General features: G+C 62.9%; 87 protein-coding genes, 1 tRNA gene, 1 pseudogene and 1 riboswitch. Of the genes and pseudogenes, 44 read left to right on the plus strand and 45 right to left on the minus strand.

The genetic code is table 11. The annotated features are described in order from the left end of the window. Positions 1-186: 186 nt before the first annotated feature. Entirely contained in the window at positions 187-2,721 is a 2,535-nt protein-coding gene (locus FJ930_RS22275; RefSeq protein WP_141840125.1) for a ligase-associated DNA damage response DEXH box helicase, read from the plus strand. Further along, entirely contained in the window at positions 2,718-3,434 is a 717-nt protein-coding gene (gene pdeM / locus FJ930_RS22280; RefSeq protein ID WP_141840126.1) for a ligase-associated DNA damage response endonuclease PdeM, read from the plus strand. Before FJ930_RS22275 ends, pdeM begins: the two co-directional genes overlap by 4 nt. Positions 3,435-3,436: 2 nt before the next feature. Here the strand turns inward: pdeM and FJ930_RS22285 are convergent, their stop codons facing one another. From FJ930_RS22285 to FJ930_RS22295, 3 genes are read right to left on the minus strand one after another with little or no spacing between them, the layout of a single operon-like run. After that, positions 3,437-4,372, minus strand: coding sequence for a DmsC/YnfH family molybdoenzyme membrane anchor subunit (locus FJ930_RS22285; RefSeq protein WP_141840127.1), 936 nt, complete (start codon positions 4,370-4,372; stop codon positions 3,437-3,439). Positions 4,373-4,375: 3 nt separating this feature from the next. After that, a complete protein-coding gene (locus FJ930_RS22290; RefSeq protein ID WP_141840128.1) occupies positions 4,376-5,110 on the minus strand; it encodes a 4Fe-4S dicluster domain-containing protein in 735 nt (244 codons plus the stop codon). Beyond that, on the minus strand, positions 5,107-8,037 hold the full coding sequence (locus FJ930_RS22295; protein WP_181763449.1) for a molybdopterin oxidoreductase family protein: 2,931 nt from the start codon (positions 8,035-8,037) through the stop codon (positions 5,107-5,109). Before FJ930_RS22295 ends, FJ930_RS22290 begins: the two co-directional genes overlap by 4 nt. A gap of 278 nt (positions 8,038-8,315) precedes the next feature. Here FJ930_RS22295 and FJ930_RS22300 point away from each other — a divergent pair, with 278 nt between their 5' ends. Continuing rightward, complete coding sequence (locus FJ930_RS22300) at positions 8,316-9,218, plus strand: LysR family transcriptional regulator (RefSeq protein ID WP_141840129.1); 903 nt, start codon at positions 8,316-8,318, stop codon at positions 9,216-9,218. 120 nt (positions 9,219-9,338) lie between these two features. On the opposite strand, the gene FJ930_RS22305 is transcribed toward FJ930_RS22300, so the two are convergent. From FJ930_RS22305 to FJ930_RS22320, 4 genes are all read right to left on the minus strand, one after another. Continuing rightward, positions 9,339-10,595, minus strand: a complete 1,257-nt coding sequence (locus FJ930_RS22305) for an Hsp70 family protein (RefSeq protein ID WP_141840130.1) — start codon at positions 10,593-10,595, stop codon at positions 9,339-9,341. Positions 10,596-10,765: 170 nt separating this feature from the next. After that, positions 10,766-11,557 carry a TIGR02186 family protein gene (locus FJ930_RS22310; protein ID WP_141840131.1) on the minus strand — a complete coding sequence of 264 codons (792 nt, stop codon included), beginning with the start codon at positions 11,555-11,557 and terminating at the stop codon, positions 10,766-10,768. After that, positions 11,557-12,480 carry a sulfite exporter TauE/SafE family protein gene (locus FJ930_RS22315; protein WP_141840132.1) on the minus strand — a complete coding sequence of 308 codons (924 nt, stop codon included), beginning with the start codon at positions 12,478-12,480 and terminating at the stop codon, positions 11,557-11,559. Before FJ930_RS22315 ends, FJ930_RS22310 begins: the two co-directional genes overlap by 1 nt. Positions 12,481-12,672: 192 nt before the next feature. Further along, positions 12,673-16,749 (minus strand): peptidoglycan-binding protein, encoded by a 4,077-nt coding sequence (locus FJ930_RS22320; protein WP_141840133.1) that lies wholly within the window; start codon positions 16,747-16,749, stop codon positions 12,673-12,675. Positions 16,750-17,206: 457 nt separating this feature from the next. On the opposite strand from FJ930_RS22320, the gene FJ930_RS22325 reads away from it, so the two are divergent. The 6 genes from FJ930_RS22325 (at position 17,207) to FJ930_RS22350 (ending at position 25,156) form a co-directional block, all read left to right on the plus strand. Then, a complete protein-coding gene (locus FJ930_RS22325) occupies positions 17,207-17,668 on the plus strand; it encodes a MerR family DNA-binding transcriptional regulator (protein WP_140765517.1) in 462 nt (153 codons plus the stop codon). A gap of 344 nt (positions 17,669-18,012) precedes the next feature. Continuing rightward, complete coding sequence (locus FJ930_RS22330; protein ID WP_141840134.1) at positions 18,013-19,824, plus strand: acyl-CoA dehydrogenase; 1,812 nt, start codon at positions 18,013-18,015, stop codon at positions 19,822-19,824. A 96-nt stretch (positions 19,825-19,920) separates the two neighbouring features. Continuing rightward, positions 19,921-21,090 (plus strand): acyl-CoA dehydrogenase family protein, encoded by a 1,170-nt coding sequence (locus FJ930_RS22335; protein WP_141840135.1) that lies wholly within the window; start codon positions 19,921-19,923, stop codon positions 21,088-21,090. Positions 21,091-21,160: 70 nt separating this feature from the next. Continuing rightward, positions 21,161-22,369: an acetyl-CoA C-acetyltransferase gene (locus tag FJ930_RS22340; RefSeq protein WP_140744148.1), complete on the plus strand. Its 1,209-nt coding sequence runs from the start codon at positions 21,161-21,163 to the stop codon at positions 22,367-22,369. Between the two features lie 13 nt (positions 22,370-22,382). Further along, entirely contained in the window at positions 22,383-24,602 is a 2,220-nt protein-coding gene (locus FJ930_RS22345) for a 3-hydroxyacyl-CoA dehydrogenase NAD-binding domain-containing protein (protein ID WP_141840136.1), read from the plus strand. Between the two features lie 8 nt (positions 24,603-24,610). After that, positions 24,611-25,156, plus strand: a complete 546-nt coding sequence (locus FJ930_RS22350; protein ID WP_141840137.1) for a thioesterase family protein — start codon at positions 24,611-24,613, stop codon at positions 25,154-25,156. A gap of 181 nt (positions 25,157-25,337) precedes the next feature. On the opposite strand, the gene FJ930_RS22355 is transcribed toward FJ930_RS22350, so the two are convergent. Then, positions 25,338-25,940 (minus strand): sulfotransferase family protein, encoded by a 603-nt coding sequence (locus tag FJ930_RS22355; protein ID WP_141840138.1) that lies wholly within the window; start codon positions 25,938-25,940, stop codon positions 25,338-25,340. A 130-nt stretch (positions 25,941-26,070) separates the two neighbouring features. Then, the gene (locus FJ930_RS22360; RefSeq protein ID WP_140646725.1) at positions 26,071-26,403 is read right to left on the minus strand and encodes a GYD domain-containing protein; all 333 of its coding nucleotides are present in this window, start codon (positions 26,401-26,403) and stop codon (positions 26,071-26,073) included. Between the two features lie 179 nt (positions 26,404-26,582). Between FJ930_RS22360 and FJ930_RS22365 the strand changes: the two genes are divergently transcribed. Beyond that, positions 26,583-27,221, plus strand: coding sequence for a helix-turn-helix transcriptional regulator (locus FJ930_RS22365; protein ID WP_141840139.1), 639 nt, complete (start codon positions 26,583-26,585; stop codon positions 27,219-27,221). Between the two features lie 9 nt (positions 27,222-27,230). Next, the gene (locus FJ930_RS22370) at positions 27,231-28,094 is read left to right on the plus strand and encodes a thermonuclease family protein (RefSeq protein ID WP_348642205.1); all 864 of its coding nucleotides are present in this window, start codon (positions 27,231-27,233) and stop codon (positions 28,092-28,094) included. Here the strand turns inward: FJ930_RS22370 and FJ930_RS22375 are convergent. Then, positions 28,060-29,706 (minus strand): lysine--tRNA ligase, encoded by a 1,647-nt coding sequence (locus tag FJ930_RS22375; RefSeq protein WP_141840140.1) that lies wholly within the window; start codon positions 29,704-29,706, stop codon positions 28,060-28,062. The two genes, FJ930_RS22370 and FJ930_RS22375, sit on opposite strands and share 35 nt — an antisense overlap. 176 nt (positions 29,707-29,882) lie before the next feature. Between FJ930_RS22375 and FJ930_RS22380 the strand changes: the two genes are divergently transcribed. Then, positions 29,883-30,296, plus strand: a complete 414-nt coding sequence (locus FJ930_RS22380; RefSeq protein WP_141840141.1) for a tellurite resistance TerB family protein — start codon at positions 29,883-29,885, stop codon at positions 30,294-30,296. A 41-nt stretch (positions 30,297-30,337) separates the two neighbouring features. Here the strand turns inward: FJ930_RS22380 and FJ930_RS22385 are convergent, their stop codons facing one another. Next, positions 30,338-31,162, minus strand: coding sequence for a transporter substrate-binding domain-containing protein (locus FJ930_RS22385; RefSeq protein ID WP_141840183.1), 825 nt, complete (start codon positions 31,160-31,162; stop codon positions 30,338-30,340). A 294-nt stretch (positions 31,163-31,456) separates the two neighbouring features. Here FJ930_RS22385 and FJ930_RS22390 point away from each other — a divergent pair, with 294 nt between their 5' ends. The 3 genes from FJ930_RS22390 (at position 31,457) to FJ930_RS22400 (ending at position 33,684) form a co-directional block, all read left to right on the plus strand. Further along, positions 31,457-32,188 (plus strand): LuxR family transcriptional regulator, encoded by a 732-nt coding sequence (locus FJ930_RS22390; RefSeq protein ID WP_140744140.1) that lies wholly within the window; start codon positions 31,457-31,459, stop codon positions 32,186-32,188. 96 nt (positions 32,189-32,284) lie between these two features. Further along, on the plus strand, positions 32,285-32,923 hold the full coding sequence (locus FJ930_RS22395) for an acyl-homoserine-lactone synthase (RefSeq protein ID WP_141840142.1): 639 nt from the start codon (positions 32,285-32,287) through the stop codon (positions 32,921-32,923). Next, complete coding sequence (locus tag FJ930_RS22400; RefSeq protein ID WP_246676992.1) at positions 32,920-33,684, plus strand: enoyl-CoA hydratase-related protein; 765 nt, start codon at positions 32,920-32,922, stop codon at positions 33,682-33,684. Before FJ930_RS22395 ends, FJ930_RS22400 begins: the two co-directional genes overlap by 4 nt. Positions 33,685-33,740: 56 nt before the next feature. On the opposite strand, the gene ppk2 is transcribed toward FJ930_RS22400, so the two are convergent. Then, positions 33,741-34,649, minus strand: coding sequence for a polyphosphate kinase 2 (gene ppk2 / locus FJ930_RS22405; RefSeq protein WP_141840143.1), 909 nt, complete (start codon positions 34,647-34,649; stop codon positions 33,741-33,743). 220 nt (positions 34,650-34,869) lie between these two features. Here ppk2 and FJ930_RS22410 point away from each other — a divergent pair, with 220 nt between their 5' ends. From FJ930_RS22410 to FJ930_RS22420, 3 genes are all read left to right on the plus strand, one after another. After that, positions 34,870-36,132, plus strand: a complete 1,263-nt coding sequence (locus FJ930_RS22410) for an ATP-binding protein (protein WP_140744136.1) — start codon at positions 34,870-34,872, stop codon at positions 36,130-36,132. Positions 36,133-36,247: 115 nt separating this feature from the next. Next, complete coding sequence (phoU, locus tag FJ930_RS22415; protein ID WP_140744134.1) at positions 36,248-36,973, plus strand: phosphate signaling complex protein PhoU; 726 nt, start codon at positions 36,248-36,250, stop codon at positions 36,971-36,973. A gap of 94 nt (positions 36,974-37,067) precedes the next feature. Beyond that, entirely contained in the window at positions 37,068-38,075 is a 1,008-nt protein-coding gene (locus tag FJ930_RS22420; protein WP_140744132.1) for a magnesium and cobalt transport protein CorA, read from the plus strand. Positions 38,076-38,165: 90 nt separating this feature from the next. Here the strand turns inward: FJ930_RS22420 and FJ930_RS22425 are convergent, their stop codons facing one another. Further along, entirely contained in the window at positions 38,166-38,684 is a 519-nt protein-coding gene (locus FJ930_RS22425; protein WP_140744130.1) for a GcrA family cell cycle regulator, read from the minus strand. A 357-nt stretch (positions 38,685-39,041) separates the two neighbouring features. Here FJ930_RS22425 and FJ930_RS22430 point away from each other — a divergent pair, with 357 nt between their 5' ends. The 3 genes from FJ930_RS22430 to FJ930_RS22440 all read left to right on the plus strand — a co-directional run bounded on the left by FJ930_RS22430 (position 39,042) and on the right by FJ930_RS22440 (position 42,329). Beyond that, positions 39,042-40,241: an aspartate aminotransferase family protein gene (locus tag FJ930_RS22430; RefSeq protein WP_141840144.1), complete on the plus strand. Its 1,200-nt coding sequence runs from the start codon at positions 39,042-39,044 to the stop codon at positions 40,239-40,241. Between the two features lie 17 nt (positions 40,242-40,258). Further along, the gene (gene argF / locus FJ930_RS22435; RefSeq protein ID WP_140744126.1) at positions 40,259-41,170 is read left to right on the plus strand and encodes an ornithine carbamoyltransferase; all 912 of its coding nucleotides are present in this window, start codon (positions 40,259-40,261) and stop codon (positions 41,168-41,170) included. A gap of 124 nt (positions 41,171-41,294) precedes the next feature. Further along, on the plus strand, positions 41,295-42,329 hold the full coding sequence (locus FJ930_RS22440) for an Hsp33 family molecular chaperone (RefSeq protein WP_140744124.1): 1,035 nt from the start codon (positions 41,295-41,297) through the stop codon (positions 42,327-42,329). A gap of 194 nt (positions 42,330-42,523) precedes the next feature. Here the strand turns inward: FJ930_RS22440 and apaG are convergent, their stop codons facing one another. Then, a complete protein-coding gene (gene apaG / locus FJ930_RS22445; protein WP_140607669.1) occupies positions 42,524-42,916 on the minus strand; it encodes a Co2+/Mg2+ efflux protein ApaG in 393 nt (130 codons plus the stop codon). A 219-nt stretch (positions 42,917-43,135) separates the two neighbouring features. Here apaG and FJ930_RS22450 point away from each other — a divergent pair, with 219 nt between their 5' ends. Next, entirely contained in the window at positions 43,136-44,287 is a 1,152-nt protein-coding gene (locus FJ930_RS22450; protein ID WP_141840145.1) for a ceramide glucosyltransferase, read from the plus strand. 30 nt (positions 44,288-44,317) lie between these two features. Here FJ930_RS22450 and FJ930_RS22455 read toward each other — a convergent pair whose 3' ends face one another. Beyond that, a complete protein-coding gene (locus FJ930_RS22455) occupies positions 44,318-45,508 on the minus strand; it encodes an O-succinylhomoserine sulfhydrylase (RefSeq protein ID WP_141840146.1) in 1,191 nt (396 codons plus the stop codon). A gap of 57 nt (positions 45,509-45,565) precedes the next feature. Then, positions 45,566-45,643, minus strand: a riboswitch (SAM riboswitch). A 91-nt stretch (positions 45,644-45,734) separates the two neighbouring features. On the opposite strand from FJ930_RS22455, the gene FJ930_RS22460 reads away from it, so the two are divergent. Beyond that, the gene (locus FJ930_RS22460) at positions 45,735-46,829 is read left to right on the plus strand and encodes a 2'-deoxycytidine 5'-triphosphate deaminase (RefSeq protein WP_141840147.1); all 1,095 of its coding nucleotides are present in this window, start codon (positions 45,735-45,737) and stop codon (positions 46,827-46,829) included. Positions 46,830-47,029: 200 nt separating this feature from the next. On the opposite strand, the gene araD1 is transcribed toward FJ930_RS22460, so the two are convergent. The 4 genes from araD1 to chvE form a co-directional block, all read right to left on the minus strand. Further along, entirely contained in the window at positions 47,030-48,022 is a 993-nt protein-coding gene (gene araD1 / locus FJ930_RS22465; protein WP_140744249.1) for an AraD1 family protein, read from the minus strand. A 196-nt stretch (positions 48,023-48,218) separates the two neighbouring features. Next, positions 48,219-49,511, minus strand: coding sequence for a multiple monosaccharide ABC transporter permease (gene mmsB / locus FJ930_RS22470; protein ID WP_140744116.1), 1,293 nt, complete (start codon positions 49,509-49,511; stop codon positions 48,219-48,221). After that, positions 49,508-51,040: a multiple monosaccharide ABC transporter ATP-binding protein gene (gene mmsA / locus FJ930_RS22475; protein WP_141840148.1), complete on the minus strand. Its 1,533-nt coding sequence runs from the start codon at positions 51,038-51,040 to the stop codon at positions 49,508-49,510. Before mmsA ends, mmsB begins: the two co-directional genes overlap by 4 nt. 99 nt (positions 51,041-51,139) lie before the next feature. Continuing rightward, complete coding sequence (gene chvE, locus FJ930_RS22480; protein WP_140749290.1) at positions 51,140-52,210, minus strand: multiple monosaccharide ABC transporter substrate-binding protein; 1,071 nt, start codon at positions 52,208-52,210, stop codon at positions 51,140-51,142. A gap of 311 nt (positions 52,211-52,521) precedes the next feature. Between chvE and FJ930_RS22485 the strand changes: the two genes are divergently transcribed. The 3 genes from FJ930_RS22485 (at position 52,522) to FJ930_RS22495 (ending at position 54,991) form a co-directional block, all read left to right on the plus strand. Beyond that, positions 52,522-53,511: a LysR family transcriptional regulator gene (locus FJ930_RS22485; protein WP_140749287.1), complete on the plus strand. Its 990-nt coding sequence runs from the start codon at positions 52,522-52,524 to the stop codon at positions 53,509-53,511. A gap of 78 nt (positions 53,512-53,589) precedes the next feature. Further along, a complete protein-coding gene (locus tag FJ930_RS22490; RefSeq protein WP_246676993.1) occupies positions 53,590-53,964 on the plus strand; it encodes a protamine-2 (modular protein) in 375 nt (124 codons plus the stop codon). Between the two features lie 268 nt (positions 53,965-54,232). Next, the gene (locus tag FJ930_RS22495) at positions 54,233-54,991 is read left to right on the plus strand and encodes a Stf0 family sulfotransferase (RefSeq protein ID WP_141840149.1); all 759 of its coding nucleotides are present in this window, start codon (positions 54,233-54,235) and stop codon (positions 54,989-54,991) included. 139 nt (positions 54,992-55,130) lie between these two features. Here the strand turns inward: FJ930_RS22495 and FJ930_RS22500 are convergent. The 8 genes from FJ930_RS22500 to FJ930_RS22535 form a co-directional block, all read right to left on the minus strand. Next, positions 55,131-55,204, minus strand: a tRNA-Gly gene (locus tag FJ930_RS22500). Between the two features lie 198 nt (positions 55,205-55,402). Beyond that, entirely contained in the window at positions 55,403-56,896 is a 1,494-nt protein-coding gene (locus FJ930_RS22505) for a hypothetical protein (RefSeq protein ID WP_141840150.1), read from the minus strand. After that, the gene (locus tag FJ930_RS22510) at positions 56,893-57,345 is read right to left on the minus strand and encodes a GtrA family protein (protein ID WP_141840151.1); all 453 of its coding nucleotides are present in this window, start codon (positions 57,343-57,345) and stop codon (positions 56,893-56,895) included. The genes FJ930_RS22505 and FJ930_RS22510 overlap by 4 nt, the downstream gene beginning before the upstream one ends. Positions 57,346-57,377: 32 nt before the next feature. Beyond that, positions 57,378-58,403 (minus strand): glycosyltransferase family 2 protein, encoded by a 1,026-nt coding sequence (locus tag FJ930_RS22515; RefSeq protein ID WP_210245373.1) that lies wholly within the window; start codon positions 58,401-58,403, stop codon positions 57,378-57,380. Positions 58,404-58,514: 111 nt separating this feature from the next. Further along, complete coding sequence (locus FJ930_RS22520) at positions 58,515-59,945, minus strand: HAMP domain-containing sensor histidine kinase (protein WP_141840152.1); 1,431 nt, start codon at positions 59,943-59,945, stop codon at positions 58,515-58,517. Continuing rightward, positions 59,942-60,616, minus strand: a complete 675-nt coding sequence (locus FJ930_RS22525) for a response regulator transcription factor (protein ID WP_141840153.1) — start codon at positions 60,614-60,616, stop codon at positions 59,942-59,944. Before FJ930_RS22525 ends, FJ930_RS22520 begins: the two co-directional genes overlap by 4 nt. Positions 60,617-60,662: 46 nt before the next feature. After that, positions 60,663-61,049 (minus strand): hypothetical protein, encoded by a 387-nt coding sequence (locus tag FJ930_RS22530; RefSeq protein WP_141840154.1) that lies wholly within the window; start codon positions 61,047-61,049, stop codon positions 60,663-60,665. Positions 61,050-61,230: 181 nt separating this feature from the next. Continuing rightward, positions 61,231-61,848: an outer membrane protein gene (locus FJ930_RS22535; RefSeq protein ID WP_141840155.1), complete on the minus strand. Its 618-nt coding sequence runs from the start codon at positions 61,846-61,848 to the stop codon at positions 61,231-61,233. Positions 61,849-62,335: 487 nt separating this feature from the next. Here FJ930_RS22535 and FJ930_RS22540 point away from each other — a divergent pair, with 487 nt between their 5' ends. Next, positions 62,336-62,599 (plus strand): DUF6460 domain-containing protein, encoded by a 264-nt coding sequence (locus FJ930_RS22540; RefSeq protein ID WP_140749270.1) that lies wholly within the window; start codon positions 62,336-62,338, stop codon positions 62,597-62,599. 9 nt (positions 62,600-62,608) lie between these two features. Here FJ930_RS22540 and FJ930_RS22545 read toward each other — a convergent pair whose 3' ends face one another. Continuing rightward, entirely contained in the window at positions 62,609-63,511 is a 903-nt protein-coding gene (locus FJ930_RS22545) for a histone deacetylase (RefSeq protein ID WP_141840156.1), read from the minus strand. A gap of 125 nt (positions 63,512-63,636) precedes the next feature. Here FJ930_RS22545 and FJ930_RS22550 point away from each other — a divergent pair, with 125 nt between their 5' ends. Next, positions 63,637-64,977 (plus strand): MATE family efflux transporter, encoded by a 1,341-nt coding sequence (locus FJ930_RS22550; protein ID WP_141840157.1) that lies wholly within the window; start codon positions 63,637-63,639, stop codon positions 64,975-64,977. Here the strand turns inward: FJ930_RS22550 and FJ930_RS22555 are convergent. Beyond that, positions 64,970-66,049 carry a quinone-dependent dihydroorotate dehydrogenase gene (locus FJ930_RS22555; RefSeq protein WP_141840158.1) on the minus strand — a complete coding sequence of 360 codons (1,080 nt, stop codon included), beginning with the start codon at positions 66,047-66,049 and terminating at the stop codon, positions 64,970-64,972. The genes FJ930_RS22550 and FJ930_RS22555 overlap by 8 nt on opposite strands. Then, positions 66,046-66,396: a DUF952 domain-containing protein gene (locus FJ930_RS22560; protein ID WP_141840159.1), complete on the minus strand. Its 351-nt coding sequence runs from the start codon at positions 66,394-66,396 to the stop codon at positions 66,046-66,048. The genes FJ930_RS22555 and FJ930_RS22560 overlap by 4 nt, the downstream gene beginning before the upstream one ends. Before the next feature lie 108 nt (positions 66,397-66,504). Here FJ930_RS22560 and FJ930_RS22565 point away from each other — a divergent pair, with 108 nt between their 5' ends. Together FJ930_RS22565 and FJ930_RS22570 are read left to right on the plus strand one after the other, a co-directional pair. Further along, entirely contained in the window at positions 66,505-66,933 is a 429-nt protein-coding gene (locus tag FJ930_RS22565; protein ID WP_140749255.1) for a hypothetical protein, read from the plus strand. Positions 66,934-67,055: 122 nt separating this feature from the next. After that, on the plus strand, positions 67,056-67,715 hold the full coding sequence (locus FJ930_RS22570) for a response regulator transcription factor (RefSeq protein ID WP_140749296.1): 660 nt from the start codon (positions 67,056-67,058) through the stop codon (positions 67,713-67,715). A gap of 36 nt (positions 67,716-67,751) precedes the next feature. On the opposite strand, the gene FJ930_RS22575 is transcribed toward FJ930_RS22570, so the two are convergent. Then, the gene (locus FJ930_RS22575; protein ID WP_181763451.1) at positions 67,752-71,258 is read right to left on the minus strand and encodes a PAS domain-containing hybrid sensor histidine kinase/response regulator; all 3,507 of its coding nucleotides are present in this window, start codon (positions 71,256-71,258) and stop codon (positions 67,752-67,754) included. Between the two features lie 241 nt (positions 71,259-71,499). Here FJ930_RS22575 and mscL point away from each other — a divergent pair, with 241 nt between their 5' ends. Both mscL and FJ930_RS22585 read left to right on the plus strand, forming a co-directional pair. Further along, on the plus strand, positions 71,500-71,922 hold the full coding sequence (mscL, locus tag FJ930_RS22580; RefSeq protein WP_140749249.1) for a large conductance mechanosensitive channel protein MscL: 423 nt from the start codon (positions 71,500-71,502) through the stop codon (positions 71,920-71,922). Positions 71,923-72,026: 104 nt separating this feature from the next. Further along, positions 72,027-73,192: pseudogene (locus FJ930_RS22585) on the plus strand (pyridoxal phosphate-dependent aminotransferase). 194 nt (positions 73,193-73,386) lie between these two features. Here FJ930_RS22585 and hemA read toward each other — a convergent pair. After that, on the minus strand, positions 73,387-74,664 hold the full coding sequence (hemA, locus tag FJ930_RS22590; RefSeq protein WP_141840161.1) for a 5-aminolevulinate synthase: 1,278 nt from the start codon (positions 74,662-74,664) through the stop codon (positions 73,387-73,389). Between the two features lie 274 nt (positions 74,665-74,938). Between hemA and galE the strand changes: the two genes are divergently transcribed. Further along, entirely contained in the window at positions 74,939-75,934 is a 996-nt protein-coding gene (gene galE, locus FJ930_RS22595; protein WP_141840162.1) for a UDP-glucose 4-epimerase GalE, read from the plus strand. Positions 75,935-76,039: 105 nt separating this feature from the next. Beyond that, the gene (locus FJ930_RS22600; RefSeq protein ID WP_141840163.1) at positions 76,040-77,299 is read left to right on the plus strand and encodes a D-amino acid dehydrogenase; all 1,260 of its coding nucleotides are present in this window, start codon (positions 76,040-76,042) and stop codon (positions 77,297-77,299) included. A 59-nt stretch (positions 77,300-77,358) separates the two neighbouring features. Here FJ930_RS22600 and FJ930_RS22605 read toward each other — a convergent pair whose 3' ends face one another. The 7 genes from FJ930_RS22605 to FJ930_RS22635 form a co-directional block, all read right to left on the minus strand. Next, entirely contained in the window at positions 77,359-78,729 is a 1,371-nt protein-coding gene (locus tag FJ930_RS22605) for an FGGY-family carbohydrate kinase (RefSeq protein ID WP_141840164.1), read from the minus strand. Continuing rightward, positions 78,726-79,043 carry an L-rhamnose mutarotase gene (rhaM, locus tag FJ930_RS22610; RefSeq protein WP_141840165.1) on the minus strand — a complete coding sequence of 106 codons (318 nt, stop codon included), beginning with the start codon at positions 79,041-79,043 and terminating at the stop codon, positions 78,726-78,728. The genes FJ930_RS22605 and rhaM overlap by 4 nt, the downstream gene beginning before the upstream one ends. Next, entirely contained in the window at positions 79,043-80,047 is a 1,005-nt protein-coding gene (locus FJ930_RS22615) for an ABC transporter permease (protein ID WP_141840166.1), read from the minus strand. The genes rhaM and FJ930_RS22615 overlap by 1 nt, the downstream gene beginning before the upstream one ends. Positions 80,048-80,270: 223 nt before the next feature. Continuing rightward, positions 80,271-81,248 (minus strand): ABC transporter permease, encoded by a 978-nt coding sequence (locus FJ930_RS22620; protein ID WP_141840167.1) that lies wholly within the window; start codon positions 81,246-81,248, stop codon positions 80,271-80,273. Then, complete coding sequence (locus tag FJ930_RS22625; protein ID WP_246676994.1) at positions 81,245-82,801, minus strand: sugar ABC transporter ATP-binding protein; 1,557 nt, start codon at positions 82,799-82,801, stop codon at positions 81,245-81,247. The genes FJ930_RS22620 and FJ930_RS22625 overlap by 4 nt, the downstream gene beginning before the upstream one ends. A 111-nt stretch (positions 82,802-82,912) precedes the next feature. Then, positions 82,913-83,908, minus strand: coding sequence for a rhamnose ABC transporter substrate-binding protein (gene rhaS, locus FJ930_RS22630; RefSeq protein WP_141840168.1), 996 nt, complete (start codon positions 83,906-83,908; stop codon positions 82,913-82,915). A 55-nt stretch (positions 83,909-83,963) separates the two neighbouring features. Beyond that, positions 83,964-84,767 carry a DeoR/GlpR family DNA-binding transcription regulator gene (locus tag FJ930_RS22635; RefSeq protein ID WP_141840169.1) on the minus strand — a complete coding sequence of 268 codons (804 nt, stop codon included), beginning with the start codon at positions 84,765-84,767 and terminating at the stop codon, positions 83,964-83,966. 187 nt (positions 84,768-84,954) lie between these two features. On the opposite strand from FJ930_RS22635, the gene FJ930_RS22640 reads away from it, so the two are divergent. The 3 genes from FJ930_RS22640 to ggt all read left to right on the plus strand — a co-directional run bounded on the left by FJ930_RS22640 (position 84,955) and on the right by ggt (position 90,469). After that, positions 84,955-87,057 carry a bifunctional rhamnulose-1-phosphate aldolase/short-chain dehydrogenase gene (locus FJ930_RS22640; RefSeq protein WP_141840170.1) on the plus strand — a complete coding sequence of 701 codons (2,103 nt, stop codon included), beginning with the start codon at positions 84,955-84,957 and terminating at the stop codon, positions 87,055-87,057. Positions 87,058-87,152: 95 nt separating this feature from the next. Next, complete coding sequence (gene rhaI, locus FJ930_RS22645; RefSeq protein WP_141840171.1) at positions 87,153-88,445, plus strand: L-rhamnose catabolism isomerase; 1,293 nt, start codon at positions 87,153-87,155, stop codon at positions 88,443-88,445. Between the two features lie 284 nt (positions 88,446-88,729). After that, on the plus strand, positions 88,730-90,469 hold the full coding sequence (gene ggt / locus FJ930_RS22655; protein ID WP_141840172.1) for a gamma-glutamyltransferase: 1,740 nt from the start codon (positions 88,730-88,732) through the stop codon (positions 90,467-90,469). 66 nt (positions 90,470-90,535) lie between these two features. On the opposite strand, the gene FJ930_RS22660 is transcribed toward ggt, so the two are convergent. From FJ930_RS22660 to FJ930_RS22680, 5 genes are all read right to left on the minus strand, one after another. Continuing rightward, positions 90,536-90,871, minus strand: coding sequence for a hypothetical protein (locus FJ930_RS22660; protein WP_141840173.1), 336 nt, complete (start codon positions 90,869-90,871; stop codon positions 90,536-90,538). Positions 90,872-91,204: 333 nt separating this feature from the next. Beyond that, positions 91,205-91,639, minus strand: a complete 435-nt coding sequence (locus FJ930_RS22665; RefSeq protein WP_140749530.1) for a hypothetical protein — start codon at positions 91,637-91,639, stop codon at positions 91,205-91,207. 327 nt (positions 91,640-91,966) lie between these two features. Further along, positions 91,967-93,058: an ABC transporter substrate-binding protein gene (locus tag FJ930_RS22670; protein WP_141840174.1), complete on the minus strand. Its 1,092-nt coding sequence runs from the start codon at positions 93,056-93,058 to the stop codon at positions 91,967-91,969. Continuing rightward, positions 93,055-94,425, minus strand: a complete 1,371-nt coding sequence (locus FJ930_RS22675) for a sensor histidine kinase (RefSeq protein WP_246676995.1) — start codon at positions 94,423-94,425, stop codon at positions 93,055-93,057. The genes FJ930_RS22670 and FJ930_RS22675 overlap by 4 nt, the downstream gene beginning before the upstream one ends. A 7-nt stretch (positions 94,426-94,432) precedes the next feature. Continuing rightward, positions 94,433-95,110, minus strand: a complete 678-nt coding sequence (locus tag FJ930_RS22680) for a response regulator transcription factor (protein ID WP_141840176.1) — start codon at positions 95,108-95,110, stop codon at positions 94,433-94,435. A gap of 250 nt (positions 95,111-95,360) precedes the next feature. On the opposite strand from FJ930_RS22680, the gene FJ930_RS22685 reads away from it, so the two are divergent. The 3 genes from FJ930_RS22685 (at position 95,361) to FJ930_RS22695 (ending at position 98,473) form a co-directional block, all read left to right on the plus strand. Further along, positions 95,361-96,335, plus strand: coding sequence for a tripartite tricarboxylate transporter substrate binding protein (locus FJ930_RS22685; RefSeq protein WP_141840177.1), 975 nt, complete (start codon positions 95,361-95,363; stop codon positions 96,333-96,335). A 127-nt stretch (positions 96,336-96,462) separates the two neighbouring features. Beyond that, positions 96,463-96,936, plus strand: coding sequence for a tripartite tricarboxylate transporter TctB family protein (locus tag FJ930_RS22690; protein WP_140748442.1), 474 nt, complete (start codon positions 96,463-96,465; stop codon positions 96,934-96,936). Between the two features lie 28 nt (positions 96,937-96,964). Next, on the plus strand, positions 96,965-98,473 hold the full coding sequence (locus FJ930_RS22695) for a tripartite tricarboxylate transporter permease (protein ID WP_140748439.1): 1,509 nt from the start codon (positions 96,965-96,967) through the stop codon (positions 98,471-98,473). Positions 98,474-98,560: 87 nt separating this feature from the next. Here FJ930_RS22695 and FJ930_RS22700 read toward each other — a convergent pair whose 3' ends face one another. Then, entirely contained in the window at positions 98,561-99,298 is a 738-nt protein-coding gene (locus tag FJ930_RS22700; protein WP_141840178.1) for a GntR family transcriptional regulator, read from the minus strand. A gap of 207 nt (positions 99,299-99,505) precedes the next feature. On the opposite strand from FJ930_RS22700, the gene FJ930_RS22705 reads away from it, so the two are divergent. From FJ930_RS22705 to FJ930_RS22720, 4 genes are all read left to right on the plus strand, one after another. After that, the gene (locus tag FJ930_RS22705; protein ID WP_140748433.1) at positions 99,506-100,513 is read left to right on the plus strand and encodes an ABC transporter permease; all 1,008 of its coding nucleotides are present in this window, start codon (positions 99,506-99,508) and stop codon (positions 100,511-100,513) included. Further along, on the plus strand, positions 100,510-101,295 hold the full coding sequence (locus FJ930_RS22710) for an ATP-binding cassette domain-containing protein (RefSeq protein ID WP_141840179.1): 786 nt from the start codon (positions 100,510-100,512) through the stop codon (positions 101,293-101,295). The genes FJ930_RS22705 and FJ930_RS22710 overlap by 4 nt, the downstream gene beginning before the upstream one ends. 94 nt (positions 101,296-101,389) lie before the next feature. Then, positions 101,390-102,304, plus strand: coding sequence for a sugar ABC transporter substrate-binding protein (locus tag FJ930_RS22715; RefSeq protein WP_141840180.1), 915 nt, complete (start codon positions 101,390-101,392; stop codon positions 102,302-102,304). A gap of 74 nt (positions 102,305-102,378) precedes the next feature. Continuing rightward, a complete protein-coding gene (locus FJ930_RS22720; RefSeq protein WP_141840181.1) occupies positions 102,379-103,392 on the plus strand; it encodes a zinc-binding alcohol dehydrogenase family protein in 1,014 nt (337 codons plus the stop codon). The last annotated feature ends 358 nt before the right edge of the window (positions 103,393-103,750 follow it).

A 103,750-nucleotide genomic window follows, 5' to 3' on the forward strand; every position in this document is an offset into this window, starting at 1 on the left:
CGCCATGATCAGGGACCAAAAACCATGGCAACCCGCTTGAAATCCAAGACAGTCGCTCTCCCCGTATAGTGACGGGGGCGCTTTCCCCGAACATTTCGTCAATCTCTTATGGCGAAGTAGATAGCGCGATCCCCTTTTGTTCCGATTCTGCTTGGCGATCGCGCGCGCTCGCGCTACCTCTGGCACGTGACAGAGCAGCCGCGCCTTGCAGACCAGAATGCCGCCATTGCCCTGCCCGAGCCATTCGTAAAATGGTTCGGCGAGAAGGGCTGGTCGCCGCGCGCCCATCAGATCGAACTCCTGGCGAAGGCCCAGAGCGGACAGTCGGTGCTGCTGATCGCCCCGACCGGCGCCGGCAAGACGCTGGCAGGCTTCCTGCCGTCGCTGACCGAACTGGCCGTCAGGCCAAGGCGAAAACCAGGGCACGCGCATCGCGGCATCCATACGCTCTACATTTCGCCGCTGAAGGCGCTGGCCGTCGACATCGAGCGCAATCTCGGCAAGCCGGTGGAAGAGATCGGGCTGCCCGTCACTATCGAGACGCGCACCGGCGACACGCCTTCGCACAAGCGCCAGCGGCAGAAACTCGTGCCGCCCGACATCCTGCTCACCACGCCAGAGCAACTGGCGCTGCTGATCGCGGCTCCCGATGCCAGGCGCTTCTTCGAGGACCTGCGCTATGTCGTGCTCGACGAACTGCATTCGCTGGTGACCTCCAAGCGCGGCCATCTCCTGGCACTCGGCCTGGCGCGGCTGCGCAGCTTTGTTCCTGGCCTGCAGACGATCGGCCTGTCGGCGACGGTCGCCGAACCGGATGAGTTACGGCGCTGGCTGGTCAGCCAGAACCCACCCAGCGCAATGGCCGAATTGATCGTCGTCACCGGCGGTGCGAAGCCCGAAATATCGATCCTCGATTCGGAAGAGCACGTGCCCTGGGCCGGACATTCGGCTCGTTATGCGACGCCGGAAATCTACCGCGAAATCAAGCGCCACAAGACGACCTTGCTATTCGTCAACACGCGCAGCCAAGCGGAGCTGCTGTTCCAGGAATTGTGGCGCGCCAACGAAGACACGTTGCCGATCGCGCTCCACCACGGCTCGCTCGATGTTGCGCAGCGCCGGCGCGTCGAAAAGGCAATGGGCGACAATGCGTTGCGCGCCATCGTCGCCACCTCCACGCTCGACCTTGGCATCGACTGGGGCGATGTCGATCTGGTCGTGCATGTCGGCGCGCCGAAAGGGGCAAGCCGCCTGGCGCAGCGCATCGGCCGCGCCAATCACCGCATGGACGAACCGTCGAAGGCAATCCTCATCCCAGCCAATCGCTTCGAGGTGCTGGAGTGCCGGGCAGCGCTGGACGCCAACTATCTTGGCGCGCAGGACACGCCGCCGCTGGTCAATGGCGGGCTCGATGTGCTGGCACAGCATGTGCTGGGCTGTGCCTGTGGCGCACCGTTCAGTGCCGATGCGCTGTTCGAGGAGATCCGGACTGCCGCGCCTTACGCCGATCTTGATCGCCAGACATTCGACCGCGTCATCGATTTCGTCGCCACCGGCGGCTATGCTTTGAAGAACTACGAGCGCTACGCCCGCATCCGCCTGAACAAGGAGGGACTATGGCGGGTATCCAATCCGCGCGTCGCCCAGCAATACAGGCTGAATGTCGGCACCATCATCGAGGTGCCGGCGCTCAACGTGCGGTATGTCCAGGCCGGCAGCAAGGGTTCGGCGTCGCGCGGCGGCCGGGTTCTGGGCAAGATCGAGGAGGCTTTCCTCGAAACCCTGACCCATGGCGACACCTTTATGTTTGCCGGCAAAATTCTGCGTTTCGAGGGCATCCGCGAAAGCGAATGCTTCGTGTCCAACGCGCCCGGCAGTGATGCCAAGGTGCCCTATTATGGCGGCGGCAAGTTTCCGCTTTCGACATACCTTGCCGAGCAGGTCCGCATCATGCTGGACGACCCGCAGCGTTGGAAGCAACTGCCTGAACAGGTAGCCGATTGGCTGAGATACCAGGCAGAGAAATCGGTGCTGCCCAAACGCGGCGACCTGCTGATCGAGACTTTTCCGCGTGGCAACCGCTACTATCTGGTCGCCTACCCATTCGAGGGCAGGCTCGCCCACCAGACGCTAGGCATGCTGCTCACCCGTCGGCTCGACCGGGCGGGTGCCAGGCCGCTGGGCTTTGTGGCCACCGACTATGCGTTGGCAATATGGTCGCTGGGCGACATGGGCGCGATGTTCAAAGCCCGCAAGCCGTCTCTCGGCGCGCTGTTCGACCAGGACATGCTGGGCGACGATCTGGAGGCCTGGCTCGCCGACAGCTGGCTTCTCAAACGCACCTTCCGCAATTGCGCCCTGATCTCAGGGCTGATCGAAAAACGGCATCCGGGCCAGGAGAAGAGCGGTCGCCAGGTCACCGTCTCCACCGACCTGATCTATGACGTGCTGCGCAGCCACGAGCCCGACCACATCCTGCTTCAGGCAACGCGCGCGGACGCGGCTGCCGGTCTGCTGGATGTCAGTAGACTTGCGGACATGCTCTCGCGCATCCAAGGTCGAATCATGCATAAGAATCTGGAGCAGATTTCGCCGCTCGCGGTGCCGATCATGCTTGAGATCGGCAAGATGCCGGTGAACGGCGAAGCCGATGAAACGCTTTTGATGGATGCGGCGACACTGGTCGAGGAGGCCATGGGACCGGGAATGAGTGAGGCATGAATTTTTCGCTGGCGCGTGCATCGCTGATTGCCGAGGCCGACCTTGTCGGCATCGCCGGCGAGCGTGCGGTCTGCGATCCGCGCGGCGTGCTCTACTTCCCGGAACTCAAGCTGCTGGCGGTCTCCGATCTGCATCTGGAAAAGGGGTCGTCTCTGGCAAGGCGCGGTACGCTGATCCCGCCCTACGACACCGGTGCGACCTTGCTGCGGCTGCAGGCGGTGATTGCCGACTATCAGCCGTCGATCGTCATCAGCCTGGGCGACTCCTTTCACGATGGCGGCGGCGCCGGGCGCATGCATGCCAGCTTCCGCGAGCGGCTGGAAGCGCTGATGGCCGGTCGCCAATGGTTCTGGGTCGCCGGCAATCACGACCCGGAAGCGCCGGCCGACCTGCCCGGCGAAACCGTGCGGGAACTTGCCATCGGCGCGCTGCTGTTTCGGCACGAACCGTCGAAGGTGCGCCTCGAGGGCGAGATCGCGGGCCATCTCCACCCTTGCGCCCGCATCGTGCAGCGCGGGCGCTCGGTGCGCAGGCGCTGCTTCGCCGGCGATGGCGGCCGCATGATCATGCCGGCCTTCGGTGCCTATACCGGCTCGCTCAACGTGCTCGACCGCGCCTATGGCGGGCTGTTCCGCCTGGAATCGCTGATGGCCTATATGCTTGGCACCGACCGCATCTTCGCCATCTCTGGCTCGATGTTGCACCCCGGCTGAGCTCAACGTCCGTAGTACAAGGTTACCGTGTGCTTGGCTTCGGCGAAGAACAGCCAGCGCTCGACCAGCATGCCGGCGAATTGAGCAACGGCGGCGAGCGCCGAAAGCACCGCCGCCAAGGGCCACGGAAAGGCGAAGGCGGCAACCAGCAACAGGATGGGTAAAGCGAAGGCCAGCGCCTGCGTGATCCGGCGCAGCTTCGCGCTGTGCTTGCGCGCGATGCGAAAGCCCATTTCCTTGAGCAGGTAGTTTTCTTCGGTGTGCGGCCATTCCAGTGTCCGCACCGTGCCGCCGGCAAGCCCGGTTGCGGTGTTGGCGGTGGTCGCGGTTTCCAGCCGGTCGTTGTAACGCCAGGTTGCCAGTTTCCAGATCCAGCCAAGCAGGACGAGCGGCACGGAAAATGCCAGAAAGATGTTCGAGCCCAGGGCAAAGCCTTGCAGCACCGCGTTCAGAAGCACGCTGCCGCTCATCGCCGAGAAGATGAGGTAACCGGGCAAGGTGTAGGGGCTGTGCCAGTGGGCGATGGGTTTCAGCGAGGCATAGATCATGCCTGTCATACAGACCGTGACGATGGCGCCAATGGCGGCCAGAACCCCGGCGGCCGCCACCCAGCTGTCGAGGCGGCCAAGAATGACCCAGCCGATGCCGAACAGTCCTGCCGGGATGAAGGTGGCCACCGAGGCAACACCTTCACGCGACAGCCAGGAGCTGCGCCATTGCGAGAACGCCCGCCAGGCCCGCTCCGGCCGGCCGAGATGGCCGGTCGAGGACAACAGGCCGGCGCTGATCAGGCCGAGCGCCAGCCCCATGCCGACGAACCCCAGCCAGAAGTCTGGCGAGACGAGGCCGGCCGCGCCAAGCACGCCAAGCAGCGCGAGCAGACCATAGCCGGCGCCGGTGGCGGTGGTGAAGAAAACGACGGAGAAGGCGGGATGCATGGGCTAATTCGAAAGCATGCGGTCGACCCAGCCGAGAAAGCCGCCTTCGGCCCGCACCGGCTCCAGCGCCTTTGCGGGCACCGATGCGGCGCGTTGCGTGTGGGCGCGCGGCGGCAGGTATTTGTTGGTCGGGTGATAGCCCATCTCCGGCATCAGGTCGACGCCGCCACGCTCCGTCACCAGTAACGAAATCGCCGAAGCGGGATCGCCAAGATCGCCGAAATGCCGGGCGCTGGTCGGACAGGCGGCGACGCAGGCCGGCACGCGGTCCTGCTCGGCCAGATTGTCGTTATAGATGCGGTCGACGCAGAGCGTGCATTTCTTCATGACGCCGACATCGGTGTCGAATTCGCGCGCACCATAGGGGCAAGCCCAGCTGCACAGTTTGCAGCCGATGCACTTGTCCTCGTCGACCAGCACGATGCCGTCCGAGGCCCGCTTGTAGGAGGCGCCGGTCGGACAGACGGTTACGCAGGCCGGCATCTCGCAATGCAGGCAGGAGCGCGGGAAGTTCACCGTGCGCCCGCCCATTTCAGTGATGTGCTCATAGCTGTGCACGCGGTTGAACCAAACGCCGTCGACATGGCCGCCATAAGGGTCGATGTCGGTCAGCGGCGCCATATGCCCGCCGGTATTCCATTCCTTGCAGGCGGTGACGCAGGCCTGGCAGCCGACACAGGTGTCAAGATCGATAACCAAGCCGAGCTTTTTGTCGGTGTGGGTGGGAAGGCAAGTCATTCCGCAGCCTCTCTTGCCCGGCGAAAATCGGCGCCGAAGCTCAGCTTGTCGGGCAAAGGCTCGAAATGCGGCGGCTGGTGAAAACGCTCGAACTGGGGCTCGGTGAAACCGGCTTCCTCCGCCGCGCATTTGACGATGCGTACGCGCAGGTCGAACCAGGCCGCCTGGCCGGTAACGGGATCCGAGTTCGAATAGCATTTGCCACTGGCGTCGGCCGATGTCTGGTCGCCGATGATGTGATTGAGCAGGAAGCCGCGATTGCTCTCGGCGGCATCGTCCTTAAGCCCCCAGCTGCCGCGCCTTTTGCCGATGGCGTTCCAGGTCCAGACCGTGCTTTCGTTCACCCCGTCGATCAGCTTGATCTGCCCCTTGACCCTGCCATTGATGCTTTCGATCCACACCCAGTCGTCGTCGACAAGACCGAGGCTGGTGCCGGTCCGGTGATGCACGAACAGCCGGTTCTGGCTGGTGATCTGCCGTAGCCACGCATTCTGCGAACCCCAGGAGTGATACATGTGCATGGGCCGCTGCGTCAGCGCGTGCAGCGGATATTTTTTAAGATCGACGACCGCTTCCTCGAAGGGCGTGTACCAGAGCGGCAGCGGGTCCATGTAGGTCTCGATGCGCTGGCGTTCGGCCTCCGGTGGCTGCATCCGCCCATGGCCGCGCGCGGCCAGTCGAAAGCGCTGCAGCGGTTCGGAATAGAGCTGGAAGATGATCGGCTCCGCCTCGGTGATAAAGCCCATCCGCACCGCGAAATCGAGATAGGAGCGGTTGGCCATCTTGTAATAGCGCTGGTCGTCGGCAAAGTCGTGGTGCCAGAAGCCGCCATTGTCGATGTAGCGCTGCAACTGGTTCGGATTGGCCTCGCCCTTGCCGATCGAGGTCCCGTCCTTGCCGCGCCAGCCGGCCAGCGGGCCGATGCCCGGCGTGCGCTCGTGGTTGACGATATATTCGGCATAGTCCGCATACTTGGCCGATCCGTCGTCGTTGACGAAACCCGGCAGACCGAGCCGCGCGCCGAGCTCGATCAGCACCGACTGGAACGGCCTGACGTCGCGGTCCGGCTCGACGACGGGATGGCGGATGGCATCGCCCGGCCCGTCGGCATGGCTGATTGGCCGGTCAAGCAGGCTGATGCAGTCATGGCGCTCGAGATAGGTGGTGTCGGGCAGAACGAGGTCGGCGAACGGCACGGTCTCGGAATAATAGGCGTCGGAATAGATGATGAACGGGATCTTGTAGTTGCCGGTCCCATCTTGGTCAGTCAGCATATGAATCGTCTCGACGGTATTCATCGAGGAATTCCAGGCCATGTTCGACATGTACATCATCAGCGTGTCGATCGGGTAGGGATCGCCCGCCCAGGCATTGCGGATGACGGTGTGCATCAGGCCGTGCGCGGCCAGCGGCGCGTCCCACGAATAGGCCTTGTCGATGCGCAGCGGCGTGCCGGCTTCATCGACCAGCAGGTCATCCGGCCCACAGACAAAGCCAAGCGGCATGCCGTCGAGCGGCGTCATCGGCTTGACGGTCTTGCCGGCGGGTTTTGGGCCCGGCGGCGCCGATCTGGGGTAGGGCGGCTTGAAACGAAAGCCGCCGGGAACATCCACAGTGCCGAGCAGCACCTGCAGCAGGTGGATGGCGCGGCAGGTGTGAAAGCCGTTCGTATGAGCGGAGATGCCGCGCATGGCATGCATGGAAACAGGCCGCCCCTTGATGGTCTCGTGTCGGCGCCCCGCCCAATCGGTCCACGCGACCGGCAGTTCGATCGTCTGCTCGAACGCGACATGGGCGAGTTCGGCGGCGATCCGGCGGATCGTATCGGCGGGAATGCCGCAACGCTCCGCGACCGCGTCCGGTGCATAGCTCTCATCGAGGTAGCGGTCGGCGATCAGCTGGAACACCGGCACGCAGCGGCGGCCGTCGACTTCGAAGCTGCCGGTCAGCGCCGGCTTCGCCTCCGGGTCGATTGCCTTGACGGAGGCTTTCGCCACCCTGTCCCAGGCCAGCGGATTGCCGTCGGCGTCGCGCACGAACAGCCCGTCATCGGCGGCGTCAGTCTCCTGGATGACGAGCATGTGGGCGTTGGTGTAATGCAGGAGATAGTCGAGGTCGACGCGCCCGGCCTTCATGAGTTCATGGATGAGCGCGAAGACGAACAGGCCGTCGGTGCCGGGCCGGATGCCGATCCAGTCGTCCGCAATGGCATTGTAGCCGGTCCGGCATGGATTGATCGACACAACCTTGGCGCCGCGCGCCTTGAGCTTGCCGAGGCCGATCTTGATCGGGTTGGAATCATGGTCCTCGGCGACGCCGAACAGCATGAAGTACTTCGTGTTGTCCCAGTCGGGCTCGCCGAACTCCCAGAACGAGCCGCCGATCGAGTAGAGCCCCCCGGCCGCCATGTTGACCGAACAGAAGCCGCCATGGGCGGCGAAGTTCGGCGTGCCGAACTGGCTGGCCCACCAGCCGGTCAAGGATTGCGACTGGTCGCGCCCGGTGAAGAAGGCGAGCCTTTTCGGGTCGGTCCGGCGAATGGCCGAGAGTCGCGCGGTCGCGATCGAAAAGGCTTCTTCCCACTCGATCTCCCGGAACTCGCCCGAGCCCCGTGGCCCGCTCCGGAGCAGCGGCTTCCTCAGCCGGGCCGGGCTGTAGTGCTGCATGATGCCGGAACTGCCCTTGCCGCAGATCACGCCGCGATTGACCGGATGGTCATTGTTGCCGTTGATGTAGCGGACCTTACCGTCCTTGACGTGCACGTCGATGCCGCAGCGGCAGGCGCACATATAGCAGGTCGTCTTGGCGATGCGGTCGGAAACGCTTGGCGAGGTGTCGACGCCGTCGCCTTCATCGGGCGCGCGGGTGTCGGCAAGCGGGCGTTGCGATGGTGCGGAATTCGCCCCGCGCGGCGGTCCGTGCATCATGATCCCGCCGTATCCACACGGTTCGCGGACTTGGCCCGTGTCTTCGGCCCGGGACCACGCATGTAATGCTCTTCCGGGTGATAGCCATCGCCGGCCAGCCGCCGCCGGATGCCACGGGCCCAATGGGCAAGCAGGGATCTGAACCGCCCGATCATTTTATCAGCTGCTATTCGATGGCCAATTTTTTCTAACTTCGATCAAAAAAGTAGAATAAAGCTATCGATCCGTCTAATCAGTTGTTCTTGTAAATTCGATCGATATTGGTTCTTAATGCCCCCATGACCCTGGATCAGTTGCGCATTTTCGTCGCCGTCGCCGAGCGCGGCCACATGACCAAGGCGGCGGAGCTTTTGGGCATTTCCCAGTCCGCCGCATCGGCCGCCATCCGTGCGCTTGAAGAGCAGCACGGCGTCCATCTGTTCAACCGCGTCGGCCGCAACATCGAACTTGCCCAGACCGGCCACCGGTTCCTGCCCGAGGCCAAGGCCGTTCTGGAGCGGGCCGCCGCCGCCCGCAACGTGCTGGAACATGTCTCGCAGACGGTCGCCGGCAGTCTCTCAATCGCCGCCAGCCTGACCATCGCCAGCTACTGGCTGCCGCGCCGGCTGGCGTCCTTCCACGAGGCCTACCCCGCGGTGAGGCTGAGCGTCAGCATCGGCAATACAAGGCAGGTCGAGGCCAGCGTGCTGGATGGAACCGCCGATCTCGGCCTGGTCGAGGGGCGCACTGAGTCCGACATATTGCGCCGCGCCAAGGTCGATACCGATCGGTTGATGCTTGTGGTCGCCAGTTCGCATCCCGAGATCGCCGAAACCGCGCCGGGACGCCCCGACATCAGGGGCCTGCGCTGGATCATCCGCGAGGGCGGTTCGGGCACGCGCGAAGTGCTGGAGGATTTGGCGCGCCGTGAGGGGATTTCGCTCGCCGACTTGCAGGTGTTCCTGGTGCTGCCCAGCAACGAGGCGGTTCGCCAGGCGGTCGAGGCGGGGGCCGGCGCCACCATCATCTCGGAACTTGTCGTCGGACGCGCCGTCGCCGAAGGCAGTCTGAGAGCCGTGCCGATCGAACTGCCAAAGCGCGACTTCGCCATGATCACCCATCGCGATCGCCAGGCAAGCCTGGCCCAGATGGCGCTCAAGGCGCATCTCGGCGCGGAAACCGCGGGAAGCAGGTCGGCTTAGAGCAATTCCAGGAAAAGTGCGTAGCGGTTTTCCGTCCGGAATTGCGTCAAAACAAAGTGTAGCAATCCAGGAAAGGGCCGTTGCGGCTCCCGTCTGGAATTGCGTGGAAACAAAGACGATTCAGCCGAACTTCCGTTGGGCATCCAAAGCCAGGCCAAGGCCGACCGAGCCGAACATGTCGCCTTCGATGACGGAAGCCTGCGGCACCAGCGACAGGATTTCCCGTCTTGCCAGCGGGATCGCGGTCGATCCGCCGGTGAGGAACACCGCCGTGATGTCCGCCGGCTTGACCTGCGCGTCGCGGAAGGTCTGGCCGACCGTTTCGGTGATCCGCTCGATATCCCTGGCGATCGTGGCGTTCAGCCCCTCGCGCGTGATCTCGGCGGCGAACGCGGCGCCCGGCAGCGTCACGGCGACTTCCGCCGACGACCTGTCGGTCAGCTCTATCTTGGCCTTTTCGACCAATGCCGCCAGCGCGTGCCCATAGCGATGCTCGACGATGTGGATGAAGCGGTCGACCAGATCGGCGCGTTCGGCCTCGTAGCGGATCTGGCGCAGATGCGTCATCGCCTTGGCGGTATAAACCAGGTTGATGCGCTGCCATGTGGCGAGATCGATGAAATAGCTTGCCGGCAGATTGCGCTTGCCGTCCTTGGTCGGGGTCAAATAGCCGAGCCTCGGCATCACATGGGCGATGCTAAGCAGCCGGTCGAAGTCGGTGCCTCCGATATGGACGCCACGGCTGGCCAGTATATCGTCCTTGCGGTCGAATGACCGGGCGCGCTGCGGCGAGACCTTGACGATCGAGAAGTCCGACGTGCCGCCGCCCATGTCGATGATCAGCGCCAGTTCCTCGCGCGTCACCTTCTGTTCGTAGTCGAGCGCCGCGGCGATCGGCTCGAATTGGAAAGCGATATGCTTGAAGCCTTGCGCGTGGGCAGCAGCTTCGAGCTCGCTCTGCGCCTTCGCATCGGCCTTGGCATCGTCATCGACGAATTGTACCGGCCGGCCGAGCACCACGCTCTCGACCGCACCGCCGGCGTGTTCCTGCAGCCTTTTCCTGAGATGACCGATGAACAGGCCGACGATCTCCATGAAGCCGATCGAGCGCGCCTTGATGCGGGTCTTTTCGTGCGCGAGCGAGCTGCCAAGCACGCTCTTCAGCGAGCGCATCAATCGGCCTTCGACCGCATCCGTGTAATTGGCGATGGCCTGGCGGCCGTAGCCGATGCGGCCGTCCTCGAAGTTGAAGAAGACGGCACTCGGCAAGGTGACCTGGCCGTCCTCAAGAGGAACGAGGTGCGGCTGTCCGCTGCTGACCACGCCGACGGTGGAGTTTGACGTGCCGAAATCAATGCCGGCGAATGCTGGTCGCATCGCAGCCTCCTGTCATTGGCGGGCAGCGTATCGGCGCTCGCGGGAGAGGTGCGCGCCTTGGTTTCGGGCGACCGAACCACTCTGCCGGATTGAATTGTGCGTGTATGCCCGTCGGGCGGGGAGGTGCGGTCTATAGCATGGCGCGAGAAAGGGAAACCCCTTTTGGCGTCTCAGTCCTTGCGGAAGAGCAGCCTGCCGAGCCAGCCCGTTATCATGGCCAGCGATATGGCGAAGACGCCATAGAGGAAAGAGTAGTCGTGGGCGACGCGGAAGATCGACTGCTCGAAACCGGACTTGCGGATTTCCAGCTGGGCCGAGCTTTCCTTGATGAACAGGCCGCTCTTGAACAGGAAGGCGCGCGCCTTGTGGGTGCCGACCGGAACATTCGGCGCCAGCCGAACTGTGGCGCGGAACAGGTTCTGCGACAGGAACTGCACGCCGCCGACATTCTCGCTGTAGAGGCCGGTCGCCGATTTGCGCTCGCGCAAGGCCGCGGTGAATTCCTCGATCGTGGCCGGGCTATCGCCGGCGTCCGCGGGCTGCATGTAGAGATTGGAGGCGCCGAGCGACAGCTGCCTGTAGCTGTTCGGTTCGGTGATGTCCTGCAGCGGTCGTGTCGTCGCAACCGAATAGGAGACCGGCACGTTCTCGAAGGTCTCGGATTCCAGATTGATCCAAACACCGAGCACCCGGTCCTTGCGGCGTACCACTACCGGCTTGGGTGGCCCTTCAAGCACGACGATGACATCGTAGCGACCCTGGCGCGCAACCAGCGGATCGGGGTTTTCCAGCGAACCGAAGATGGTCAGGTCGGCGCCGGAAAAGCCGGCGGTGATGGAGACATTGTCCGTAGAAAGGCCGATCTGAATGCTTTCTATCGGTGGCGTCTGTGCTCTCGCCGGCGTGGTTGGCGCAAGCAAGGACAGGAAGATGGCGGTTGCGAGCGTCCCCAACCCCCTCATCAGTTGAGACCCGCGCCGGACAGCGAATAGAGATTGGGCGGCGTCACGAACAGATCGATGGCAAGCCGGATTGCCACGGCCAGCACCAGCAAAGCCAGCAGCGCCCTCAATTGCTCGCCGCGCAGCCTCTGGCCGGCCTTGGCGCCATATTGCGCGCCGGCCACGCCGCCGGCCATCAGCAGGAAGGCCAGCATCACATCGACGGTTTGGTTGGTGGTTGCGTGGACCAGCGTCGTGTAGGCGGAGGTGAAGATGATCTGGAACAGCGAAGTGCCGATAACGACGTTGGTGGGCACTTTGAGCAGATAGATCAGCGCCGGCACCATGATGAAACCGCCGCCGACACCCATGATGGACGACAGGAAGCCGATGCCGGCACCAAGGCCAAGCACCGGGATGACGCTGACGAACAGTTTCGACGCCCTGAAGCGCATCTTCAGCGGCAGGCGGTGGATCCAATTGTGCTGGCCGGATTTCTTCAGCACCGGCGCCGCGCCACTGCGCGTGGCGCGCAGGGCATTGACGCTTTCGACCAGCATCAGACCGCCGACGGTGCCGAGCAGCACGACATAAAGCAGCGAGATGAACAGGTCGAGCTGACCAAGCCTGCGCAGCAAACCGAAGACAAAGATGCCGCCGGTGGAGCCGACGATGCCGCCCGCCAGGAGCACCCCACCGAGCTTGAAGTCGAGCGTCCCCCGCTTCATGTGCGACAGCGCGCCGGAGAAGGATGAGGCGATGACCTGGTTGGCGCCGGTGGCGACCGCGATCGCCGGGGGGATGTTGTAGAAGATCAGCAGCGGTGTGATGAGAAAGCCGCCGCCGACGCCGAACATGCCCGACAGGAAGCCCACCGCGGCCCCCATGGCCAGCAGCACGAAGACGTTGACGGAAATTTCCGCAATCGGGAGATAGATGCCCACCCGTCAGTCTCGATCAGTTTGCCTGTCGGCCAATGCTGCCGCGGCTGGCAGTCTCGCACCGAAAAGCCAATTTTTTCTTGCGCCGAAACGGTGGTGGGGTCAAACCCCGCCACCGTGCCGAAACAAAAAATATCTCAATCAGTTAACAGGCAAATGTGTGGCAGGGGCATCGCGGAAACGACGCTTCTTCCGTTATTTGCGCGCCAGCAGTGCCCTGACCAGTTTTTCATCGACGGCACCGGTCGCCGGCAGCTTGTTGTCGGTCTGGAAAGCGATGATAGCGTTCTTGGTCTTGTCGCCCATGACGCCATCGGCGCCGCCGGCATCATAGCCGTTCTTGTTGAGGATCAGTTGGATGTTCTTGACCGCCTTCTTCATATCGATGCCGGCGGTCGTCTGCGGCGTGCCCTCCTGCCAGGATTCGGGAATGTCGGCCGAATTGGCCGCCGCGTTGAGTGGCTTGGCCTTCCACAATTCGGTCGCGGCACGGGCGCGCTCCAGCTGTTCGGGCCGCAGCGCATTGGCTATCTCGTCGCGTTTGGTAGCCGCATCCTTGTCGCCGGTCTTGGCGACCAGCGCGAACCATTTGTAGGACTCCTCGAGGTTCTGCTTCATGCCGACGCCCTTGGCGGCGAGGATGCCGAGATTGAACTGGCTGTCCTTGACGCCGAGGTCGGCGGCCTCCTGGAACCAGTGCGCGGCCGATTCATTGTCGGTCACCCCATCCGCGGCCATGGCGAACAGCACGGCCAGATTGTGCATGGCGCTGGCGTTGCCCTGCTCGGCGGCGAGCTGGTACCAGGTCTTCGACTTCTTGATGTCGCGGGCGACGCCGATGCCCTTCTCGTAGAAATTGCCGATGCGGTATTCGGCCGGCGCGAAGCCCAGTTCAGCCGACTTCTCATACCATTTGGCGGCCGCCGCCATGTCTTCCTTGACGCCGCGCGACTCCGCGTAGCGCGAGCCGATCTCGAACAGCGCCTTGGCGTCGCCGCCAGCGGCGGCATCGCGCAGCGCGGCCGGGCCGGCATCGGCCGGGATGTCGAACTTGGCCGTCGCTGGCGTCGGCGCAACGGCGGCATCCTTAGCGGGGCTGTCGTTGGTCGCCATTGGCATGGCCGGCTGCGAAGCGGTATCCGTCCCTTGCGCGCCGCTGGCGACAGCGGCCGGCGCTGAAGCCGTAGCCTCCGGGGCCATGGAAACGGGCGCGGTTGGCGCCGGAGCGGCCGAAGCCATCGCCTCGGGGGCGTTGGCGCTCGGGCCGGAAGACGTGGCCGAAGCCGCGGACGCCGCCGGCGCCGTATTCGCCATCGCGTCCGTGTCTGACGGCATGGCGAGCGCGGTCTGCGCGACCATCTCATTCTTGCTTGCCGGAACGGAGGGATCGGCTTGCCTGACGGGGCGGGCAGGCGCGCTGTCCGTTGTCGCCGGCTGGGTTTCGATCTTCGGCTGGCTCGCCATGTCGACGGATGCCGTCTGCACTGGTTGCGCGGTGATGATCGGGGTCGCGTCGTTATTTGCCACCTGGGCCGGATCCGAGAGAAACGCCTTGCCGAGCTGCAGGCCGGCAAGCGCCAGCATGATCGCTGCCGCAGCCATCAGGATCGGCTTGCGCCGCGCCTTGAGCAGGTCGCCGATTCTCAGTGCCTTCACCGGTCCTTTCATGGTCGACTGGCGCTTCAAGGCATCCGCCTCGGCTGCGGCGGCCTGGGCGGCCCGCCGGGCGGCCGCGATGAAATCCGATTTCGCGGCATCGCTTTCACTGGGCCTTGCCGGTTGCGCCCGCTCGTCGCGCACACGCTTCATGATGGCATTAAGGTCGGGTGCGCCGGAGCCGGGTTCCAGCGGGCGGTTGGCCACTTTCGGGTCGAGCGGCTCGTCGAGATCAATACTCGGGATCTCGGCGCTCGGCGCCGAGCCAGCCAGCGGCGGAACATCCGCCGTCTTCTTGCTCTTGAAGGCGCGTGCCAGCCCACCGAACAACGATTTGCGGCCAGCCGGCTGATCCTTCTCGGCGATGGTGTCGGAACCGAGTGCGGCCATGGCGGCGGCGGCGGCGGCTTCCGCCGGCGTGCGGGCGCCCGGCCCACGTGGCAGCCGCGTATCGGCATGCACCACCGGCTCGCCGGGGAAACCAGGTTCACCGCGCGATATGGCCGCGGCACGCGCGTCGAGATCGGCCAAGTCACCGCTCAGCGGCAGCGGTTCGTCAATGTTCATCGACGGCGCGTTCACGGTCATCTTGGGCCGCCGTGCGCCCCGCCAGCCGCTCGTATCCACCGGCGCGGTATCCAGGAGCTCGCTTACCGCTTCGGACGGTTCGCTGGTTTCCAGCGAACCCAGCCTGTCGACAATCTTGAGCAGCGTATCGTGGATGGCCTCGAATGTGCGCGAATTGCGCTCGTCGGAACGGCGCGTCAGACTTTCCAGTGTCTTCAGGTCCTGGGCGAGGCCTGAAACCGCCGTCGTGTTGGCGTTCGAACCGGCCAATGACCGCACCGCGTTCTCGGCTGCTTCGCGTGCCGCGCCGAGAATGGAATCGCGGGTTCCCGCCAGCGCCTTCTCGATTTCGTCGAGGCGGGGGCTGATGTCTTCGAATTCTGGCAGCGGCGTGCTGGGCTTGGACAGGTGAGCCGACAGGCCGGCGACCTGCGCCTCCAGGCTGCGGATCAGCGCCGGATCGATGCCGGCCACCTGCGCCGCCGACGCGTCCAGCCGGCTTGAAATGTCCTCGAGCCGGCTTTCCAGTCCACGGATCGCCGCTTCGCCGGCAGGATCGGGAACGCGCGTTTCCATGCGCTGGGCGAGTGCGGTGAAGCGGGCGTCGATGGCTTCCATGATGCCGGCGCTGTCGATCTGCGGAATCATGCGCTGGTCAAGCCGGTCGGCAACTTCGTCCAGCCGGCGTTCGAGATCGCGAAACAGCATGTTGCCCTGTTCGATGGCGTCGCCCTGGCGGCGTTCCATCATGCCGGACAGCACGTCGAAGCGTTGCTCCAGCCCATGGAAGATATAGTCGGCGTCCGGCATGGCCGGCGCCTGGTCGATCTTGTCGGCGATGAGCGTGATCTGTTTGGCCAGCCGTTCCATCGCCTGTTCGGGCAGGTTGGCGCGACCGGCCAATTCGTCGACCCGGTTGGACAGCGTGCTCAGGCGATCCATGACCGCGTTGCCGGGGCGGTCCTGCGCCACTTCCTCGATCTGCCGGGCGAGCGAGTCGATACGCTTCTCGATGCGCTCGAAAGCTTCATGGTCGACCGAATTGGCCTGTGCCGCGACGGTCGAGGCGACGATGGCACGGGAAATCTCGTCCAGCCGCTCGTCGATCATGGCAAGCGTGTCGCCGCCGCGATTGTCCTGCTGGCTGGCGAAGTGATCGACGGCGCCGGCAAGTGTGCGGACCTTTTCCTCCAGCGAGCGTAGCGACAGCGATTCCGGCAGGTTGTTGACGGCATTGCTGATCTGCTCCAGCCGGCCGGTCAGGGCCGCAAGGGCGGGATCGTCCGAGCGTTTGCGCTGGTCGGCATCGACCCTGTCTTCGAAAGCCGTCCAGCGGCGGTCGAAATCGTCCCAGCGGCGGTCGACCTTCTGCACGCTCTCCTCGCGCGCCAGCGTATCGAGCGCGGTCTTGACCTGCTCGAGCTCCAGCCGCAGCAGGTTGACGCTTCTGTCGTCGCTCTTTTCCGACAGCGACTTGATGGCGCCGGAAAGCCGTTCGAATTCGATGCCGAGTTCGGCGCTGCCCTTGCCCGATGCGCCGGGCCTGGCGTTCGACTGGAAGGCGCGGTCGATATCCTTGCGCAGCGCATCGAATTCGCGCTGCAGCCCTGCCGTCATCTGGTGGCGCAGCTCCTCGCGCATGCCGCGCAGTTCGCCGGCGATCTTGCCGACCATGGCGACGCTGTCTTCCTGGCCGCGGACGCGGTCGATGTCGCGGGCGATGGCCTGGTAGTTCTGGTCGAAGGAGGGGGCAGGCGCCGGATTCTGAGGGCGCGGGGCCGGCTGCGGTTCCTCGTACCAGCGCTGCTGGCCGGTTGGCTGGGCGGCTGGATAATGGGGGTCGGCGGCGGGATAGCGTGGCTCGGTCGCGGGATAGCGCGGGTCGGCGCCGTATTGGCGGGAAGCGGGACTCGCCGTCACCTCCTCGCGCGTCTGCCCCAGTCGCTGTTCCAGCGTCTCCAGCGAGCGGTTCAGTTGCTCGAGCGTGGTCTGTGGCCTGCGCTGCCTGCCGGCGTTGAGTGTATCGAGGTAGGACCGCTTGCTGTTCATCGGTGCGTCCGTCTTTCAGATTGGCCGGTTTGCGACCAGCTCTCCAAGTCCCTGCCGGAACGAAGGCGACCGCGCTTCCATGCCACGGTGGAAGACAAGCTTCCCGGGTTTCACCCGCGCTCCGAAAAACCGTGAGAAATTCGATACAGGATAAACACGGGTAGCCGACACGCGCACATTTCGCCCAACGTGGTAAACAACGCGTTAACCAAGCTTAAGAAGTTGCAAGGAAGTTGGCTGTCGCTGCCCGCAGTGCGGCATAAAGCACCGATCACAGAACGCCCTTGCGTCATGAGGCGGCTATCGGTATAGAATTGACGTAAACGTAAAGGGCGCCTTGAAGCGTGCTGTTTGCGATTTTGTTTGTCGAAACCACGGCTGGAAGCACGCCCCCGCTTCCAGTCAGGCGACGCATGGTCCGGGACCGCGACGCCACCAACGGGGAAAGCCAGTGACCATGAAGCTTATCTCGGCCGGCGAGACCGCGGCCAATACCAACAATATACCTGTCGAAGCCGGCGAGGATCTCGCCCGCATCGGCGAAATGGCCAAGAAATACGGCGTGACGCTGCGCACGCTGCGCTTCTACGAGGACAAAGGCCTGCTCAACCCGCAGCGTGACGGTTCGACCCGCCTCTACACGCGCCGCGACAAGGCCCGGCTGAAGCTGATCCTGCTCGGCCGCAAGGTCGGGTTCTCGCTGCGCGACGTCAAGCAGATGATGGACCTTTACGATCCGACCGGTTCCAACACCAAGCAGTTGCGTCTGGCGCTGGACAAGTCGGAGAAGCAGCTTGCCCGCCTGCAGAAGCAGCGGGCGCTGATCGACGACGCCATCAACGAACTGAGCGGCTCGATGACGGCGGTGCGCCAGATGTTGGCCGAACGGACCACGCCGCAGGCGAGCGTCGCCAGCTAAGGCAATTCCAGAAACGGTGTGAAGCGACTTTCCGTCCGCTTCCGATTAGCTGATCCCGACGATCAAAGCCGCGTGGCCGTGCCGCGCGGCTTTTTTGTTTTCCTTGTCAGATTTGGTTTCCTTGTCAGACCGCACCCTGACCTCGCGAGATGTTGGCCGCTGGCCGGCATCATACCGCCCCGCCAGGCTCATTGCTTCTCAGAGTGCGGAAATCTTGTCGCAGCGAAAAAATTGACGTTTACGCAAACGTCAATTTTTGCTATCCCCGGCTCCAACACGGGTCCGTATGCTGCCCTGACATGACTTCGGGGCTTCCGGACCAGGTCCGCAGGGTGGAGAAAAGCATGCCGATATACAGGGCTCCGGTCCAGGATACGCTGTTCGTACTCAACGAAGTGCTGGGCTATCAGCGCTATTCGAACCTTCCCGGATTTTCCGACGCCACGCCCGATGTGCTGGAGGCGATCCTCGCCGAGGGCGCCAAGCTCGCCGAGAACGTCATGCATCCGCTCAACCGTGTCGGCGACATGGAAGGCTGCGTGCGTCACGACGACGGCTCGGTGACGACGCCCAAGGGTTTCAAGGAAGCGTTCGGCCAGTATCGCGAAGGTGGCTGGATGGGGCTCGCGGCACCGGCCGAGTTTGGCGGCCAGGGGCTGCCCTACATGGTGCACCAGGCTGTCTCCGAATACATGGTGTCGGCCAACATGGCGCTGATGATGTATCCGGGACTGACGCAGGGCGCGATCGCCGCCATCATCACCCATGGCACTGACGAGCAGAAGGCCAAGTGGTTGCCGAAGCTGGTCGAGGGCGCGTGGACCGGAACCATGAACCTGACCGAGCCGCATTGCGGCACCGATCTTGGTTTGCTGCGCACCAAGGCAGCGCCGAATGGCGACGGCACCTACAAGCTCTCTGGTCAGAAGATCTTCATCTCGGCCGGCGAGCACGACATGTCGGACAACATCGTCCATCTGGTGCTGGCCCGCATCGAGGGCGCGCCGGAAGGCGTCAAGGGCATTTCGCTGTTCATCGTGCCGAAGCTCAAGCTCGACGCATCGGGCAATCCGGGCGAACGGAACACGCTCTCCTGCGGCTCGATCGAGGAGAAGATGGGCATCCACGGCAATTCGACCTGCGTCATGAATTATGACGAGGCTGAGGGCACACTACTCGGCGAGGTGAATGGCGGCCTGAAGGCCATGTTCACCATGATGAACGAGGCGCGGCTCGGTGTCGCCCTGCAGGGGCTGTCGATCTCCGAGGTTGCCTATCAGAATGCCGTTTCCTATGCCAAGGACCGTTTGCAGGGCCGTTCGCTGTCGGGGCCGAAGGCTCCGGACAAGAAGGCTGACCCGATCATCGTTCACCCCGATATCCGCCGCAGCCTGATGACCATGAAGGCGTTCAACGAGGCCGGCCGAGCGCTGGCGCTGTGGACGGCGATCAAGTCCGACATCGCGCATCGGTCTCCCGACGACAAGGACCGGCAGGCCGCCGAGGACTACACCGGCCTGATGACGCCGGTGGTCAAGGGCGTGTTCACCGACAAGGGCTTCGACCATGCCGTCATGGCGCAGCAGGTGTTCGGCGGCCATGGCTATATCGAAGAGCACGGCATGAGCCAGTTCGTGCGCGATGCCCGTATCGCCATGATCTATGAAGGCGCCAACGGCATCCAGGCGCTTGACCTCGTCGGCCGCAAGCTCGGCCTGAATGGCGGCCGCGCAGTGCAGGCCTTCTTCAAGGAGGTCGGCGAATTCTGCGAGGAAAACCGTGCCGACGAGAAGATGGCGCCGTTCACCAAGGCGTTGAAGAAGGGCCTCAACGATCTGCAGGCGGCGACCATGTGGCTGCTGCAGAATGGGATGGCCAAGCCCGACAATGCCGGTGCCGCCTCGACAGACTACATGCATCTCTTCGGCCTTGTGGCGCTGGGTTACATGTGGGCGCAGATGGCCAAGACGGCACAGGCCAAGACGGGCGCCAATGGTTCCCAATCTTTGCATGAAGATAAAGGGGCCTTTTACGACAACAAGGTCGTGACGGCGCGTTTCTTCATGGAGCGGATCATGCCAGAAACATCGGCGCATCTCGCCCGTATTTCGAGTGGTGCGGATACGCTGATGGCTCTCCCGGCGGAAGCGTTCTAGAAATGGCTGGCGTCCCCCTCCCCCTTGAGGGGAGGGTGGCCCAAAGGGCCGGGAGGGGTCGCGCGTGCCTGATGTGCCTGGGAGGAGTATCATCGTATGACCAACCCTGCGGAAATCCTGAACCTCCCCAAACCCGCCTGGGCGGCGGACGAGGTCGGCATGCTCTATGACATGGCCTCCCGCTTCATGGCCGAGGAGATCGCGCCGCGTTACGACGAGTTCGAGAAGAATGAGATGGTCGACCGCGAAAGCTGGCTGAAGGCCGGGGCGGCCGGCCTGCTCTGCGCCTCGATGCCGGAGGAATATGGCGGTTCCGGCGGCACCTTCGCGCATGAGAGCGCCATCATCGAGGCGATCGGCCATGTCGGCGTCGACGGTTTCGGCATCGGCCTGCACAATTCGATCGTTGCCCCTTACATCCTCCACTACGGTTCGGAAGAGCAGAAGAAGAAGTGGCTGCCGAAGCTGGCGACCGGCGAGTTGATCGGCGCCATCGCCATGACCGAGCCGGGCGCCGGCTCCGACCTGCAAGGCGTCAAGACGCGGGCCGAGAAGGACGGCAACCAATACAGGATCAATGGCTCCAAGACTTTTATCACCAACGGCCAGCTTGCCAACTTCATCATCGTCGTCACCAAGACCGACCCGGAAAAGGGCGCCAAGGGCACGTCGCTGATCGTTGTCGAGACCGACGAGGTCGAGGGCTTCCAGCGCGGTCGCAACCTCGACAAGATCGGGCTGAAGGCCAACGACACGTCGGAGTTGTTCTTCAACGACGTGCGCGTGCCGACCTCAAATCTGCTCGGCCACGAGGAGGGACAGGGTTTCATCCAGCTGATGCAGCAATTGCCGCAGGAGCGGTTGCAGATCGGAACCGGGGCGATCGCCATGATCGAGCGGGCGCTGGCGCTGACCATCGACTACGTCAAGGAGCGCAAGGCCTTCGGCAAGGCCATCATCGACTTCCAGAACACCCAGTTCAAGCTGGCCGAGCTCAAGACCGAAGCCACGATCGGCCGCGTCTTCTACAATGATTGCGTGACCCGCCACATCAATAGTGGCCTCGATCCGGTGACGGCCTCGATGGCCAAGTACTGGCTGAGCGACCTGCAGGGAAAAGTCGTCGACGAATGCCTTCAATTGCACGGTGGCTATGGCTACATGAATGAATATCCGATCGCCCGAATGTTCCGCGACGCTCGCGTCCAGCGCATCTACGGCGGCACCAACGAGATCATGAAATTGCTGATCGGACGCTCGCTCTGATGCATGTCGCCCAGAAGTAGATCGACATGCATCAGTCTGAAGCCGTTCGATAAACCCAAGGAGCAAGAGAATGAGTGACGCTTATGTCTATGACGCCGTGCGCACGCCGCGCGGCAAGGGCAAGAAGGACGGATCGCTGCATGAGGTGCCGGCGGTGCGGCTTGCCGCCAAGACGCTGGAAGCGCTGCGCGACCGCAATGGGCTGGACACAGGCACGGTCGACGACATCATCTTCGGCTGCGTCGACCCGGTCGGCGAGGCGGGTTCGGTCATTCCGCGCGCCGCCGCCTTCGAGGCCGGCTACGACACCAAGGCGCCCGGCATGCAGATTTCGCGCTTCTGCGCCTCGGGGCTTGACGCCATCAATTTCGGCGCCGCCAAGATCGCGCAAGGCGCTGACGAGATCGTCATTGCCGGCGGCGTCGAATCCATGTCGCGCGTCGGTATGGGCGCCTCCGGCGGCGCATGGTTCATGGACCCTTCGGTCGGCCTGCCCGGCTGGTTCGTGCCGCAAGGCATCTCGGCCGACCTGATCGCCACCAAATACGGCTTCAGCCGCGACGACGTCGACGCCTATGCGGTCGAGAGCCAGAAGCGCGCCGCCAAATCCTGGGCGGACGGCCGCTTCAAGAACTCGGTCATCCCGATCAAGGACCAGAACGGCCTGACCATTCTCGACCATGACGAGCACATGCGGCCTTCGACCGACATGCAGTCGCTGGCCTCGCTCAACCCGTCCTTCGTCATGCCCGGCGAAATGGGCGGCTTCGATGCCGTCGCCGTGCAGAAGCATCCGGAAGTGGAAGAGGTCAACCATGTCCACCATGCCGGCAACTCGTCCGGCATCGTCGACGGCGCGGCGGCCGTGCTGCTCGGCTCCAAGAAGGCCGGCAAGGCGATGGGCCTCAAGCCGCGCGCGCGTATCCGCACCTTCGCCAATATCGGTTCGGAGCCGGTGCTGATGCTGACCGGCCCGGTCGACGTCACCGAGAAGCTGTTGAAGCGCGCCAAGATGAAGCTGTCCGACATCGACCTGTTCGAGCTCAACGAGGCCTTCGCCTCGGTGGTGCTGCGCTACATGCAGGCATTTGACATCGATCACGACAGGATCAACGTCAATGGCGGCGCCATCGCCATGGGCCATCCGCTCGGCGCCACTGGTGCCATGATCTTCGGCACCGTGCTGGACGAACTCGAGCGCCGCGACCTGAATACCGCGCTGGTCACGCTGTGCATCGGTGCCGGCATGGGCACCGCAACGATCATTGAACGCGTCTGACGGGGAGAGAACAATGAGCTACATTAATTTCACCCTCGATATCGACGCCGACGGCATTGCGCTGGTCACCTGGAACATGCCGGACCGCTCGATGAACGTCTTCACCGAAGAGGTGATGCGCGAGTTGAACGCCATCATCGACAAGGTGGCGGGCGATGCCGCCATCAAGGGCGCGGTGATCACCTCCGGCAAGGACACTTTCTCCGGCGGCGCCGACATAACCATGCTGCAGAAGATGCTGACCACCTTCGCCGCCGAGAAGGGCAAGGATGTCGAAAAGGCCACCAAGGCGCTGTTCGAAAATGCCGGCTACATGACCGGCCTGTTCCGCAAGCTGGAAACCTCCGGCAAGCCTTGGGTTTCGGCGATCAACGGCACCTGCATGGGCGGCGCCTTCGAGATGTCGCTCGCTTGCCATGGTCGCGTCGCCGCTGATTCCGACAAGGTCAGGATGGCGCTTCCCGAAGTGAAGATCGGCATCTTCCCCGGTGCCGGTGGCACCCAGCGCGTGCCGCGGCTGACCGATCAGCAGCAGGCGTTGCAGATGCTGACCTCCGGCCAGAACCTGTCGCCGCAGAAAGCCAAATCGATGGGCCTGATCCATGAGATCGCAGAACCGGCCAAGCTGGTCGAGGTGGCCAAGGCGATGATCAGGAACGGTCTTAAGCCGGTGGCGCCGTGGGACGAGAAGGGCTTCAAGCTGCCCGGTGGCCAGATCTATTCGCCCGCCGGATTCAATCTGTGGCCGCCGGCCATCGCCATTCTGCGTCGCGAGACCTATGGCAATTATCCGGCCGCCGCCGCGATCCTGAAATGCGTCTATGAGGGCCTGCTGGTGCCGTTCGACACCGCCTTGCGGATCGAACAGCGCTATTTCACCGAGATCATGCAGACCAAGGAAGCGGCGGCGATGATCCGCTCGCTGTTCGTCTCTCTGCAGGAACTGAACAAGGGCGCGCGTCGCCCGGCCGGCGTGCCGGAAACCAAATTCAAGAAGATCGGCGTCCTCGGCGCCGGCTTCATGGGCGCCGGCATCGCCTATGTCACCGCCAAGGCCGGCATCCCGGTGGTGCTGCTCGACCGCGACATGGAGTCGGCTGAGAAGGGCAAGGCGCATTCCGAGAGCCTGGTTTCGGATCAGGTGAAAAAGGGGCGCGCCAAGCCGGAAGAGAGGGACAAGCTCTTGTCGCTGATCAAGCCCACCGCAGACTATGCCGACCTCGCGGGCTGCGACCTGGTGGTGGAAGCCGTGTTCGAGGATTCGGCGGTCAAGAAGGCGGCCACGGAACAGGCGGAAGCGGTGCTGAAGTCGTCGGCGATCTTCGCCTCCAACACGTCCACCATCCCGATCACCGCGCTGGCCAAGAATTCGGCACGGCCGAAGAATTTCATCGGCATCCACTTCTTCTCGCCGGTCGACAAGATGATGCTGGTCGAGATCATTCTCGGCAAGAAGACCGGCGACAAGGCGTTGGCGACCGCGATCGATTTCGTACGCGCCATCAAGAAGACGCCGATCGTCGTCAACGACACGCGTGGCTTCTACGTCAATCGCTGCGTGTTGCGCTACATGTCGGAAGCCTACAAGATGCTGATCGAAGGCGTGCCAGCACCAATGATCGAGAACGCCGCCAAGGCCGCCGGCATGCCGGTGGGCCCGCTGGCGCTGACCGACGAGACGGCTATCGACCTTGCCCAGAAGATCATGAAGCAGACCATCAGGGACCTCGGCGACAAGGCGGTCGACCCCAAGCAGATGGCGCTGATCAACACCATGGTCGACGATCATGGCCGCTTCGGCCGCAAGAATGGCAAGGGCTTCTACGACTATCCGGCCAAGCCCGCGAAGAAGAAGCTGTGGCCAGGTCTCAAGGACCTCTATCCGCAGATGAAGCCGGAGAAGGTCGACTATGAGGAACTGAAGGAGCGCCTGCTCGTCACCATCGCGCTGGAAGCGGCACGCGTGATGGAAGAGGGCATCGTCACCGATCCGCGCGAGGCCGATGTCGGCTCGATCCTGGCCTTCGGCTTCGCGCCTTACACCGGCGGTGCGCTGTCCTATATCGACGGCATCGGCGCCAAACGCTTCGTCAAGATCGCCAAGGGTCTGCAGAAGAAGTATGGCGCCGAGTTCAAGGCGCCCAAGCTGCTGATCGATATGGCCGAGAAGGGCGAGACCTTCTACGAACGCTTCGATCCCTACGCCAAGGGCGACGTCAAGCAAGCCGCCTGACACGAGAGATGTATGTCTGGGCGCGTATGGCGCGCATGCTGGCCACGGCGCGCAGTCGTGGCCCCTATGTCATGGGTAGCGAAAGCCGGCTGGCCTTTCGCTGCCTGCCGACCGACATCGATTTCAACGTCCATCTCAACAATGCGCGTTACATGATGCTGGCCGATCTTGGCCGCATTGACTTGTTCGTCCGCGCCGGCCGGATCGGATTGGCGGGAAAGAACGGCTGGGCGCCGATGATGGGCGGCCTGCAGGCGGTCTACGCGCGCGAGATCAGGCTGTGGCGCCGCTTCGAAGTGGTGTCTTCGATCGAGACCTGGGAGGGCAGCCAGGTCATCGGCAAGCACCGTTTCGTCCTCGACAATGGCGAGACGGCCGCCTTGATCCTGACGACCGCCGGCGTCTACGACCGCAAGGCTCGCCGCTTCCTCGACATCGAAGAGGTTGTCGCGGCGCTCGGCCGCGCCGCGGACCCGCGACCGCCGACGCAGGCGGAACGGATTTTCATGACTTCGCATCAGGGTCTGCGCGGCCTCGCCAAGGCGGCCAATTGATCACCGCAAGCCAATTTCCACGGCCGGCGGCAAGGTTCGGCGCGCTGGCGGGTAGTGTCTCAGTTTGAAATTGCCGATCACGTCGGCGGGGCGCTTCTGGCCTTAAGGTCCGGTTGGCATCTAGTGGTGAAAATCTGACGGTACCCGTGGCAAAGGAGCCGATTGGGTGGCAAGCCGCCGTTCAGCGCCCTATGCGAGCACGAAATTCGGCAGTCGAATTGGTGCGTGGAAACGGTTGGGAAGGCAACTGTACACCGAGAAAGGCACAAAGCGGCCCCCACCCTTCAGAGACTTGATAAGTGAGAAGGCGTTCAGGCGGCAACGTTGATTTCACGGTAGCGTTATGTGCTTCATAGACAGCGATTGCGTGATCACGGTCATCAAATCGACCGCCAAAGACACTGTTTCCAATCACCGCCACACCAAAGGACTGTGGATCATTGGTAGCAGCATCCATCGTGAACCCTATCGTTTGCGCCACGCTGTCATACCAGGCTTCTGGCTCACGAACTGTCAGAATAACCTTTGCATCAGGGCAGTGATCACTCAGTTCGCGCCAAAAATGCGCCGTTGGCCAATCGACCGCGGATAGATAGCCGGCATACGCGGCATCCCAACTCGGAAGTTGTCCCTGGCCAGCGGCGCGCCACAGCGCCTTCTGCTCGGGATTGGCGTGGACATCAGCCATGTGATGACACGGCCCGAACCCAAGATGCTCCAACGCGAGCTTCAGCGAATATGTGCCAGTGCGACCCATGCCCGCGCCAATGACATCCAGAGCCATGATCATCCCCTAAGGCGATTTCAATCAGTCAAAATACCGCTGTTCCTCTATTCCGCTATATGCTTGAAGGTCAGCTCCAACGTCGCCTCCGGCTGTTCGATGCCGGGTACCAAGCGTCAGATTTTCACCACTAGGCTTGTTCTCCAGGCGGTCGATATTTAATCGACGATGCCTTTTGCAGTGCTGCAAGCGTATCCTCCACGGTCAGGAGGACGGTCGTCTGGATGGAACTCAGCGCTCCGCCAGAGCCGATCGCGAGCGCCGTGGCCGCCATCGACACGTTGTCGGGAGCCTCCCACAAGTTATATCCGTCGTGCTCGCCAAAGGCGTACCAGAAGCCGTGCAGTTTTCCGCCAACCGATTCAATGTACTGCTTCGCCGCCTCTCGGCGGTCCTCTGGGTTCTTGATGAGCTTAGCCCAGGTGGCCGGCGTGTAGCTGAACCGGGTTAGGTATAATGGCATGGTCTTATCCTCCCTGTTTTCCGGTAAGCATATAGGAGGTCGCAGGCTGGCGCGACAGCGGCGTCAAGGCCGCCGGATTTCAAACTGAGACACTACCCGCCGGCGCCATCGGTGGACAAACCGGTGTTCGCGGACTAGAAGGAAAAGGCATTTTTTCCTGTCTGGAAGGAGAGCACGACATGCTCTCGCACGACCGCGTCTGGGCCGCCATCGATGCTCTTGCCGAGCGCTATTCGCTTTCGGCTTCGGGCCTGGCAAGGCGCGCCGGGCTCGATTCGACGGCCTTCAACAAGTCTAAACGTCTGTCCTCCGATGGCCGGCCGCGCTGGCCTTCGACCGAGTCGCTCGCCAAGATCATCGAGGCGACAGGTGCTTCGCTCGACGAATTCACCGGACTGATCGAAGGCCGCATTGCCGCCGCGCCCACGCGCAGGCGCTCCGTGCCGTTGCTTGGTTTCGCCCAGGCCGGCGCCGGCGGCTTCTTCGACGATGCCGGCTTTCCAGCGGGGCAGGGCTGGGATCTGGTCGAACTGCCGGCGCAGTCGACCGAAAGCTCCTATGCGCTGCAGGTGCAGGGCGATTCCATGCTGCCGCTCTACCGCAACGGCGACGTCCTCATCGTCGAGCCAGGCGCGGCCACCCGCAAGGGCGATCGCGTCGTCGTCAAGACCACGGCCGGCGAGGTGATGGCCAAGGTGCTCGAGCGCCAGACCGTCAAGTCGATTTCATTGGTCTCCCTCAATCCCGATCACCCGGACCGCGACATTCCCATGCGCGATGTCGAGTGGGTGGCGCGGATTGTCTGGGCAAGTCAGTAGGCCGGACTGGTGCGGCTCCCTCATCTCGCTTTGGCGGTTCTTATGGTCCCGGTGATGGCGGCCCTGGTCGTTGCCGGCGGCCATAAGCTGAAAGGCGGCGAAAGCGCGGTCACAGTGGATCGGATCGATCCTGGCGCCGACACGATCTCTGAGACCAGCACGGACACAATGCCTGAGGAACCGGCGACATCAGCCATTCCCGCGCCCACCGCCGCCGCTCAGCCGCCAAAGCCGGCGGCGCATTCGCGGGCGATCGACCCCGAAATTGTCGCGCCGCCGGAACTGCCGACCGGAGAGCTTGAGCGGGTCGAGCCGCGCCAGCCCTTGAGCAAGCTGGCGCTCGCCATGCCGCCCAAGCCGAAGATGCCTGACGACTGGAACGGCACGAAGCTGTTCCAGCCGGTCGCGCCGGCCGCCGGGCTGATCGAGGCGAAAGGCTATTCAGTCGCGGTTTCCGGTATCGATGTGGTCCAGCAGGACGAGACTTGCACCAGCGACGGCAAATCCTGGCCGTGCGGCATCCGTGCCCGCACGGCGTTCCGCGCCTTCCTGCGCGGCCGCGCTGTGGTTTGCCTGGTGCCGCCTGAAGGCGGACGCGACCGGATCGCGGCGGAATGCCGGATCGGCAAGCAGGATGTCGGTCAATGGCTGGTCGAAAACGGCTGGGCGCGCGCCGCAAAAGGCGGACCCTATGTCGATGCCGGCGAAAAGGCGCGCAGCAAGAGGAAGGGTATCTTCGGATCGGCGCCGAACCTTGCCGGCATGCCGGCGGAGCCCGCCGCGTCGGCCCCGGCGCCTCAGGCGCCGGGCTCGATCCTGGAAGAGGACGGTGGGGTCCTCAAACCAGCTGGCCAGCCAACGCCTTCTGAATGAGCGCGCGGGTCTCGGCGACGCCGTAGAGCGCGGCGAACGACCCGAAGCGCGGGCCGCGTTCCTGGCCGATGAGTACCTGGTAGATCATCTGGAAGAAGGCACCCGAAACGCCGGGGCCGCCTTCCGGGCTCTGCTTGGAGTGATCCTGATAGCGTTCGATCTTGCGCGCAACGTTGAGCGAGGCGTTTTGGATCGCTTCGCCGCTGGCGTCCGCCGGCAGCGCGCCAAGTGCCGCTTCCAGGGCCTCCAGCGCCTCGCGCTCGACATCGTCGGCGGCGCGAAAAGTCTTCGTCGGCTTCACGAAATCGTCGAAGTAGCGGATCGCATAACCCGTCAGCCTGTCGAGTTCGGGATGGGTCGCCGGCGTCACGCCCGGCACATGGCGCGAGATGAAACCCCACAGCACGCCCTTGCTCTGGGCATTGGAGGCGCTGACCAGGTTGAGCAGCAGCGAGAACGGCACCGGCATTTCGATGGCGGGCGGGTTGCCGTCATGCATGTGCCAGACCGGATTGCCCAGCCGTTCCTTCCAGTCCTGCCGCCGATAGGCGGCCAGGAAGGTGTAATATTCGTCCACCGCCCTCGGAATGACGTCGAAATAGAGCTTCTTCGCCTGCCGCGGCCGCTGGTACATGTAGAGCCCAAGGCTCTCGGTCGGCGCATAGGTCAGCCACTCGTCGATGGTCAGGCCGTTGCCCTTGGACTTCGATATCTTCTGGCCGTTCTCGTCCAGGAACAATTCATAGACGAAATGCTCGGGCGCCCGTCCTCCCAGTATGTTGCAGATGCGGTCATAGACCACGGCATTGGTCTGGTGGTCCTTGCCGAACATCTCGAAATCGACGCCGAGCGCTGCCCAGCGCATGCCGAAATCCGGCTTCCACTGCAGCTTCACCCTGCCGCCGGTGATCGAAAGCGTGGTTTCGGTGCCTTCATCGTCGAAGGTGATGGTGCCGGCCTTGGCGTCGACATGCTTCATGGGCACGTACAACACGCGGCCGCTCTTCGGTGAAATCGGCAGGAACGGACTGTAGGTCGCCTGCCGCTCCGGCCCGAGCGTCGGCAGCATCACGGCCATGATCTGGTCATAGCGTTCGGCGGCGCGCAGCAGCATCGCGTCGAAGCGGCCGGCCTTGTAGTATTGCGACGCGCTGGCGAATTCGTAATCGAAGCCGAACGTGTCCAGGAAGCGGCACAGCATCACGTTGTTGTGGTCGGCGAAGCTCGCATAGTCGCCGCCGAACGGATTCGGCACCGAAGACAGCGGCTTGTGCAGGTACGGCTCCAGCGCTGCGCGATCCGGCACGTTGTCGGGTATCTTGCGCATGCCGTCCATGTCGTCGGAAAAGCAGAGCAGCTTGGTGGCGACCTTGTCCTGCGTCAGCACGCGGAAGGCATGGCGCACCATCGAGGTGCGCGCCACTTCGCCGAACGTGCCGATATGCGGCAGGCCGGACGGGCCATAGCCGGTCTCGAACAGGATCGTTTCGGGAAAGTCGGCGCCTTTATAGCGCTCGATGATCTTTTTGGCTTCCTCGAACGGCCACGCCTTGCTCTCGGCCGCCGCCGCCAGCAGTTCGGGATTGAGATCGATGATGTTTGATCCCGCCATGGTCCTGTTTTCCAGTTATTGCCGGCCCAGACAAATTCGAAGACGACGGGCCGGAGCAAGGGGTTTTCAAACCGGTCTCTAGGCGCGCGTGGCCGGAGCGTCAACGATTGCGGCGCTTTTTCCTTGCGGCCCTTGGCCTCCATTCCTACCTTCGGAGCCCGTTCAAGGAGCAAAGAATGCCATCGCCGACCCCGCATGAGGCCCTGATCTACCTGATGGTCATCACCTCGGCCTCCGATCGTGACATGACCGACGTCGAACTGGCCAGGATCGGCGATGTTACCCGCTCATGGCCGGTGTTCGAGGACTTCAATCAGGACCGGCTGGTTTCCGTCGCCCAGACTTGTCAGAAGCTGTTGCATGAAAAGGGTGGTCTGGAGGGTGTCCTGGCCCAAATTGGCGAGGCCTTGCCGGAGCGCCTTCGCGACACGGCTTACGCCGCTGCTTTCGAAGTCGCCGCCATCGATCTCGAAATGCGGATGGAAGAGGTGCGGGTGCTGCAGCTGATCCGTCGTGAGCTCGATCTCGATACGCTGACCGTCGCGGCAATCGCCCGGGCGGCCAAGGCAAGGCTGCGAACGCTCACCTGACGGCAAGCATCACGGATCAGAAGAAGCTGACCGGGACCGGATCAGAAAAAGCTGACCGGGAAATAGCGCAGGTAGAATTCGGCGAAGGTGCCTTTCATCGAAATCTCCTGCAGCGCGTAATCGAGCGCTGCCGCCAGCGCCGGATTGTCAACCCGGGTGGCGATGGACATCCCCGTGCCCAGATATTCGGGAGCCAGATAGGGGCCGCCGGCAAAGCGGCAGCAACCGGCTGCGTCCGAACCGCCCAGCCAGAAGGCGAAGCGCATGCCGTCGCCGAAGGCGACGTCGATCTTGGCCGCCTTGAGATCGTTGTAGAGGTCTTCGGGCTTGTCGAACGGAACGATCTGAACGGTATCGAAATAGTCGCGCAGCATCCGTTCATGCGCCGAGCCTGCGAGCACGCCGACACGTTTGCTGCGCAGCTTGTCGAAGACCGGTTCCGAGAGGGCCTTGGTCTTCGGCGTGATGAAGCGTGCCGGAAACTGCAGATAGGACCGCGAGAAGGCGTATTTCGATCGCGATTCCGGTGTCGCGGCGATGCCGGCGATGATCGCTTCGCCTTCGCCTTTCTCGAGCGCCCCTTCGAGCTCGCCCCAGGGCAATGCCTGGATCTGGCATTTGTCGACGATGCCGAGTTCCGCGCAGATGGCGCGCGCCAGGTCGATGTGGAACCCGGACAGTTTTCCCGCGCCGTCGAGGAAATTGAAGGGCGGAAAATCCGTGGTCGTCAGGAACCGCAACCGTGGCAGGGCGGAAAGGTCCGGCTTGGGCAAGCGTTCCTTGGCGTCCCACAACACCGGCACCTGCGGCTCAGCCGCGCGCGCGCCGACAGCCCCGAGGCCCAATGGCAGCGCTGCGGTCAGCATCCATGCCAGGACCAGGAACCTCCATTGGAACGCCACGATAGAACTCCGCCGCACTCGTCTCGCGCCGGTTTTGGTACGAAAATGATACAGGCACAATGCTTTTTGATTTCAACGCGCCGATTTCAGGTTATGATTTGGCGTGTTTGCAAACAGCAGTGGCTGCCCTGGTGGGGGACCAGGGTCGAGAACCACAACCGGAAAACAGCGCTTTGCAATCCACGGTCGGTGGCGAAGTGCGGATAAGGCACACACCATCGGTCCCAATGCATGAGGCAACATGGGGTTGATGTTGCGATGGGTCAGTTCGATCGGACGCTGGAATACATAGACCAACTGCAGCATGCCGGAACGGCGGCGGCGGTTTGCGAAAAGCTGTTAGGCATAACGTCGGATTTCGGTCTGACCGCGCTGATGGCCGGAACCGTTCCGCAGCCAGGTACGCCGACCGGGCAGCAAAAGCAGCATGTGCTGCTGTGCGACTGGCCCGTTGAATGGCTGGAGCGCTATGTGGCGCGCAACTATGTCGATCACGATCCCGTGGTCAGCCACATGAAGCAGCTGCAGGCGCCGTTCCAATGGCGGGAAGCGGCCCAGGACATTCGCATCGACAAGAGCAGCGGCGAAGTGATGGGCGACGCCGGAGCTTTCAAGCTGCGCGATGGGCTGGCCTTCCCGCTGATTACGCTCGATGGCCAGATCGTCATGGTATCGCTGGGCGGCGAGGCCGTGGAACTGTCGGAGGCACAGTTCGGCCTGGTGTCATTGGTCTCGACCTATGCCGTTGGCCGCGCCATGCAACTCCACACCATGGCCGGCAAGACCATCGACCACATCGAATTGACGCCGCGCGAGCGCGAATGCCTGCAATGGGCCGCCGTCGGCAAGTCCGAGTGGGAGATTTCGCAAATCCTCGGCATCTCCGAACACACGTCGGAGAAACATCTTCTTAACGCCAAAAGCAAACTCGGTGCCGTCAACAGAGTTCAAGCTGTCGCCGAAGCGATAAGACGCGGCTACATTAGCTAGGTCGGCCGTGCCGACCTAGAACTTCCCGCCTACGTGATCACGCAATTTTCTTGTTGAAGCACGGCCGTATCATCCTCTGAACACAGGAGACGGCAGATGCTTTTTTGTCTTACAACCCACGAGTTGATGGAACGTCCGGACCTTTGGGAGGCCGTCCATCGCCTGCGCTACAAGATATTTGTCGAGGAGATGGGGTGGGAGGACCTGCGGCGCCCGGACGGGTTCGAGGTCGATCAGTTCGATCATGACGAGGCGGTGCATCAGATCGTCATCATTGGCAACGAAGTCGCGGGCTATCAGCGGATGTTGCCGACCACGCGGCCGCATCTGCTGACCTCGGTTTTGACCGATCTTTCCGAAGGAACGCCGCCATCGGGTCCCGACATCTGGGAGTTGACCCGTTATGCGGTGGCTCCTGGATTCCGCGATGGCCGTCGCGGCGTTTCGACCATCGGCACCGAATTGATAGCCGGATTCGTCGAATGGGGGTTGAAGCGCGGCGTCGACAAGGTGATCATCGAGTTCGAGCCGATGTGGGTCTTGCGCGCGTTGCAACTGCATTTCCTGGCGACGCCGCTGGGCTATCAGCGCACCTATGGCAATCAGCAGGTCGTGGCGACGCTGCTCACCTTCAATGAGCACACGCTGAACGTGGTGCGCTCGCGCCGCAACCATCATGCCCCGGTTCTTGCCAGGGGATATCCTGACATGTTCGGGCAAAGGAGGGCGTCATGAGATCGGAAACGGCCATGGACCTGCACCCGCAACCTGAACTGCGCAACCACACGCTGATCGTCACCGTGTCGTCGAATGACGGCCGGCCCGTGCTCGACAGAAGGGCCTATGAAAGCCTCGCCAGGACGTTCCACGAAGCCGCCGACAATGACGAGGTGCGTGTCGTCGTGCTGCGTGGCCTGGCAGGCTGCTTCTGCCTCGGCGGCGACTTTTCCGAATTCCTCGACGCTACCAAGCATCAGAAGCTGATCGCCGCCGTCACCGACATGTTCCGCACGCTGGCGACGTTTCCCAAGCCCATCCTGGCCTGCGTCGACGGCGACGCCGTCGGCGTCGGCTGCACCATCCTGTTCCATTGCGACATGGTGATCGCCTCGGGTGACAGCACATTCCGCGTGCCGTTCGTCGATTTCGGCCTTGTGCCGGATGCGGCGACCAGCATCCTGGCGCCACAGAAGCTTGGCTATGCCGGCGCGTTCCGCTTCTTCTGCCTCGGCGACACGCTTCATGCCGAGGACGCCAGGGCGCTTGGCCTCGTCGCCGAGATCGTGCCTGACGGCGTGGAGCAGGCGGTGCTTGGACGGGCAAGGCAACTCGCCAAGAAGCCGGTGGCTGCCTTGCTGCAGACGCGCGGCCTGCTCAAGGGCAACACCAACGCGCTGTGCGATCGCATCGACCAGGAGATATCGCTGTTCCAGCAGGCGCTGCAGGATGACGCCACGCTGCGGCGCCTGCAGCGCATCGCCCGGCTCGCGGCTTGAGCGATCGCGCCAGGAAATTGCGCCGCGCAGACAAATATCCGCGCGGCGCGGAAGCGTCAGTCCTGTTTTCCAAGGAATGACGGTCCTTCGCCGATGATCTTCTTGTCTTCCTTGCCGACGACATCGAGATCACGCCCCTCATAGGGCAGGGACAGAAGGATGCGCCGCATTACCGCCAGCCGCGCGCGGCGCTTGTCGTTGGCGCGCACGATGATCCATGGCGCGAATTCCTTGTGGGTACGCTCTAACATGGTGTCGCGCGCCTTGGTGTAATCGTCCCATTTGGTGATGCCGGCAATGTCGATCGGCGAGAACTTCCAGTTCTTCAACGGACTATAGCGGCGATCGTGAAAACGCTCGAGCTGCGTTTCCCGACCGATATTCAGCCAGAACTTGAAGAAGTGGATGTCGTCATTGACAATCATCCGTTCGAAATGCGGTGTCTCGTCGAGAAACTTCTCGTGCTGTTCGGGCGTGCAGAACCCCATGACCGGCTCGACGCCGGCGCGGTTATACCAGGAACGGTCGAAGGTGACGAATTCGCCCGATGTCGGGAAGTGGGCGACATAACGCTGGTAGTACCATTGCCCCAGCTCGGTCGGGGTTGGCTTGGTCAGCGCCACGTTGCGCGCCGTGCGCGGGTTGAGGTATTGGCGCACCACGAAGATCGTGCCGCCCTTGCCGGCAGCGTCACGGCCCTCGAACAGCGCCATCACCCGCTTGCCGGTCGCCTGCAGCCATGCCTGCGCCTTGACCAGTTCGATCTGCAAGTTCTCGAGCGTCTGGTCATACTCGTCGCTTTTCATCTTCTTGGCATAGGGGTAGCCGCCCGCGGTCAGCTTGTTGTCCTCAACCCAGGCCGGAAGCTCGGGATTCTCGATATCGAACTCCCGCTCCTCGCCCCCGATCCTGATTTTCAGCGGACCTGAAGTCGGCGCGGCGGAATCTTCCTTGGCTTTTTTCATCGAGACGAACCCTTTTAACCATCCGGACTCATGCTATTGGGAGCCACCACAGCGCCGCGCGTCCGTTTGGACGGGCAAAACACGCTGTAGCACTTTTGATTTTGCACATGATCCTCTCCGAAAATCGATTCCCGATTTTCGGGATCATGCGCGGGAGCGGTCCGGCGGAAGTTTCCGCCACCGGCCGGTGGGAAGGCATGGGACGCGGGCGTGCGAGCGAATGACTGACCTGGAGGCGGAGCAGAAAGGTATGACGCGAACCATGGCGATCCGGCTGTGGAACGGCCGCTGGCTGCTTGCTGCGGGTGTCGTGGCGGTTCTGATCGCCTTTGCCTTCGCCGGTCTTTCCGCCTATGTGCTGGTGCCGGCGCTGCTGCTGTTGCTCGCGGCCGCGATCCTGCCGGCAGCGGGCATGCGCCAGTCCGAAGAGAATGCCGCTGCGATCGAGGCGATCGGCCTGCAGCGCCTGTCAGGCGAATATCTGGCGGCGGCCGTCGCCGACCCGCTGATCATCTTCGATCAGGCCGCCACCATCGTCCATGCCAATGCCGCCGCCTTTGCCGCCTTTGGCGGCATCGCGCCGGGCCTGTCGCTGCCGCTGAAATTCCGTGCGCCGGAAATGCAGACCCTGCTCGACAGCGTGCTGTCGGGCACGATCGCCTCGGATGTCGTCGACTATACCGAGAAGCTGCCGGTCGAACGGGCTTACCGGGTCAGCGCGTCCTCGGTCGGGCACGGCACCGACCTCTATGTGCTGGTGTTCAAGGATCAGAGCGAGGCGCGACGCATCGATCGCATGCGCGCCGACTTCATCGCCAATGCCAGCCACGAATTGCGCACCCCGCTCGCCTCGATCGCCGGCTTCATCGAAACGCTGCGCGGACCCGCCCGCAACGATCCGGCGGCCCGCGAGCAATTCCTGCAGATCATGCAGAACCAGACCGGCCGCATGGCGCGCCTGATCGACGACCTCTTGTCGCTGTCGCGGCTGGAGATGAAGCCTTATCTGAAGCCGGGGACCGAAGTCGACCTGCGCCAGACCGTCGACAGCGTCATCGATTCGCTTGGTCCGCTTGCCCGGGAAACCAGCGTCGCCATCGAGCGTGATTTCGCCGCGGGCCCCCTCAATGTGCCGGGTGATCGCGACGAGTTGTTCCAGGTCTTTGAAAACCTTCTGGAAAACGCCTGTAAATATGGCCAGTCGGGCGGCCGCGTGGTGGTGTCGATCGCGCACAGCGACGGGGCCGAGCCTGGCATCGACGTGACCATCAGGGATTTTGGCCCCGGCATTCCCGAGGAGCACATCCCGCGCATCACCGAGCGTTTCTATCGCATCGATGTCGAGACGAGCCGGACCCAGAAAGGCACGGGCCTCGGCCTGTCCATCGTCAAGCATATCCTGACGCGTCATAACGCCAGGCTGACGATCAAGTCCGAAGTCGGCAAGGGCGCTGCTTTCTCGGTCCATTTGCCGACGGCCTAAACCGCCCTAGTTTTCCACAAGAGCATTTCTTTTTTCTGTCATCCCGCTAGCGTATCAGCGGGGATTCGAGGAAACGACTCAAAATCAAAACACCCCGTGGGAAGGCATTTCGTCCATGCAGTCCGTGCACATAATGAGCGCCTATGACGAGGAGCTGAAATATCTGTCGAAGCGTATCGCGGCGATGGGCGGCCATGCCGAGCGGATGGTCGAGCAGGCGGTCGCCGCTCTGGTCAATGCCGATCCGGGATTGGCCCAGAAGGTGATCCGCGACGACATGGTATTGGACGAAGGGCAACGCGAGATCGACGACAAGGCGATCATCATCATCGCCAAGCGCCAGCCTATGGCGACGGACCTGCGCGAGATCGTCGGCGCCATCCGCATTTCCGCCGATCTCGAGCGGGTCGGCGACCTAGGCAAGAACGTCGCCAAGCGGGTCGTTGCCGTCACCGATGGCCGCCAGCCGAACAGCCTGTTCCGTGGCCTCGAGGCCCTGGCCAACTTGGCGCTGACCCAGCTCAAGGAAGTTCTCGATGTCTACGCCTCGCGCTCGGTCGACAAGATCGGCTTCGTGCGCGACCGTGACGACCAGATCGACGCCATGTACACGTCGCTGTTTCGTGAATTGCTCACCTACATGATGGAAGATCCACGCAACATCACGCCTTGCACGCATCTCCTGTTCTGCGCCAAGAACATCGAGCGCATCGGCGACCACGCCACCAACATCGCCGAGACGATCTACTACATCGTGACGGGCGATCAGATGCCGGCCGAACGGCCCAAGGGCGACAAGACGGACAAGATCAGCCTTTCCGGGGCGTTACCGGTAAAGTGACTGCTCTTCCTCTCGAACGCTTGATCATATTGCGCTAAACTATTCCGGCGTTAAGCTCCTCGGGCCTTGAAGGGTCTGCTCTCAGGAGGTGGCGATGGAATACGTCCGGGAGTTCAAGTCCGCGCCGCCGACATCAGGCATCATCGCCTCCAGTGTCTATACGGCTGGGCGCCGTATCGCCGACATCCCGATCGAGGAAGCCGGCGAATGGGCCAGGAAATCCGGACACGTCGTCTGGATCGGACTGCTCGAACCCGATCGCGACCTCTTGCTGCGCGTCAAGGCTCAATTCCATCTGCATGAGCTGGCGATCGAGGATGCCGAGCATCCGCATCAGCGGCCCAAGCTCGAGCAATATGGCGATGCGCTTTTCATAGTTGCCCGCACCGCGCAGCTGATCGACGGACGGGTTACCTTCGGAGAGACGCATCTGTTCGTCGGCTCAGGCTACATCGTCAGTGTCAGGCATGGCCCTTCGACGTCCTATGCCGCCGTTCGCCAGCATTGGGAAAGCTGCCCGCATTCGCTGGCCAAGGGCGAGGATTTCGTCCTCTACGCCATACTCGATTTCATTGTCGACAACTACATGCCCGTGCTCGAGCAGATCGAGGACGAGGTCGAAGCGATCGAGGACAAGGTTCTGCTCAAGCCAATGTCCGGTCCCGACATTGAACGCCTCTATATGCTGCGCCGCGATCTGTTGCGCCTGCGCAATGCGGCGCTGCCGCTGGTCGAGGTCTGCCGCCGGCTGACCAGCTCCGATCTGCCGCAGATCCATTCCGCCATGCACCCGCTGTTCCGCGACGTGACCGATCACATCCGCACCGTCCAGGAAAAGATCGACAGTTTGCGCGAGGTGTTGGCGTTCGCCTTCGAGGCCAGTCTTCTGGTGGGTCAGAGCCAGGAAACGGCGATCTCCAAGAAACTCGCCTCATGGGCGGCCATCCTGGCGGTGCCGACCGCATTCGCCGGCATCTACGGCATGAACTTCACCGACATGCCGGAACTGAAGATGGAATATGGCTATCCGATCGTGCTCACCGTCATCGCGCTGATCTGCGCGGTTCTCTACTGGCGGTTTCGCAAGAATGGGTGGCTGTGAGGAAGTCAGTAGTCAGTAGTCAGTGGTGGTTGATCGGCTCGTCGCCTATTCCTTCACTACTCACTACTCACTACTCACTACTCACTCCGCTTAACGATTCCGCCGCCGCTCCGCCGCCGGCTGGAACGCAACGCGTGCGTGGTATTTGCAATAGGGACCGGTTTCGGCGGCCTCGTTGCCGCAGAAGTTGAAGTCCTCCGAGAGCGGATCGCCATTCGGCCATTTGCAGGTGCGCTCGGTCAGTTCGACGAGTTGCAGATGCCGTGAGATCGGTATCACGACATTCTCGACCGGGCGGATGTAGTGCCGCGCCACCGGTTCGGCGTCGAATTGCGTCTGAAGGGCTGTCGCGCCGATCGATGTCGTGACGTGGCGTGCCGTGCTTGCGGCGCGCGCCACCGACTTCTGGACGGTCGAGCCCTGCGTCGCCTTCTTCTGGCGCGCCGGCGTCGCTGTTGCGCGACCGCGGCCCGAGAGCTTCAGCCGGTGCACCTTGCCGATGACCGCATTGCGGCTGACCCCTCCAAGCTGGGCAGCAATCTGGCTTGCGCTCAGACCCTCCGACCACAGTTTTCTGAGAAGTTCGACCCGCTCGTCAGTCCAGTTCATGAGACCGCGCTCCTGCTAAGCGTGCGGCAATCAGAATCCATTCCCGACCCAGCACCACTGCTGGGGCAGACACCACATATATCTGGTGATTAGGTCCGCCACACGAAATCTAGTTATTTCTCGACTACAATTACCTTATGCGCTGACTCGGTGACAAGAGTCCCAAGTGCAACACGAATCGGTTTTTTCGGTTTTCCCCAACTTGCCCGGTCGCTTATGAGCCGGCATCTCGTCAGGGGGCTTGCCGCGTGCCACTACGCGACGTTTTCGTTGACTTCATGGCCGAAAAACCCGATAAGCCGCAAAGGCCGCCGCTTTGGCGGCTTTTTTGATTTTCCGGTACCGGAGACGCATATAATGAGCGGTTCGGCGCTTTTCGAGACCTTTTCTCGCGCACCCCTGGCTTTCGACCACGGGGAAGGCACCTGGTTGGTTACGGACAAGGGCGAGCGATATCTCGATTTCGCTGGCGGCATAGCAGTCAATTCGCTGGGCCACGGCCACCCGCGTCTGGTCGCAGCCCTCACCGAGCAGGCGGCAAAACTCTGGCACGTCTCCAATCTCTACGAGATTCCGGAGCAGAGCCGGCTTGGCGAGCGGCTGGCCGATGCCACCTTCGCCGACAAGGTGTTCTTCACCAACTCCGGCGCCGAGGCACTGGAATGCGCCATCAAGACGGCGCGACGCTACCACTTCGTCAAGGGCCATCCCGAGCGCTTCCGCATCATCACCTTCGAAGGCGCCTTCCATGGCCGCACGCTGGCGACCATCGCGGCGGGCGGCCAGTACAAATATCTCGAAGGGTTCGGACCCAAGGTCGAAGGCTTCGACCAGGTCGGCTTCGACGACATCGATGCCGCCGAAAAGGCGATTACGCCTGAGACCGCCGCGATCCTGATCGAGCCGGTGCAAGGCGAGGGCGGCATTCGTCCGATGCCGGTGCAATCACAGAAGCGGCTGCGTCAGCTTTGCGACCAGCATGGGCTGCTGTTGATCTATGATGAGGTTCAGTGCGGCATTGGCCGCACCGGCAAACTGTTCGCGCATGAATGGTCAGGCGTCACCCCCGACATCATGGCGATCGCCAAGGGCATTGGCGGCGGCTTCCCGATGGGTGCCTGCCTTGCCACCGACGAGGCGGTTGTTGGCATGACCGCTGGCGTGCACGGCACGACCTTCGGCGGCAACCCCCTGGCCATGGCGGTCGGCAATGCTGTGCTCGACGTCGTGCTGGAAGACGGCTTCCTCGAGGACGTCCAGCGCAAGGCGCTGCTGATGAAGCAGGGACTTGCCGCGGTCGCCGATGAGTTTCCCGATGTCATCGAAGGCATCAGGGGCACCGGCCTGATGCTTGGCCTCAAATGCGCGATGCCCAACACCAAGGTGAACATGGCGCTGCGCGACCAGCATTTGCTGGCGGTTCCGGCCGGCGACAACGTCATCCGCCTGCTGCCGCCGCTTACCGTCACAGACGCCGAGATCCACGACGCGCTCAACCGCATCCGCGCTGGTGCCAAAGGCCTGGCGGATGCCATTGCCGTGGCCGCCGCGAAGTAATCCCGGAACCATTGCTGATGTCAGTTCGCCACTTCACCGACCTTTCCGCCGTTTCCGAAGGCGACCTGCGCTTCATGCTGACGGACGCGGTGGCGCGCAAGGCGCGCCTCAAGGCGGGCGAGCGATCCAAGCCGCTCGAAGGCAAGGTGCTGGCCATGATCTTCGACAAGCCGTCGACGCGCACGCGCGTCTCCTTCGATGTCGGCATGCGCCAGCTTGGCGGCGAGACGATCATGCTGACCGGCACCGAGATGCAGCTCGGCCGCTCCGAGACCATCGCCGACACCGCCAAGGTGCTGTCGCGCTATGTCGATGCCATCATGATCCGCACCACCTCGCATGAGCGGCTGCTGGAGCTGACCGAGAGTGCCACTGTTCCGGTGATCAACGGCCTGACCGACGACACCCATCCCTGCCAGCTGATGGCCGATATCATGACCTTCGAGGAGCATCGCGGTCCGGTTGCCGGCAAGACCATCGCCTGGACCGGCGACGGTAACAATGTGCTGCATTCGCTGCTCGAAGCGTCGGCGCGTTTCCGCTTCAACCTGAACGTCGCAGTGCCCGAGGGCAGCGATCCGTTCGAAAGATATGTCGACTGGTCAAAGGCCAATGGCGGCAGGATCAGCTTCGCCCGCTCGGCCGAAGAAGCCGTCGACCAGGCGGATTGCGTGGTCACCGACAGCTGGGTGTCGATGGGCCAGGAGCATCGTGCACGCGGCCACAACGTCTTCCTGCCCTATCAGGTCAATGCGGCGCTCATGGCCAAGGCAAAGCCTGATGCGCTGTTCATGCATTGCCTGCCGGCGCATCGCGGCGAGGAGGTGACCGACGAGGTCATGGACGGCCCGCATTCGGTGGTCTTCGATGAGGCCGAGAACCGGCTCCATGCCCAGAAGGCCGTGCTCGCCTGGTGTCTTGGTGCTTGAAGTGTCTTGGTGCTTGAAGTGTCATGGCGCTGGTCTGGGCGCTTGATCCGCGGGGGCGCGATCCCTATCTGCGCCGCATCACGCAAATCAAGCGCGTTTGGACGCATGTGCCCACCGGGGCCGCATGGCCGCGCCCTGGAGCTTTGTCATGTTGGAAACCCATCAAGTGACTGAACATCACCCCAAACTCGGCGAGTTCGGCTACGCTGGCGACGACCATGTCGTGCCTTTCGAGGTCGGTCCGCTCGACGTACGCGGCCGCACCGTGCAACTCGGGCCGATGCTCGACGCCATCCTCGGACGCCATGACTATCCCGAGCCGGTTGCCCGCCTGCTCGCGGAAGCCTGTGTGCTCACGGTGCTGCTTGGCACCTCGCTCAAGTTCGAGGGCAAATTCATCCTGCAGACGCGCACCGACGGGCCGGTCGACATGCTGGTGGCGGATTTTTCCACGCCCTCGGCGCTGCGCGCCTACGCGCGCTTCGATGCGGATCGGCTCGAGGCACTGGTCGCGGCAGGCGAGACGTCCCAGCAGACGCTGCTTGGCAGCGGTGTGCTGGCGCTGACCATCGACCAGGGCGCCCATACGCAACGCTATCAGGGCATCGTCCAGCTCGACGGCGAAACGCTGGAAGACGCGGCGCGCACCTATTTCCGTCAGTCGGAACAGATTCCGACCGACATCAGGCTCTCGGTGGCCAAGCTGCTGATGCCCGGCGTCGGCGGCGTGCGCGAGCACTGGCGTGCCGGCGGCATCCTGGCGCAGTTCCTGCCGCAGGCGTCCGAGCGCATGCGCGTTCCGGACCTGCCTGGCGGTGATGGCGATCCGCGCGAGGAGATGCATGATCCCACCGACAATTCCTGGCAGGAATTGCTGGCGCTGCTCGGCACCATCGAACCGACGGAACTGATCGATCCCACGATCGGCGCCGAGCGGCTGCTTTACAGGCTGTTCCACGAGCATGGCGTGCGCGTCTTCGGCGGCGTCCCCGTCGCCGACCAGTGCTCATGCTCCAGGGACAAGATCCGCGGCATCCTCGAGGGCTTCTCCGCGCAGGAGATCAAGGACAGCACCGAGGACGGCGGCATCCATGTCGCCTGCGAATTCTGCTCGAAGCAATATGACTTCGACCCGGCGGAATTCGCGGCTGAGAAGTGAAGTACCGGCCTTCTTCCCGTTCACGGGGAGAAGGTGCCCGAAGGGCGGATGAGGGGCAGCGCGGCCCTCGGCAGTGATCGCGCGGATCCACGCAGCGCTTGTATGTTCTCACGAGCCGCCGCCCTCATTGCCCTGCCGCACATTTCTCCCCATACAGTGACGCCATCGCAGCGGACCTCGCCAATCGCCGAGGTCTAGTTCACGGTCCGCTTTGTCCCCGGCAGGTCGAGCGAGAAGGCCGGGATGGCGATGTCGAACGTCTCGCCGCGTTTGTTGCGCATCGTGTAGTGCCCGACCATGATCCCTGACGGCGTCGAGAGCGGGCAGCCTGACGTGTACTGATAGCTGTCGCCGGGGTTGAGTTCGGGCTGGTCCCCGACAACGCCTGGCCCGCGCACCTCCTCGACCCGGCCCGCTCCGTCGGTGATGTGCCAATAGCGCGACAGAAGCTGCACGAACTCGTCCGACTGGTTGTCGATCGTTATCTGATAGCCCCAGACGTAGCGGTTCTCCGAAGGGTCAGAACGATCCTCGAGATAGAACGGCCTGACCTGCACTTCGATGTTGCGCGTGACGGCGCGGTACATGAGCGGCTCCAAAACAATCCGGTACCTTTCGACGCTCCCAGCGAGCAGGTCAACGTGCGCGTCTTGTCGCGCGTGACCCTGAAAGGCAGGTGGCGGCAAAGAATGTCATTTAAGTGACACATGACAATGGTGGTGTGCGCGCACGGGCGACTCGGCGCTCTGCCGACCTGTTGAAACGGCCGTCACGCGGGCCGTCTTTTCTGGAGTGACCAGATCTCGATGGAACTCACTCTCATAGCCGCCTCGCTCTCGACCGCACTCATCCTTTCAAACGCCGCCAGCATTGCGCTTGCCACCTCACAGCTGAAACGGCGCACCACGATCGCACCGCCAGCCGGCAGATCGCTGCCGGTGTCGATTGTCGTACCATCGCGTGGCGTCGAGCCGTTCACGCACGAGACACTGGAGCGCGCCTTCTCGCTCGACTGGCCGCGCTATGAACTGATCTTCTGCGTCGCCCATGCCGACGATCCGGTGGTCACGCTGATCCGTGCCGCCATGGCGCGCTTTCCCAAAGTGCCAGCCCGCCTGTTGATCGGCGATGACCGCATCAGCGCCAATCCCAAGCTCAACAATTGCGTCAAGGGCTGGGAAGCGGCGCGCCACAACTGGGTCATTCTTGCCGATTCCAACGTGCTGATGCCGAGGGACTACATTCAGCATTTGATGGCGGCATGGCGGCCGGATACCGGCCTCGTCTGCTCGACGCCGATCGGTTCGCGGCCCGATGGCTTCTGGGCGGAGGTCGAATGCGCCTTTCTCAACACGCTGCAGGCGCGCTGGCAGTACGCCGGCGAGGCGCTCGGCCTTGGCTTTGCCCAGGGCAAGAGCATGCTGTGGAACAAGCCCATGCTGGATGCCAATGGCGGCATTCGCGCGCTGGCGGCCGAGATTGCCGAGGACGCCGCCGCGACCAAGCTGGTGAACGGGCTTGGCCTGCGCGTCAATCTCGTTGCCGCGCCTTTCGAGCAGCCGCTCGGCCGGCGTAAGCTCGGCGAAATCTGGTCGCGCCAGGCCCGCTGGGCGCGCCTGCGCCGCGTCACCTTCCCGCTTTTCTTCGCGCCTGAAATCCTGACTGGCGCGGTGGTGCCGCTGCTGCTTGCGCTGGTTGCGGCGGCAAGCGCCGGCTTCAGCCTGCCGCTGACGGCCATCGCCGTGCTGGCCGCCTTCTACCTTCCGGAATGTGCCCTGGCCTGGTCCAAGGGCTGGTACCTGTCGTCGCGCATCGTCGCGGCGATCATGGTGCGCGACCTGATCCTGCCGGCCATGTGGGCACGCGGTTGGCTCGGCGGCGCCGTCGACTGGCGCGGCAATGCGATGACCATCGGCACCAAGGCAACGGAGTTGGAGGAGACACCGTCGAGCGCCTGATAGCCGTGCATGATGCCGCGTGGGCAGGCCTTACTTGGCCGCCTGCAACGCCTGCGCGATGTCTTCCAGAAGGTCGTCGGTATCCTCCAGGCCGACCGACAGCCTGAGCGTACCTGGCCCGATGCCGAGTTCGGCGCGGGCTTCGTCCGTCAGGTTCTTGTGGGTGGTCGTCGCCGGATGGGTGATCAGGCTCTTGGCATCGCCGAGATTGTTCGAGATCAGCACGATATCGAGCGCGTTCTGCAAGGCGAAGGCAGCCTGCTTGCCGCCCTTGACGTCGAGGCAGATCAGCGTCGAGCCGCCCGACATCTGCTTCCTGACGATATCCGCCTGCGGGTGGTCGGTGCGGCCGGGATAGATGACGCGGGCGATCCGCGGCTGTTCGGCAAGGAAGTCGGCGATCTTGCCGGCGCTTTCCGTCTGTTGGCGCACGCGCAGCGGCAGCGTCTCCAAGCCCTTCAGCAGCGTCCAGGCATTGAAGGGCGACAGGCTGGGGCCGGTATGGCGGAAGTAGTCGTGCAGGTTCTTGTCGATCCATTCCTTGTCCGAAAGGATCACGCCGCCAAGACAGCGGCCTTGGCCATCGATGTGCTTGGTCGCCGAATAGACGACGATGTGGGCGCCGAGCTGCAGCGGCTTCTGCTGCAAGGGCGTCGCGAAGACATTGTCGACGACAAGCCGTGCGCCGATCGAATTGGCAAGTGCGGCGACAGCGGTGATGTCGACCACTTCCAGCGTCGGATTGGTCGGGCTTTCCAGGAAGAACAGCTTGGTGTTCGGCCTCACCGCCTTTTCCCAGTTGGCGATGTCGGTGCCGTCGACCAGCGTCGCCTCGATGCCGTAGCGCGGCGCCAGCGTCTCGACCACCCAGCGGCAGGACCCGAACAGCGCGCGCGCCGCCACGATGTGGTCACCAGCCTTGACGCTGCACAGAAGCGCCGCCGTCACGGCCGCCATGCCGGATGCCGTGGCGCGGGCATCCTCCGCACCTTCCAGCGCGCACATGCGCTTCTCGAACATGTCGACGGTCGGATTGGCGTAGCGCGAATAGATGAAGCCCGGTTCCTCGCCCTTGAAACGGGCCTCGGCGGCCTGCGCCGTCTCATAGACATAGCCCTGGGTCAGGTATATCGCCTCGGAGGTCTCGCCGAAGCCGGAACGCAGGGTTCCGCCATGCACGAGGGCTGTCTGAGGCTTCCAGTTACGCTTCTTGGTGCTCATCGCTTTTGTTCCAGACACAAAAAAACCGGCCGCGAAAGTCGCAACCGGTCCATACGGCCTTGCGGCCCGACGGTCCTTTAGCGACTTGTTTAACGTGGCTGCAAGCCGACCGGCCAAATCACCACGGGATAACGACCCTTTAGACCCGCGCCACGCTTGCGTCAATTGCCGGCTTCATTAAGAGGGTTGTACCAGACCTCGCCCGGCCTTCGAGCGGAGCAAGACTTTGCGGCAGACAGGCATTCTTCCCGATCAGGACATTTCGGCGCTGTTCCAGTCCGGCGCGCTGAAGTCGCCACGCGCGCTTGATGTCGACCAGATCCAGCCGGCGAGCCTTGATCTCAGGCTCGGCGACAAGGCATGGCGGGTGCGGGCTTCCTTTCTGCCCGGTCCCAACCACAAGGTTTCGGAGAAGCTCGATCGGCTGCAGCTTCACGAGATCAACCTGACCGAGGGCGCAGTGTTGGAAACCGGCTGCGTCTATATCGTGCCGCTGCTCGAAAGCCTGGCATTGCCAGCCGACATTTCGGCCTCGGCTAATCCGAAAAGTTCGACCGGGCGGCTCGACATCTTCACCCGTGTCATGACCGACCGTGGCCACGAATTCGACAAGATCGCTGCCGGCTATACCGGTCCGCTCTATCTGGAAGTCAGCCCGCGCACCTTCCCGATCGTAGTGCGCACCGGCTCGCGCCTGTCGCAGATACGCTTCCGTACCGGCAACGCATTGCTCTCGGAAGCCGAACTGCATGAATTGCACCGCGCCGAGATGCTGGTCGCCACCGATCCGCCGAACATTTCGGGCGGGGGCATCGCGCTGTCGATCGACCTCAATGGCGACAGTGACGGCCTGGTCGGCTATCGCGGCAAGCATCACACCGGCCTTGTCGATGTCGACAAGCGCGCGGCGCAGGATGTCCTCGACTTCTGGGAGCCGATCCACAAGAGCGGCGCCGGCGAACTGGTGCTCGATCCCGATGAGTTCTACATTCTCGTCAGCCAGGAGGCGGTGCATGTGCCGCCGCTCTACGCCGCCGAGATGACGCCCTTCGACCCGCTGGTCGGCGAGTTCCGCGTCCACTATGCCGGCTTCTTCGATCCGGGCTTCGGCCATTCGGCGGCCGGCGGCACCGGCAGCCGGGCGGTGCTCGAAGTACGCAGCCACGAAGTGCCGTTCATCCTCGACCATGGCCAGATCGTCGGCCGGCTCGTCTACGAGCACATGCTGAAGCGGCCGCAGGCGCTCTACGGCACCGATCTCGGCTCCAACTACCAGGCGCAGGGCCTCAAGCTCTCAAAGCATTTCCGCGCCGCGCGCTGAGGTTTGAACTGCCAATCTCCCCCCTTGTGGGGGAGATGCCCGGCAGGGCAGAGGGGGGCGCGAAGGAACGCTGCCTTCGTGTTTTGATACACAGATGAAGACTTCCGAAGTCTGAACTTTGATAAGTTGATAGGTCGGCGGGACAGCGCCCCCCCTCTGCCCTGCCGGCCATCTCCCCCACTAGGGGGGAGATCACACTCTTACAGCGCCTTCACGGCCACCCCCACCGGCTTTTCGATCTCGAGCGGGTTGCGCAGCGGCAGGCCGAAATCCCCGGCCTCGATCTCGAAGACGTCACCGGCCTCGGTCCTGATGCCATCGGCGAAGGACAATGTCGCGGTGCCGAACATGTGGACGTGTACGTCGCCCGGCTGCCGGAAGGCCGAATATTTGAAGTGGTGGTGTTCGAGGTTGGCGATGGTGTGCGACATGTTGGCTTCGCCCGACAGGAACGGCTTTTCCCAGAGCGTCTTGCCGTCGCGCACGATGCGCGACGTGCCCCTGATGTCGGACGGCAGGTCGCCGATCAGGATCTCCGGCCCGAACGAGGCGTTGCGCAGCTTGGAATGGGCAAGGAAGAGATAGTTCACGCGTTCGGTCACATGGTCGGAAAACTCGTTCGACAGCGTGAAGCCGACGCGGAAGGGCGCGCCGTCATCGCCGATGACATAGATGCCGGCGACCTCGGGTTCCTCGCCGGCGTCGTTGGCGAAGGCCGGTGACAGGAGGGCGGCACCCGGCGCCACCGCCATCGTGCCGTTTCCCTTGTAGAACCATTCCGGCTGCACGCCGACCTGGCCTTTCGCCGGTTTGCCCCCTTCCAGGCCCATGCGGAACATCTTCATGGAATCGGTGAGCTGTTCCTCGCCGTCGGTGCTGAGCTTCCTGTGCATGGAATCGCGCGTCGCCGCCGAACCGAGATGCGTCAAGCCGGTGCCGGTCAGATGCAGGTGCGCCGGATCGGGGTGATTGATCGGCGACAACAGCCGCCCCTTCTTGTAGGCGGCGTCGAGGTCGACCGTCTCGCCGAGCCCCTTGCGCTCGATCAGGGTGGCGAGGCCGATGCCGGTGCGGGCAGCCTCCATCGCCAGCGAATAGACGCTGCGGGCGCCGTTGATGATCCGGGTCTTGCCGCCGTTGCGGGCAACGACACGGATGGTCTCGGCGTCGTCGAGAATCTGCGAGATCAGCATGATCAGTCCTCTCTCATGTGCCTTGGCATGGCTGCCAGCTGGGCAAACCTTCCTAAGCGCGGCCGGAACGTTGCCCATGCCACGGGTGAAATTCTCCGTTCGGATTGCGCTCGCGGGCCTGTCCCTTGAGGGAACTTCTTCGTGCCAGTCGGTTGCCGGCAGCGCCGCGATGTGACCCGTATGCCTTCCTGGTGCCTCAGCCCTTGTTCTTGTTGTAGACGTCGAACACCACGGCGCCGAGCAGCACCAGGCCCTTGACCACCTGCTGCCAGTCGACGTTGACGCCCATGATCGACATGCCGTTGTTCATCACGCCCATGATGAAGCCGCCGACCACCGAACCGATGACCTGACCGACGCCGCCCATCGCCGAGGCGCCGCCGATGAACACGGCGGCGATGACGTCGAGCTCGCTGCCGAGGCCCGCCGCCGGCACCGCCTGTCCGAGGCGCGCCGCGATGATCAGACCGCCAAGCGCCGACAGCACGCCCATGTTGATGAACACATAGAGGGTCAGCCGCTCGGTGTTGATGCCCGACAGGAGTGCGGCCTTGGGATTGCCGCCCATCGCGTAGATGCGGCGGCCGATCGTCATGCGCTTGGTGACGAAAACGAACAACGCGATCAGCGCAGCCATGACCGTCAGCACGACCGGAAAGCCCTTATAGGTGGCGAACTGATAGACGAGAAACAGGACAAGCGCACTGATCACCAGCGTCTTGACGGTGAAGAGCGAGAACGGCTCGGCCTGATAGCCGTGCCGCTCACGCGTGCGTCGTGCCTTGAGGCCGAAGAAAATGTAAGCCGCCACGCCGATGACCCCGATCACCATCGTCGTCATATGCAGCGTCAGGCCGCTGCCGACGATGGTCTTGCCCGCCGCATTCACGGTTGGTGCAATCAGCGTCAGCGGGCCGATCAGGTCGGGGATGAAGCCGGAACTCAGCTTGTTGAAGCCATCCGGCAGCGGGCCGACCGAGGAGCCACCGCCGAGCAGCGCCTGGCACATGCCACGGAAGATCAGCATGCCGGCCAGCGTGACGATGAAGCTCGGTATTCGATGATAGGCGATCCAATAGCCCTGTGCCGCGCCGATGGCACCGCCGATGATCAGGCAGAGGATCGACACGACCAACGGATTGCTGAGCGGGCCCAGATTCCACGTCACCATCATGTTGGCCGCGAGCGCGCCGATGAAGCCGGCGACCGAACCGACGCTGAGGTCGATGTAGCCGGAAACGATGACCAGCAGCATGCCCAGCGCCATCACGATGATGAAGGAGTTCTGCTGCACGAGGTTGCTGAGGTTCAGCGGCTTGAACAGTGTGCCCGACGTGGTGAACTGGAAGAACACCATGATGGCGATCAGCGCCAGCACCAATCCGTAGTCGCGCAGATTGGTGACCAATGCCGAGACCGCGAAGCGTGGCGTATCCGCCCCGCCATCGGCAGTGGCGGATTGCGGTACGGGAGCGCTCTCTGTGCTCATGATGCTTTTCCTTCTCCCCGAACGATGGCGCGCATGATCTTTTCCTGGCTGGCGTCGTTCGCCGCCATTTCACCGACGATGCGCCCTTCGTTCATCACATAGATACGGTCGGTGATGCCGAGCAGTTCGGGCATTTCCGACGAGATCACGATGATCGCCTTACCTTCGGCGGCCAGGCGGGCGATGATCGTGTAGATTTCGTATTTGGCGCCGACATCGATGCCGCGCGTCGGCTCATCGAGGATCAGCACTTCCGGGTTGGCGAACAGCCATTTCGACAGCACCACCTTCTGCTGGTTGCCGCCCGAAAGGTTGCCGGTCATCTGGTAGACGCTCGACGCGCGGATGTTGGTCTTCTTGCGATAGTCGTTGGCGACGTCGAGCTCGCGCAGGTCGTCGATCACGCCGTGGCGCGACACGCCGCCAAGATTGGCGAGCGTGATGTTGTGCTTGATATGGTCGATCAGGTTCAGCCCGTAGGTCTTGCGGTCCTCGGTGACGTAGGCGATGCCATGCTTCACCGCTTTGCTGACCGAGGAAAGATCGACAGGCTTGCCGTTGAGCAGCACCTCGCCGGTGATGCGGCGGCCGTAGGAGCGGCCGAACAGGCTCATGGCGAATTCGGTGCGTCCTGCGCCCATCAGCCCGGCAATGCCCACCACTTCGCCTTTGCGCACATCGACATCGATGCCCTTGATCACCTGGCGGTCGGCGTGGATCGGGTGATAGACCGACCAGTCGCGAATCTGCAGCACGACATCGCCAATCCTGGGCTCGCGCGGCGGATAGCGGTCGTCGAGCGAACGACCCACCATCGAAGTGATGATGCGGTCTTCGGAAATGTCCTTCCTGGCAAGCGTCTCGATGGTGCGCCCGTCGCGGATGATGGTCACCTTGTCGGCGACCCGGTTCACCTCGTTGAGCTTGTGCGAAATCAGGATCGAGGTCATGCCTTGCCGCTTGAATTCGAGCAGCAGGTCGAGCAGGGCCTGGCTGTCCTTTTCCGACAGGCTCGCCGTCGGTTCGTCGAGGATCAAGAGCTTCACTTCCTTGCTCAGCGCCTTGGCGATCTCGACCAGTTGCTGCTTGCCGACGCCGATATTGGTGATCAGCGTATTGGGATCTTCCTTGAGACCGACCTTCTTCAGCAACCCGGTCGTGCGCGCCTCGTTGGCATCCCAATCGATGATCCCGCGCCTGGCATGTTCATTGCCAAGAAATATGTTCTCGGTGATCGACAGCATCGGCACCAGCGCAAGCTCCTGGTGGATGATGACGATTCCCTTGTGCTCGCTGTCGTGAATGCCCTTGAAATGGCACTCCTCGCCGCGAAAGATGATCTTGCCGTCATAGCTGCCTGAGGGGTAGACACCCGACAGGACCTTCATCAGCGTCGACTTGCCGGCGCCATTCTCGCCGACCACGGCGTGGATCTCGCCTTCCTCGACACGCAGATTGACGTTCGACAGCGCCTTCACGCCGGGAAACGTCTTGGTGATGTCCTGCATCTCCAAAATCGTCGAGGCCATGGGCAATAATTCTCCTGCGAGGTCCGCAACAATACCGGGGTCGCTGGTGAACGAAAAGGGGCCCTGCGTTGCGCAGGACCCCTGGCTTTGCAACCGAAATTACTTCAGGTCCGCGGCCTTGATGTAGCCGGAGTCGACGACCAGCTTCTGGTAGTTCGACTTGTCGACTTCATGCGGCGTCAAGAGGATCGAGGGAACGACCTTGACGTCGTTGTTGTAGGTCTTGGTGTCGAGGCCGTCCGGCTTGCCGCCCGACAGCACCTTGTCGACCAGCTCGACGGTGGCCTTGGCGAGGTCACGTGTATCCTTGAACACGGTCGAATACTGTTCGCCGGCGATGATTGCCTTCACCGAAGCGGTTTCGGCATCCTGGCCGGTCACGACCGGCCAGGGCTGGTCGGCGGTGCCGTAGCCGACGGCGCGCAGCGAGGCGATGATGCCGCGCGACAGGCCGTCATAGGGTGACAGAACGCCATCGACGCGGGCGCCGCCGCTCGAGTAGTTGGCCGAGAGCAGATTGTCCATGCGGGCCTGTGCGGTCGCGGCCAGCCAGCGCAGCGTGCCGACCTTGTCCATGCCCATCTGGCCGGACTTCACGACGAGCACCTTGCTGTCGATCAACGGCTGCAGCACCGACATGGCGCCGTTGTAGAAGAAGAAGGCGTTGTTGTCGTCGGGCGAGCCGCCGAACAGCTCGATGTTGAACGGACCCTTCTTGTCCGGGTAGCCGAGACCCTTGAGCAGCGAATTGGCCTGGATGACGCCGACGCCGAAATTGTCGAAGGTGGTGTAATAATCGACATTGCCCGTCTTCTTGATCAGGCGGTCATAGGCGACGACGACGACGCCTGCGTCATTGGCCTTTTGCAGGGCGGCCGACATGGTGGTGCCGTCGATCGAGGCGATGATCAGCGCCTTCGGGCCCTTGGTGATCTCGTTTTCCAGCTGGCTGAGCTGGTTGGGGATGTCGTCCTGCGCGTACTGCAGGTCGACCGTGTAGCCCAAAGCCTCGAGCTGGGACTTCACGGCGTCGCCGTCATTGATCCAGCGCTGTGAGGTCTTGGTGGGCATCAGCACGCCGACGAGCCCCTTGTCGGCTGCGTAGGCGGTGGCCGACATGGCCGCGATGCTGACCGCCAAGGCGGCGACTAACGTCTTGATGATTTTCACTTAACTCTCCCTGGTTGATGGACGCGGCACCCCGGGGGTCGCGGGCCGCGCAATCGTGCAGAAGCGCCAAGGCACTGCTGCCGTCATATCGATCTCCGGTATCCTCCCATGGTTTCGAGCCGCTCATTTCAATCGATACGATTTTTTATCGTCGGCGACCGTCGCGTCTCGGAACGCACTGACGTTGCGACCCTTTTGCCATAACTGTCAAATGCGATCTTTGATGTTTGCTATATCACGCTTGGTATGTGTTATTGAGACAAGGCAGGGCGGCACGAATGCCGGCTGGCCAGGAAGGAATCGGGGAAAGCATGGCGGCGTTACGAAATCCGGCCGCGGTTTCAAACGGTTACAGCGAGACGCCGGGCGATGGCGAAACCTTGCTGCGCAGCGGCCTCAGCCTGCGTCACATGCGCATGATCGTCGCGCTCGACGATCACGGCCGGGTGAGCGCTGCCGCGCAGGTGATGAACATCTCGCAGCCGGCGGCCTCGCGCATGATCGCCGAGATGGAGGCGGTGCTGGAGGTCAAGCTGTGCGAAAGGCTGCCGCGCGGCATCACGCTGACGCCCTACGGCAAGGCACTGGCAAGGCGCGCGCGCTCGATCCTGCTGGAGATGCGCGAGGTCGATCGCGAGATCTCCGAGCTCAAGGCGGGCAAGGGCGGCTCGGTGTTCCTGGGTGCCGTGACCGCGCCGGCGATTGAACTCGCGGTGCCGGCGATCCGCGAAATCCGCCGCATCTATCCGCGTATCGAGATCACCATGCAGGTTGAGACCTCCAATGTGCTGGCACGCGAACTGATCGCCACGCGCCATGATTTCATCATCGCGCGCATCCCTGACGACCTCAATCCGCGGCTGTTCGAATCCCGTGTCATCGGCGTCGAGAAGGCCTGCCTGATCGTGCGCCGTGGCCACCCGCTCACCAGTGCCAGCGTGGTGCGGCTCGAAGACACTGCGGCCTATGACTGGGTCTTCCAGTCCGGCGGCTCGCCCTTGCGCCAGGCGATGGAGAGCAATTTCCTCAACCGCAACATCGCCTTGCCGGACCGGATCCTCAACACCAGCTCGCTGCTCTTGACGCTGGTCATGGTCGCGCAATCCGACGCCATCGCGCCGGTCTCGGTGCAGGTGGCGAAATTCATCCAGAATCCCGATGGGCTCGCCGGTGCCATCGATGTCGTCCAGACCGAATTCGACATCGAGGTCAGACCCTACAGCCTGATCACGGTCAAGAACCGCGTGCTGTCGCCGGCGGCCAAGATGCTGCACGATTTCATCCTGCGCGAAGTGGGATGAGGGAACAACAATCGCGACCGCGCGTTCAGGGCTATCGGCATGCCGCTGAAGCCCATTCGGCGAGGGAAGGAGACGCCGATGATCAACTTGGAGGAGGGTTCGATGGAACGTCGGTTGTTTCTTACTGGAATGCTTGGCGCCGCCGGGGTGGTGGCATTTGCGAGTGTAGCCGGACCCAGTCGCGCCATTGCCGGTATCCCGCAGGGCAACGGGATTCTCGATGAGCTCGACAAGCCGGATCCGGCTGTCTTCGAAGGGGATGACGAGGCCCGATTGGAGCAGGTTTCCGATCGTCGCTGGCATCGCTACGGCGAATGGCGTCATGGTCGCCGCTGGCGTCGTCGCCACGGGCGCCGCCGTGTCTGGCGCAGGGTTTGCCGCCGGACCTGGCGCCACGGCCGCCGCCATGTGCGCTGCTGGCGCGAGCGCGTATGGGCCAGGGTCTGGCTGTAATCGGCTTCTGCCTGACGCAAGGACCGGCCACCGTTGCGTGGCCGGTCTCTTCACAACAAATCTTGTGCAGCCCGGCGCCGATCGCCTCAACGCGACAGATTTCGCCTTCATTTTAGCTTAGCCTAAGATAGAATCGACGGAACGATATCAGCCCCTGGCCGTTGAAGCGCTGTTTAGGTGGAGTTGTAAGCATGCCGAGGGGCCATCAGGAAGAACCGTATTTTGTAATGAGGATCATGCATTTGAAGGCAGCGGGCAATCAGCACGCATGAAAGGCGTGGCGATACTGACTGAGGCCCGTAGCGGCTCCGAATGGCTTGGCAGCCTGGCAAACAGCACCGGATTGTTCGGTAAGTCGGCAGAATGGCTTGATACGGCCAATCTGGGATGCAAGCCGAAATCCTTCGACGAACTCATGTCCGCGGTGATCGATCGCGGCGGGACGGCAAATGGTAGGTTCGCGGTAAAGCTGTTTCCCCGGCACCTTCACTGGTCGCAGGCGAAATATGGAGCCGACTTCCTCGCGGAATGCCTCCGGCGCCATGCCATGGGTTTGGTCCTGCTGGAGCGGCGGGACCGCCTTCGCCAAGCGATTTCCTATTGCCGGGCGAAGGCGTCAGGCCGTTGGAGAAGCACGGACGGAGCGGATTTGGTTCCGCGATACGACTTCGCCGGTATCTGCCAGGCCTATTTCCTGATCGAACAGAGCTATGCCTTCTGGGAGGCCTACCTGCGCATGGCGGACCTGCCCTACGATCATTTCTTTTACGAAGACCTGTTGGACGACCCCCGCCCTTATGTGGCATCGGTGGCCCGGCAATTGTCGATTGAAATGCCGAACCGCGAGTTCAAGACGAATTTGCGGCTGCAACGGGACAATCACACCGAGGACTGGGCAGAGCGATTTCAAAACGACGTCAAATCCAAGGGCCTGCTGGCACATCTCCCCAAAAGGGTGGCGCCGCGAAATATCAACAACCTCGCCCGGTTCCTTCTCAAGAAGCAGATGCGAATTGGCCAGGCCTGACTTGACTTGACTAATGTCATGTCGGCCCCATCACGTGGTCGGGGTTCATCGCTCAGTGCGGTTGGCAACAGCACATGGTCTGTAAAACCGCCTATTTCCGGAGGGCGGCAAATCAGGCGCAAACCCTTGCGGCAGAGATTGGAGCGGGTAGCGGGAATCGAACCCGCGCGTTCAGCTTGGGAAGCTGACAAGCTACCATTACATCATACCCGCGCGTGCCCTCGTTACCATGAGGTTCGGCCTTCGGGCAATCGCAAAGCTGCCGTCAAACGCATGCTTCCCAGGTTTCGTGGGCGCTGGCCTGCGATTCCTATTTTATCTTCGCGACCTTGCTGCTGGCGGCAAAGCTTGGCCAGTATTTCGAAATGGCGAGCGTCGTGCCGGACAGGTTCGCGCGGGCGCGGTAAAAAATCAGGCGCCGGGAGGCAGGTAGATCACGGCATACTCGTCCGCATAGGCGCGCTTCCAGCCCAACTCCGCGAAGAAGGGGATGCGGGTGTCGTCGGCTGTGAGGAGCGCCCAGCCGATGGTGTATTTCTTCAACTGGTTCTCCAGCAGGGGTTTTCCGTCGCTGTGCCCCGTCGCCTCGTCGGTTTTCGTGAACCCGTTGAGGAACAGCTGGTCCGTTCTGCCGTCAATGTAGGTCTTGATGCCGTGGAAGATCAGCGTGCCGCCGAAATTGTAGGAATTCAGAACGTTGCCGGACAGATGATGATCCCTGGCGAATGCGAGGGCGCCGCTGGCCGCTGTCGTCGGGCTTGGCGCGACCCGGTAGGTGCTGCCGAGAACTGAGACGACGCCGACCGCCAGGACAGCCATCGCGCCGCAGATTGTGTAGAACCGGCTGGCGAAGACCTTCTCCAGCTCATCACGCTTTTCCGCCAGCCATGTAGTAGCCGAGAGCGCAGGATATTGCCGTGCGATCTCGGCCGCGATTACCAACGGAATCAACAGGAAGGGCAGATATACAAATCGCAGATGCGCGAGATAGACGTGCAGCGTGAATACGATGAACAGCGCCTTGGCCCAGCCGATCCGGAGCCTCGAAACCAGAAGCCCGAAAAACGCCAACAGCATCGCTGCTTCCTGGAAGAGCTGTTCTTGGGCGTTGAACGGCCGCCACTCCAGGATGAGTGGTACCGCCTCGTTGCCATAGGCCACGGTGAGCGTGGCCAGGATGGCCTTCACGCCATAGGGATGCATCAGGCTGACCAACGGGCAGAGCAGGCCGAAAGCCGCCCATTTCGCCAGCAGGGCGGGTTTTGACAGGCCCGAGCGTGCCAGGAGATCGAGCCCGGCAAAGGCGGCGATGACGAAGCTCAGGGTGAACGTGGCATGCAGGTTCGCCCACAACACGACAAGCACGAGCAGCCACAGGGGCGGGGCTCGCTCTTCCTGCGCGGCACGAAACAGCATTGCCGTCCAGACGACGATGATCGGCAGGGTGAAGACGTGCGGGCGTGCCGTGTAGATCGGGGCGATCAGGAAGGCCGCGACGAAGGCCAGCGCCACCGCCAGTATCGGCTTCAGCCATGCGCTGAGGAACCATCCCATCAGGAAGACGGCCAGGCCGACCGTGGCGATGATCAGTGCGACGACGCCATTCCAACCGCCCGCGCGGTAGGCAAGGGCCAGAAGAACCTGCCCCAGCCATTCCTTGGCGATCCAGGGCTGGCCTGCAAAAGTATGGGAATAAGGGTCTACGGCCGGAAACGTCCGGCTCGCCAGGAAGTCCAGGCCGACCTTCACGTGCCACCAATTATCGGGATCCTGCAGGATCGCGCCGGCAAAGTTCGCCAGCACATAGGCCACGACACAGGCGCAGAGAAGACAGAATACCAGCCTGATGCGTTGCGCGTCCCCGAGCGACGGAGTGGCCGTGATGATTGTGGCGGCCTGATTCATGTCGCGGTTCCGGTCCATGCCGCATTCGTTCCGGCCAAGGCGTCCGGATCATCGGCGACGAAGACGAAACGGGACGAGCCCAGATAGAAGATGACCGAGTAGAGGCAGTTGCCAGCCAGATGGATAAATTGGTTTTCGATGATACCGGCGGACATGGCGGCGATCACGATTCCCAGATTGGCGCCATAGACGACAATGAAGGTGATCGCGTACCGAACGACCGCGCCGGAGCGAAAATCGCCAGCGCGCCCGAACGTCCATCGCCGATTGAGGAAGAAGCCAATGAGGCCCGCGGCATAGCCTGTGGCATTGGAGACGATGTCGCCGAGCCCCAGCGCCAACGCGGTCAGGATGAGCGTATATCCAAGCGCGGTGTTGAGAAGCCCGACGGCGCCAAAGCGCAGCATCCGCGAGAAATCAGACGGAAGAGCCGACCGCATCCTGCCCATGCCGTTCCCGTTGCATCAGGTGAACCTTCGCCTCAGCCACGCGCGGCCCGTTTCGCCATCTCCTGCAGGCGATGGACAGGCAGGTCGCTGTTCTTGGCGGGCTGGTCGCGCGAAACGATTTCGTTGACGAAGTAGAGCGGCCGCCGCTTCGTTTCCATGTACATGCGGCCGAGATACTCGCCGAAGATGCCGAGCACCAGGAGCTGGACGCTGCCCAGGATCAGCATGATCGCGGCAAGGCTCGTCCAGCCAGGCAGCACATTGCCAACGGACCATTCCAGCAGCGTATAGCCAAGCACGACCAGGCCGAGCAGGCCGAACATCATCCCCAGCAGCGAGGCAAACCGCAATGGCAGGATCGAAAAGCTGGTCATCGCGTCGACCGCCAGAAGAACCATCTTCTTCAGCGGATAGTGGGTGGTGCCGGCAAAGCGCCGGTGGCGTTCGTAGGGGAAGGCGACCTGCCTCAGCCCGATCCAGCTCACCATGCCGCGAATGAACCTGTAGCGTTCGGGCATCGCGTTCAGATGGTCGAGCGCACGCCGGCTCATCAGCCGGAAGTCGCCGGAGTCCGGTGCGATGTCGACATCGACCATCCGACCGAGCAGGCGATAGAACATCGAGGCCGAAGCCAGTTTGAACCAGCTTTCGCCGTCGCGCTTCACCCTTTGGCCGTAGACGACGTCGAAGCCTTCATCCATCTTCACCATCATCGCGCCGAGCAGTTCGGGCGGATCCTGGAGGTCGGCGTCGAGAATGAGGATGCGCTCGCCGCGGCAGAACTCAAGCCCCGCGCTGAGCGCGATCTGGTGGCCGTAGTTGCGGGCCAGGTCGATGGCGACCACATGGTCGTCCTTTTCGGCCAGTTCGAAAATGGCCTCGCGGGTGCCGTCGGTCGCCCCGTCGATGACAAGAACGATCTCGTAGGAAGGGCTTTGCTCAAGGCATACGGCGCTGACGCGCCGGTGAAGCTCGGCCACGCCGTCGCGCTCGTTGTAGCATGGCACGACGACCGACAGCATGACTGGGCGGCGCGCGCCGATTTTTCCCGTTCCCACCAAAGCCTGGCTCCCGCTATGGCAATGGCAATAATGGCAATTGGTTAGAAAACAGATAAGCCCGACATGGGCCGCCGACACTGCGCGTCTTGGCGCCGTCGATGACAACCATTACGAACGGACCGGTAACTCCATGCGGATTCGGGCGCCGCACCATGAGCCCGTCAGGATCCGGATCGTTCCGTCATGCAGCAGCGCGATCTGCCGGGCGAGGTTCAGTCCCAGTCCCGCTCCACGCGACTGCGGCTGCAAGCGGTAAAAGGGCTCGAAGACATTCTCGCGCTCTTCCGCGGGAATGCCCGGGCCCTCGTCGCGCACTTCGACACCGCCGGTCCCGTCGATGGCTATCGTGATCGTGCCGCGGCCGCCGCCATGCTCGATGGCGTTGCGCACCAGGTTGGCGAGCGCCCGCTCGATCTGCAGCACGTTGACCTCGACATGCGCCTTGTTCGGCGACGGTTCGAAGGCGAGGTCATAGCCGGCCTCGATGGCGAGCGGGGCGAAGTCGGCGGCGACCCGGCTGACGAGATCGTCGAGATCGACGATCTGGCGTTGCTCGGACGGGCGATCCAGCAACTGATGATCGAGCAGTTGCTGGGCAAGGTGCGACAGACGCTCGATGTCATGCAGCAGGCGCACGCTTTGTGGTTCCTGCTTCAACAATTCGGCGCGTGTGCGCAGGATGGCGATCGGCGTGCGCAATTCGTGCGCGGCGTCGGTCAGGAAACGGTTGTGCCGGTCATAGCCCTGCGCGAGCCGGGCCAAAGCCTCGTTGAAGGCGTTCACCAGCGGTGCGATCTCCTGCGGCACCTGCTTGACCGGAAGTTGCATGGCCCGGGTGCCGATATCGATGCGCGCGGCCTGGCGCACGGTGTCGACAAGGCCGGCAAAGGAGCGGCGCACGACGGTCGGCGTCGTCACCAGTGTCGTCGCGCCCATCACGAGGATGACGGGCAACAGCAGGATTGCGATGACGACCGCGAGCGCCGGCAGCGCGCGCTCCCAGTTCCTGCTGCCATCCGGATTGCGCGCGACTTCGACGGTGGCCGAGATGTTGACTTCGAGGCCGTCTGTCTGCTGGCGCGACGACTGCGTCGCGGCGACGATCTGCACCGTGCCGGCCTTGGTCGAAGCGTTTTCCAGATAGGCTTCCGGCCGCATGTCCTTGTCGGAGAATCCGATCGTGGCGTGGTCCGCCTCGCCAAGCAGGTCGCCCAAGTTCTTGGTATAGACGTCCGGTATGGTGCCGAAGCGGACGCTTTCGCCACTGCCGTCGCGAACGACGTACCAGACATTTGGAAAACTCTCGCGAAACGCTGTGAGTTCTTCCGTTTCACGCACGATCAGCCTGCCGTCCTTGTCCCGGTCGACGGCATCCTTGACGGCCGCGACGGCAGCCTCGTTGTCGATCAGCAGGCGCGGATTGGCGATCCACAGTGCTGCCGCGCAAAGCACGATGAAGATAAGCAGCGTCGCTGCCTGCAGCAGGATCAGCCGGCGGACCAGGATCCATTGCAGCGAACGCGCGCGCGCCTTCTTCACGAGGCCGCCCGCAAGAGATAGCCGAGATTGCGGATCGCCCGGATCTCGATGCCGGCGGCGACATCGTCGAGCTTGCGGCGCAACCGGGAAATATGCGCGTCCAGCGCATTGGAGCCGATCTCGTCGTCCAGGGCGTAGACGGCCTCTTCGAGCGCGCCGCGCATGATGGTCCGGCCCGGCCGGCGGATAAGGGTTTCAAGCACCAGCCTTTCGCGCCGCGGCAGATCCAGGGCCTGATCCTCGACCAGCGCCTCGCGATGGCGGAAATCATAGATGAGGCGGCCGACCATCGTCTGGTTGGCGCGCGAAGTGAACGAGCGCCGGTGCAGCGCATGGAGCCGCGCGACGAGTTCCACCGTGGCGAAGGGCTTGACCATGTAATCGTCGGCACCGGCATCGAGCCCGGCGACGCGGTCGTCCAGCCCGCTCATCGCCGTCAGCGCGATCACCGGTACGTCCAGGTGCAAGGCGCGCAGACGCGGGATCAGGCCGAGACCGTCGCCATCCGGCAGCCGGCGGTCCAGCACCACCGCGTCGTGATAGCCAAGACGAGCTACCGCCTCCCCGTCGGCCAATGTCGCGGCATGGTCGACGACGATATCCAGACGCTCGAGAGCGGCCTTCAGCACGGAGGCCATTTCCGGTTCGTCCTCGATCAGCAGGACGCGCATACGCATTCTCCTTCACCCACGGCCGGTCGGGATCCGCCGCGGCAATTCATTCGCATTCCAGCTTTGGCTGGCGGAAATTGGTGACGAACCAGCGGCCGCCCGAAGCGCGTGCGTAGAATGTGTAGAAGCATTCCTGGCGCTCGATATAGCCGGGCGTTTCGGTCTCTTCATAGACGGTTCCGTGTTTTGTGTGGCGAACCTCGCCGCTCGATGTCCCGGAAACCGCGTTCGTCGACACCTTGCGCCATTGATAGGCACGCTCGCCCTGGCCGAGGTCGACGACCGCTATTGGCGGACCATAATCCAGAATGACCGATTCGACCGGTTGCCCGACATAGTTCTTCATGATGTCGGAGGCGCAGCCCGCGAGCGCGATTGCGATGAACACTAGCTTCAGGGCTCGTAGGATGTAGCCGGCTCCATGCATGGACATAACAGATTCCCATCGTGAATTCACGCGCGGGACCTAGATCGCGAAGATTACATCGACATTGCAGCGAAGTGCCGGATCGGGGTCCATTGCGGAAAAGCCGTCGTCCAAAGGCTCGGGCGCATATCGAAACACGCGATCGCGCGACGCCCGGCGGGCTTCGCGCGATCCGATGTGCACCCTCCTAGAACCGATAATTGATGCCGGCCTTCAGCTCATGACTGCCGATCGTCGTCTTGGCCGCACCAAGGGCCGATGTCGTCTCGACGCCGGGAGTGCGGACATAGTCGTACTCCACCTTGGCCGACAAGCCACCGGCGAAGCCCTGCTCGATGCCGGCGCCGACGAGATAGCCGACCTTCCATCCGTCGCTGCTGCTCAGATTGTCAGCCTTGTCGAACTTGGTCAGCGCAACGCCTCCAGTTCCAAACAGCAGCGTCTGGTCGAAGCTCAGGCCGGCCTTGGCCTTGGCCGCACCACGCCATTTCTCCTTGATCTTGCCGCCTTGGACGTTGTGTTCGGCACCGCCGAGATAAGAGCCTTCGATCTCGGCGCCGAGAACAGCGGGGCCCATCTGCTGGTTGTAGCCGACCTGAACGCCGCCGCTGAAGCCGTTTCGGTCGGCGAACGGATTGGGCATCTTGGTGAACGCCGTACCGCCATGGACACCGACATAGGCGCCGCTCCACTGGAAGGCGGGGGGATCGTTGTAGGTTGGCGAGAGGTCGGCGGCCATCGCCGGCCCGAGAAGGCACAAGGCGAGGGTTCCCGCCGTCAGGACGATCTTTGCTCGAGAGGACACTGCATTACTCCAACACGGACGCGCATCCGACAAATCGATGCGCAGGTTAATTCCCGGGAGCCTGACCGTTGGGCGGCCATGCTCCGATTGGCGTCTTTCAGGGATGGTCGTGCGGTTCTGGGGACCGGCTTTCGCCGGCTGTTGTAGGGGGCAGGGCGCCGCGCGGTCCATCACCTGAAAGACGCCTGATATCTCGCAGGTGAAAATTGCACGCACATTGCGCGACATTCGAAAATGACGATTTTGCGCTTTATTTTCAATAAATTAAAATGATCTTGTTTACCTATGTTTAAGAAATGCGGAGCCTCGGAATCCTGAGTCTCGATCATCCGGATGAAGGGCCACACCGTTCCGGCTCGTTCGCCGCTCGGATGCTCGAGCGGTGACGGCTTCCCGCGTACGGACCGCGCTGGCTTGATGGATGGCTGCCAAGCACGTATCTCTGGGCCGTGCCCATGAGTCCGGGCATCTCAATCGGGAGACGGCCTTGTCCGCACTGACACGCATTCTTGGCGACTCGCCGCTCAGGGTGATCCTGAAGCTGCTGGTGGTGTCGTTCCTCGTCGGACTGGTCATGAATGCCTTCGGCTGGTCGCCGATGGATGTCTTCTACGGCATCCAGAAGTTCTTCATCGATCTGTGGAATCTGGGTTTCCACGCCATGGACCGTTTCCTTGGCTACATCCTGCTCGGCGCCGCGGTCGTCGTGCCGGCCTTCGTCCTGCTCAGGATCGCCAACTACCGGAAATAGCTTTCCTGCTTAGACGTAGCCCGACGCGACCTCGAACAGGAGGGCGTGGCGGGCGGCAAGAGCTGGCACATCCGTGGAATAGCCGCCGCCGATGACACCGCAGACCGGAATGCGGCGCGCGCGGAAATGACTGATGACGGTCTCGTCGCGGGCACGAAGTCCGTCATTGGAAAGTGCCAGCCGGCCAAGCCGGTCCTCGGCATGGACGTCGACGCCGGCGTTGTAGAAAACGATGTCCCAGCGCGCTCTGGCCGACAGCTCCGGCAGGATCGTGGCTAGCCTTTCAAGATAGGCGGCATCGCCCGTGCCGTCGGGCAGCGCGATGTCGAGGTCGGAGGCGATCTTGCGCGCGGGGTAGTTGCGCTCACCATGCATGGAAAAGGTGAACACGCGCGGCTCGTCTCTCAGAATATCCGCCGTGCCGTCGCCTTGATGCACGTCGAGATCGACCACCAATATGTTGTGTGCCGCACCCTCTGCGAGCAGCATCAGCGAAGCGACCGCGACGTCGTTGAAAGTGCAGAAGCCGGCGCCCTGTGCGCGCCGTGCGTGATGGCTGCCGCCGGCGGTGTTGCAGGCAATGCCGTGGCGCAAGGCAAGCCGCGCCGCGAGTGCTGTGCCGCCCGTGGCAAGCTGTGCGCGCAACGAAACGCGCGGGCCAACCGGAAAGCCGATCTCGCGCTCGATCGTGTCCGGGACAGAGCAGGTGATGACCTGGTCGACATAATCCGCCGCGTGGGCGAGCTTGAGCCATGAGGCTGGTGCGGGTTCCGCAGTGTTGAGCGCGTTGGGTCCGGCCAGGCCGCGGGTCCGCAAGACCTCCATCAGCAAGGGATACTTGCTCATCGGAAAGCGATGATTGACGGCAAAGCCGGCGTCATAGTCGGGGTGGTGGACGATCTGCAGGGGCATGAACGGGAACCGGCGGCTTCGCGCCAGAGCGGGATTTCGGTTGGCCGTCGCGTTAAGAATGATTGCGCGGTGGCCGGAAAATGGGGCACATCGGCTCTCCGATCAAGCAGCAAGGCAGCAATCCCTTGGATAAGGGTGCAACCCCGGCCGACGCCAGATATTTTGTCGTCACCAACCGTTCCGTGCTCGCTATCGCGGTGCCGATGACGCTTGCCTACCTGACGACGCCAATGCTCGGCCTGGTCGACACGGCCGTGGTCGGCCAGTTCGGCGACGCCGCCTTGCTCGGCGGCCTTGCGGCGGGCGCGCTGGTCTTCGACGTTGTCTTCACCTCCTTCAACTTCCTGCGCTCGGGCACCACCGGCCTCGTCGCCCAGGCGTTCGGGCGTGGCGATGCGCTCGAGGAGCAAGCGGTGTTCTGGCGCGCCGTTCTCATCGCGGTGGTCGCCGGTATAGTGCTGGCGGCGCTTTCGCCTCTGCTCGCTGTCGGCGGCCAGTGGTTCATGGATGCCGGGCCGCGCGTCAGCGAGGCGATGGGCATCTACATCAGGATCAGGCTTCTCGCCGCCCCCTTCTCGCTGATCAACTATGCCATCCTTGGCTATGTCCTGGGGCGCGGCGAGGGCGGACTCGGGCTGGTGCTGCAACTGGTGCTGAACGGCATCAACATCATACTCTGCTTCCTGCTCGGCCTGGAGCTTGGCTGGGGCGTCGCCGGCGTCGCCTGGGCGACCGTCACCGGCGAATTCCTGGCCATGCTGCTGGGTCTTGCCATCGTTGTCGGACGCTTCCGCGCCACGCCGCCCCTGCCACGCCATCGGCTGCTCGACATGGCGGCCTTCCTGCGCATGCTGTCGCTCAACCGCGACATCATGATCCGCTCCTTCTCCCTGCTTGCGGCCTTTGCGCTGTTCACCCGCCAGGGCGCGCAGTTCGGCACGGTGACGCTGGCCGCCAACGCGGTCCTGATGAATTTCTTCCTTGTCGCCGGCTATTTCCTCGACGGCTTCGCCACCGCCGCCGAACAGCTTGCTGGCCGCGCCGTCGGCGCGCGTGCCGAGCGGCCCTTCCGGCAGGCGGTGCGGCTGACCTTGCTCTGGGGCCTTGGGTTGGCCGGTGCCGCGACGCTGGTGCTGCTCCTGGCCGGCGCCGATCTGGTCGCCATCGTCACGACATCGCAGGAGGTCCGCGCCGTGGCCGACACCTACCTGCCCTGGGCGGCGTTCACCGCGCTGAGCGGTGTGCTGGCGTTCCAGATGGACGGCGTCTTCATCGGCGCGACCTGGTCACGCGACATGCGCAATATGATGCTGCTGTCGTTCCTCGTTTTTGCCGTCGCGCTGCTCACGCTGGCGCCTGCCTTCGGCAATCACGGCCTTTGGGCAGCATTGCACGTGTTTCTGCTGGCGCGCGGCTTCAGCCTGCTGACAATTCTGCGGCTACGGGTGCGGACGGCCTTCAACTGAGCGGCTTCGATGCCCATCGATCAAGATGGCTGTCGCGCAAGTCGCGAATGGACTTCAGCCGCTCGGTCTCGGCAAATCGCGCCATCCCGGCGACGATCCGGCCAGGCAGCGCCGGTCCGGCATAGATCATGCCGGTGTAGAGCTGGACGAGATCGGCCCCTGCGCGGATCTTTTCCAGTGCCGTATCGGCGGAATCGACGCCACCAACACCGATGATGGCCATGTCCGGCCCGAGCAATTTGCGCATTCTTGCCAACGCGATGGTCGATCGATCGAACAATGGCCTGCCCGAAAGCCCGCCGGTCTCGCGTGCAGTGTCGCCGCTGCGCAGCGGCGGCCGCGAAATGGTGGTGTTGGAGACGATGACGCCGTCGACCCGCTTCCCGGCGACCTCGGCGGCGATATCCTCCAGTTCGGCCTCGGCCAGATCCGGCGCGATCTTCAGGAAAACGGGTGGTTGCGCCGATGCCGCGGCACGCGCGGCCACGACCCGGGACAGCAATTCGCCGAGTTGCTCGCGCGCCTGCATGTTGCGCAGGCCCGGCGTGTTCGGCGACGAGATGTTGACGGTGAGATAGCTGGCATAGGCGGCGAAGCGGGAAACGCCGCGCTCATAGTCACCGATCCGGTCGGCGCTGTCCTTGTTGGCACCGATGTTGACGCCGACGATGCCAGGGCGCCCCTTGCGCGCGGCAAGGCGTTTCTCGGCGGCCGCATGACCCTCATTGTTGAAGCCCAGCCGGTTGATCACCGCTTCATCCGCCGTCAGCCGGAAGATGCGCGGCTTCGGGTTGCCGGCCTGCGGCAGCGGCGTGACCGTGCCGACCTCGGCGAAGCCGAAGCCGAGGCCAAGCAGCGCGTCGGGCACCTCGGCGTTCTTGTCGTAGCCGGCGGCCATGCCGAGAGGGTTCGGGAAATCGAGACCGCAAAGCCCGACCCTCAGCCTCTCGTCTTGTATCGGTCGCCTGGCCACCGGCAGGCCGCAGCGCAGCGCCGCGATCGACAGGCCATGCGCGGTTTCCGGATCGAAGGTGAACAGCAGCTTCTGGCCAAACCGGTCGAGCACGCTCATTGCTCCTCCAGCGCCGGGAACTGGTGGGTGCCGTCGGCACCAAGCGGCAGCGGCTCGACCCAAAGCACGGCGCTGAGCTCCAGCACGCCATGGAGATGCGGAAACAGGGCGCCGCCGCGCGACACCTCGTATTTCAAGGCGTCGCCCAGGCTGGCGCCGTCGATGGCGACCAGCAGGAGGTCCGTCTGGCCCGAGAAATGCCTGGCCGCCGTTTCCCTGACCTGCGCCGCCGTCGAAAAATGGATGAAGCCGTCGGCGATGTCGATCGGCGCGCCGGTGAAGCGGCCATTGGCTTCGGCCTCGCGCCAGGGCGCTTCCGGGGTTATCTTGTAGATAATCTGTGACATGGTTGCGCTATAGTCCGAACCAGTCATGCGGGGAAGGCCACCCCAAGGGGTCGTCCCCATTTCCGGCGCAAACATGCGATATTTCAGGCTTTGGCCATGGAGGACAACATGCGTCTGCAGCACATCTTGATCCCCGCCGCGCTCGCTTCACTGGTCGCGGCCTCAGCTTATTCGGAAGAAACCGACCGCTACCGGCTGGAGAAGTCTGACAACGGCTATGTCCGCATGGATACACAGACCGGTGCTATGTCGCTCTGCGAGGAGCGCTCCGGCCAGCTCGTCTGCAAGATGGCGGCCGACGAACGCGCGGCTTTCCAGGACGAGGTCGACCGCCTGCAAACATCAATGAAGGCAATGGACGAGCGCGTCACCAAGCTGGAGAATTCGCTCTCCGCCCGTCTCGAATCGAAACTGCCGAGCGAGGAAGATTTCAACAAGACGATGAGCTACATGGAGCGTTTCCTGAAGGGCTTCATGGGCATCGTCAAGGATATGGACAAGGACAGCGGGGTCCAGCCCAACTCGCAGAAGACCTGAGCGCCATAAGGGAAAACGCGGCGCGCTGGCTTTGCCGCTTGAAAACGGCGCGCGGCCCCTCATAATCGTCCGACTGATCCCGAAAAGCCTTGAAATGATCGATGGGATTCGGGGAGGGATATTTGCCGTCAGGCTACACGTTCGTCATCGCCGACGATCACCCGCTGTTTCGCGGTGCGCTGCGCGAGGCGCTTGCCGGCATCGGCAATGTCGCCGCCATCCACGAGGCCGGCGATTTCGAAAGCGCCAAGGCGCTGGTCGTGGCCAATGAAGATGTCGATCTGGTGCTGCTCGACCTGTCGATGCCCGGCGCCAGCGGTCTTTCCGGCCTGATTTCGCTGCGCGGCGTGCATCCCGCGGTGCCGTTGGTGGTGGTATCGGCGCATGACGATCCGGCGACCATCAGGCGCGCGCTCGATCTCGGCGCGTCCGGCTTCATCTCCAAATCGGCCAGCATGGAAGAGATCCGCGGCGCTGTGCAGACGGTGCTTGCCGGCGACATCGCCGCGCCGGTTGGCGTCGATCTCGGCGTCGAGCGCGATCCGGAAATATCGGACCTGATCAAGCGGCTGCAGGCGCTGACGCCGCAGCAGACACGCGTGCTTGGCATGCTGGCGGAAGGCCTGCTCAACAAGCAGATCGCCTACGAACTCGGCGTCTCCGAGGCGACGATCAAGGCGCATGTCTCGGCTATCCTGCAGAAGCTCGGTGTCGACAGCCGCACCCAGGCGGTGATCCTCCTGTCCAAGATCGGCAGCGACCCGCTGCAGACGAGCGGCTGATCCGCTCTTGTCGTCGCATCAAGAGACACGATGCCGTTACTCGGCGGCTGGTGCCAGCGGTCTGACCCTGGCCATCATCGAGCGCAGCACCGCCGGCTTCAGCGGTTTGTTGATCACCGGAACGTCGAGCTCGCTTGCCGCGGCGCGCACCTCGTTGGAACGGTCGGCGGTGACCAGCACGCAGGCCAGATCCCGGCCGTAAGCAGCGCGCAGGGTCCTGATCGCTTCGAGCCCGGTCGCGCCATCCAGATGATAGTCGGCAAGCACGATGTCGGGCCTGCGCGCGCCAGGCGACAAGAAATACGTTGACCCGGAGGCGGTGTCGACGCTGCATCCCCAGCCTTCGAGCAGCAATCGCATGCCGTCGAGGATACGCGCGTCATTGTCGATGCAAAGCACCGTGAGCCCGGCAAGCGAGGACGCCGTGCGCGCTGGTGCTTTCTCGGTCTCCCGCCTGGGCGCCGCCACGGCCGCCACTGGAAGGATGACGGAGAAACGCGTGCCTTTGCCAGGATTGGAGAAAATGCGGATTTCGAGCCTGAGCACCCGGGCGATGCGGTCGACGATGGAGAGGCCGAGGCCAAGGCCTTCGGCTTCGCGCGCCCCTTCGTCCAACCGCGTGAACTCATGGAAAACAGTGTTCAGCTTGTCGCCGGCGATGCCGATGCCGGTGTCGATCACCTGGATCTCAGCCAGGTCGCCGCGCCGCCGCACGCCGACCAGGATACGGCCGTGGCGCGTGTACTTTATCGCATTGGAGACGAGGTTCTGGATCAGGCGGCGCAACAGATTGCGGTCCGTCGTCACCGCCAGCGACGACGGCATGATCGTCAGTCCGAGCTTTTTCTCCGCCGCCATCGGCCGAAAATCATTGCCGATCTGGCGCAGCAATCCGTCGAGGCTGAAGGCGGTGTCATCAGGCTTCATCGCGCCGGCATCGAGACGCGAGATGTCGAGCACCGCGCCCAAGATGGTCTCGACCGATTCCAGCGAGGATTCGATGTTGACTGCCGCCTTGCCGGCCGGCCCCTTGCCGGCCTTCTCGATCAGCGAGGAGCAATAGAGCCGGGCGGCGTTCAAGGGCTGCAGGATGTCGTGACCGGCGGCGGCGAGGAAGCGCGTCTTGCCGAGATTGGCCTCCTCGGCCAGCATTTGCGCCTGCGCCAGCTCCTCGTTGACCCGGGTCAATTCCTCGTTGACCCTAGTCAGTTCGATGGTGCGGGTCTTGACCCGCTGTTCCAGCGATTCATTGGCGCGCTTCAGCGCCAGGTCCTGTTCGACGCGCCCGGAAATGTCGGCATAGGTGGCGACGATGCCGCCATCCGGCATCGGGTTGGACCGCAATTCCAGGATGCGGCCGCTGGTCTTCAGCTCCATCTGCCAGGGGCTGACGAAACTGGTCAGCCGGTTGAGCGTCGTCACGCGCTGTTCGGCGGGAATGTCGCCGCGCTCGGCCAGATGGCGCAGGATCTGGTCGAGCGAGACCCCGACCTGACCCATCTCGTCGGGCAAGTCGAACAGCGCCCGGTACTGACGATTCCAGCAGATGAGCCGGAAATCCCGGTCGAAGACGGTGATGCCCTGTTCCATCTGGTCGAGAGCGATCTGCAACAGGTCGCGGTTATGCTGCAGCGCCTCGGTGGCGTCGTCGAGCAGGCGGAAGGCGTCCCGGGATTCACGATCATGGCGTCTGAACAGCAGCGACAGGATCAGCCGCGCCGATGAGGAGCCGACGGCGCTGGCCAAGAGCTGCTCGGAAAAGCGGATGACGTCCATGCTCGCCTGCTCCTTGCCGTGGAGCGAAGTGGCGTTGGCCTTCTCGAACGACTGGAAGGAGCGCTCGGTGCGCTCGACGCCAAGGTAACGCCCGATCGTGTCCTTGAGATCGTTGACGGTTATGGCGGTGCGGAAGCGGCGCAGGCTTGGCATCGGGCCGGCGTCGCGCGGCACGAAGATCGACGCCTGGATGCGTTCCAGCGGCAGCGACGCGCGCGAGAGCGAGCCCAGGACAAAGAACACTGCGTTGATCGACAGGCTCCACAGGACACCGTGGTTCAGCGGTTCGGCCACCGTGCCGAACAGAGCCTGCGGCCGCAGCGCCTCGAAGCCGAACAGCCCGTGCACGATGATATCGGTGTCGGGCGCGACGAACGATGGAAAAAGCAGCGTATAGCCCCAGACCAGGATGCCGGCGACCATGCCGAGTGTCGCGCCGCGGCCATTGGCGCCGCGCCAGACCAGCCCGCCGATCAGCGCCGGCGCGAATTGCGCGATGGCCGCGAACGACATCAGGCCGATCGACGACAGGCGCGCGCTGTTGGTGCTCTCGCGGTAATAGAGGAAGGCGATGAACAAAAGGATGAAGATCGCCCCGCGCCGCACATTGAGGATCAGCGTCGACCAGTCCTCGGTCTCCGAGGTCGAGGTCTTGAGCAGGCGGCGCACGAACAGCGGAATGACGAGGTCGTTGGAGATCATGATCGACAGCGCCACGCTTTCGACGATCACCATGGCGGTTGCCGCCGACAGCCCGCCGATAAAGGCCGCCATGGCGAGCACGTCATGGCCGCTGAACAGGGGCAGCGACAGCACGTAGAGATCGCTGCTGGTGCCGGCGCCGACCAGCGACAGGCCGGCGAAGGCGATCGGCAGCACGAACAGGTTGATCGCCACGAGGTAGAGCGGAAACACCCAGGTCGCGGTGCGCAATTCGGCCTCGCCGCGGTTCTCGACAATGGTGACGTAGAACTGTCGTGGCAAGAGAATGATGGCGAAGCCGCTCAATCCGGTCAGCACCAGCCAGGTGGCGAGCGAGGTGTTGTATCCCATCGCCTGCCGCACATGCGCGTTCTCTGCGAGCCTTGCGAACATGTCGCCCGGGCCGCCGAAGATCAGGAAGGTGACCATGAGGCCGATCGCCAGGAACGCGGCAAGCTTGACCACGGTTTCGACCGCCACCGCCAGCACCAGCCCGTCCTGGTGTTCCGTGGCATCGGCATGGCGAGTGCCGAACAGCACCGCAAACAGCGCCAGCAGCATGGCCACGACCAGCGAGATATCGCTGACGAACGGATCGAAGGAGGGCGGCGATCCCGTATAGTGCTCGACCATCAGGCTGACCGAACCGGAGATCGCCTTCAGCTGCAGGGCGATATAGGGCACCGCGCCGATCGTGGCGATCAGCGTGGCGATCGCGGCGACGGCAAAACTCTTGCCGTAGCGCGCGCCGAGGAAGTCGGCGATCGAGGTGATCTTCTCGGTCTTGGCCAGGCGCACGATGCGGTTGAGCAGTGGGAAGCCGAACACGAACACCAGCACTGGCCCGGTATAGATGCCGAGGAATTCGAGGCCGCGCTCGGAGGAGAGGCCGACCGAGCCGAAGAAGGTCCAGGATGTGCAGTAGATGGCGAGGCTGAGCGCGTAGATGAAAGGCCGCGCCCGCCCCGGCCCGGAGATGGCCGAGCGTCGATCGCCCAGGCTGGCGATGGCAAACAGCAGCGTCACATAGGCGATCGCGATGATGACGATGAACAAGCCCTGCACGGCTCGCAATTCCTCCCTGGCCGGTTTGACGCCCGGCCTTCCTGCACGCAACCACAGCTTGGAAGCCGAGTCCATCGCGGCTTTCGGCGCATCGGTGTCTGATGACGTCGGGTAAAAACAAAGCGGTGCTTTCACCCTTTTTCCGGTTTTGCAACCGGGGGTTTTTGTTATTGTGAGCTCGGGCCGGGCCGAAAGACATTGGTGAGGCGGCAGCGCGGCCGGTCATGACAAGGAGGGTCGAATGCTGAAAGAATTCCAGGAATTCATCTCCAAGGGTAACGTGATGGACTTGGCCGTCGGCGTCATCATCGGCGCGGCCTTTGGCAAGATCGTCGATTCTCTCGTCAACGACATCATCATGCCGATCGTCGGAGCGATTTTCGGCGGACTGGACTTCAACAACTATTTCATCGGGCTTTCCTCGGCCGTCAACGCCACCTCACTGGCGGATGCCAAAAAGCAAGGTGCTGTTTTTGCGTATGGCAGCTTCATCACCGTCGTGCTGAACTTCCTCATCCTCGCCTTCATCATCTTCCTCATGGTCAAGGCCGTGAACAACATGCGCAGGCGCCTGGAGACAGAAAAACCCGCGCCAGCGGCAGCCCCTCCGCCTGCCGACGTGCAGCTTTTGACCGAAATCCGCGATTTGCTGGCCAGGCGATAGACGGGACAGGGCTCTCTGGACCAAAACCCCGGTCGTTCGCGGCCGGGGTTTTCTGTTTTCGCATCTGGTAAAGAGCGGCAACCCTGAGAGAAAGCGGACCTGTTATGAGCCTGATAGAGACCTTGCGCGCCGAAGCCCGTGCGGCGCCGGAAAGCGGCATTGTCGCCGTCGTCAACTACGGCCGGCTGCGCGAAGGCCTGATCCCGCTTTGGGCCGGTGAGGGCGACCTGCCGACGCCGGCCTTCATCACCGATGCCGCGTCGAAGGCGCTGGCCGGCGGTGAGACGTTCTACACTTGGCAGAGGGGCATTCCCGATCTCAGGCAAGCGCTTGCCCGCTACTACGCCAGGCATTTCGCCAAGACGTTCCCGGAGGAGCAATTCATCGTCACCGGCTCCGGCATGCATGCCATCCAGCTGGCGCTCGCGGCACTCGCCGGCGCCGGCGACGAGGTGATCTATCTGTCGCCGGCCTGGCCGAATTTCGACGCCGCCGCGGCGATATCGGGAGCCGTTCCGGTGCCGGTCACGCTTGACCATTCCGGCAATGGCTGGTCCTGCGATGTCGAGAAGCTCGCGGCGGCGATCACGCCGCGCACCAGGGCATTGTTCATCAACACCCCGTCGAACCCGACCGGCTGGACCGCCGATCACGAGCCCTTGCAGCGATACTCGATCTCGCGCGTGCGAAGAACCTCTGGATCATCGCCGATGAGATCTATTCGCTGTTCCACTACGGCCACGGCCGCGCGCCGTCCTTCCTCGACATCGCGACGGCGGAGGACCGCATCCTGTTCGTAAACTCCTTCTCCAAGAACTGGGCGATGACGGGCTGGCGCGTCGGCTGGATCAAGACGCATCCGAGCCTGCAGCAGGTGTTCGAGAACCTGATCCAGTATTCCAACTCGGGCGTTGCCCAGTTCATGCAGCGCGGCGCGATCGCCGCGCTCGACGAGGGCGATGCTTTCGTTGCCGAACAAGTGGAACGGGCGAGGAAGGCGCGAGACCTGGTCTGCGGCATTCTCGGCGCCACCGGCCGTGCCCGGTTCACCGTGCCGCAGGGCGCGTTCTATCTGTTCTTCATGGTCGACGGCATCACGGATTCGCGCAGCGCGGCTTTCGAAATCGTCGACAGGGCCAATGTCGGCCTGGCGCCCGGCACCGCTTTCGGTCCCGGCGGCGAAGCCTTCCTGCGCCTATGCTTCCACCGCCGCCTCGACCAGGTCGAGGAAGCGGCGCACCGGCTGGCGAATTGGATGAAAATAGGCTGAGGTTTGTTGCGCTTCCATAGGTAAGCGCTGCGCCTCGTTAGAAAGCAACCTCGCCTTATACTGCAATGTCTGTTGGCGGAACCATCGGACACAGCGTCTTTCTCCCCGTCACTATACGGGGAGAAATGTCCGGCAGGACAATGAGGGGCGGCGCTACGGTTCGAGTAAACCCTGTGACGGGCACAAACCGGCTTTCAGCCGCCCGACTTGGGCACCAGCAGCGGAATGATGCGGTCGCTTTTGGCGACCGAGGGCCGTCCGGCCGAGCCGTAGGGGATGCCGAGCGCATCCCAGGTCTCGACCAGCGCGTCCTGCAGTTCGGCGATCAGGGCGTCGGAATGGAACGGCGTCGGCGTGATGCGCAGCCGTTCCGTGCCGCGCGGCACGGTCGGGTAGTTGATCGGCTGGATATAAAGGCCGTGCACGCCGAGCAGGCGGTCGCTGGCCATCTTGCACAGCTCCGGATCGCCAACCAGCACCGGCACGATGTGGGTCGGAGAGTCCATCACCGGCAGGCCGGCGGCCGACAGGATCTGCTTGGTGCGGCTCGCCTGCCGCTGCTGGGCGTCGCGCTCGGCCTGCGACTGCTTGAGATGGCGGATCGACGTGGTGGCCGCGGCCGCGATCGCCGGCGGCAGCGCCGTGGTGAAGATGAAGCCGGGCGCATAGGAGCGAACGGCATCGATGACGGCACTGGTGCCGGTGATGTAGCCACCCAGCGTGCCGAACGCCTTGGCGAGCGTGCCTTCGATGATGTCGATGCGGTCGGCCAGGCCCTCGCGTTCGGTGATGCCGCCGCCGCGCGGCCCGTACATGCCCACCGCATGGACCTCGTCGATATAGGTCATGGCGTTGTAGCGCTCGGCGAGCTCGACGATCTCGCTGATCGGCGCGATGTCGCCGTCCATCGAATAGACGCTCTCGAAGACGATCAGCTTGGCGCGTTCGCGCCCCGCCGCCTGCAGCAGGCTTTCCAGATGCGCGACATCATTGTGGCGGAAGATCTTCTTCTCGGCGCCCGAGCGCCGCACGCCCTCGATCATCGAGGCATGGTTCAGCTCGTCCGAGATGATCAGGCAATTGGGCAAAAGCCGCGCGATGGTCGAGATCGACGCTTCATTGGAGACGAAGCCGGAGGTGAAGACGAGCGCCGCTTCCTTGCCGTGCAGGTCGGCAAGCTCATGCTCGAGCTCGACCAGCGGGTTGGAGGTACCCGAAATGTTGCGGGTGCCGCCGGCGCCGGAGCCCATCTTGCCGGCCGCGTTCTGGAACGCGGCGATGACGTCGGCGTGCTGGCCCATGCCGAGATAGTCGTTGGAACACCAGACGGTGATTTCCTCGGCGCGGCCGTTGGAGCGCCAGATGGCGCGCGGGAACTTGCCCGCGATACGCTCGAGGTCGGCGAAGACGCGGTAGCGACGCTCGGCATGGAGCTGGTCGATCGCTTCTTCGAAGAACCGCTGGTAATTCATGTCGACTTCCCAATTTTGCGCGGGATCATAATCATTGGCCGATTGGTCGTCCACCGGGCCATTTTGGTCAAAATGCCACGCCCCGCGCCTGTTCCTAACGAGGGCGGATCGTGGCCTATTCCACGATACGTTCTCTGGATCACTTTTGTTTCCGCACGATGCCACATCAAGTGAACGCCGGTTACGAAGGGTTCTAATGGCCATCCTGCAGGCTTTCCAGTAAGGCGATGTTTGAGACAGTTTCCGATAAATCTTGGGTAAGCGAGGACTTGGGATGACGGTTTTGGTGACAGGTGGTGCCGGCTATATCGGCAGCCACATGGTCTGGGAATTGCTGGATGCGGGCGAGAGCGTGGTCGTTCTCGACCGGCTTTCCACCGGCTTCGAATGGGCGGTTGCGCCCGAAGCAAAGCTGGTCGTTGGCGATGTCGCCGACAAGGAGTTGGTCGGCTCGATCATCCGGGACGACAAGGTCGACGCGATCATCCATTTCGCCGGCTCGATCGTGGTCCCCGAATCCGTCGCCGACCCACTCGCCTACTACGAAAACAACACCAGCAAGACACGCACGCTGATCGAAACCGCCGTGCGCGAAGGCGTGCCCCATTTCATCTTTTCCTCGACCGCCGCCGTCTATGGCGGCGCCGGGCTGGAACCGGTGCGCGAGGATGCCCGCCTGGCGCCGGAATCGCCCTATGGCCTGTCCAAGCTGATGAGCGAGTGGATGCTGCGCGATGCGGGCGCCGCGCACGGCCTGCGCTATACCGCGCTGCGCTATTTCAACGTCGCCGGCGCCGACCCGAAGGGCCGCACCGGCCAGTCCACGCCCGGCGCCACGCATCTGATCAAGGTTGCCTGCGAGACCGCGCTCGGCAAAAGGCCTTTCATGCAGGTCTTCGGCAATGACTATCCGACGCCGGACGGCACCTGCATGCGCGATTACATCCATGTCAGCGATCTTGCGGCGGCGCATCGCCAGGCCCTGCAGCGGCTGCGCGCCGGGGGACAGAGTCTCGTCGCCAATTGCGGCTACAGCCATGGCTATTCGGTGCTCGAGGTCATCGACAGCGTACGGCGCGCCTTCGGGCGGGATTTCGAGGTGAGGATGGGCGATCGGCGCCCGGGCGATGCCGCCGCCGTGGTCGCCAATTCCGATCTCGCCCGCGCGGAGTTTGGCTGGACCCCGCAACGCGACGATCTCGACCAGATCGTCAAGGATGCCCTGGCGTGGGAGCGGATTCTCACCGGCAAGAACTCGGCGAGAAGCTGAAACAGCGAGCTGTTGGGCCAAGGGCTCGTCCCGCGTAACGGGACGCGCTATTGAGGAGTTCAGAAAGCGACGTGTGGGGCACGTTGCCCGATCCTTGAGGGCCGCATGAAAATTTTGGTGCTCGGAGCCGGCGTCGTCGGTACGGCCGCCGCTTACTATCTGGCAAGCGACGGCCACGACGTGACGGTCATCGAGCGCCATGAAGCGGCGGCGCGCGGCACCAGCCAGTCGAATGCCGGCCTGGTGTCGCCGGGCGATGCCACCGCCTGGGCCTCGCCTTCTGCGCTGAAGACCTTCCTGCGGGGGCTCTGGAACCATGATCTCGGCATTAAGGTCAGACTGCGCCTCGACCCTTATTTTTATGCCTGGAGCCTGCGTTTTCTGCGCGAATGTACCGTGGCGCGCATGCGCGCCAACACCAGCGTCAAGCTGCGGCTCGCACTCTATTCGCGCGATTGCATCAACGCCCTCTCGGAGACCACCGGCATCCACTACGACGAGCGCAAGCGCGGTATCCTGTACTTCTTCCGTTCGCAGAAGAGCCTCGACACAGGCACCGAGAATTACCGCTATCTCGGCGAGCACGGCCTGCCGATCGAGATCGTCGGCCGCGACCGGCTGGTCGAACTGGAACCGGGGCTGGCCGGCGTCAAGGAAAAAATCGCCGGCGGTGTCTACTCCCCGATCGACCAGACAGGCGATTCCAAACAACTCGCCGACAAGCTCGCCGCCTATGCGGTGGAAAAACTCGGGGTCAAATTCCTGTTCGGCACGACGGTTCAGGGCCTCGACGTCGAGGGCGACCGGGTGCGGGCCGTGATGACCTCCGCCGGACCGGTCACGGCTGACGCCGTCGTCATTTCCATGGGGCCGGAAAGCGGCCTGCTCGGCCGCCGTTACGGCATCGACCTGCCTGTCTATCCGGTGAAGGGCTATACCGTGACCGTCCCGCTCGAGGACGAGAACAAAGGACCGACCATGGGCGGCGCCGACGAGGATCGCTTGATCGGCTATTCGAGGCTGGGAAACCGGCTGCGCATGTCGTCGACGGCGGAGTTCACCGGCTTCGACCGCAGTTTCAAGCCGAGCGATTTCAGCTCCATCCTGAACACCGGCAAGGATTTGTTCCCGGGCGCGTTCGACGAGAAAAAGGCGTTGCTTTGGGCAGGGCTGAGACCGATGATGCCGAATTCGGTGCCTGTCTTCGGCCAGGCGAAATACCGCAACCTCTATCTCGACACCGGCCATGGCCATCTCGGCTGGACCATGGCCTGCGGCTCCGGAAAGTTCCTGTCCGACCTCGTCGCCGGTAGAAAACCTGAGATCGATCCGCAGGGACTGCTTTATGGGACGGCGCCGCGCTGACGTGCCTTCATTGCCGAGGTTGGCGCCTGTCAAGCAAGGCTGGGTAGCGATGCCGCAACTTATGCCCTGACGGCCCTTTGCCACGCCCTTGCATAGTCGCCCCAATCCCCATCGGCCGGCGGCTCAGTTCGCTCGCCTTTGCTCATGACCGCGACGCCGTCCAACGCCAGCAGCGCCGCGCCGATGCTGGTGCCGGTCGAGGTCTCCGATGCGATGACCGGTCTGCCTGTCGCTGCCGCCAGCATACGGATGAAAAGCCGGTTTTGGGCAAACGGCCCCTCGACCGTCGTCGGACCATCGCCGCCTATGAGGTCCAGGCAGATCGCGGTCATCAGCGCAAGGTAGAACGAAATCGCGGCAAAACGCTGCCCGGGACTGGAATTCTCCGCATTGCTCCACTGCGCGGTGCGATGCGGGAATGGCCCGGAACCCTGCTGAGTGGAAGGCAGCAGCAAGGCCTGCCGCGCCAGCACGGCGGCGACATCGTCTTCGCTCCATTCCTGCGGTTGACCGTCGGTAAGCGTCGAAAACTCGCGACCGCCCATGAAGCGCGCCGAGGGCACCGGATCGCCGAGCGCATTGACATTGACCAGCGTGTCGCGTGCCGGGTCGAGCGCGACCGCCCTGCCGCCGACCGCCATCGACACCACCCAGGTGCCGGTTGAGACGACCGAGAACGGCCGCGCGTCGGATAGGAGATGCGGCAGCAGCGAAGCGTTGGAATCGTGCAGACCGCAGAAAACGGGCGTCCGTGGATCGAGGCCGGTCCGCACCGCAAGCGTGGGCAGGATCGGGCCGAGCCGATCCCTTGCCGGTCGCACCGGCGCCATCAGTCGACGCCAATCCAGTTTGTCGACCATCGAGGAGAAATCGGCGGTCCACGGGTTCCACAGATCGGTGTGGCAGCCGAGCGACGTCACCTCATTGGCGGCGACGCCGGTCAGCCGCAGCGCCCAATATTGCGGGTACATCAGCATCGCGGTGGCCCTGGCGAATTCCGCCGGCAAACGCTTCTGCTGCCAGAAGAATTGCGCGCCGAGATTGAGGCCGAGCGGCAGGCGCGGCGTGCCGGTCTCTCCGAAGGGCGGGCGGGTCGCGTCATAGTCCGCCGCCAGACTGTCGGGACCGTCGAACTCATAATCGAGCACAGGCAACACCAGTTCGCCCGCTGCGTCGACCAGCACGCCTGTCGCGCCGTGGGTGGTGATCGAAATGGCGTCGATGCGCTGCTCGCGGTTGAGGCCCGCCAGGCCGTCAAGGATGAAATTCCACAGCGCTTCGACATCGTGGTGCGGGTAGGGCGCCTGGCGCACCGGCGCATTCACCATGCGACGCAGCGCGACCTCGCTCAAGGTGACGAGATCGACCAGCGCCACCTTGGCATTGGTTTTGCCGATATCGATGACGGCGACATGACGTATCGTGCTCATTCCAGGTGGAACACCGTTTCCAGCGGCACCGCCACCGGCTCGTTGTCCGGCTTGGTCTCCATGATGTCGGCCATATGAGCCCACCAGCGCTGCATCACCGGATGGTTCGGCAACTCGGCCATGCCGTGACCATCCCGCCGCCACAGCACCCCGAACAGGATGTTGGTTTCGCCATCGAGATGGATGGAATAATCGGACACCCCGACCTGCTTCAGCAGCGCCACCAGCGCCGGCCAGATCTCGTCATGGCGCCTCTTGTACTCGGCCTTCATGCCGGGCTTGAGCATCATCTTGAACGCGTATTTTTCGGCCATCATCGTCCTCCGCGCAGCCGCCGCCAGACGATCGGCAGCGCGATGACGACGATCAGCAGCAGGCCGATGAAGATCGACATGACGATGCCGGGCACGTTGAGCAGACCGAGGCCGAAGGTCACCAGCCCCATGATGAAGGCGGCGAGCACGACGCCCGGAATGCTGCCGACGCCACCGAGAATGCTGACGCCGCCCAGCACCACCATGGTGATGACTTCGAGCTCGTAGCCCTGCGCGATCGACGGTCGGGTGGAGCCGAGCCGGGAGGTGATCAGCACCGAGGCGACGCCCGACATCAGTCCGGTCAGGCAGAACAGGATGAATTTGATGCGCCCGACGCGCACGCCGGAGAACTGCGCCGCGACCGGATTGTTGCCGATGGCGAAGACGCGGCGGCCGAAGCTCGTGCGGTGCAGCAGGAACCAATAGACGACGGCCGCTGTGAGGAAGAGCACCAGTTCGAACGACACCACCCACCAGGCATAGCCCTGCCCGAAGAAGGCGAAGCTTTCCGGATAGCCCTTGTAGGCCTGGTCGCCGAGGATGATGAAGGCGATGCCTCGAAACAGGCTCATCGTGCCGATGGTGACGACGATGGAAGGCAGGCCGAGTCTTGTCACCAGAAAGCCATTGAAGGCGCCGCAGCCGAGCCCGACGACGATGCCGATCAGCACCAGAACCGGTGTCCCCGCGCCAGCCTGCACCGCCATGCCCATAAGCGTCGAGGCGAGCGCGACGATGGCGGCGACCGACAGGTCGATCTCGCCCGAAATGATCAGCAGCGCCATCGCGAAGGCGATCAGGCCCTTTTCGGTGAAATTGAACGTCAGGTCCGACAGCGAATAGGGGTCGAGGAAATACGGCGAGGCGAAGCTGTTTATGGCGAAGATGAGAGCCGCGATGATGACGAGCAGCGCTTCCCACGAGAAGATCGCCGAGGACAGCGGCTTGTCGAGCCGGTCCGGGATATGGCGTGGGGCAGGGGTGTTTGTTGTGTCGGTCATGGAGCAACACCCTCAGAACTTTGGCGCTGCCCCTCATCCGCCTGCCGGCACCTTCTCCCCGTATAGGGACGGGGAGAAGGGAAGCGCTCCCACGCTGGCGGCCCCCTCTCCCCGTCTCTATACGGGGAGAGGGTAAGGGTGAGGGGCGGCGCAAACGTTGAAAACAGGCCTGTTGCCGAAGGCGACAGGCCGATTAGCTGGAACAACCGGAGCGAAGTGCTGCTCATGCCGCCTCCATCTTTCTCAGGATGATGCGGCCCTGCCGGCGTTCGCCGCGCGCGTTGAGCACGACGGCCAGAATGATCGCGCTGCCCGAAATCGCCATTTGCCAGAAGGGCGAGATGTTGATGACCGGAAGCGCGTTGGAGATGATGCCGAGGAACAGCGCCCCTAACACCGCGCCGCCGACCGAGCCGATGCCGCCGGCGATCGAGATGCCGCCAATGACGCAGGCGGCGATGATGTTGAGCTCGTAGCCGTTGGCGACCTCGACCGAGGCGATCACATAACGCGAGATCCAGAGGTAGCCGGAGAGGCCGCCGATCATGCCCGAGATGCAGAAGACGATGAATTTCGTGCGCCCGACATCGATGCCGGCATAGACCGACGCCGTCGGGTTGACGCCGATGGCGTAGATCGAGCGCCCGAGCGCGGTGCGTGTCATCAGGATGAAGAACAGCGCGATGACCAGGATGGCGATCCAGGAGAGCACGGGAATGCCGAGGAAGGCGGCGCGCTGGAAGCCGATGAAATCCGGGCTCATCTTGTCGGCATTGACCCACGCGCCGCCGGACAGAACGAAGGTGGCGCCGCGATAGATGGTCAACGTGCCCAGTGTCACCACGATCGAGGGGATGTTCAGCCGCCACACAAGCAGGCCGTTGATGGCGCCGAGCAGCAACCCGACGGCCAGCGCGATGACGATCAGCAGGGGGATGGGGATCGCCGGGTGCGCGGCGTTCAGCATCGCCACCACCATGCCGGTGAAGCACAGGTTGGAAGCCATCGACAGGTCGATCGACCGGGTCAGGATGACCACCATCTGGCCGAGCGCCAGGATCATCAGGATCGATGTATCGTTGAACACCTGGCGCAGATTGCCGGGGTTGGCGAAGGCGGGGAAACGGGTCGAGATCAAGCCGATGAGAACGGCGATGGCGGCGAGCAGCCAGATTTCGCGATACTTCAGGATAGCTTTCATGCCGCGATCCCCGCCGCCGTCCGGACCAGCGTCTCGGCGTCCAGTCCCTTGTTGTCGTAGACCGCCGCAACGAGCCCCTCGCGCATGACGACGACCCGGTCGGACATGCCGAGAATTTCCGGCAGTTCCGACGAAACCATGATCACCGACAGGCCCTGCGCCACCAGTTCGGCCATGAAGCCGTGCACGGCGGCCTTGGAACCGATGTCGATGCCCTTGGTCGGTTCATCGAGAATGATCACCTTGGGCGCGGTCGCCAGCCATTTGGCGATGACGACCTTCTGCTGGTTGCCGCCTGACAGCGTGCCGACATCCTGGCTGAGCGAGGAGGCGCGCAGATCCAGCCGCTCGGTGTAGGAGCGGGCGAGCGAAAACTCTTCCGCCAGCCGCAACAGGCCGGATTTGGAGGTGCGCGTGAGCGAGGGCAGCGAGACATTCTGGAAGATCGGCAGGCCGATCACCACGCCCTGCTTGCCACGTTCTTCCGGCACGTAGACGATACCGGCCTCGATTGTCTCAGCCGCCGATTTTGGCGCGATCGTCTTGCCTTCCAGCGTGATCGTGCCGGCCGATGTGCGGGTGATGCCCGAAATAGCCTGCATCACCTCGCTGCGCCCGGCCCCGATAAGGCCATAGAAGCCGAGGATTTCGCCCTTGTGCAATTCAAAGCCGATGTCGTTGAATTCGGTCGGATGCGACAGGCCGGAGACGGACAGCACCGGCGCGCCGATCTCGGCCTTGCGCTGTGGAAAGATGTGATCGACCGAGCGGCCGACCATCATGCGCACGATCTGGCTCTGGCCGGCATCCTTGATCAGGCCTTCGCCGACCATCTCGCCGTCGCGGAACACGGTGTAGCGGTCGGCGATGCGGTAGATCTCGTCGAACTTGTGGCTGATGAACAGGATCGCCTTGCCTTCGCTCTTGAGGAGATCGATGAGCAGGAACAGCTCCTCGATCTCCTTCATCGAAAGGGCGGCAGTCGGCTCGTCCATGATCACGATCTGGGCGTCGATCGACATGGCGCGGGCAACGGCGACCAGATGCTTGTTGGCGATGCCGAGATCCTTCAGCCGGGCGTCGGCGTCGATATGGCCGGCATGCATTGTGTCGAGCACTTCGCGTGCATTTTTGCGCATCGTGCGCCAGTCGATGGTGCCGAAGCGTGAGCGCGGTGCATGGCCGAGGAAGATATTTTCGGCCACGCTCAAATCGTCGAACAGCACGGTTTCCTGATGGATGGCGGTGACGCCATGGCCGAAGGCGGCATGCGCGCTGGGCAAGGTGACGGCCTGGCTGTCGATGCTGATTGTGCCCTCGTCGGGCTGGTAGATGCCGGTCATGATCTTGACCAGTGTCGACTTGCCGGCACCGTTTTCGCCGATCAGCGCCGTCACCTGGCCAGGATAGAGCGACAGGCTGACATTGTGCAGCGCGCGCACGCCAGGAAAGCTTTTTGAGATGCCTGAGAGCGTCAGGCGGGGAACTGCCTTACCCTCCCCCTTGTGGGGAGGGTCGCGAACGAAGTGAGCGGGGTGGGGGTCTACAAGCATATCAAAGTCCTAATGTGCGGAGACGTCGCCGCCCACCCCGTCTCGTCGGTATTGCTTCGCAAGACCGTCTCGCCGACCCTCCCCACAAGGGGGAGGGTACCGACTCCTAGATCAATAGATCTTGGAGAACTTCTCGATGTTGGTCTTGTCGAACTGGAACGGCGGAGCCATCGCGGCCGAGTTGGTGTCGTCGAGCGTCACCTTGCCGACGCGGCCGATCGACAGCGTGGCGCCGGGCTTCGCCTTTTCCTTCTTCACCGCCAGGTCATGGGCGAGGTAGACGGCGGAGTAGCCGAGATCGATCGGGTTCCACAGCGCGACCGCCTGGCTGGCGCCGTTGTCGATGAACTTCTTGAACTCGGACGGCAGCGCCAGGCCGGTGACATTGACCTTGCCGATCAGGTTCTCGTCGGTGACGACCTGGGCGGCGGCAACGACACCGACGGTGGTTGGTGCGATGATCGCCTTGAGGTTCGGATAGGACTTCAGAAGGCCCTTGGCTTCGTCCGTGCTCTTGGCCGAGTCGTCATCGCCATAGACGGTGGCGACCAGCTTGATCTTGGGGAACTTCTCCGGCAGCACCTTCTTGGCCGCTTCGATCCAGGCGTTCTGGTTGGTCGCGGTCGAGGAGGCCGACAGGATGGCGACATCGCCGCCTTCCGGCAGGTAGTCGGCGGCGAGCTTGATGATGGTCTCCCCGATCAGGCCGGTGTCGGACGGATTGAGATGAAGTTGACGGCCTTCCTTGGCGACGCCCGAATCCCAGGAGATGACGGTGATGCCGCGCTCCATGGCCTTCTTCAGCACCGGCACAAGCGCGTCGGCGTCATTGGCGGAGATCGCGATGGCGTTGACCTTCTGCGCGATCAGCGAATTGACCACTTCGATCTGCGCTTCCGCGGTCGCCTTGGTCGGGCCGGTGTAGATGATATCGACGTCGCCGAGTTCCTTGGCCGCTTCTTCGGCGCCCTTGTTGGCGGCATCGAAGAAGCCGTTGCCGAGCGACTTCACCACCAGCGCGATCTTGATGTTCTCCGCATAGGCGGCATTCACGAACATGGCGGCAGAAAAGGCCGCCGTAACCATCAATTTCTTCAAGAAGCTCATCGAATATCCTCCCTTGAGCGTTGCATTCCATCGCCGCTGCGGGCGTGAGGTGATCTCAGGCCTGCAGTGGAGATTCTTCCTTTGCCGACTTGCGGGCGACGATCAGCGTCACACCGGCTGCCTCCAACATCTTGGCTTCGCGATCCTCGATGCCGTCATCGGTGATGACGGTGGCGATGCGCGTCAGACCGCACAGGATCAGGCTCGAGCGCTTGCGGAACTTCGAGGAATCGACCAGCACCACCAGCTCGTCGGCCTGGTCGATCAGCTTCTGTTCGGCCTGGATCAGTAGCGGGTCGCCTTCCATCAGGCCGAGCGGCCCGAGCCCCTGAGCGCCCATGAACATGCGGCGCGCGTAGAAATTGCGCGTCACGTCATTGTCGAAGGGCGACAGGATGATGTTCTGCTCGCGATAGATGGTGCCGCCCGACAGCATCACCGTGTTCTTGGAATGCTTGAGCAGATGCTCGGCGATCGGGAATGAATTGGTGAAGATCGGCATGCGACGGCCGGTCAGGAAATGCACCATCTGGAAGGTGGTCGTGCCGCCATTGATGATGATCGGCTCGCCGTCCCCACACAGTTCAACGGCTTCGCGCGCGATTGCCCGCTTCTGCGCCGCGTTGAGCGTTTCATTGACGGAGAAGGGCCTGCCGGCAAGGCCGATGAATTGCGGCGGCGAGATCGCCTCGGCGCCGCCGCGCACTCGGCGCAGGCGTTTTTGCACGTGAAGCGCCGCGATGTCGCGCCGGATCGTCGCCTCGGACGACTCCGTCAGGTCGACCATCTCCTGCACCGTCACCACAGGTTTTTCCTGGACAGCGGACAGAATGATCCTGTGGCGCTCTTTTTCGTGCATGGTTCCTCCCTGCCTTGGCCATCTAGGCACTCAAAAAGAGCAGTGTCAATCATTTCCGATCATATAATTTCATTGTGCGGTGCAATATGATCGATATTGATCGTTTGTGATTGACAGATGGCCTGCTTGCGTAGACATTCCTCGACAAAATGGATTGCACCTTTTTGCATCCCAGGGAGGATTACCCATGCTCGACAACCGCTCCGGCTCGCGCCTCGCCAATCTTTGGGACGATGCGAAGGCCAAGGGGATGGGCGAGCCTGAGCTTCTGGTCTATCGCTCGAACACGCTCGGTTCCGACAAGCGCGTCACCAACTATGGCGGCGGCAACACATCGTCCAAGATCTGGCAGAAGGACCCGCTTACCGGCGAGACTATCGAGGTGCTTTGGGTCAAGGGCTCCGGCGGCGACAGTGCCTCGATCAAGCTCGACGGCTTCGCCACCCTCTACATGGACAAGCTGCGCGCGCTCAAAGGCCTCTATCGCGGCGTCGAGCACGAGGACGAGATGGTGGGATATCTCTCCCACTGCACCTTCAATCTCAATCCGCGCGCGGCCTCGATCGACACGCCGCTGCATGCCTATGTACACAGGCCCTTTGTCGACCATATGCATCCCGATGCCATCATCGCGATTGCCGCCGCGAAGGATTCCAGGGCGCTGACGAAGGAGATCTTCGGCGACGCCATAGGCTGGCTGCCATGGAAGCGGCCTGGCTTCGAACTTGGCCTGTGGCTGGAGAAGTTCTGCCTCGAACATCCCGACGCCAAGGGTGTCATCCTTGAAAGCCATGGCCTGTTCACCTGGGGCGACACCCCCAAGGAATGCTACGAAACGACGATCTCGGTGATCAACCAGGCGATCGAATGGTTCGAGCGCCGCTCCGAAGGCCTCGCCATCTTCGGCGGCGAAGTGGTGAAGTCGCTGGACGCTTCGGCTCGTCGCGCCATCGCGGCGAAACTGATGCCGAAAATCCGGGGCCTGATCTCGGAGAAAAGCCACAAGCTCGGCCATTTCGACGATTCGCCCGCCGTGCTCGAATTCGTCAACTCCAGGGATTTGCGCCCGCTGGCGGCATTAGGCACCTCATGTCCGGACCATTTTCTGCGCACCAAGATCCGCCCGCTGGTCATCGAATTCGATCCGGCGAAACCGGATGTCGATGCCGTCATCGCGCGCCTCGCCGATGATGTCGCCGCCTATCGCGTCGGCTATCAGGCCTACTATGACAGCTGCAAGCATCCGGACTCGCCCGCCATCCGCGATCCTAACGCCGTGGTCTATTTGATGCCGGGCGTCGGCATGTTCACCTTCGCCGGCGACAAGGCGACGGCGCGCATATCGGGCGAATTCTATGTCAACGCCATCAATGTCATGCGCGGCGCCTCGACGGTCTCCTCCTATGTCGGCCTGCCCGCTCAGGAAGCCTTCGACATCGAATACTGGCTGCTCGAGGATCTGAAGCTGCAGCGCATGCCGAAGCCGAAGTCGCTTGCCGGCCAGATCGCGCTGGTCACCGGCGGCGCCGGCGGCATCGGTCGCGCGACCGCCAGCCGCCTGCTGCGCGAGGGCGCCTGCGTGGTGCTGGCCGATATCGATGAGACGGCACTTGCCAGCGCGAACGAGGAACTGGCCAAGGTCCATGGCAAGGATTTCGTCCGCCCGGTGGTCATCAACGTCACCTCGGAAGACCAGGTCGTCGCCGGCTTTGCCGAGACCGCTGTGGAATTCGGCGGCATCGACATTCTGGTGTCCAATGCGGGCCTCGCCTCCTCGGCGCCGATCGAGGAGACGACGCTGGCCCTGTGGAACAAGAACATGGACATCTTGTCGACCGGCTATTTCCTGGTCTCGCGGGAAGCGTTCCGGCTGTTCAGGGTGCAGGAGATCGGCGGCAATGTCGTCTTCGTGGCTTCGAAGAATGGCCTGGCCGCGTCGCCCAATGCCGCCGCCTATTGCACCGCCAAGGCGGCCGAGATCCACTTGGCGCGCTGCCTGGCGCTTGAGGGCGCGGAAGCGCAGATCAGGGTCAATGTCGTCAACCCGGACGCGGTGCTGCGCGGCTCGAAGATCTGGACCGGCGAGTGGAAGGAACAGCGCGCCGCCGCCTACAAGATGTCCACGGACGACCTGGAGGAGCATTACCGCTCGCGCTCGATGCTGAAGCGCTCGGTCTTTCCGGAAGACATTGCCGAAGCGATCTATTTCTTCGCTTCCGACATGTCGGCCAAGTCGACCGGAAACATCGTCAATGTCGACGCCGGCAACGCGCAGAGCTTTACGCGCTAGGCGCCCGCCCTTCTCCCCGTCACTGTACGGGGAGAAGGTGCCCGAAGGGCGGATGAGGGGCGGCGCCAGCCGCACGCATTCAGGGAGGAACAGCAGTGTCCGAAGCCATCATCTCCGCCGACATCGTCGACAAGGACAACGTCGCGCGCAAGGCCAGCCTCGAGCGCGACTATGCCTCGCTCGGCGAGCGGCTTGACCGCCGCGGCATCGCCATCGACGCCATCAGGGACAAGGTCGAGAAATTCGCGGTCGCGATCCCGTCCTGGGGCGTCGGCACCGGCGGCACGCGCTTCGCCCGCTTTCCCAGCGCCGGCGAGCCGCGCGATATCTTCGACAAGCTCGAGGATTGCGCCGTCATCAGCCAGCTGACGCAGGCCACGCCGACCGTGTCCCTGCACATTCCGTGGGACAAGGCCGATCCGAACCGGTTGAAGCAGGCGGCCTCGCGCTTCGGTCTTGGCTTCGACGCCATGAATTCCAACACCTTTTCCGACGCCAAGGACCAGACGCTGTCCTACAAATTCGGCTCGCTGTCGCATGCCGATGCCGGCACGCGCCGGCAAGCGGTCGAGCACAATCTCGAATGCATCGAGATCGGCAAGACGCTTGGCTCCAAGGCGCTCACGGTGTGGATCGGCGACGGCTCGAACTTCCCCGGCCAGGTCAATTTCGCCAAGGCGTTCGAGCGCTATCTCGACGCCATGAGGCAAGTCTATGCCGGGCTGCCCGCCGACTGGAAGCTGTTCACCGAACACAAGATGTACGAGCCGGCTTTCTATTCCACGGTCGTGCAGGACTGGGGCACCAACTACATCATCGCGAAGGAACTCGGCGACAAGGCGTTCTGCCTCGTTGACCTTGGCCACCATGCGCCCAACGTCAACATCGAGATGATCGTGTCGCGGCTGATCCAGTTCAAAAAACTCGGTGGCTTCCACTTCAACGATTCCAAATATGGGGACGACGATCTCGATGCCGGCTCGATCGATCCCTACCGGCTGTTCCTGGTCTTCAACGAACTGGTCGATGCCGAACTGTCAGGCGCCGAGGGTTTTGACCCCGCCCATATGCTCGACCAAAGCCACAACGTCACCGATCCGATCGAAAGCCTGATGCTGTCCGCGGTCGAGGTGCAGCGCGCTTATGCGCAGGCGCTGCTTGTCGACCGCAAGGGGCTGGAAGGGTTTCAGGACAGTAACGACGCGCTGATGGCGACACAGACGCTGAAGGCGGCCTACCGCACCGATGTCGAGCCGATCCTGGCGATGGCGCGGCTGAAGACTGGCGGCGCCATCGATCCCGTCGCCGCTTACCGGGCCGCGGGCTACCGCGCCAAGGTCGCGGCCGAACGTCCGGCAGTCGCCGGCGGTTCGGGCGGGATTGTGTAGTCAACTTTTTTTCTCGATCCAACGGGCGACGGCAGCGCTTGAACATCCCCTCTGTCCTGCCGGACATCTCCCCCGCAAGGGGGGAGATCAGCAGCTTCGCCGAAGGCGCTGTTCCTGCAAGGGCGGTGATTGGCGAAAGCGACGGCGACATCCAATCTTCCCCCTTGCGGGGAGATTGGCCGGCAGGCCAAAGGGGGGTGTGAAGGATCGCCAACCGTCACAATTGGCTGGACTCACCAATCCCAACGGTCTTTCCTAAGCATCCTCACGCCCGGAGACCCGCCATGCATCTCACCCGCCGGACCCTGATCGCCGCCAGTCTTTCCATCTCTTTCGCCTTCACCCCGTTCACAACCGTCTTTGCCGCCTCGCCGGTACCCGTCAAGGGCGAGAACGGCATGGTTGTCACCGCGCAGCATCTCGCCACGGAGGCCGGCATCGACGTGTTGAAGAAGGGTGGCAACGCCGTCGATGCGGCGGTTGCCGTGGGCTATGCGCTAGCCGTCGTCTACCCCAATGCCGGCAACATCGGTGGCGGCGGCTTCATGACCATACGCTTCAAGGACGGCAAATCGACCTTCCTCGATTTCCGGGAACGCGCGCCACTTGCCGCGACCAAGACCATGTATCTCGACAAGGACGGCAACCCGGTGAAGGGCGCCAGCCTCGACGGCTATCTGGCGGTCGGCGTGCCGGGGTCGGTGGCCGGTTTCGAGATGGCCCGCCAGAAATATGGCACCTTGTCCAGGCAAGATCTGATGGCGCCGGCGATCAACTATGCCAAGGACGGTTTCATCCTCAATCAGGGCGATGCCGCCTCGTTCGCCGGTAGCGCTGAAAGGTTGGCGAAGGACCCGGCGGCGGCCGCCATCTTCCTCAAGCCAGACGGCAAGCCCTATGGCATCGGCGAGAAGCTGGTCCAGCCCGACCTTGCCGCCTCGCTCTCGGCCATTTCCGACAAAGGCCCCGACGCCTTCTACAAGGGCGCCATCGCCGACGCCATCGTCAAGGCGAGCGGCGCCAAGGGTGGTATCCTGGCCAAGCCGGATTTCGAACAATATGCGGTCCGCGAACTCAATCCGGTGACCTGCAATTATCGCGGCTACGAGATCACGTCTTCGCCGCCGCCGAGCTCGGGTGGTATCATCATCTGCGAAATCCTCAACGTGCTCGAGGGCTATCCGCTGTCATATCTCGGCCCCGCTTCGGCGGAGACGGTGCATGTCATGGTCGAGGCCATGCGCCATGCCTATGTCGACCGCAACTCGGCACTCGGCGACCCCGACTTTGTCGACAATCCGGTCTCCAAACTGCTGGACAAAGCCTACGCCAAGAACATCCGCGACAAGATCGACCCGTTCCGGGCCGGTGTTTCGAAGGATCTGATGCCGAAGGGCTTTGGCGAGTCCAAGGAAACCACGCACTATTCGATCATCGACAAGGACGGCAACGCGGTCGCGGTCACCTACACGCTGAACGGTTCCTTCGGCGCCGGCGTCGTCGCCGACGGCACCGGCATTCTGCTCAACAACGAAATGGATGATTTCACCCAGAAGCCCGGCGTGCCCAATCTTTACGGCCTGGTTCAGGGCGAGGCCAACGCCATCCAGCCGAAGAAGACGCCGCTATCGTCGATGAGCCCAACCATCGTCGCCAAGGACGGCAAGCCGTTCATGGTCATCGGCAGTCCGGGCGGCTCGCGCATCATCACCATCACGCTGGAGGCGATCGTCAACGTGGTCGATCATGGGATGAACATCCAGGAGGCGATCGACGCGCCGCGCATCCACCACCAGTGGCTGCCCGACACGGTCTATGTCGAGCCGTTCGGGCTTTCGCCCGACACCGAGCGGCTGCTCGCCGGCATGGGCTACCACCTTGATCTCGGCGGCCAGACATGGGGACAGGCGGCCGGCATCCTTGTCGGGGGCAAGAGCCTGGCGGAAATCGAGAAGGGCGGCGGCGCCCGCTACAATGGCGCCATCGACAGCCGCGCCGCATCGGGCGAGGCGCTTGGATATTGATACCCAATGGCTCTCGATCGAGAGCCTGCGAGTCAACCGTCTTGGTTCAGCGACCGGCAGGGACGTTCAAGTCACCAGCGTGATGGTCGATGCAATCAGCATCAGGGCAGCGATGCCGACGAACAGCGCGTAGATGCGAGGCCGGTCGAGCAGTAGCGCGTTTCCGGAAATCCAGGCTGAGGTGGCGCCGCCAAGCGCGAACAGGAAACCGTTGCGATGGCCGAAGGTCATCGACGCGGCCATCAGCCCGCCAATGATCAGGGCGCCGAACACGATGATCACGGCGACCGCGTATCTCTCGAAATCGTTGCCTCCGCTCATGGCTGGGCCGATTGTATTCAGATTTGGCAGGTCGTCCGGATCGAAAGACCCGTATTCCTCTTGCCTCATGGATTCTGGCATCACTGGTTCTCCGCTGACCGGCAACAAACCATCAACACTTGCCGAGTGCAACCCGATCGCGCGTCCCTCTCCGCGTTGACTGTCGTCTTCAACACGTTCCGGCCGCTCTTGTCACCGATTTTTCCGGGTGCCTGGCTAGAATGCAACAGGCGTCTGCGCCCCGGATGGCACGCCGTCGTCCAGTCCTTATGGGCCGTGTCCGCGGAGAAAAGATGGTGCCGCTGATGAATTCAGCACCCGCGGCCTTTTCGCGGCTGCGGGTGGGAGTCGCAGCGCTGCCGGCCTATGCCGGCCCGAGTGCTGATTTGCCGGGGATGTGGCGTGGCGCGATCTCTACCTGGCGGGTTGCAACTCGAACAATCTGGCCCCGTTCTCCTGGCCTTGCTCGACATAGCCGATGATCTTGAACCAGCGCCCGACATCAGGCCCCTGCAGCCAGCTGCGCGAATGGACGGGCAGGTTGCCGGCGAGCGCCTGGATATGCCTGATATGCCGTTTGCAGAAGCGAACGGTGGAGCCACGGAAGAAATCCTCCCGCGCGGCGAACAGCGTATCGGCGGCGTCGCTGTTTTCATGCCAGGCGATGATCGCCACGGCCTTCTCACCCTCGACAAGCGCGTGCGCCCGGCCTTCCTTCAAATTCATCATCAGATTGTCGTAGGCGATCTTGATATCCTTGCCGGCCGCCGCGTATTCGTCCGACATCCGCTTGGATAGGCCATGAAAGACATCCTCGAGATCCCCGAGCGTCGCTGCACGTGCTCTCATTTCACCTCCTGCAGCCCCGGCAGGGAGTTTGCCCTAGGGTTGGGGGATCACCAAGCAAATTGAATCCGCTGAGGGCCTGATGAGAGCAAAGTCGTTTTCAACGAGCCAGGCCGAGGTGGCGCAGCCAAGCACATCGGTCAAAATGGACTGGGCCCGTTCGTGGTGTATGAAAAATGGTCGTTTGCCGACAACGTCGCGGGTAAATCGACGCTGGACAAATGCGCTCATGATCTGTGCTTCTACCGTCGCTTTGAAGCTGCCGCGCGCCGAGGTGCGAGCTGGAGAGGGGAGCTCCGACTGGGGTACGTGGCCTCAAAGAGCACGGCATCAACGCTGTGGATGTTCTCCGATGTGTCTGCGCCAATCCTCGATGAATGTACTTCGCTGGATTTCGTCCTGTGCGGCAAGAAGCGCCGGGCCGATGCGGATGGGGCGGCCGATCCCCGAGTCCATCAATGCCTCGGGTCCGTCGACACCGACGGGCAGGGGGGCGTTCTCGGCAAAGAAGAATGAAGCGTCCTTCGCGACCTGCCGGCCGCGAGCCGACAGGAGATAGTTGAGGAAACGCTTCCCGAGATCTGGATGGGCCGCAGCTGCGGGAATCAAGGCACCCCGCGACAGGATGAGCGCGTAGTCCCGGGGCAGCACGATGCGCAGATCTGGATTGGCGAGCGCCGCCGCATAGGCGTAGGAGCCGAGCACGTTGTAGGCGATGCTGATCCGCCCCGCTGCAAGCTCGCCAAGCACTTCATTGTTGCAGCAGCGCACGATGGTTTCCACGCGGCTCAGAGCTTCGAGCAGTCGCCCGTTTGCTGTAGGCGCCTGGCGGGAATCGTAGAATGCCAAAAGGTAGCCGATGCCAGAAGCCTGAATATCGTAGGTTCCTATGCGTGCGCGGTAGGCGTCGGGCTTGCGGCGCAGGAGTTCCAGGAGCGCGTCGTGACTTCTCGGCACATCCTCGGACGGAACCCAGCGCCGGTCGTAAACGAACACGACGGGTTCGAATGTGAAACCGAAAATCTCGTCCCGCCAATTCGCCCAGTCTGGCACACTCCGTGTTTCCGGCGAGTCGTGCCGTTGAGCGCAGCCATCGTTGGCGAGCCGAACCAGCTGGTCGACCGACGAGGAGAGGAGGATGTCCGCCTCGGAGGTCCCCGCTCGGCATGCGTCCCGTGCCTCGCGGAAAAGATCGTTGGTGACGTAGTCTACGTAGTCGATCCGGATGTTAGGGTTGCGTGCCTGGAAATCGCGCAGCAGCGGTCGCATGGCCTCAAGATCCGTCGCCGCGTGGATGACCAGGTGGCCCGTCTCCTTCGCTGTCGCGGGAAAAGTCTCACTTTCACCTTCCAGGGCGCCGGCAAGGGTGGGGACCAGCCAGGCGAGCCCGGCGAGCGCGAGGGTGCGAATGCGCGCTGTCATGGCTGCCCTCCCACTAGCGGCAACTCCAGATAGACACAAAACGGCTCGTTTTCAGATCGCTTGCGGAAACCGAGCTGGCCACGCAGGACCGTCGCGACTTCCGACGCGATGGCGAAACCGAGCCCTGAGGACCCGCGCGCATCGGGGCTTCGTGAATAGAAGCGGCTGATGACATTTGGCCAATCGTTCTCCTTGATCCCTGGTCCATCGTCGATCACCTCGATTCGACCAAAATTTTCTCGCTGACGCACACGCACCTCCAGTCTGGCGATCGCGCCATGACGCAGTGCATTATCGATGACGTTGACGACCGCCTCGCGAAGGCTGAGCACGTCGCCCATCGCCATGAGGTCTTCATCCGCAGCCTCGAAGGAGACGATCATGTCGGGATCCACCGTGATCGGGACGGCGTTACGAAATGCCATGCGTGCGACATCGTTCAGCGAGACGGGCACGAGCTGGACTGAGTCGAAGCGGTGGATGACCATTGCATGGTTGAGAAGCTGATTAGTGAAGCCGGCTAGTTCGAGAGTGCGGCTTTGAACGCGCTTCAGGTGACGGCGATCTTCCGGCGCAAGCCTCTGCTCGTCTATCAGGCTCACCTGGGCGGAAAGCGCCGTCAGCGGCGTGCGGATCTGGTGGGCGCTGTCGGCGATGTAGCGCTGCAGCAGTTTAATGCGCTCATCAAGGCGGATGATGAAGTAATTGATGGACGTCACGAAGGGAGACAGTTCATTGGGCACCGCGACAGTGAGGGGTGTAAGATCCTGCGGGTCGCGCTGCCGGAGCGCGGCGGCGAGGTCATCGACTGGTCGCAGCGAGTAACGCACCGCCAGCGCTGTACCGGCGACGGCAAGGAGGCTCATCAGCGCGACCAGCATCGTCGCCCGGACCGTCAGTTCCGAGGCGAGCGCATGGCGGGCCTCGACGGTCTGTGCCACGACGACATAGGCCCAGCCCGGCCCTTCGGGCATGCTCATGGCGTGCGACACGGTTACGGTGCGCACCGGGGCGCCCAGATAGGCGTCATCGCCGAAGATGGGGGCGGCGCGGCTCGCGGAAAGGTCCGCCTTGGCGGCCAGATCGGCATAGCCGGTAAGGGTCGCGCCCGAAGGGTCGATGACCCTGTAGAAGATGCGGTCGTCATTGGCGAGCCCGAGAAGTTCGAACGCCGAGGGCGGAAGGACGAACCGGAGATTTCCGTCGGCAACGCTGAGGCTTTCGCTCATCTGGAAGGCCGCGCCGAGGAGTAGCCGGTCATAGGCATCATCCGCGGCGGCGCGCGCGTAAATCCAGGCGGCGGTGATGAGCGTTCCCGCACCCAACGCCAGAACGACGCCGACGCGCCGCATCAGGCGGGAGAACAACGAACTCCTATGCGGCATCGTCCGAGACCAGTTGATAACCGCTGCCCCTCAATGTGACGATCCGCGCGCGCGCGCCTTCCAGTTTCTTGCGCAGGCGCCCGATATAAAGTTCGATTGCGTTCTCGCCCGCGGCCTCCTCGAAGCCGAATAGCTGGTCCAGCAGTTCGTCCTTGCTGAAGACCTTGCCAGGACGCGAGGCGAGGATCTCGAGCAAGACGATCTCGCGGCGCTTGAGCTGGATCTCGCGCTTGCCCACCATCACATTGCGGTTGGTGCGATCGAGGCTGATATCGCCACAGATGATGACGTTGGTCGGCTCGCCACCGCTTCGCCGTCGCAGAAGGACACGCGCCCTTGCCTCCAGCTCGCGAAAGTCGAAGGGCTTGACCAGATAGTCGTCGGCGCCGAGATCGAGCGCGCTGACTCGGTCGTCCACCTCGGAGCGGGCCGTCAGCACAAGGACGGGGACGCCGCTCCCCGACTGGCGCAGCTTTCTGAGGATGGAGAAGCCATCCACGCCGGGGAGCATAACGTCGAGAATCACCAGGTCGTATTCGGTGAAGCTCAGGATTTCCGACGCCGCAACCCCATCGGTCTCCCAGTCGACGGTGTGACCCGTCTGGTGGAAGCGACGACTAATCGCTTCGCCAACGTCATGAGTGTCTTCGACCAAGAGAATACGCACATGCCATGATTGCACGCGGCCGGGCCTCCAACAAGTTGATGAAGGGAACCCGTTCGCACCTTCGGCAGGAGCGTGACAGGATGGTGACAGGAATGCGGGTTAGTGTGGTCCTGCCGGCCTGGTGGAGCGAAGGGACCGGTCCGGGAGGAAATCGGACATGTCCACTGATACGCCAGGCCCAATGGTCTGATGCGGTGATCGGCGTGCGGAATTCTCTTGTTACCGCTCAAGATCCTGTGGGAGGAACCCTATGAAACAAATTTTCAGCAGCGCCCTTTTCGGCGTGGCGATGGCCACTCTGGCGTTTACAGCATCCGCACAGGCGGAACCGACGAAGCCGGAATGCATTGCCGGCGCCAAGCCCGGCGGCGGCTTCGACTTGACCTGCCGACTTGCGGCCAATGCTCTGCTCGAGACGAAGCAAATTTCCAAACCCATGGCCGTCACCTACATGGAAGGCGGAGTCGGCGCCGTCGCTTACAACCACGTCATCGGCAAGCGCGGCAAGGACGGCAACGTGATCACCGCAGCGTCGTCGGGATCAGCGCTGTTCCTGGCCCAGGGCAAGTTCGGTCGGTACGATGAGAATGCCGTGCGCTGGCTCGGTGCGCTCGGCGCCGACTATGGCGTGCTCGTCGTCGCCGCGGACTCGCCCTACAAGACCCTCGGCGAACTGGTCGAGGCCTACAAGGCCGATCCCGCAAGTTTTGCAATTGCCGGCGGCGGCGCCGTGGGCTCGCAGGACTGGATGAAGGGTTCGCTACTCGCCAAAGCGGCCGGCCAGGAGCCTAAATCAATGCGCTATGTCGCTCTTGAAGGCGGCGGCGCGGTTCTGACCGCCCTCGAAGGCGGCCATGTGAAAGTCGGTTCGGGCGATGCGGCGGAGATGGTCAAGCACCATGTTGCCGGCAAGGTCCGCATCCTTGCGGTCATGTCGCCGGAACGTCTGCCGGGTGATCTTGCGGATGTTCCGACAGCGCATGAACAGGGCTTCGACATCGATTGGCCGGTCTGGCGCGGCTACTATGTCGGCAAGGATGTCTCGGATGCGGATTACGACTGGTGGCTGAATGCTTTCAAGAAGGCTTCCGAGACGTCGGAATTCGCCGAGGAGCGTAAAGCGCGCGGCCTGTTCGAGTTCACTCTCCTTGGCAAGGATTTCGAGGAGCGCGTGAAGGCGGATGTCGCCCGCTTCAAGATCCTCGCCAAGGAAGCCGGCATGTAATGCGGCGCCCTCCCAGGCTCCCGTCAAGACACAACGCGGACGACCGTCGCCATCGGCAGACCGATGGCGACGGTCGCAAAGCAGCGGATAGCGGCGGCGGCAGGCTCAGAAAATAAGGGAAACTTCCATGTCTGATGAATCGCATTGCTCCCCGCGTGCCGTGCAGGTGATCGGCCGCGGCGCAGCCACATGTCTGCTCGCGCTTGCCGTCGCCTACGGCATTGGCGGAAGTGTCATCGAATACTCCTTCTCCTCAGATCCCCTCGGCCCGCGGGTCTTTCCCATGGCGCTTGCCGTGGTGCTCGGCCTGCTTGCCGTCTGGTATTTCTTCTCGCCTGGGTCTGCGGAGGGGTTTCCGTCCGGCGTCGTGCTTGCCCGCGTGCTCGCGGTGCCGGTTCTCCTGGTCGTTTCCGTCGTCCTGTTCGAACCGGCAGGCTTTGCCGTTTCCATTTTCATCCTAACGCTCGGCTCCGCATTCATCTTCGGCGCGCCGCCGGGTAAGGCGCTCATCGGAGCGGCCGGCCACGCCACCCTCTGGTGGGTCGTCTTCTCCTACCTGCTGGAAGTCTACCTGCCGTCCGGCACGCTCTTCGGACGCTGAGGCAAGGTCGGATCGGAAGGATCAATCCATGAACCTCGAATATCTCTGGCAAGGCTTTGCGGTCGCTCTGACCGGACAGAACCTGCTCATCGGCCTCATTGGCTGCTTCATCGGTACGCTCGTCGGCGCACTGCCAGCCATTGGTCCCATCAACGGCATAGCCCTGCTGCTTCCCATTGCCTATACGATGGGCCTGCCAGCGGAGAGCACCATGATACTGCTCGCGGCGATCTATTGCGGCGCCGAATATGGCGGCCGCATTTCCTCGATCTTGCTGAACGTGCCAGGGGATGCCGGCGCCGTCATGACGGCAATGGACGGCTATCCCATGGCACGCCAAGGGCGTGCAGGAGAAGCACTCGCCCTCTCTGGCATCGCCTCCTTCGTGGGCGGCATACTCGGTTCCATCGGCCTCGCGCTGTTCGCGCCCCTGCTGGCCGGTCTGGCGATTGGTTTTGGGCCCGCCGAATACTTCGTGCTGATGATGTTTGCCTTTGCGACACTGGGTTCGATGGTCGGCAGCTATCCAGCAAAGACGCTCATCGCCTGCACGCTCGGTCTGATGCTGGCAACGGTCGGTCTCGACGCCACGTCTGGCGCCTACCGCTTCACCTTCAACGAGCCGGAGCTTGGCGACGGCATCGAGTTCGTGGTGCTCGTCATCGGCTTGTTCTCGATCTCCGAAGCGCTGATCATCCTGGAAAACCAGGGGCGTGGCATGACTGTAATCCGCGAACTGGGTCGGATGACCGCACGCATGAGCGATATCGTGAAGTGCACCGGCACGACCTTGCGCAGCTCGCTCATCGGCTTCGTCATCGGTGTTCTGCCGGGCACGGGCGCCTCGGTGTCGAGCGCCATCTCCTACACGACGGCCAAGCGCTTGTCCGATACCGAAGGGACCTTCGGCAAGGGCGACGTGCGTGGTCTCGCCGCGCCCGAAGCGGCCAACAACGCGACGGCCTGCGGCGCCTTCGTGCCTATGTTGACGCTCGGTGTTCCCGGTTCGGGCACCACCGCCGTCATGCTTGGCGCGCTGATGCTCTACAACATCCAGCCGGGCCCTATGCTACTCACCGAACGGCCCGAGATCGTGGGCGGTCTCGTCGCCTCGCTATTTGTAGGCAACCTGATCCTGCTGGCACTCAACCTGCCGCTCGTGCAGATATTCGCTCGCGTCCTGACCGTGCCTAACTGGCTGCTCGTGCCGGGCATCTTGGTCCTGTCGATCGTCGGCGTCTATTCCACTCACTCGTCGGTCTTCTCGATCTTCCTGATGATGAGCATCGGCATGGTGGGTTGGCTCCTGCGTAAGGCGGGCTTCGAGATGGCGCCGATCATCCTCGGCTTCGTACTGGGCCGGCTGATGGAGGTGAACCTGCGCAATGCTTTGGCGATCAGCGGCGGTGATCCGTCTATCCTCTTCAGCAGTACCATCTGCAACCTGCTCTGGGTTCTGGCCGCGGCCGTCGCCATCGTGCCTTTCTACCTGTCGCGGCGTTCCCGCCGGCGCAAGATGCTGATGGCCGCCGAATGAGGGGGCCGCCAGGCGAGCGGCGCCTTACCGCCTGACGCGGACTGGCACACGTCCGGATCAAGTTGTGGCGATATTCTGGGCCGCGCCTCAGCCCGAAATTGCGTAGGCAGTGACCGGGCCGACCATGCGCCTCGTGCCGGTGAAGACGCGCCCGAGCAGCAGAGTTGCACCGAGTTCCGTAGATGCGTGAACCGCCAGCTCACCGGAGAAGTCGTGAAAGCGGCTTTCAATCCGCTTCAGCAGTTCGGTATGCGCGCTCTTGAGCGCGGCGAGTTTTCCCCACAGAGGAGAGTTGTCAGGCTGCCTCGAAAACAAATGCGCCGACCGTAACTCGAACATCACCCGGATCTCGAACAGCTCGAGGGCGAAGTCTTCGGTGAAGCCCTTGAATAGCCAGCCGGTATTCGGCCTTTTTTCGAGCAATCCAAATCGGCTAAAGCGAATGAGGAACTCGCGAATTCCATTGGTCGCAACGCCGAATTGCCGCGCGAGCTCGAGTTCGTTGATGCTGGTGCCGGGTCTGGTGTCACCCCGCAGCATCCACTCCATGAACTGCTGTTCGACGTGCTTGGCTCGGGACGTGGTTTCGTCGTCGGGGTAGTAGTCGCTATCCTCCACCGCGCGGCCCGCTGTCCTCACGCCGCCGCGCTCGGCGACAAGTTGGCGGTGAGCAAGTTCCTGCAGAACCTTTCGGACGGTCGTGCGGCTCACTCCCACTCGCCGTCTGAGCTCATTTTCGGAGGGCAATTCGCCCGCCAATTGTCCATCGCGCAGCATGGTGGCGACCCGGTTGAAAGCCTTCTTGTAGACGGTGTCGGTTCGCATCGGACTTGCCTCTCAGCAACCTTGTCCTTTTTGCATGAACTTTATCCATAAAAAACAACTTGACCAAGTGGGGTTGATTGTTTTTTATCGATAAGAGGAAGCTAAAATACAGCCTTGGTTCTGACGCCCCAAGCTTAAGCAAGCCTGGGCGGGGAGGGGGTTTTGCCCAAAACGGAAAACACCAGCACCGCTGTTAGCCAAGCCTCAATGCTTGCGCCGAAGAGGCCGGGCGCCGTCCCTGGCCTGGCGCTCGGACTGGCATTGCTGAGTGCTGGCCCGGTCATCATATTGCTGTTGCTGATCGCCGTTCTCACTTTCCTGTCACCCTATTTCCTGACCGGGCGCAATCTCAGCAACATCCTCGGCCAGACCGCCGTCATCTCGGTTGTCGCAATGGGCCAGCATTTGGTCATCCTCACACGCGGCATCGACCTTTCGGTCGGATCGAACGTCGCACTGGCTTCCGTCGTCGGCGCCCTCAGCTTTCATGCCGGCGCTCCCGCCATCGCGGTTATCGCGGTGATGGTTGGCTGCGGTGCGGCGGTGGGCGCCATCAACGGGCTCTTCTACGTCTTCGGGCGGCTGCCGCATCCCTTCATAATCACCCTGGCAACCTTGAGCATCGCCAAGGGCTTGGCGCTTCAACTGGCCGATGGGCGCGCCATTCCTGGAATGCCGGATTCGATAGATGCGCTGGGGCGCGATGCGGTCTGGGGTCTGCCCGGATCGGTCTTTGTCGTTGCAGGCGTTGCCGCGGTCCTCTTCACTGTGGCCAGGACGATGGTCTGGGGGCGGTGGATTTACGCCGTCGGCGGTCGACCCGACGCCGCCTTGCGCATGGGCATTCCTGTGTCCTGGGTCCTGGTTTCGGTCTATGTGATCTCGGGGCTGTGCGCCGGCATTGGCGCTGTCATACTCGCCGGCCGCACCGACGCCGGTTCCCCCTTGTTCGGCAATCTGCTTGAACTGGATACGATCGCGGCGGTGATTATCGGCGGTGCCAGTTTTCTCGGCGGCCGTGGCCATCTCGGCCATGCCCTAATCGGCGCCATCATGATTGGCGTCATCCGCAACGCACTCAACCTGCTCAACGTGAACGTCTTCTTCCAGCTCATCGTCATCGGCGTAGTCATCGTTATCGCCGTCGAGTCCGACGTGCTGCGCAACTATCTCGAAGGGCGTGTGCGTGTCATGCAGGCTGGGAGGCAGCCATGACCGCCGTTGCGGCCAATGCCGGTCGTGCCGCCACTGCCGACCAACCCGTGCTGGCGGTACGCGGCGCCACAAAGCGTTTCGGTTCGGTTCTGGCTCTGGACGACGTCAGTATTGAGGTGCGCCGAGGCGAGATCGTCGGCCTGCTCGGCGACAATGGCGCGGGCAAATCGACGCTGACCAAATGCATCAGCGGCGTGCACCAACTCGATGCCGGGGCGATTGTCCTGGATGGTGCGCCCACGCAGATACGTTCCCCCGCGGATGCGCGCTTCGCCGGCATCGAGACTGTCTACCAGGATCTGGCGCTGTTCGACAATCTGACGCCCGGACAGAACTTCTTTGCCGGTCGCGAGTTGGCCTGGCCGCAATGGCTTCCGCGCGGCTTGCGATTTCTGCAGCAGCGCAGGATGGACGCCGAGACCCGTGTTCTGTTGGCAAACCTCAAGGTTACGCTACCTCGATTGGATGCCGTCGTCGCCATGATGTCGGGCGGACAACGGCAGGCCATCGCCGTGGCCCGGTCCACCGTATTTGCCCGCAAGGTTGTCATCCTGGATGAGCCGACCGCTGCACTCGGTCTGCGTGAATCACGCCAAGTGCTCAATCTGGTTGCTGCGCTCCGCGACCAGGGCAATGCCGTGATCCTGATCACTCACAATATGGAGCATGTCGTCGAGCTCGCCGATCGCGCCGTGGTGCTTCGCCAAGGCCGCAAGGTCGGTGAACTGGCGCCGACCAAGGATAACAAACAGGAGATGGTGTCCATGATCGTTGGAGCCTGATCCGTGCGAGATTTTGAGGACCGTTGCGGCCCTCAAATGCCTGAAGCGTTTCCCGCCGGGAGGCGTCTCAATTCAAGGGAGGAATGGAATGCCAATGAACCGAAAACTGTTCGCATGGATCGCCATCGCCGTTGCGTTTGCGGTGCCGGCTTCGGCCTCAGACAAGATCAAGGTCGGTCTGATCACCAAATTCCCGGTGCCGTTTTACTCGACCATGGAGGAGGCGGCCAAGAAATACGCGGCCGCTCATCCTGAAATCGAGCTGGTCACCGGCCAAGGTCAGGCCGCCACCGACATCGAGGGCCAGATCGCGCTGATCGAGTCGATGATCACCCAAGGCGTCAAGGGTCTAGCGATCACTCCGGTCGATCCCACGGTTGCTCCGGCACTCGACAAGGCGGTCGCCGCCGGCATCAAGGTGGTTCTCGTCGACAACAGCATCCCCAACTGGAAAGGCCAGACGGCTCTGGTTTCGACCAATAACCTCAACGGCGGCAAGATCGCCGGAGAATATCTGAAGACCGTGCTCAAGAGCGGGGACAAGATCGGTATCCTGCAAGGTGTTCCCGGAGTGCCGGCACTGGATGACCGCGTCACCGGCATGATGGAGGGATTGGGCGACGTCAAGGTCGACGTCGTAGGCAAGGGTGCAACCAACTGCACGCTCGAGCTGGGCACGTCAGTGACCGAAGACATCCTGACCGCCAATCCCGATCTCAAGGCGATCTATTCGGCCTGTGGCCCGCCAGTTCCGGGCGCCGTCAAGTCGATAAGCAATGCGGGCATCGCCAAAAAAAAGATCATTCTGGTGGGCTTCGACGCCTGCTGTGGTGAAATCGAAGCGATCAAGTCCGGTGCGGAAGACGCCAGCGTCGCACAATTTCCGGCGAAGATGGGCGAGCTTGGCATCGACACTGTCGTCAAGGCAATCCGCGGGGAGGCCGTCGAAGCCAACGTGGACACCGGCGCTGGCCTCGTAACGCCGCAGAACGTCAAGGACTTCGAATAAGCTCCCACACCTTGGCCCGGCGGTCTTCTCGACCGCCGGGTTCTTTTTGGAACACTCCAAGGAAGGTGATCCGCATGAAAGCGCTCGTTTGCCGACGACCCGGCGAACTGATCTTAGAAGATCGCTCCCCACCCGGCCCGCCGGGGGCAGGATGGGCGCTGGTCTGCATCAGCCATGTCGGTATATGTGGCACCGATTATCACATCTTCGAAGGCAAGCATCCCTACCTGGCCTATCCACGTGTCATGGGGCATGAACTCGCAGGCACGGTGACTGCGATCGGGGAAGGCGCCCCTATCCGCATCGGCGAACGCGTCGTCGTAAATCCCTATTTTGCTTGTGGCAGATGCATAGCCTGCCGTCATAACAAGCCGAATTGCTGCGCGGCGATTGAGGTGTTGGGCGTTCATCGCGATGGCGGTATGTGTGAAGAATTGCTCGTGCCTATCGACAATCTCTATCCGATCGGCAGCTTGCCGCTCGATCATGCGGCAGCGGTCGAATTCTTGGCCATCGGTGCCCACGCGGTGGGACGCTCCAAGCTTGCAGCCGGCACACGTGCTCTGGTCATCGGCGCCGGCCCTATCGGACTTGCCACGGCGCTATTTGCACGTATTGCCGGCCAGATAGTGACGATCATGGACGTCCGCCGGGAAAGGCTCGATTTCGCTGAAGGTCAACTCGGTTTCCCCGTTATCGATGGACTTTCGTTGTCGCCGGTTGACCTGGTGCGGGAGGGAACCGATGGCGAGTGTTTCGACCTTGTTTTTGATGCGACCGGCAACAAGGCGTCGATAGAGGCCGCTTTCGCTTATGTGGCGCATGGGGGAGCCTTGATAATGGTCAGCGTCATCAAGGAGGAGATCAGCTTTTCCGATCCCGAATTCCACAAGCGCGAGATGATATTGATGGGCAGCCGCAACGCGCTTCGAGTCGACTTTGACCACGTCATGGCGGCAATGCACGATGACACCGTTCCTGTGGCCAAGCTCATAACGCACCGCACGACCCTGCGCGACAGCCTCCGCGATATCCCGCATTGGGTCCACCAAAAGTCGGGGCTTATCAAGGCGGTGATAGCCGTTTAGGCTATTAACCGATACCTGGTCACACCGTTTGGCCTCGCGTGTCGAAGAAAGTCAAAACTGAAAACTAAACAAAGCGCTCTTCGAGAGGACGGGAGCGTTCTTTCACCGAACTTGACGAAACCGCGACCGCGATAGCTTCGGCGGACATACGCCGCGCGGCAGGTTGCGGATCAGCGCGCCGCGGCTCTTTTCCAAACTGCGATGGGGAAGCTGGCCGTCGGGTTCGTCTCAAATATCCGCACGTCCGGCTCAATCACCACGGAAGACCGGCCGTCCGCTCCTGATGCGGTGGACGGCTCTCCTCCCGCCCTGCGGTATGATCGTGGGGCCAGAGCTGGAGGAGATCTATGATGGGCAA

Origin of the sequence: Mesorhizobium sp. B2-4-15, assembly GCF_006658505.1 — a bacterium.
Lineage (GTDB): Bacteria > Pseudomonadota > Alphaproteobacteria > Rhizobiales > Rhizobiaceae > Mesorhizobium.

Coding starts and splice junctions, on each gene's coding strand:
- FJ930_RS22695 (WP_140748439.1), top strand. CDS start 96,965: ATGAACCTCGAATATCTCTGGCAAGGCTTTGCGGTCGCTCTGACCGGA.
- FJ930_RS22350 (WP_141840137.1), top strand. CDS start 24,611: ATGTATGTCTGGGCGCGTATGGCGCGCATGCTGGCCACGGCGCGCAGT.
- FJ930_RS22360 (WP_140646725.1), bottom strand. CDS start 26,403: ATGCCATTATACCTAACCCGGTTCAGCTACACGCCGGCCACCTGGGCT.
- FJ930_RS22660 (WP_141840173.1), bottom strand. CDS start 90,871: ATGCCAGAATCCATGAGGCAAGAGGAATACGGGTCTTTCGATCCGGAC.
- FJ930_RS22365 (WP_141840139.1), top strand. CDS start 26,583: ATGCTCTCGCACGACCGCGTCTGGGCCGCCATCGATGCTCTTGCCGAG.
- FJ930_RS22525 (WP_141840153.1), bottom strand. CDS start 60,616: ATGCGCGTCCTGCTGATCGAGGACGAACCGGAAATGGCCTCCGTGCTG.
- FJ930_RS22560 (WP_141840159.1), bottom strand. CDS start 66,396: ATGTCACAGATTATCTACAAGATAACCCCGGAAGCGCCCTGGCGCGAG.
- phoU (WP_140744134.1), top strand. CDS start 36,248: ATGCAGTCCGTGCACATAATGAGCGCCTATGACGAGGAGCTGAAATAT.
- FJ930_RS22310 (WP_141840131.1), bottom strand. CDS start 11,557: ATGAGGGGGTTGGGGACGCTCGCAACCGCCATCTTCCTGTCCTTGCTT.
- FJ930_RS22450 (WP_141840145.1), top strand. CDS start 43,136: ATGGAACTCACTCTCATAGCCGCCTCGCTCTCGACCGCACTCATCCTT.
- FJ930_RS22290 (WP_141840128.1), bottom strand. CDS start 5,110: ATGACTTGCCTTCCCACCCACACCGACAAAAAGCTCGGCTTGGTTATC.
- araD1 (WP_140744249.1), bottom strand. CDS start 48,022: ATGCTGATCTCGCAGATTCTCGACGACGCCGAGACCATCCGTGTCGTT.
- FJ930_RS22635 (WP_141840169.1), bottom strand. CDS start 84,767: ATGCACGAAAAAGAGCGCCACAGGATCATTCTGTCCGCTGTCCAGGAA.
- FJ930_RS22620 (WP_141840167.1), bottom strand. CDS start 81,248: ATGAAAGCTATCCTGAAGTATCGCGAAATCTGGCTGCTCGCCGCCATC.
- FJ930_RS22355 (WP_141840138.1), bottom strand. CDS start 25,940: ATGGCTCTGGATGTCATTGGCGCGGGCATGGGTCGCACTGGCACATAT.
- rhaM (WP_141840165.1), bottom strand. CDS start 79,043: ATGGCCGAAAAATACGCGTTCAAGATGATGCTCAAGCCCGGCATGAAG.
- FJ930_RS22625 (WP_246676994.1), bottom strand. CDS start 82,801: ATGCTTGTAGACCCCCACCCCGCTCACTTCGTTCGCGACCCTCCCCAC.
- FJ930_RS22430 (WP_141840144.1), top strand. CDS start 39,042: ATGAGCGGTTCGGCGCTTTTCGAGACCTTTTCTCGCGCACCCCTGGCT.
- ggt (WP_141840172.1), top strand. CDS start 88,730: ATGCATCTCACCCGCCGGACCCTGATCGCCGCCAGTCTTTCCATCTCT.
- FJ930_RS22565 (WP_140749255.1), top strand. CDS start 66,505: ATGCGTCTGCAGCACATCTTGATCCCCGCCGCGCTCGCTTCACTGGTC.
- FJ930_RS22325 (WP_140765517.1), top strand. CDS start 17,207: ATGAAGCTTATCTCGGCCGGCGAGACCGCGGCCAATACCAACAATATA.
- FJ930_RS22700 (WP_141840178.1), bottom strand. CDS start 99,298: ATGCGAACCGACACCGTCTACAAGAAGGCTTTCAACCGGGTCGCCACC.
- FJ930_RS22390 (WP_140744140.1), top strand. CDS start 31,457: ATGGGTCAGTTCGATCGGACGCTGGAATACATAGACCAACTGCAGCAT.
- pdeM (WP_141840126.1), top strand. CDS start 2,718: ATGAATTTTTCGCTGGCGCGTGCATCGCTGATTGCCGAGGCCGACCTT.
- FJ930_RS22705 (WP_140748433.1), top strand. CDS start 99,506: ATGCTTGCGCCGAAGAGGCCGGGCGCCGTCCCTGGCCTGGCGCTCGGA.
- FJ930_RS22530 (WP_141840154.1), bottom strand. CDS start 61,049: ATGTCCATGCATGGAGCCGGCTACATCCTACGAGCCCTGAAGCTAGTG.
- FJ930_RS22505 (WP_141840150.1), bottom strand. CDS start 56,896: ATGAATCAGGCCGCCACAATCATCACGGCCACTCCGTCGCTCGGGGAC.
- FJ930_RS22335 (WP_141840135.1), top strand. CDS start 19,921: ATGACCAACCCTGCGGAAATCCTGAACCTCCCCAAACCCGCCTGGGCG.
- galE (WP_141840162.1), top strand. CDS start 74,939: ATGACGGTTTTGGTGACAGGTGGTGCCGGCTATATCGGCAGCCACATG.
- mscL (WP_140749249.1), top strand. CDS start 71,500: ATGCTGAAAGAATTCCAGGAATTCATCTCCAAGGGTAACGTGATGGAC.
- FJ930_RS22485 (WP_140749287.1), top strand. CDS start 52,522: ATGGCGGCGTTACGAAATCCGGCCGCGGTTTCAAACGGTTACAGCGAG.
- FJ930_RS22425 (WP_140744130.1), bottom strand. CDS start 38,684: ATGAACTGGACTGACGAGCGGGTCGAACTTCTCAGAAAACTGTGGTCG.
- FJ930_RS22340 (WP_140744148.1), top strand. CDS start 21,161: ATGAGTGACGCTTATGTCTATGACGCCGTGCGCACGCCGCGCGGCAAG.
- FJ930_RS22295 (WP_181763449.1), bottom strand. CDS start 8,037: ATGATGCACGGACCGCCGCGCGGGGCGAATTCCGCACCATCGCAACGC.
- mmsB (WP_140744116.1), bottom strand. CDS start 49,511: ATGAGCACAGAGAGCGCTCCCGTACCGCAATCCGCCACTGCCGATGGC.
- FJ930_RS22490 (WP_246676993.1), top strand. CDS start 53,590: ATGATCAACTTGGAGGAGGGTTCGATGGAACGTCGGTTGTTTCTTACT.
- FJ930_RS22600 (WP_141840163.1), top strand. CDS start 76,040: ATGAAAATTTTGGTGCTCGGAGCCGGCGTCGTCGGTACGGCCGCCGCT.
- FJ930_RS22715 (WP_141840180.1), top strand. CDS start 101,390: ATGAACCGAAAACTGTTCGCATGGATCGCCATCGCCGTTGCGTTTGCG.
- FJ930_RS22330 (WP_141840134.1), top strand. CDS start 18,013: ATGCCGATATACAGGGCTCCGGTCCAGGATACGCTGTTCGTACTCAAC.
- FJ930_RS22640 (WP_141840170.1), top strand. CDS start 84,955: ATGCTCGACAACCGCTCCGGCTCGCGCCTCGCCAATCTTTGGGACGAT.
- FJ930_RS22685 (WP_141840177.1), top strand. CDS start 95,361: ATGAAACAAATTTTCAGCAGCGCCCTTTTCGGCGTGGCGATGGCCACT.
- FJ930_RS22380 (WP_141840141.1), top strand. CDS start 29,883: ATGCCATCGCCGACCCCGCATGAGGCCCTGATCTACCTGATGGTCATC.
- FJ930_RS22320 (WP_141840133.1), bottom strand. CDS start 16,749: ATGAACAGCAAGCGGTCCTACCTCGATACACTCAACGCCGGCAGGCAG.
- FJ930_RS22345 (WP_141840136.1), top strand. CDS start 22,383: ATGAGCTACATTAATTTCACCCTCGATATCGACGCCGACGGCATTGCG.
- FJ930_RS22385 (WP_141840183.1), bottom strand. CDS start 31,162: ATGCTGACCGCAGCGCTGCCATTGGGCCTCGGGGCTGTCGGCGCGCGC.
- ppk2 (WP_141840143.1), bottom strand. CDS start 34,649: ATGAAAAAAGCCAAGGAAGATTCCGCCGCGCCGACTTCAGGTCCGCTG.
- FJ930_RS22605 (WP_141840164.1), bottom strand. CDS start 78,729: ATGAGCACGATACGTCATGTCGCCGTCATCGATATCGGCAAAACCAAT.
- apaG (WP_140607669.1), bottom strand. CDS start 42,916: ATGTACCGCGCCGTCACGCGCAACATCGAAGTGCAGGTCAGGCCGTTC.
- FJ930_RS22455 (WP_141840146.1), bottom strand. CDS start 45,508: ATGAGCACCAAGAAGCGTAACTGGAAGCCTCAGACAGCCCTCGTGCAT.
- hemA (WP_141840161.1), bottom strand. CDS start 74,664: ATGAATTACCAGCGGTTCTTCGAAGAAGCGATCGACCAGCTCCATGCC.
- FJ930_RS22400 (WP_246676992.1), top strand. CDS start 32,920: ATGAGATCGGAAACGGCCATGGACCTGCACCCGCAACCTGAACTGCGC.
- FJ930_RS22720 (WP_141840181.1), top strand. CDS start 102,379: ATGAAAGCGCTCGTTTGCCGACGACCCGGCGAACTGATCTTAGAAGAT.
- FJ930_RS22710 (WP_141840179.1), top strand. CDS start 100,510: ATGACCGCCGTTGCGGCCAATGCCGGTCGTGCCGCCACTGCCGACCAA.
- FJ930_RS22410 (WP_140744136.1), top strand. CDS start 34,870: ATGACTGACCTGGAGGCGGAGCAGAAAGGTATGACGCGAACCATGGCG.
- FJ930_RS22395 (WP_141840142.1), top strand. CDS start 32,285: ATGCTTTTTTGTCTTACAACCCACGAGTTGATGGAACGTCCGGACCTT.
- FJ930_RS22285 (WP_141840127.1), bottom strand. CDS start 4,372: ATGCATCCCGCCTTCTCCGTCGTTTTCTTCACCACCGCCACCGGCGCC.
- FJ930_RS22665 (WP_140749530.1), bottom strand. CDS start 91,639: ATGAGAGCACGTGCAGCGACGCTCGGGGATCTCGAGGATGTCTTTCAT.
- FJ930_RS22670 (WP_141840174.1), bottom strand. CDS start 93,058: ATGACAGCGCGCATTCGCACCCTCGCGCTCGCCGGGCTCGCCTGGCTG.
- FJ930_RS22615 (WP_141840166.1), bottom strand. CDS start 80,047: ATGACCGACACAACAAACACCCCTGCCCCACGCCATATCCCGGACCGG.
- FJ930_RS22690 (WP_140748442.1), top strand. CDS start 96,463: ATGTCTGATGAATCGCATTGCTCCCCGCGTGCCGTGCAGGTGATCGGC.
- FJ930_RS22420 (WP_140744132.1), top strand. CDS start 37,068: ATGGAATACGTCCGGGAGTTCAAGTCCGCGCCGCCGACATCAGGCATC.
- FJ930_RS22510 (WP_141840151.1), bottom strand. CDS start 57,345: ATGGGCAGGATGCGGTCGGCTCTTCCGTCTGATTTCTCGCGGATGCTG.
- FJ930_RS22440 (WP_140744124.1), top strand. CDS start 41,295: ATGGCCGCGCCCTGGAGCTTTGTCATGTTGGAAACCCATCAAGTGACT.
- FJ930_RS22300 (WP_141840129.1), top strand. CDS start 8,316: ATGACCCTGGATCAGTTGCGCATTTTCGTCGCCGTCGCCGAGCGCGGC.
- FJ930_RS22305 (WP_141840130.1), bottom strand. CDS start 10,595: ATGCGACCAGCATTCGCCGGCATTGATTTCGGCACGTCAAACTCCACC.
- argF (WP_140744126.1), top strand. CDS start 40,259: ATGTCAGTTCGCCACTTCACCGACCTTTCCGCCGTTTCCGAAGGCGAC.
- FJ930_RS22555 (WP_141840158.1), bottom strand. CDS start 66,049: ATGAGCGTGCTCGACCGGTTTGGCCAGAAGCTGCTGTTCACCTTCGAT.
- mmsA (WP_141840148.1), bottom strand. CDS start 51,040: ATGGCCTCGACGATTTTGGAGATGCAGGACATCACCAAGACGTTTCCC.
- FJ930_RS22375 (WP_141840140.1), bottom strand. CDS start 29,706: ATGGCGGGATCAAACATCATCGATCTCAATCCCGAACTGCTGGCGGCG.
- FJ930_RS22495 (WP_141840149.1), top strand. CDS start 54,233: ATGAAAGGCGTGGCGATACTGACTGAGGCCCGTAGCGGCTCCGAATGG.
- FJ930_RS22545 (WP_141840156.1), bottom strand. CDS start 63,511: ATGCCCCTGCAGATCGTCCACCACCCCGACTATGACGCCGGCTTTGCC.
- rhaS (WP_141840168.1), bottom strand. CDS start 83,908: ATGAGCTTCTTGAAGAAATTGATGGTTACGGCGGCCTTTTCTGCCGCC.